This is a genomic window from Sedimenticola hydrogenitrophicus, from assembly GCF_029017505.1.
Taxonomy (GTDB): Bacteria; Pseudomonadota; Gammaproteobacteria; order Chromatiales; family Chromatiaceae; genus Sedimenticola; species Sedimenticola hydrogenitrophicus_A.
This window is the reverse complement of the sequence record NZ_JAQGEI010000006.1, coordinates 57,672-161,477: the sequence shown is the minus strand read 5'-3', so window position 1 is coordinate 161,477 and position 103,806 is coordinate 57,672. Positions and strand designations below refer to the sequence as shown.

General features: G+C 60.3%; 84 protein-coding genes, 4 tRNA genes, 2 pseudogenes and 1 riboswitch (1 of these 91 cut by a window edge). Of the genes and pseudogenes, 43 read left to right on the top strand and 47 right to left on the bottom strand.

What is annotated here, in order from left to right:
* Positions 1-211: 211 nt before the first annotated feature.
* Together O9K64_RS05535 and O9K64_RS05530 are read right to left on the bottom strand one after the other, a co-directional pair.
* The gene (locus O9K64_RS05535) at positions 212-766 is read right to left on the bottom strand and encodes a hypothetical protein (protein WP_275097079.1); all 555 of its coding nucleotides are present in this window, start codon (positions 764-766) and stop codon (positions 212-214) included.
* 4 nt (positions 767-770) lie between these two features.
* Positions 771-1,295 carry an RNA polymerase sigma factor gene (locus tag O9K64_RS05530; RefSeq protein WP_275097078.1) on the bottom strand — a complete coding sequence of 175 codons (525 nt, stop codon included), beginning with the start codon at positions 1,293-1,295 and terminating at the stop codon, positions 771-773.
* Between the two features lie 177 nt (positions 1,296-1,472).
* Here O9K64_RS05530 and O9K64_RS05525 point away from each other — a divergent pair, with 177 nt between their 5' ends.
* Both O9K64_RS05525 and O9K64_RS05520 read left to right on the top strand, forming a co-directional pair.
* Positions 1,473-1,919 (top strand): hypothetical protein, encoded by a 447-nt coding sequence (locus O9K64_RS05525; protein WP_275097077.1) that lies wholly within the window; start codon positions 1,473-1,475, stop codon positions 1,917-1,919.
* 261 nt (positions 1,920-2,180) lie between these two features.
* The gene (locus O9K64_RS05520) at positions 2,181-4,316 is read left to right on the top strand and encodes a YgiQ family radical SAM protein (RefSeq protein WP_275097076.1); all 2,136 of its coding nucleotides are present in this window, start codon (positions 2,181-2,183) and stop codon (positions 4,314-4,316) included.
* 613 nt (positions 4,317-4,929) lie between these two features.
* Here O9K64_RS05520 and O9K64_RS05515 read toward each other — a convergent pair.
* Positions 4,930-5,556 (bottom strand): class I SAM-dependent methyltransferase, encoded by a 627-nt coding sequence (locus tag O9K64_RS05515; RefSeq protein WP_275097075.1) that lies wholly within the window; start codon positions 5,554-5,556, stop codon positions 4,930-4,932.
* A 117-nt stretch (positions 5,557-5,673) separates the two neighbouring features.
* Complete coding sequence (locus tag O9K64_RS05510; RefSeq protein WP_275097074.1) at positions 5,674-7,119, bottom strand: helix-turn-helix domain-containing protein; 1,446 nt, start codon at positions 7,117-7,119, stop codon at positions 5,674-5,676.
* 340 nt (positions 7,120-7,459) lie between these two features.
* Here O9K64_RS05510 and thrC point away from each other — a divergent pair, with 340 nt between their 5' ends.
* The 5 genes from thrC to O9K64_RS05485 all read left to right on the top strand — a co-directional run bounded on the left by thrC (position 7,460) and on the right by O9K64_RS05485 (position 13,741).
* Positions 7,460-8,842: a threonine synthase gene (thrC, locus tag O9K64_RS05505; RefSeq protein WP_275097073.1), complete on the top strand. Its 1,383-nt coding sequence runs from the start codon at positions 7,460-7,462 to the stop codon at positions 8,840-8,842.
* Between the two features lie 534 nt (positions 8,843-9,376).
* Positions 9,377-10,918, top strand: a complete 1,542-nt coding sequence (locus tag O9K64_RS05500) for an alpha-isopropylmalate synthase regulatory domain-containing protein (protein ID WP_275097072.1) — start codon at positions 9,377-9,379, stop codon at positions 10,916-10,918.
* Positions 10,919-11,030: 112 nt separating this feature from the next.
* Positions 11,031-12,086 (top strand): methyltransferase domain-containing protein, encoded by a 1,056-nt coding sequence (locus tag O9K64_RS05495; protein ID WP_275097071.1) that lies wholly within the window; start codon positions 11,031-11,033, stop codon positions 12,084-12,086.
* A gap of 196 nt (positions 12,087-12,282) precedes the next feature.
* Complete coding sequence (locus O9K64_RS05490) at positions 12,283-12,753, top strand: hypothetical protein (RefSeq protein ID WP_275097070.1); 471 nt, start codon at positions 12,283-12,285, stop codon at positions 12,751-12,753.
* 127 nt (positions 12,754-12,880) lie between these two features.
* The gene (locus O9K64_RS05485; RefSeq protein ID WP_275097069.1) at positions 12,881-13,741 is read left to right on the top strand and encodes an HDOD domain-containing protein; all 861 of its coding nucleotides are present in this window, start codon (positions 12,881-12,883) and stop codon (positions 13,739-13,741) included.
* 292 nt (positions 13,742-14,033) lie between these two features.
* Here the strand turns inward: O9K64_RS05485 and O9K64_RS05480 are convergent.
* A tRNA-Gly gene (locus tag O9K64_RS05480) sits at positions 14,034-14,109 on the bottom strand.
* Positions 14,110-14,351: 242 nt separating this feature from the next.
* Positions 14,352-15,185 carry a TSUP family transporter gene (locus O9K64_RS05475; RefSeq protein ID WP_335342240.1) on the bottom strand — a complete coding sequence of 278 codons (834 nt, stop codon included), beginning with the start codon at positions 15,183-15,185 and terminating at the stop codon, positions 14,352-14,354.
* 34 nt (positions 15,186-15,219) lie between these two features.
* Between O9K64_RS05475 and O9K64_RS05470 the strand changes: the two genes are divergently transcribed.
* The gene (locus O9K64_RS05470; RefSeq protein ID WP_275097068.1) at positions 15,220-15,702 is read left to right on the top strand and encodes an asparaginase domain-containing protein; all 483 of its coding nucleotides are present in this window, start codon (positions 15,220-15,222) and stop codon (positions 15,700-15,702) included.
* On the opposite strand, the gene O9K64_RS05465 is transcribed toward O9K64_RS05470, so the two are convergent.
* The 5 genes from O9K64_RS05465 to phaZ form a co-directional block, all read right to left on the bottom strand.
* Positions 15,681-16,868 carry a carboxylate-amine ligase gene (locus tag O9K64_RS05465; RefSeq protein WP_275097067.1) on the bottom strand — a complete coding sequence of 396 codons (1,188 nt, stop codon included), beginning with the start codon at positions 16,866-16,868 and terminating at the stop codon, positions 15,681-15,683. The genes O9K64_RS05470 and O9K64_RS05465 overlap by 22 nt on opposite strands.
* Before the next feature lie 55 nt (positions 16,869-16,923).
* Complete coding sequence (locus tag O9K64_RS05460) at positions 16,924-17,727, bottom strand: N-formylglutamate amidohydrolase (protein WP_275097066.1); 804 nt, start codon at positions 17,725-17,727, stop codon at positions 16,924-16,926.
* Positions 17,728-18,045: 318 nt separating this feature from the next.
* Entirely contained in the window at positions 18,046-19,095 is a 1,050-nt protein-coding gene (locus tag O9K64_RS05455; protein WP_275097065.1) for a Glu/Leu/Phe/Val dehydrogenase dimerization domain-containing protein, read from the bottom strand.
* Positions 19,096-19,126: 31 nt separating this feature from the next.
* Positions 19,127-22,579 (bottom strand): indolepyruvate ferredoxin oxidoreductase family protein, encoded by a 3,453-nt coding sequence (locus O9K64_RS05450; protein ID WP_275097064.1) that lies wholly within the window; start codon positions 22,577-22,579, stop codon positions 19,127-19,129.
* Between the two features lie 462 nt (positions 22,580-23,041).
* Positions 23,042-24,202 (bottom strand): polyhydroxyalkanoate depolymerase, encoded by a 1,161-nt coding sequence (gene phaZ, locus O9K64_RS05445; protein ID WP_275097063.1) that lies wholly within the window; start codon positions 24,200-24,202, stop codon positions 23,042-23,044.
* A 634-nt stretch (positions 24,203-24,836) separates the two neighbouring features.
* Here phaZ and msrB point away from each other — a divergent pair.
* From msrB to O9K64_RS05415, 6 genes and pseudogenes are all read left to right on the top strand, one after another.
* Positions 24,837-25,247: pseudogene (gene msrB, locus O9K64_RS05440) on the top strand (peptide-methionine (R)-S-oxide reductase MsrB); the annotation flags it as partial.
* A 234-nt stretch (positions 25,248-25,481) separates the two neighbouring features.
* On the top strand, positions 25,482-26,666 hold the full coding sequence (locus O9K64_RS05435) for an O-succinylhomoserine sulfhydrylase (RefSeq protein WP_275097061.1): 1,185 nt from the start codon (positions 25,482-25,484) through the stop codon (positions 26,664-26,666).
* 4 nt (positions 26,667-26,670) lie between these two features.
* Positions 26,671-27,249 carry a class I SAM-dependent methyltransferase gene (locus O9K64_RS05430; protein WP_275097060.1) on the top strand — a complete coding sequence of 193 codons (579 nt, stop codon included), beginning with the start codon at positions 26,671-26,673 and terminating at the stop codon, positions 27,247-27,249.
* Positions 27,250-27,342: 93 nt separating this feature from the next.
* Entirely contained in the window at positions 27,343-27,762 is a 420-nt protein-coding gene (locus O9K64_RS05425) for a CBS domain-containing protein (protein ID WP_275097059.1), read from the top strand.
* Between the two features lie 10 nt (positions 27,763-27,772).
* A complete protein-coding gene (locus O9K64_RS05420) occupies positions 27,773-27,991 on the top strand; it encodes a DUF2835 domain-containing protein (RefSeq protein ID WP_275097058.1) in 219 nt (72 codons plus the stop codon).
* Positions 27,992-28,031: 40 nt separating this feature from the next.
* Positions 28,032-29,015, top strand: coding sequence for a WD40 repeat domain-containing protein (locus tag O9K64_RS05415; RefSeq protein WP_275097057.1), 984 nt, complete (start codon positions 28,032-28,034; stop codon positions 29,013-29,015).
* Positions 29,016-30,152: 1,137 nt separating this feature from the next.
* On the opposite strand, the pseudogene O9K64_RS23540 reads toward O9K64_RS05415, so the two are convergent.
* Together O9K64_RS23540 and O9K64_RS05405 are read right to left on the bottom strand one after the other, a co-directional pair.
* Positions 30,153-31,010 (bottom strand): annotated as a pseudogene (locus O9K64_RS23540) (ThiF family adenylyltransferase); the annotation flags it as partial.
* Positions 31,011-31,031: 21 nt separating this feature from the next.
* Positions 31,032-32,252, bottom strand: coding sequence for a cyclic nucleotide-binding domain-containing protein (locus O9K64_RS05405; protein WP_275097055.1), 1,221 nt, complete (start codon positions 32,250-32,252; stop codon positions 31,032-31,034).
* A gap of 692 nt (positions 32,253-32,944) precedes the next feature.
* Between O9K64_RS05405 and O9K64_RS05400 the strand changes: the two genes are divergently transcribed.
* Positions 32,945-34,168 (top strand): PEP-CTERM sorting domain-containing protein, encoded by a 1,224-nt coding sequence (locus O9K64_RS05400; RefSeq protein WP_275097054.1) that lies wholly within the window; start codon positions 32,945-32,947, stop codon positions 34,166-34,168.
* 377 nt (positions 34,169-34,545) lie between these two features.
* Here O9K64_RS05400 and prsT read toward each other — a convergent pair whose 3' ends face one another.
* The 7 genes from prsT to O9K64_RS05365 all read right to left on the bottom strand — a co-directional run bounded on the left by prsT (position 34,546) and on the right by O9K64_RS05365 (position 41,547).
* Positions 34,546-37,329 carry an XrtA/PEP-CTERM system TPR-repeat protein PrsT gene (prsT, locus tag O9K64_RS05395; protein ID WP_275097053.1) on the bottom strand — a complete coding sequence of 928 codons (2,784 nt, stop codon included), beginning with the start codon at positions 37,327-37,329 and terminating at the stop codon, positions 34,546-34,548.
* A gap of 192 nt (positions 37,330-37,521) precedes the next feature.
* Entirely contained in the window at positions 37,522-38,667 is a 1,146-nt protein-coding gene (locus tag O9K64_RS05390; RefSeq protein WP_275097052.1) for a PEP-CTERM sorting domain-containing protein, read from the bottom strand.
* Positions 38,668-38,938: 271 nt separating this feature from the next.
* Entirely contained in the window at positions 38,939-39,826 is an 888-nt protein-coding gene (locus O9K64_RS05385) for a class I SAM-dependent methyltransferase (RefSeq protein ID WP_275097051.1), read from the bottom strand.
* Positions 39,827-39,924: 98 nt separating this feature from the next.
* Positions 39,925-40,203: a HigA family addiction module antitoxin gene (locus O9K64_RS05380; protein WP_275097050.1), complete on the bottom strand. Its 279-nt coding sequence runs from the start codon at positions 40,201-40,203 to the stop codon at positions 39,925-39,927.
* 12 nt (positions 40,204-40,215) lie between these two features.
* The gene (locus O9K64_RS05375) at positions 40,216-40,494 is read right to left on the bottom strand and encodes a type II toxin-antitoxin system RelE/ParE family toxin (RefSeq protein ID WP_275097049.1); all 279 of its coding nucleotides are present in this window, start codon (positions 40,492-40,494) and stop codon (positions 40,216-40,218) included.
* A 298-nt stretch (positions 40,495-40,792) separates the two neighbouring features.
* Positions 40,793-40,868: transfer RNA gene (locus O9K64_RS05370), tRNA-Asn, on the bottom strand.
* A gap of 121 nt (positions 40,869-40,989) precedes the next feature.
* Positions 40,990-41,547, bottom strand: coding sequence for a GspH/FimT family pseudopilin (locus O9K64_RS05365; RefSeq protein ID WP_275097048.1), 558 nt, complete (start codon positions 41,545-41,547; stop codon positions 40,990-40,992).
* Positions 41,548-41,670: 123 nt separating this feature from the next.
* Here O9K64_RS05365 and uvrB point away from each other — a divergent pair, with 123 nt between their 5' ends.
* Positions 41,671-43,677: an excinuclease ABC subunit UvrB gene (gene uvrB / locus O9K64_RS05360; RefSeq protein ID WP_275097047.1), complete on the top strand. Its 2,007-nt coding sequence runs from the start codon at positions 41,671-41,673 to the stop codon at positions 43,675-43,677.
* Positions 43,678-43,911: 234 nt separating this feature from the next.
* Here the strand turns inward: uvrB and O9K64_RS23640 are convergent, their stop codons facing one another.
* The 5 genes from O9K64_RS23640 to O9K64_RS05335 form a co-directional block, all read right to left on the bottom strand.
* Complete coding sequence (locus tag O9K64_RS23640) at positions 43,912-44,682, bottom strand: phosphatase PAP2 family protein (RefSeq protein WP_275097046.1); 771 nt, start codon at positions 44,680-44,682, stop codon at positions 43,912-43,914.
* Positions 44,683-44,751: 69 nt separating this feature from the next.
* The gene (locus tag O9K64_RS05350; RefSeq protein ID WP_275097045.1) at positions 44,752-45,951 is read right to left on the bottom strand and encodes an ABC transporter permease; all 1,200 of its coding nucleotides are present in this window, start codon (positions 45,949-45,951) and stop codon (positions 44,752-44,754) included.
* Between the two features lies 1 nt (position 45,952).
* The gene (locus tag O9K64_RS05345) at positions 45,953-47,158 is read right to left on the bottom strand and encodes an ABC transporter permease (RefSeq protein ID WP_275097044.1); all 1,206 of its coding nucleotides are present in this window, start codon (positions 47,156-47,158) and stop codon (positions 45,953-45,955) included.
* A complete protein-coding gene (locus O9K64_RS05340; RefSeq protein ID WP_275097043.1) occupies positions 47,158-47,844 on the bottom strand; it encodes an ABC transporter ATP-binding protein in 687 nt (228 codons plus the stop codon). Before O9K64_RS05340 ends, O9K64_RS05345 begins: the two co-directional genes overlap by 1 nt.
* Complete coding sequence (locus tag O9K64_RS05335) at positions 47,841-48,998, bottom strand: efflux RND transporter periplasmic adaptor subunit (protein ID WP_275097042.1); 1,158 nt, start codon at positions 48,996-48,998, stop codon at positions 47,841-47,843. The genes O9K64_RS05340 and O9K64_RS05335 overlap by 4 nt, the downstream gene beginning before the upstream one ends.
* 183 nt (positions 48,999-49,181) lie before the next feature.
* Here O9K64_RS05335 and O9K64_RS05330 point away from each other — a divergent pair.
* The 18 genes from O9K64_RS05330 to O9K64_RS05245 all read left to right on the top strand — a co-directional run bounded on the left by O9K64_RS05330 (position 49,182) and on the right by O9K64_RS05245 (position 67,242).
* Positions 49,182-49,258, top strand: a tRNA-Val gene (locus O9K64_RS05330).
* Positions 49,259-49,562: 304 nt separating this feature from the next.
* Positions 49,563-51,473, top strand: a complete 1,911-nt coding sequence (gene thrS, locus O9K64_RS05325) for a threonine--tRNA ligase (RefSeq protein WP_275097041.1) — start codon at positions 49,563-49,565, stop codon at positions 51,471-51,473.
* Positions 51,474-51,751: 278 nt separating this feature from the next.
* On the top strand, positions 51,752-52,243 hold the full coding sequence (gene infC, locus O9K64_RS05320; protein ID WP_275097040.1) for a translation initiation factor IF-3: 492 nt from the start codon (positions 51,752-51,754) through the stop codon (positions 52,241-52,243).
* Between the two features lie 266 nt (positions 52,244-52,509).
* Positions 52,510-52,707, top strand: coding sequence for a 50S ribosomal protein L35 (rpmI, locus tag O9K64_RS05315; protein WP_275097039.1), 198 nt, complete (start codon positions 52,510-52,512; stop codon positions 52,705-52,707).
* Between the two features lie 21 nt (positions 52,708-52,728).
* Positions 52,729-53,088, top strand: coding sequence for a 50S ribosomal protein L20 (gene rplT / locus O9K64_RS05310; protein ID WP_260292522.1), 360 nt, complete (start codon positions 52,729-52,731; stop codon positions 53,086-53,088).
* A gap of 133 nt (positions 53,089-53,221) precedes the next feature.
* Entirely contained in the window at positions 53,222-54,253 is a 1,032-nt protein-coding gene (gene pheS / locus O9K64_RS05305; RefSeq protein ID WP_275097038.1) for a phenylalanine--tRNA ligase subunit alpha, read from the top strand.
* A gap of 59 nt (positions 54,254-54,312) precedes the next feature.
* A complete protein-coding gene (gene pheT / locus O9K64_RS05300; RefSeq protein WP_420493154.1) occupies positions 54,313-56,730 on the top strand; it encodes a phenylalanine--tRNA ligase subunit beta in 2,418 nt (805 codons plus the stop codon).
* A 4-nt stretch (positions 56,731-56,734) separates the two neighbouring features.
* Complete coding sequence (gene ihfA / locus O9K64_RS05295; protein WP_260292519.1) at positions 56,735-57,034, top strand: integration host factor subunit alpha; 300 nt, start codon at positions 56,735-56,737, stop codon at positions 57,032-57,034.
* A complete protein-coding gene (locus tag O9K64_RS05290; protein WP_275097036.1) occupies positions 57,015-57,374 on the top strand; it encodes a MerR family transcriptional regulator in 360 nt (119 codons plus the stop codon). The genes ihfA and O9K64_RS05290 overlap by 20 nt, the downstream gene beginning before the upstream one ends.
* Before the next feature lie 65 nt (positions 57,375-57,439).
* Positions 57,440-57,516: transfer RNA gene (locus O9K64_RS05285), tRNA-Pro, on the top strand.
* Positions 57,517-57,675: 159 nt separating this feature from the next.
* Positions 57,676-59,112, top strand: coding sequence for an aminodeoxychorismate synthase component I (gene pabB / locus O9K64_RS05280; protein ID WP_275097035.1), 1,437 nt, complete (start codon positions 57,676-57,678; stop codon positions 59,110-59,112).
* Positions 59,113-59,125: 13 nt separating this feature from the next.
* The gene (locus O9K64_RS05275) at positions 59,126-59,968 is read left to right on the top strand and encodes an energy transducer TonB (protein ID WP_275097034.1); all 843 of its coding nucleotides are present in this window, start codon (positions 59,126-59,128) and stop codon (positions 59,966-59,968) included.
* Positions 59,969-60,047: 79 nt separating this feature from the next.
* A riboswitch (cobalamin riboswitch) is annotated at positions 60,048-60,243 on the top strand.
* Between the two features lie 194 nt (positions 60,244-60,437).
* Positions 60,438-62,273: a TonB-dependent receptor domain-containing protein gene (locus O9K64_RS05270; RefSeq protein ID WP_275097033.1), complete on the top strand. Its 1,836-nt coding sequence runs from the start codon at positions 60,438-60,440 to the stop codon at positions 62,271-62,273.
* A 552-nt stretch (positions 62,274-62,825) separates the two neighbouring features.
* Positions 62,826-63,611, top strand: a complete 786-nt coding sequence (locus O9K64_RS05265) for an ABC transporter substrate-binding protein (protein WP_275097032.1) — start codon at positions 62,826-62,828, stop codon at positions 63,609-63,611.
* The gene (locus O9K64_RS05260; RefSeq protein ID WP_275097031.1) at positions 63,608-64,615 is read left to right on the top strand and encodes a FecCD family ABC transporter permease; all 1,008 of its coding nucleotides are present in this window, start codon (positions 63,608-63,610) and stop codon (positions 64,613-64,615) included. The genes O9K64_RS05265 and O9K64_RS05260 overlap by 4 nt, the downstream gene beginning before the upstream one ends.
* A complete protein-coding gene (locus tag O9K64_RS05255) occupies positions 64,612-65,391 on the top strand; it encodes an ABC transporter ATP-binding protein (RefSeq protein WP_275097030.1) in 780 nt (259 codons plus the stop codon). The genes O9K64_RS05260 and O9K64_RS05255 overlap by 4 nt, the downstream gene beginning before the upstream one ends.
* A gap of 31 nt (positions 65,392-65,422) precedes the next feature.
* A complete protein-coding gene (locus tag O9K64_RS05250; protein WP_275097029.1) occupies positions 65,423-66,139 on the top strand; it encodes a 16S rRNA (uracil(1498)-N(3))-methyltransferase in 717 nt (238 codons plus the stop codon).
* 464 nt (positions 66,140-66,603) lie between these two features.
* Positions 66,604-67,242: a LysE family translocator gene (locus O9K64_RS05245; RefSeq protein WP_275097028.1), complete on the top strand. Its 639-nt coding sequence runs from the start codon at positions 66,604-66,606 to the stop codon at positions 67,240-67,242.
* 3 nt (positions 67,243-67,245) lie between these two features.
* On the opposite strand, the gene O9K64_RS05240 is transcribed toward O9K64_RS05245, so the two are convergent.
* On the bottom strand, positions 67,246-67,500 hold the full coding sequence (locus O9K64_RS05240; RefSeq protein ID WP_275097027.1) for a hypothetical protein: 255 nt from the start codon (positions 67,498-67,500) through the stop codon (positions 67,246-67,248).
* A 389-nt stretch (positions 67,501-67,889) separates the two neighbouring features.
* Between O9K64_RS05240 and O9K64_RS05235 the strand changes: the two genes are divergently transcribed.
* Entirely contained in the window at positions 67,890-69,842 is a 1,953-nt protein-coding gene (locus O9K64_RS05235) for a methyl-accepting chemotaxis protein (RefSeq protein WP_275097026.1), read from the top strand.
* A 33-nt stretch (positions 69,843-69,875) separates the two neighbouring features.
* On the opposite strand, the gene O9K64_RS05230 is transcribed toward O9K64_RS05235, so the two are convergent.
* Positions 69,876-71,240, bottom strand: coding sequence for an ATP-binding protein (locus tag O9K64_RS05230; protein ID WP_275097025.1), 1,365 nt, complete (start codon positions 71,238-71,240; stop codon positions 69,876-69,878).
* The gene (locus O9K64_RS05225) at positions 71,230-71,904 is read right to left on the bottom strand and encodes a response regulator (RefSeq protein WP_275097024.1); all 675 of its coding nucleotides are present in this window, start codon (positions 71,902-71,904) and stop codon (positions 71,230-71,232) included. The genes O9K64_RS05230 and O9K64_RS05225 overlap by 11 nt, the downstream gene beginning before the upstream one ends.
* Before the next feature lie 129 nt (positions 71,905-72,033).
* Here O9K64_RS05225 and O9K64_RS05220 point away from each other — a divergent pair, with 129 nt between their 5' ends.
* Both O9K64_RS05220 and O9K64_RS05215 read left to right on the top strand, forming a co-directional pair.
* A complete protein-coding gene (locus O9K64_RS05220) occupies positions 72,034-73,965 on the top strand; it encodes an LTA synthase family protein (protein WP_275097023.1) in 1,932 nt (643 codons plus the stop codon).
* Positions 73,965-74,747 (top strand): phosphatase PAP2 family protein, encoded by a 783-nt coding sequence (locus O9K64_RS05215; RefSeq protein WP_275097022.1) that lies wholly within the window; start codon positions 73,965-73,967, stop codon positions 74,745-74,747. The genes O9K64_RS05220 and O9K64_RS05215 overlap by 1 nt, the downstream gene beginning before the upstream one ends.
* On the opposite strand, the gene O9K64_RS05210 is transcribed toward O9K64_RS05215, so the two are convergent.
* Positions 74,731-75,078 carry a hypothetical protein gene (locus tag O9K64_RS05210; RefSeq protein ID WP_275097021.1) on the bottom strand — a complete coding sequence of 116 codons (348 nt, stop codon included), beginning with the start codon at positions 75,076-75,078 and terminating at the stop codon, positions 74,731-74,733. The genes O9K64_RS05215 and O9K64_RS05210 overlap by 17 nt on opposite strands.
* A 185-nt stretch (positions 75,079-75,263) precedes the next feature.
* Between O9K64_RS05210 and O9K64_RS05205 the strand changes: the two genes are divergently transcribed.
* Positions 75,264-75,581, top strand: a complete 318-nt coding sequence (locus O9K64_RS05205) for a DUF1244 domain-containing protein (protein WP_275097020.1) — start codon at positions 75,264-75,266, stop codon at positions 75,579-75,581.
* A gap of 264 nt (positions 75,582-75,845) precedes the next feature.
* Here O9K64_RS05205 and O9K64_RS05200 read toward each other — a convergent pair whose 3' ends face one another.
* The 4 genes from O9K64_RS05200 to O9K64_RS05185 form a co-directional block, all read right to left on the bottom strand.
* Positions 75,846-76,208 (bottom strand): sulfur globule family protein, encoded by a 363-nt coding sequence (locus O9K64_RS05200; RefSeq protein ID WP_260292499.1) that lies wholly within the window; start codon positions 76,206-76,208, stop codon positions 75,846-75,848.
* Between the two features lie 211 nt (positions 76,209-76,419).
* The gene (locus tag O9K64_RS05195) at positions 76,420-77,592 is read right to left on the bottom strand and encodes a sulfur reduction protein DsrS (RefSeq protein ID WP_275097019.1); all 1,173 of its coding nucleotides are present in this window, start codon (positions 77,590-77,592) and stop codon (positions 76,420-76,422) included.
* Between the two features lie 22 nt (positions 77,593-77,614).
* Complete coding sequence (locus O9K64_RS05190) at positions 77,615-78,847, bottom strand: DUF2201 family putative metallopeptidase (RefSeq protein WP_275097018.1); 1,233 nt, start codon at positions 78,845-78,847, stop codon at positions 77,615-77,617.
* 23 nt (positions 78,848-78,870) lie between these two features.
* Positions 78,871-79,917: an AAA family ATPase gene (locus O9K64_RS05185; protein WP_275097017.1), complete on the bottom strand. Its 1,047-nt coding sequence runs from the start codon at positions 79,915-79,917 to the stop codon at positions 78,871-78,873.
* 322 nt (positions 79,918-80,239) lie between these two features.
* Between O9K64_RS05185 and O9K64_RS05180 the strand changes: the two genes are divergently transcribed.
* The gene (locus tag O9K64_RS05180; protein WP_275097016.1) at positions 80,240-82,324 is read left to right on the top strand and encodes a putative bifunctional diguanylate cyclase/phosphodiesterase; all 2,085 of its coding nucleotides are present in this window, start codon (positions 80,240-80,242) and stop codon (positions 82,322-82,324) included.
* Between the two features lie 131 nt (positions 82,325-82,455).
* Here the strand turns inward: O9K64_RS05180 and O9K64_RS05175 are convergent, their stop codons facing one another.
* Together O9K64_RS05175 and O9K64_RS05170 are read right to left on the bottom strand one after the other, a co-directional pair.
* On the bottom strand, positions 82,456-84,666 hold the full coding sequence (locus O9K64_RS05175) for an EAL domain-containing protein (protein ID WP_275097015.1): 2,211 nt from the start codon (positions 84,664-84,666) through the stop codon (positions 82,456-82,458).
* Between the two features lie 15 nt (positions 84,667-84,681).
* A complete protein-coding gene (locus O9K64_RS05170) occupies positions 84,682-86,799 on the bottom strand; it encodes an HDOD domain-containing protein (RefSeq protein WP_275097014.1) in 2,118 nt (705 codons plus the stop codon).
* 158 nt (positions 86,800-86,957) lie between these two features.
* On the opposite strand from O9K64_RS05170, the gene O9K64_RS05165 reads away from it, so the two are divergent.
* Positions 86,958-88,118: a MinD/ParA family protein gene (locus O9K64_RS05165; protein WP_275097013.1), complete on the top strand. Its 1,161-nt coding sequence runs from the start codon at positions 86,958-86,960 to the stop codon at positions 88,116-88,118.
* 5 nt (positions 88,119-88,123) lie between these two features.
* Here O9K64_RS05165 and O9K64_RS05160 read toward each other — a convergent pair whose 3' ends face one another.
* The 3 genes from O9K64_RS05160 to O9K64_RS05150 form a co-directional block, all read right to left on the bottom strand.
* A complete protein-coding gene (locus tag O9K64_RS05160) occupies positions 88,124-88,966 on the bottom strand; it encodes a universal stress protein (RefSeq protein WP_275097012.1) in 843 nt (280 codons plus the stop codon).
* A 16-nt stretch (positions 88,967-88,982) separates the two neighbouring features.
* Positions 88,983-90,461: a SulP family inorganic anion transporter gene (locus tag O9K64_RS05155; protein WP_275097011.1), complete on the bottom strand. Its 1,479-nt coding sequence runs from the start codon at positions 90,459-90,461 to the stop codon at positions 88,983-88,985.
* Between the two features lie 317 nt (positions 90,462-90,778).
* Positions 90,779-91,750 carry a calcium/sodium antiporter gene (locus O9K64_RS05150; protein ID WP_275097010.1) on the bottom strand — a complete coding sequence of 324 codons (972 nt, stop codon included), beginning with the start codon at positions 91,748-91,750 and terminating at the stop codon, positions 90,779-90,781.
* 389 nt (positions 91,751-92,139) lie between these two features.
* Between O9K64_RS05150 and O9K64_RS05145 the strand changes: the two genes are divergently transcribed.
* Positions 92,140-92,415, top strand: a complete 276-nt coding sequence (locus O9K64_RS05145) for a type II toxin-antitoxin system Phd/YefM family antitoxin (RefSeq protein WP_275097009.1) — start codon at positions 92,140-92,142, stop codon at positions 92,413-92,415.
* Entirely contained in the window at positions 92,415-92,741 is a 327-nt protein-coding gene (locus tag O9K64_RS05140; RefSeq protein ID WP_275097008.1) for a type II toxin-antitoxin system RelE/ParE family toxin, read from the top strand. The genes O9K64_RS05145 and O9K64_RS05140 overlap by 1 nt, the downstream gene beginning before the upstream one ends.
* A 226-nt stretch (positions 92,742-92,967) precedes the next feature.
* On the opposite strand, the gene O9K64_RS05135 is transcribed toward O9K64_RS05140, so the two are convergent.
* Positions 92,968-95,415: a TOTE conflict system archaeo-eukaryotic primase domain-containing protein gene (locus O9K64_RS05135; protein WP_420493153.1), complete on the bottom strand. Its 2,448-nt coding sequence runs from the start codon at positions 95,413-95,415 to the stop codon at positions 92,968-92,970.
* Complete coding sequence (locus tag O9K64_RS05130) at positions 95,396-95,788, bottom strand: hypothetical protein (RefSeq protein WP_335342239.1); 393 nt, start codon at positions 95,786-95,788, stop codon at positions 95,396-95,398. The genes O9K64_RS05135 and O9K64_RS05130 overlap by 20 nt, the downstream gene beginning before the upstream one ends.
* Before the next feature lie 24 nt (positions 95,789-95,812).
* Between O9K64_RS05130 and O9K64_RS23635 the strand changes: the two genes are divergently transcribed.
* Positions 95,813-95,944 (top strand): hypothetical protein, encoded by a 132-nt coding sequence (locus O9K64_RS23635; RefSeq protein WP_335342238.1) that lies wholly within the window; start codon positions 95,813-95,815, stop codon positions 95,942-95,944.
* A 255-nt stretch (positions 95,945-96,199) separates the two neighbouring features.
* Here the strand turns inward: O9K64_RS23635 and O9K64_RS05125 are convergent, their stop codons facing one another.
* The 7 genes from O9K64_RS05125 to O9K64_RS05095 all read right to left on the bottom strand — a co-directional run.
* Positions 96,200-96,532, bottom strand: a complete 333-nt coding sequence (locus tag O9K64_RS05125; RefSeq protein ID WP_275097006.1) for a hypothetical protein — start codon at positions 96,530-96,532, stop codon at positions 96,200-96,202.
* 87 nt (positions 96,533-96,619) lie between these two features.
* The gene (locus tag O9K64_RS05120; RefSeq protein WP_275097005.1) at positions 96,620-97,663 is read right to left on the bottom strand and encodes a Fic family protein; all 1,044 of its coding nucleotides are present in this window, start codon (positions 97,661-97,663) and stop codon (positions 96,620-96,622) included.
* Between the two features lie 569 nt (positions 97,664-98,232).
* Positions 98,233-99,372: a Fic family protein gene (locus O9K64_RS05115; protein WP_275097004.1), complete on the bottom strand. Its 1,140-nt coding sequence runs from the start codon at positions 99,370-99,372 to the stop codon at positions 98,233-98,235.
* Between the two features lie 15 nt (positions 99,373-99,387).
* On the bottom strand, positions 99,388-99,894 hold the full coding sequence (locus O9K64_RS05110; protein ID WP_335342237.1) for a BRO family protein: 507 nt from the start codon (positions 99,892-99,894) through the stop codon (positions 99,388-99,390).
* A gap of 45 nt (positions 99,895-99,939) precedes the next feature.
* A complete protein-coding gene (locus O9K64_RS05105; RefSeq protein ID WP_275097003.1) occupies positions 99,940-100,182 on the bottom strand; it encodes a hypothetical protein in 243 nt (80 codons plus the stop codon).
* A 5-nt stretch (positions 100,183-100,187) separates the two neighbouring features.
* Entirely contained in the window at positions 100,188-103,289 is a 3,102-nt protein-coding gene (locus tag O9K64_RS05100; RefSeq protein WP_275097002.1) for a type I restriction endonuclease subunit R, read from the bottom strand.
* A protein-coding gene (locus O9K64_RS05095) for an HNH endonuclease (protein WP_275097001.1) crosses the window boundary here: on the bottom strand, positions 103,286-103,806 show its 3' portion. It continues 214 nt past the right edge of the window; 521 of the gene's 735 nt are visible here — the last part of the coding sequence; its start codon lies off the right edge, out of view; its stop codon occupies positions 103,286-103,288. The genes O9K64_RS05100 and O9K64_RS05095 overlap by 4 nt, the downstream gene beginning before the upstream one ends.

Below are 103,806 nucleotides of genomic sequence, written 5' to 3'. Positions count from 1 at the left end.
TACTTGCTTTTGCAATCAACAGGTTAAGCGATATTTATTGCTGAATTTGAACTCCGAAACTTGAGATATTAAATCGACTGCTTCCTGGTACAGGTTGACAGCTTCGGAGGACCCGGACGACAGTGCCTTACCGGTGCGTGCTTCGAACATGGAAAGTTCCTCTGGAGTAGTTGACCCACAAGAAGCAAAAAGAATCGCGTTCGTGATTGCCTCAGTAGGCAATCGGCTGACGCATGCGGAAGCGCGCAATCACGCCAAACCCGATCAGGTTCCCCAGGTAGGCGCCCACTATCCAGGGCACCGTACTGACCAGCAGAATCTCGGCGCCTGCGATGAAGAAGGCCAGGCAGGCCAGCACGCCAAACACCAGATAGAAGAGATACTTGCTGGTTCGGATCGTCTTCAGTTCGTTATAGTCGAGCAGCAGGGCGCTCAGGGTCGCCCCGAGCATGACGAACAGCAGGCCACAGACCAGGTAATAGGTGAAGAACCCCGCCTGATCATGCAGGCTATGCAGCCACGTATTGTGGCCGCTGAAGGTAAATCCAAACTGAGGACAGACAAACAGGGTCGCTAGACCGGCACCGGCCTCGATTACGGCAAATTTGAGGTACAGACGCCAGGGTGACGGCACCAGATCATGATGCACCCGGCCAATGATCCGTGAATCGATCGCCATGGGGGGGCTGATCGGCTCCACTTCGACAAAGTCACAAAATTCCTTGAGGGATTGTGCTTCTCTATCCGGTAGACGCTCTCCGATCATGTTTTCACTCCTTGCCCGTCATCAAGCTTCGAAGTTTCTGAATCGCCCGGCTGACGATCTTTCTTGCATTCGGTTGGGATATATCCATTGACTCTGCAATCTCCGCGAATGAGCGTCCCTCGTTAAACCGCATACTCAGCATCATCTGCTGTTCACCGCTGAGTTGGGACATCTCGGTGACGGCTTCGCCCACTTCCCGGGCAGGCCTGTACTCATCAATTACGCCGCTCACCATTTCAGGGTTCAGTTCAAGGTACTTCCCCCGGACATTCTGCTTGCGAACATGATCGATCAGGCTGTTCTTCACGATAATGAACAGCCACGCCATAAACGGCGTACCCTCCCGGTAGCTGAACCGGTTTGCGTGTAGTTTTATGAAGGCCTCCTGGAACACCTCTTCCGCCTCGGGACGGCTCTTCAGCCTGCCCGCCAGATATCCAAACACCCGATCCCTGTGCCGCTGGTAGAGTAACCGGAACGCCTCGAGATCGCCCTCGACGTAAGCCTTCATTAACTCCTCATCTGTCATTCACTATTCCCCCTAATGGGTATAACGGTACAGCAGTCGATTTTGTGACATCCCTCCCGCCAGACAGAATTGCAGCACCGGAAGCGCCTGTCAAAAAAAATGAACTGTTTGTCACATCGGGGTCTCGGCATTCGTCTTGTTCAGTGTTAGCAAACCGATCAATACAGGAGCACCTCAATGAAAAAGCGATTACTGGTAGCATTACTTCTTATCTCCGTCGCGCTGGCCAACAGCGCCTTTGCCGCCGATGACCACAGCCACGGTCATGACAGCCAAGGTGTCGAAACCGGCCTGAGCGGCCTAAGCCTTAATAATGACCAGCCGTGGGAGATGGATGAACACACCCGTAACATGTCAAAAAAGATGCACGATACCTTCATCACTGGCGACCACAGCTCACTTGAAGGGTTGACCTCGGTGGGTGTGCAGCTGGAGCGTCAGATGGAGACCCTGATCAAGGGCTGCACCATGACCGGCGAGGCCCACGACCAACTGCACCTTTTTCTCAACAGCCACATCCCGACCATCAATGCACTGGCAAAGGCCGATAACTACAATTCGGCCAGAGAGAATGCAATTCGTCTGAAAGGCCAGTTGGAAGCCTATCAGAAACACTTCAGATAGACCCCGTTACCGGGTCGGTGGATGCAATTCCCGAAAGAAATCCCCTCGTGTCCACTGACCCGTTCTGAACCGGCAGAATGCTTATCCTGTACTGGTCAAGTTATTTTGGCCACGTCTTGGAGTGTGCCGGGCTTCCGGTCGTTTCGGTAGCACATTCCTTCGTGGTTTAACCTTTTATTTCATCAGGTTAAGGGCGAATCCGCCTGCATTTCGCCGTTCAACCCGGTATACTCTCCCGTCAACTTTTCCCGGAACATCCCCATGCAAGCGGCTCCCAATCTCTTCTCCTATCGCCAGTACTGGGCCAAACGGTTCGGTGCCGCGCCGGTGCTGCCCATGTCGCGGCAGGAGATGGACGTGCTGGGTTGGGACAGTTGCGACGTGATTCTGGTGACCGGGGATGCCTATGTGGATCACCCCAGTTTCGGCATGGCGCTGATCGGGCGGTTGCTGGAGGCGCAGGGGTTCCGGGTGGGGATTATCGCCCAGCCGGACTGGCGTTCGGTGGCCGATTTTCAGCGGCTGGGCAAACCGAATCTGTTTTTCGGAATCACCGCCGGCAACATGGACTCCATGGTCAACCGCTATACCGCCGATCGCAAGATCCGCTCCAACGACGCCTACACGCCGGACGGGGAGGGGGGCAAGCGGCCGGACCGCTCGGTGGTGGTCTATGCCCAGCGTGCCAGGGAGGCGTTCAAGGGGGTGCCGATCATCGTTGGCGGGATCGAGGCGAGCCTGCGCCGCATCGCCCACTATGACTACTGGTCGGACAAGGTGCGCCGCTCCATTCTTCCGGATTCCAAGGCGGACCTGCTGATGTTCGGCAATGCCGAGCGGGCGATTGTCGAGGTGGCGCATCGGCTGGCCCAGGGCGAGGCGATCGGCGAGATCACCGATGTGCGCGGCACCGGCTTCATGCGTCAGGGTCTTCCCGAGGGGTGGCTGGAGATCGATTCCAGCACCGTGGACGAACCAGGACGGGTCGATCCCAAGCCGTCACCCTATGCCGATGAGCCGGCCTGCGAGACCACCCCGGCCGGTGAGGGGCAGGTGGTCAGCTTCCATCAGCGGCCGAAAAAGTCGGATCGTGCCCACGCCGTGGTGCGCATCCCCTCCTATGACCAGGTGGTGGCGGACCCGGTACTCTATGCCCACGCCTCGCGGGTGTTTCACCTGGAGACCAATCCCGGCAACGCCCGGGCGCTGGTGCAACAGCATGGCAAGCGCGACGTCTGGCTCAATCCGCCGCCGATCCCGCTGGAAACCGACGAGTTCGACCGGCTCTACGAGTTTCCCTATACCCGCATGCCCCATCCGGCCTACGGCGAGGCGAAGAACCCGGCCTGGGAGATGATCCGCTTCTCCATTCCGATCATGCGCGGCTGTTTTGGCGGCTGCACCTTTTGCTCCATCACCGAGCACGAGGGGCGCATCATCCAGAGCCGCTCCCACGAGTCGGTGATACACGAAATCGAGACGCTCCGCGACACGATGCCGGGCTTCACCGGTACCATCTCCGATCTCGGCGGCCCCACCTCCAACATGTACCGGATGCGTTGCGAGAGCGAAAAGATCGAGTCCGCCTGTCGCCGCCTCTCCTGCGTCTTTCCCGATGTCTGCACCCACATGCAGACCGATCACAGCTCCCTGACTCAGCTTTACCGAAAGGCGCGGGCGGTGAAAGGGGTGAAGCGGGTGCTGATCGCCTCGGGCCTGCGCTATGACCTGGCGGTGCGCGACCCGGAGTACATCAAGGAGCTGGTGACCCACCATGTGGGCGGCTACCTGAAGATCGCCCCGGAGCACACCGAAGAGGGGCCGCTGGACAAGATGATGAAGCCGGGCATCGGTACCTATGACCGGTTCAAGAAGCTGTTCGAGAAGTATTCAAGGGAGGCGGGCAAGGAGCAGTACCTGATTCCCTATTTCATCGCCGCCCATCCCGGCACCTCGGACCGGGATATGCTCAACCTGGCGCTGTGGCTGAAGAAGAACGACTTCCGTCTGGACCAGGTGCAGGCGTTCCTGCCGACACCCCTGGCCATCGCATCGGCCATGTACCACACCGAACGCAATCCGCTGAGGAAGGTGACGCGCGATTCGGAGCAGGTCTCCACTCCCAAGGGCGGGCGGCAGCGGCGCATCCACAAGGCGTTTCTGCGTTATCACGACCCGGAGAACTGGCCGCTGCTGCGCGAGGCGCTGAAGCAGATGGGCCGCGCCGATCTGATCGGCAACGGCAAGCGGCACCTGGTGCCGAGCTGGCAGCCGGAGGGGACGGGGCGGTCAAAGGCGCGTCGCCGCGGTCCGGCCAAACACCTCCCGCATGGCGCCAAGGCGCCGGTGGTCAAGTCCACGGCCGGTAAGAAAACACGTACCGGCAAGCGGCGTTGATCCTTCTGCGGTGATATACCGGATCTGCCAATCTGATCGGTAGGGGCAGGCCCCTGTGCCTGCCCTGTTTCGGTGTAGGTGCGTGAAAGGGCAACCACGGGGGGTTGCCCCTACGGGTTGTTCGGCAATGGGTGGCGGCGTGTAGGATGGGTGGAGGCGCGGCACCCTTGTTGACGGCTGTTCGTGACGGTTGGGCGCGCCGTAACCCATCTTCGGGTGCGGATGCAGGTGCGCGATGGGTTGCGCGCCGGAGAGTGAGCCGGCGGAGAGTTCATGGGAGCGCTCCACCCATCCGTCTGCCCTGTTTCGGTGTAGGTGCGTGAAAGGGCAACCACGGGGGGTTGCCCCTACGGGTTGTTCGGCAATGGGTGGCGGCGTGTAGGATGGGTGGAGGCGCGGCACCCTTGTTGACGGCTGTTCGTGACGGTCGGGCGCGCCGTAATCCATCTTCGGGTGCGGATGCAGGTGCGCGATGGGTTGCGCGCCGGAGAGTGAGCCGGCGGAGAGTTCATGGGAGCGCTCCACCCATCCGTCTGCCCTGTTTCGGTGTAGGTGCGTGAAAGGGCAACCACGCGCGGTTGCCCCTACGGGTGCGGTGAAGTGAGGAAGGAGGTCACAGCGCCGGGGTGTGGCGGAACAGGAAATAGTTGAATGCCTGTTCCACACCCGCCGGTGTGGTGTGGGTCTCCTGCCGGGTCTGCAGCAGCTCGAAGGCGTGCCCCAGTTCCACGGAAATCTTCCGGCCGTCGTACTGAACAATATCCAGATTGCTGCATTGCTTCGGCCCGCCCGGGGCGAAGGCGGCGATGATCAGGTGACCACCCGGCAGCAGGGTCTTCCGCAGGTTGGCGATGTAGGCGTGCCGGTCATCCGCCTGGGTGAGGAAGTGGAACGCCGCCCGGTCATGCCACAGGTGCACCTGGTGCCCAAGCGCAAAGTCGGTGGCGTCCGCCGCCAGCCAGTGGACCCGGTCGGCCGACTCGCCAAGACGTGCCCGCGCCATCTGCAAGGCGGCCGGGGCGATATCCAGCACGGTCACCGATTGATAGCCGGCCTTGAGCAGGTGATCGACCAGGGTCGAGGCGCCGCCGCCCACATCGATAATGGAGTCCTTCGGGGCGAGGTGGCATTGCCGGATCAGGTCCAGTGACAGGGCCGGGGTGGGCTGGAACCAGGCCATCTCATCTGATGGGCGGTTCTGGTAGATATTTTCCCAGTGGGACTTGCGGTCGGTGGTCATGGTTGGCCCTATACTGTTCCGTTCAACCTAAAAAACGCTGTTAAACCACGGAATGCCCGGTGCCTGATCGGACTCTCCGCGTAACCCACCGACTCCGCAACCACCCTACGGGAGCGATCAGCCGTCGTTTGAATCCGACCCCTCGAACGAGTAGGGGAAGGAGCTGCGCGAATTCTCGTCGATGCTGATGCGCCGGGAGAGGGGCGGGAAGGCGCGCTGCGGACAGTCGCGCCGCTCGCACACCCGGCAGCTGACGCCGATCGGCTCCACCGCCGCCTGGTCCTCCAGGTCGAGCCCGGTGGAGTAGATCAGTTTGTGGGCGTGCTTGATCTCGCAGCCGAGGCCGATGGCGAACTTGCGCTGCGGCTGCAGGTAGCTGGTACCGCTCTCGTGCACCGTGCGCGCCAGGCAGAGGTAGGTCTTGCCGTCCGGCATGCGCGCCAGTTGGCGCAGGATGGTGCCGGGGGAGGAGAACGCTTCGTGCACGTTCCACAGCGGGCAGACGCCGCCCAGGCGGGCGAAGTGGAAGCTGGTGGCGCTCTGGCGCTTGGAGATGTTGCCGGCCATGTCGACGCGCACGAAGTAGAAGGGCACCCCCTTGTCGCCGGGGCGCTGCATGGTGCTGAGGCGGTGGCACACCTGCTCGAAACTGTTGCCGTAGAGGCCGCTCAGGCAGCCGATGTCGTAACGCAGCCGCTTGGCGTTGTTGAGGAACTGGCTGTAGGGCATCAGCAGGGCACCGGCGAAGTAGTTGGCCAGTCCCACCCGGCAGATCGCCTGGGCCTGGCTGCTCACCAGTTCGGCATCCTCCAGCTCCCGGTCGATCAGCTCATGGAACGCCAGCAGGGCGATCTGGTGCGCCATGTGGAAGGCGCGGCGGGCCGGCGACGAGGGCTTGGTGAGGTAGAGGATGCGGTCTTGCGCATCGAACTGTTTCTGCAATGAGCGCTTCTCCTCGAAGCTGTTCAGGCGGACGCGGATGCCGTGCTGCTGTTGCAGATAGGCCGCCAGCCCCTGCTCCAGCTCGTCGATGTGGAAGCCTTCCTGTTCAAACAGTTTTTCCGCCGCCTGGTCCAGGGATTCGATATGGTTGTTGCGACGGTAGAAAAAGTCGCGCACCTCTTCGTAGGGGAACTGGGCGCCGTGCAGCGCCTTGATGCGCTCTTCCCCGGCAATCGACTCGGCCAGGGTCTGGTGGTCCACCTGCAGCCGCTGGTAGGCACGGAACAGCTGCAGGAAGCGGTCGGCCAGCCGGGGCGAGGTGGAGACCACCTCGCGCAACTCGTGGGTCGGAATGTCGGTGCCGCGAAACAGCGGGTCGTTGAGGGACTCGCGCAGCTGGTTGGCGCGCCGGTCCTCGTCCTCGGTCCAGTCGGTGAAGTCGATATTCAGGGCCAGTTCAAGCTTGGTCAGGATGCGCCTGTTGAGCGGCCGGGCGTCGTTCTCGATCTGGTTCAGGTAACTGGCGGAGATGGCCATCTTTTCGGCCAGGCCGGCCTGGGTCAGCCCCTTGTGGTCGCGCAGTTTTCTGATCCGGCTACCCAGGTTGGTCAGTTTGGTCATTCGAGGGGACTCTCTGAATATGCTTATTTGCAAATATACTTGCATAAAAATACCTAACAAACAGCATGTTATGTTAATGCTATTGCTTTAGCAACATGCCCTGTGAAGATTCGCATTAAGCCGCTTTTAAAGTTCTGATGGAATCCGAAACTTTGCGCAAGGCTGGTATACTGTGGCGCTGTTACTTTTTTACGAGTAGCTACTTACCCGGTCTGTAAGTGGTTGGCCTGCCTTGTTGGCCGGATTCGAGGAGACAAGCCATCACGTGAGACCGGCAAGGCAGACCAATCACCTCGTGAGTAGTTACTTTTACGATTTTCAAGTTCGAGGACGTTCCACGATGCGTTATGTGAGTACCCGTGGCGGCATTGAGCCGGTCACCTTCTCCCAGGCCGTGATGATGGGCCTGGCCACCGACGGTGGCCTGCTGCTGCCGGACGCCTTCCCCCAGGTCGATGCCGCGACCCTGCAGCGCTGGGCCGGCCTGCCGTTCAAGGCGCTGGCGGTGGAGGTGATGTACCCCTTTGTCGGCGAGGACCTCTCCCGCGACGAGCTGGAGGCGCTGGTGGAGCGCTCCTATGCCGGCTTCACCCATCCCGAGGTGACCCCGCTGGTGGAGCTGGGGGAGTTGCGTATACTCGAACTGTTCCACGGTCCCACTGCCGCCTTCAAGGACGTGGCCCTGCAGTTCCTGGGCAACCTGTTCGAGCTGCTGCTGGAGCGCAGTGGCGGCCGCCTGAACATCCTCGGCGCCACCTCCGGCGATACCGGTTCCGCCGCCATCTACGGGGTGCGGGGCCAGGAGCGGATCGATATCTTCATCCTGCATCCGCAGGGGCGGGTGTCGCCCATCCAGGAGCGCCAGATGACCACGGTGCTGGATGCCAACGTGCACAACATCGCCATTACCGGCACCTTCGATGACGGCCAGCGTATCGTCAAGGAGCTGTTCAACGATCTGCCGTTCAAGCAGGCGTACAGCCTGGGCGCGGTCAACTCGATCAACTGGGCGCGCATCCTGGCCCAGGTGGTCTACTACTTCTACGCCTGGGGCCGGGTCAGCGGCGGCGATGCGGCGCACAAGGTGACCTTCTCGGTACCGACCGGCAACTTCGGCGATATCTTCGCCGGTTACGTGGCGCTGCGCATGGGCCTGCCGGTGGAGCGCCTGATCCTGGCCACCAACCGCAACGATATCCTCAGCCGCTTCGTCCACAGCGGGGTGTATGAGACCGGCGAGGTGTATCCCACCATCAGCCCCTCCATGGATATCCAGATCTCCTCCAACTTCGAGCGCTATCTCTACTACCTGATGGACCAGGACCCGGCCAAGGTGCGCGAGCTGATGGCGCAGATGGGGAGCGAGGGCAAGCTGGAGGTGCCGGCGGAGAAGCTGGCCGAGGTGCACGCGCTGTTCCAGGCCGCCGCCGTGAGCGAGGAGGAGACCCGTCAGCAGATCCGCGAGACCTATACCGAGACCGGCTACATTCTCGATCCCCACACCGCCGTCGGCGTGCACGCCGCCAAGGGCATTCCCGGGGCGATCTGCCTGGCCACCGCCCATCCGGCCAAGTTCGGCGCCGCCGTGCAGGAGGCGATCGGGATGGAGGCGGAGCCGCCGGTCTCGCTGCAGGGGCTGATGGAGAAGGAGGCCCGTTGCGCCGTGCTGGCGGCGGATGCGGCAGTGATCCGGGAGTTCATGAAGATCACCCTGGCCGGGTAGGCCGGTTTTTTACAGGCTTTATTTAGCCGCAAATGAACGCGAATATTCGCTTTAGCCCGTAATTTAAATTGTCGTCACCCCGGCGGAGGCCGGGGTCCAGGGGATTCAACAAGTAACTGGATTCCGGCATTCGCCTGAATGACGATTTCTGTAGTTTCTGGCATAGGCAGTAAATAGAGTAGCATCCGTGCATAATGCAACGCATATGCCGCATGCTCCAGATCTGCGGAAGAAGCATTTGCCAATTGATAGGGCGTGATTCGCGTTCATTTGCGTTTATTCGCGACTAATATTTTTCCTGATTCCGCCGGAGTTAGCGGGCTAATCAGGCAAGAATCGAATGGCACTTAATTAGGCAGTCTATTCCCGTGAAAGTAAGTAGATCGTCATTCCGGCGCAGGCCGGAATCCAGAGAAGCGACCACCATTGGTGGATATGGATCCCGGCCTGCGCCGGGATGACGGGAGTTTCAAGCTTAACTAAGTAGCATTCAGGCAAGAATCCAAAAATATATCAGACAGACAAACGAGAACCATGGCAACAGAGTCCAGACAGATCAAGATCGTCGATACCACCCTGCGCGACGGGGAGCAGACCCAGGGGGTCTCCTTCTCGCCCGAGGAGAAGCTGAACATCGCCAAGGCGCTGCTGGAACTGCTCAAGGTGGATCGTATCGAGGTGGCCTCGGCGCGTATCTCCGAAGGGGAGAAGGCGGCGGTGGCCGAGATCATCCGCTGGGCCGAAACGGCCGGCCTGGCCGACCGGGTCGAGGTGCTGGGTTTTGTAGATTACAAGCGCAGTGTGGACTGGATCCGCGACACCGGCGGGCGGGTGATCAACCTGCTGGCCAAGGGCAGCGAGAACCACTGCGTCAATCAGCTGAAGAAGAGCCTGACCCAGCATGTGGGGGATATCAAGAAGACCATCAACTACGCCCACAAGCAGGGCATGAAGGTCAATATCTATCTGGAGGACTGGTCCAACGGCTACCGCGACAACCCGGACTATGTGTATGAACTGATGAACCGGCTGCAGGATCTGGGGATCGAGCACTTCATGCTGCCGGACACCCTGGGCGTGCTGACGCCGGACGAGGTGTACAACGATCTGACCGACATGATCCGGCGCTTCCCGGCGTGCCGGTTCGATTTCCATCCCCATAACGACTATGGCCTGGGTACCGCCAACGCGGTGATGGCGGTCAAGGCGGGGGTCGCCTCGGTCCACTGCACCCTGAACTGCCTGGGTGAGCGGGCCGGCAACGCCTCGCTGGCGGAGGTGGCGGTCAACCTGAAGGACCAGATGGGCATGAAGCTGGGGATCAACGAGTCCCACCTGGTGTTGCTGAGCCAGATGGTGGAGAGCTTCTCCGGCAAGCGGGTGGCGGACAATGCGCCGATCATCGGCGCCGATGTGTTCACCCAGACCAGCGGTATCCATGCCGACGGCGACAAGAAGGGCGGGCTGTACCAGACCAAGCTGACGCCGGAGCGTTTTTCCCGCCGCCGCAGCTACGCCCTGGGCAAGATGAGCGGCAAGGCGTCGCTGCAGAAGAACCTGGAGAAGATGGACATCTCCCTCTCCCCGGAAAACCTGGAGAAGGTGTTGAAGCGGGTGGTGGAGCTGGGCGACGAGAAGAAGTCCATCACCTCGGACGATCTCCCCTTCATCATTGCCGAAGTGCTGGAGAGCAAGGACTACCACCACATCGAACTGGTCAACTGCTCCATCACCTCCGGGCTCGACCTGGAATCGACCGCCAGTATCCGGCTGCTGATCCAGGGTGAGGAGATCCGTACCTCCGGTATCGGCAATGGTGGATTCGACGCCTTCATGAACGCCATCGCCAAGGTGCTGAAGAAATATGATGTCTCCCTGCCCAAGCTGGTGGATTTCGAGGTGCGCATTCCCCGCGGCGGCCGCACCAATGCGCTGACCGAGGCGACCATCGCCTGGGAAATGGCGGGCAGAATCTATACCACCCGGGGTATCCACTTCAACCAGGTGTTCGCCGCCATCAACGCCACCATGCGCATGCTCAATATCCTGCTGCATCGGCTGGAGAAGATGAAGTAGTTGGAGATCAATATCGAAGGGGTCTGAGTCGGGCCAGGTAGCATCCGATGGTCGAATCGGATGGAGTGGATGGGCTGACTCCGACCCCTTGCGAATAGTTAAAGAGGAAAACATGAAAGAATCGGTACAAGAGTATTACGGCAAGATCCTGCAGCACAGCAATGACCTGCAGACCAACGCCTGCTGCACCAGCGGACCGGCCACCCCGGATTTTATGAAAACCGCCATGGCCAATATCCATGACGAGGTGGCGTCGCGCTATTACGGCTGCGGCCTGGTGCGCCCGGAACTATTGGAAGGAACACGCATTCTCGATCTCGGCAGCGGCTCGGGCCGCGACTGCTACCTGCTGGCGCAGCTGGTGGGCGAGCAGGGCTATGTGCTCGGGGTGGATATGACCGACGAGCAGTTGGCGGTGGCCCATCGGCATATCGAGTGGCACCGCCAGCGCTTCGGCTATGCCCGTTCCAATGTGGAGTTCCGCAAGGGCTATATCGAACAGCTGGATGCGCTGGGTCTGGAAGATGAGAGCTTCGATATCATCGTCTCCAACTGCGTGATCAACCTGTCGCCGGACAAGGAGGCGGTGTTGCGGGAGGCGTATCGTCTGTTGAAGCCGGGGGGCGAACTCTATTTCTCCGACGTCTACGCGGATCGCCGGGTGCCGGCGGAACTGCTGCAGGATCCGGTGCTGTATGGTGAGTGCCTGAGTGGCGCGCTCTACTGGAACGACTTTCTGGGCCTGGCGAAAAAGGCGGGCTTTCTCGATCCGCGCCTGGTGGAGGACCACCCCATCGCCATCGGCAACGACGAGATCCACCGCAAGATCGGGCATATCCGCTTCTTCTCCGCCACCTACCGGCTGTTTAAGCTGACGGGGCTGGAGAGTCAGTGCGAGGATTATGGCCAGGCGGTGGTCTATAAGGGCGGCATCGCCAACCACGAAACCCGCTTCGAGCTGGACAAGCACCACCTGATGGAGAAAGGGAAGATGTTTCCGGTCTGTGGCAACACCTACCGCATGCTGCGGGAGAGCCGCTTCGCGGACCACTTCGAGTTTTTCGGCAACCGGGATACCCACTACGGGATTTTCGAGGGTTGCGGCACCAGCCTGCCGTTTGCCATCGGCACCAACCCGGAGCAGGGGCAGGGAAGCGGATGCTGCTGACGGGAACGAGCGGTCCGGCCCCTGTGTCGGGGCGTCCGCACGGACTCTTCCCTCTCCATTCCCCGGCGGTGGGTTGCCTTGGCGGCGGCGCAGGGGGCTATACTGAGAACCGAAGGGGGGTGGTTGGCTGACTTAAAGATATCGGGTTTGAGGCCGCTACCCCAGGATAGGCCCGGGACCCAGGGGGAGATCGCTTGTGGATAAAATCCGTAAACTGCTTGAATCCGTTGACGCCTGCGCCGAAAGGCTGGAACAACTGAATAATCGATTCGCCCACTTGGCAACCGAGTCAACCCATGAAAGTGTCGAGACCTGGAAGAAGGTCAAGGATCGCATCCAGTTTGATTATGGCGACGAGAAGAAGGTGTACACCAGCGGGCCCGATGTCCAGGCGATTGCGATCGAACTGCTGGAAAAACAGGGTCACAGCCTGGAAGACGTCATCGATATTCTGGTGACCGAGCACGATATAGAGATCAACATCGAAGGTCTGGCCCAGACCATCGGCCGAACCGCCTATATTGCCGCCTTGCGAAGGGATGCCGCCGAGCTGCTGAAGAATGCGATCTCGTTTTCCCAGATCGCCAATCTATGGAACGACCTCGACCGCCCGGCCTTCGGCGGCGAAAACTGGACCGCCCGCAGTGTCGCCATCCTGGTCGAGTAGCTAAACAGGTCACACCCCGGTCTCAATTTTCAGGGAACTCTCCTGAAAGCGGGGCCGTTTTGTCGAACTGGTTGCGATCTATCGTTATAATCCACCGGTTGCTATTTTCACTCTTTCTGGTTGCCGCATGAGTTCCAGTGACAGTTCCAAATTCGATATGAAGGCCTTCGCCAATACCCTGGTGGGGGATATCGAAAGCAACCGCATCCGCCTCCCGACCCTGCCGGCGATCTCCCTGGAAGCCCTGCTGGTGGTGAACGACGCCGGCAGTTCCATGGCCGACGTGGCCCGGATCATCGGCAAGGATACCTCCATGGCGGCGCGTCTGGTCCGCTATGCCAACAGTCCCCTCTACCGCGGGGTGAACAGCGTCAGTTCCGTCAAGGCCGCCATCACCCGGATCGGCTTCGATGCGGTCAAAAACGCCATTCTCAGTCTGGCCATGCGGGATGTCTTCTCCACCGCCTTCAAACCGATCCAGTCACGCATGGAACAGCTCTGGAAACACAGCGTGGATGTGGCTGCCAAGGCGACCCTGCTGGCGGCCCATTTTTCGCACCTGAACCGGGATGAGGCGATGCTGGCCGGTCTGATCCACGATGTCGGGGCGATCCCGGTACTGATCAAGGCGGCCGAGTATCCGGTGCTCCTGGAGAAGGAGGAGAATCTCGACAAGGTGATCGACAAGCTGCACATGCCGGTGGGGAAATTCATGCTCTCCAAATGGAACTTCGATCCCTTATTGGTGGATGTCGCCGCCAGCCACGACAAGCTGGACCGGGTGCCCAAGGGCGACAAGGTGGATTACGTGGATATCATCCAGGTGGCCAATATCCTCAGCCACAGGGCAAACGGGAGTCGCTGGACGGATATGGACATCGGCGGCAATCTGGCCTGCAAACGGATCGGGCTGGAGCTGATCGCGCGCCTTGAAAACCGCACCGCAGAAGATGATTCCGAGTCCGAACTGAGCAGCATGTTGAATTGAGCCGTTCCGTCCGACGCGAATCACCTATCGTCGCAGGAGCGGCGCCTCGCCGCGAAAATCAACCCGATGCGGATACCCCAGCCAATCGGCCCGGGGCGGGCCTCCTACAGGTCGGGTGGGTGGCTCCCCGGCAGGAGCTGTTTTAGGAGTTGAAAAAGGTCGGAGTCAAGCCGCGGATTTTTACCGGTTGTCCCCGGAGACATGGACGGCCCGACTCCGACCCCTCTTCCCACCTTTCGGCGATAACGCAAAAAAAGGCCCGAAGCTTAACGGCTTCGGGCCTTTTCGTGTTTGGAGCGGGAAACGAGATTCGAACTCGCGACCCCAACCTTGGCAAGGTTGTGCTCTACCAGCTGAGCTATTCCCGCATCGATCGAAGGCCGGTATTCTATTGATTGTGGCTGTTATGTCAAGTGTTTCCTCTCGATGGGATTTAACCCCGAAGTCTGCCCCAGGGTCGGTTGTGCCGAACCGTCTTCCGGATTCCGCCACCGTGGACGCACGTGGTTTATCCTGTTGGCACTGATCCGTAGGTTGGGGTGAGGAACGAACCCCAACATCATCGCGTACACCCAGGAAACCCCGTTGGGGTTCGCAGGCTCACCCCAACCTACGGGCTATTGCTGAATGGTTTCATCCAGTCAAGCAGTGCCGGATGGCTCCCCAGCAGCAGCTTGAGGCTGATCAGCACGCAGATCAGCACGATCATGGGGCGGATCAACCGCACCCCGCGCCGGTGCACCAGGCGGGCGCCTACGCGGCCACCGAGCAGTTGCCCCACGCCCATGATCAGGCCGATGGTCCAGACCACCTGGCCGCTGATAGCGAAAAAGCCGAGCGAGGCGATATTGCTGGTCAGATTCAGTATCTTGGTGTGCGCGGTGGCCTTGGTCAGGCCGAAACCGAGCAGCCAGACAAAACCGATGGCGAAGAACGAGCCGGTCCCCGGCCCGAAGAAACCGTCATAAAAGCCGATGCCGAAACCGATGCTCAGGGAGAACAGCGAGGGGGAGATCAGGGGACGGCGGTGGTCGTCGCTGATGGTGGGCGAGAGCAGGAAATAGAGTGCGATACCGATCATCAGCAACGGAATGATACCGGCCAGCACCTGGGTGTCCACACCCTGTACGGTCAGGGTGCCCGCGGCCGCTCCGACGAAGGTGCAGCCGATCATGAACTTGAGTTCACCGAGCCGGATCAGGTCGTTATGGATGAAATAGAGGCTCGAAGAGAAGGTGCCGAAGGTGCCCTGCAGTTTGTTGGTGGCCAGCGCCTGGGTGGGCGGCAGCCCGATCGACAGCAGTACCGGCAGGGCGATCAGTCCACCGCCACCGGCCATCGCATCCACCATACCGGCCAGCAGCCCGGTAAAAAACAGGAGTGCTAGAATATCCGGTGACAGCTCAATACCGGGCATGGTTGGCCACGGGTAACGATGCTTCACTCATTTTTATCTCCCATAAAGGTTGCGCTTTTTTATGAAAATCAAGATCTATACCACCGGCGGCACCATCGACAAGATCTATTTCGATCAGAAGAGCGAGTTTCAAGTGGGGGAGCCGCAGATTTCGGAGCTGCTGCGCGAGGCCAATATCACTTTCGATTTCGAGGTCGAGTCGCTGATGCGCAAGGACAGCCTGGATATGGGGGATGCGGACCGGGCGTTGATCGCCGAGCGTATCCGCAGCGACCCGAACCAGCACATCCTGCTGACCCACGGCACCGACACCATGGTGGAGACGGCACAGGCGCTGGTGGGTATCAAGGACAAGACCATCGTCCTGGTCGGCGCCATGCAGCCGGCGCGGCTGCGCTACAGCGATGCCATTTTCAATATCGGCTATGCCGTCGCCACGGCGCAGATGATGCCGCCCGGAATCTATGTGGCGATGAACGGCCAGGTGTTCGACCCGTTGCATGCGCGCAAGAATGTGGCCTGTCACCGTTTCGAGATGGTCTGAGCCTTGCGGCGGCGGCCGGTCGGCACCTTGCGCGGCTCGGTGCCGATCAGCGTCTCCTCGATCAGCAGATCCACCACGGCGCGTAGCGCCTCCTCGTGGGCCATGCCCTCGGCCAGTGCCTGTTCATAGACCCTGACCTGGCGATGCGCGCTGGTGCCTTCCCGGATGATGGTGCGCATGTGCCCCAGCTCCTGTTCACAGCCGAAGAATTCGGCGTCCTCCCGCAGCAGTTCCAGGATCTCTTCGACCAGCTCCTCAAAGCGGGTGATCTCCCCCAGGCCGAAATCCAGCAGTCCCTCGTCAATGCCGTAACGGTGGGCGCGCCAGCGGTTTTCGTTGATCAGGAACAGGGTGTAGCGGCGCCAGCGCTGGTTGGTGCGGCGCAATCGGTAGAGCATACGCAGCCAGCAGCGGTAGAAGGCGGCCACGCAGAGGGCGTCGTCCAGCCGGGTACAGACATCGGAGATACGCATCTCCAGGGTCGGGTAGCGGGTGCTGGGGCGTATGTCCCACCAGATCTTGGTGGCGTCCTCGATCACGCCCGCCTTGACCAGTACGTCGATATGGCGCTGATACTCCCCGTAGCTGTCGAAGTACTCCGGCAGGCCGGTACGCGGCATGCCGTCCCACAGGGAGATGCGGTAGGACTTGAGCCCGGTATTGCGGCCGCGCCAGAACGGGGAAGAGGTGGTGAGCGCCAGGATATGCGGCAGGATGTAGGTGGTCTGGGCCATCAGGTCGGTGCGCAGGTCGTCATCCTCGATGCCGACATGGATGTGCATGCCGCTGATCACCAGCTGCCGCACCACCTCCTGCAGATCGTCGGCCAACTGGTCATAGCGCGCCTTGTGGGTGTGCTCCAGCTGGCTCGGCTTGCCGAACGGGTGGGTGGAGACCGCCACCACCGCCAGGTTGTGCCGCGCGGCCACGCTGGCCACGGTGCGGCGCAGGTAGGCGAGATCGTCCCGCGCCTCGCCCAGGGTGTCGCAGATCCGCGTGCCGACCTCGATCTGGCACTGCAGGAATTCCGGTGACACCTGCCCCTGGAGCAGGGCCTCGCACTCCGCCAGCATGGTTTCGGGGGCATGGCTGATCAGGTTCCGCGAATCCTTGTCGACCAGCATGTACTCCTCTTCGATACCGATGGTAAATGTCGGTTCCTTCATCATCGTTTCGGGTTGCCCATCTGTGGTTATCCTGTTCTGTTCAGGCCTATTCTGTTCAGGGAAGCGTCACCCGGGCCAGTACCTGCCGCAGGTGGGTATGAATAATCCCGGCCCACTCGGCGACGCCGTCATCGTGGCCGATGAGATCCTGGCGGATCTCCAGCAGCAGGTGGGGGTAGCCGTTTTTCTCACCATGCACATCCATGGTGTAGCCCACCGGATTGCGTGCGTGGTACGGCTCGTTGTCGCCGACGCAATATTGCCCGGTGGCATTCAGGCTCTCCAATAGCGGGGTGGAGAGCCGATGATCCCGGTCCCACAGCACGCCAATATGCCAGGGGCGCTGAAAGCCCCTGAATACCGGAGTGAAACTGTGAATGGAGCAGAGGATCGGGGTCTGGCCGCGGCCGCATATCCTGCCCATGATCTGCTCGATCCGGTTATGGTAGGGCCAGAAAAGGGCCGATTCACGCTGTCGGATCTGTTCGGGTGTCAGGGCGCGGTTTCCCGGAATCTCAATGGAGTCGCTCACCTCCGGGATCGATGAGCCGTCGCCCGGATGGCGGTTGAGATCGATCACCAGGCGGGAATAGTGGGCCAGCAGCGCCGTGGCGTTGAACTTCTCGGACAGCAGGCGGGTCAGTTTTTCACAGCCAATGTCATAGGCCACATGCAAGCCGAACACATTCAGGTCGAGACCGAGATGGCCCAGCTTGAGCGGCACCCGGTTGCTGGCATGGTCACACACCAGCAGCAGGGGCGAGGGGCTGTCGCTGTTCAGCTCCTCCCAGGCCGGCGGCTCTCCGGGTGAAAAGAGGCTCGGGGCGATCGGGTCGGGTGCTGTATACGGTCGATCCAAGAGCGTTGTCCCAAGGCGATGGCGATTAACCGGAGTATATCCGATGGTGGATACCCGGGCCATCGGGCCCGCCCGAATTCAGGACTCGTAGACAGGTGCTTCGCCCCCGCTTATGACTGGTGCGGTTCGCAAGCTCACCGGCACCCTACGTCCGAGGAGATCATGATACGCGGAGTCAGATCCCGGGCCGGAACGCGTAGGATGCGGTGAGTGGAACGAACCGCATCAAGGCGGCGCCCGGCGCTTCCTTTGGGGGCGGGTTCGGAACGGTCCGCGTATGCCGACTTGGAGTCAGATGGCGTCGTCTGTCACACCGACTCAGGAAAAACGCTCTTCGGCCAGTCGGTCCGCCACCGCATCGGTGGGTTGGCGCTGGCGCTCGGCACGGTCGAAGATCTCCTCCAGGGTGTCGCCGATGGCGTCCACCCGCTGCACGATCCGCCCCCGATCCTCGGCGCTGCGCTCGTAACAGACATCGATCACGCCGCCGGCGTTGATCACATAGTCGGGGGCGTAGAGGATGCCCCGTTTCATCAACGCCAGGCCGTGCTGTTTTTCCGCCAGTTGGTTGTTGGCGGAGCCGGCCACGATGCACGCCCGCAGGCGCGGGATGGTCTGGTCATTGAGAATGGCACCCAGGGCGCAGGGCGCGAACACATCCACCTCCTGATCGTAGATCGCCTCGTTGGCCACGGCGCTGGCCCCCAACTCGTCGACCATGCGTTGCACCGCCGCGCAGTTGATGTCGCAGACCCAGAGCCGGGCGCCGGCGTCGTGCAGTTGTTTGGCCAGGTGGCGACCCACGTTGCCCACGCCCTGGATGGCCACCCGTACGCCCTCCAGGCTCTCTCGGCCCAAGCGGTGGCGCACCGCCGCGCGAATCCCGACATAGGTGCCGCGCGCGGTCATCGGGGAGGGATCGCCGCTGCGCGGGTTGCCCTCGGCATCGAATTTTTCCGCGATACCCGAGACGTGCGGGGTGACCTCGCCGATCAGCTGCATGTCGGCGACGCCGGTGCCGGAATCCTCGGCCACGATATAGCGTCCGCCGAGGCGCTCCACCGCCTGGCCCATGGCGCGGATCAGCGCCGCGGTCTTGTCATGGCGCGGGTCGCCGATGATCACCGACTTGCCGCCGCCCAGGGGTAGGTTGGCGATGGCGGATTTGTAGGTCATGCCCCGGGAGAGTCGCAGCACATCGGTCAGCGCCTCCGCTTCACTGGCATAGGGATACATGCGGCAGCCGCCCAGTGCCGGCCCGCGGTGGGTGTTGTGAATGGCGATGATGGCCTTCAGCCCGGACGCCTTGTCATGGCAGAAGACCACCTGTTCATGATGGTCGAATTCATGATGGGTAAACAGTTTCATGGTTTTTATCCTGCTTTGGTAACTGTTGCGTTCATGCCGCGCGGGGTTCGTCGACGGACGGTTGCAGGAGCTGCGCCAGCAGCGCTTGCCGTCTGCCGGCGGCCTGTTCGGCCGCCGCCTGTTTGATATGGCCGAAGCCGCGAATCTCCCCGGGTAGCCGCGCCAGGGCGATGGCGGTCTCGATGTTGTCGCTGCTCAGGTGGGTCAGGATGGTCTCCAGGGTCGCTTCGTAATCGCTGATCAGGGTCCGCTCCAGGCGACGGTCGGCGCTGTTTCTGAACGGGTCCAGGCGGCTACCGCGCAGCCCCTTGCAGCGGCTGAGCAGCCCCAGCATGCGCAGCATCCAGGGACCGAAGCGGCGCTTGCGGCGGCGGCCGGTTTCCGCATCGGCCTTTGACAGGAACGGCGGATCGAAGTGGAACTCCAGGTGGAAGTCGCCCTCGAACTGGCTGGCGATCTGTTCTCGAAACCGCGGACTGCTGTACAGCCGGGCCACCTCGTACTCATCCTTGTAGGCCAGCAGGCGGGCGTAGTTGTCCGCCACCGCCTCGCTCAAACCCTGCAGATGCAGTGCCTGTTCCCGTTCCCTGACGCGCGTTACCAGTCGCAGATAACGGCTCGCGTAGGCGGCATCCTGATAGTCGGTGAGGTGTTGGCGGCGATGCGCTATCAGCTCGTCCAGGGTACTTGGTGCCTCCACTGGCGGCTGATCCGGCGCGATCAGCTGCTGTACCGCCGCCAGATCCACGGCGGCGCGGCGCCCCCAGAGCAGGGCGCGCCGGTTCTCCTCGACCGAGACGCCGTTCAGCTCGATGGCCTTCTGCAGCGCCTCCAGGGAGAGCGGCAGATAGCCTTTCTGCCAGGCGAAGCCCACCATGAACAGGTTGGCGCCGATGGCGTCCCCCAGCAGGGATTCCGCCAGCCGGCTGGCGTCGAGGAACTGCGCCCTGCGGGTGGTGTTCCGCAGTTGCGACTCCAGGGCCTGGGCCGGGAAGGTGAGATCCTTCTGCTTGATGAAGCCCGAGGTCATGGTCTGGTGGCTGTTGACCACCGCGTCGGTGCGTTCCGGGTTCAGCTTGGCCAGCGCCTCGAAGCCGGTAGCCACCGCCAGATCGCAGGCCAGCAGGGTGTCGGCTTGGCCGGCGGCGATGCGCATGGCGTGGATATCCTCCGGTTGCCGGGCGATACGGATGTGACTCACCACCGCGCCGTATTTCTGCGCCAGGCCGGTCATGTCCAGCACCGTGACGCCGCGCCCGTCGATATGCGCCGCCATGCCCAGCAGGGCGCCGATGGTCACCACCCCGGTGCCGCCGATACCGGTCAGCAGGATGCTGTGGGGTCGCTCCAGCCCGGGCAGCACGGGCAGGGGCAGTTCCGGCCACTCCACTCCGTCCGGCCGGTTGGCCGCCCGCTTCAGCCGGCCGCCATGCACGGTGACGAAGCTGGGGCAGTAGCCCTCCACGCAGCGCATATCCATGTTGCAGGCGGACTGGTCGATGGCCCGCTTGCGACCGAACGCGGTCTCCACCGGAATCACCGAGAGACAGTTGGACTGGGTGCTGCAGTCGCCGCAGTTTTCGCACACCGCACGGTTGATGAACGGCCGCACCTTGGGATCTTCCAGGATGCCGCGTTTGCGCCGGCGGCGCTTCTCGGCGGCGCAGGTCTGCTCGTAGATCAGCACCGACACCCCCGGGGTTTCGCGCAGCTGGCGCTGGATGCGCTCCAGGTCGTCCCGGTGGTCGAAGCTGGTGTCCGGGGCGAACTCGGAACGGTCCTGGAACTTGTCCGGATCGTCACTCACCAGGGCGATGCGTTTGACCCCTTCGGCCGCCAGTTGCCGGCTCAGCTGCTGGACGCTGAAGGGTCCGTCCACTGGCTGGCCGCCGGTCATGGCCACGGCGTCGTTGTAGAGGATCTTGTAGGTGATGTTGACCCCGGCGGCCAGGGCGGCGCGGATCGCCAGTACACCGGAGTGAAAATAGGTGCCTTCACCGAGGTTGGCGAAGATGTGCGGGGTCTCGGTAAAGGGCGCCTGGCCGATCCAGGGGACCCCCTCGCCGCCCATCTGGGTGAAGGTGTCGGTGCCGCGATCCATCCAGGTGGCCATGTAGTGACAGCCGATGCCGCCGGTGGCGCGACTCCCTTCGGGCAGCCGGGTGGAGCTGTTGTGGGGACAGCCGGAACAGAAGTGGGGCACCCGCTCCAGGGTCACCCGGGGCAGCGCCAGCGCGGCCTCCTTCTGCTGCAGGAAGCGCAGCCGTTTCTCGATCACCTCGCTTTGGTGGAAGCGCTCGATGCGCGCGGCGATGACCCGGGCGATGCGCGCCGGGGTCAGCTCGCCCGACGAGGGCAGCAGCCACTGGTTGGCCTCGTCGAACTTGCCCAGCACCTTGGGGCGTACCGCCTCCTTCCAGTTGTAGAGCTGCTCCTTGAGCTGGTTCTCGATCAGGCCGCGCTTCTCTTCCACCACCAGGATCTCGTCCAGCCCCGCGGCAAACTGGCGCACCCCTTCGCGTTCCAGGGGCCAGCTCATGCCGATCTTGTAGAGGCGGATACCGATGCGCGAGGCCATATCGCGGCTGATGCCGAGATCCTCCAGCGCCTGCATCACGTCCAGATAGGATTTACCGGTGGTGGCGATGCCCAGGCGCGGTTGCGGAGTGTCGATGACGACGCGGTTCAGCTGGTTGACCCGGGCGAAGGCGAGGGCGGCATAGAGCCGATGGTGGTGCTGCAGCGCCTCCTGGTCCAGCGGTCTGTGGGGCCAGCGGATGTTGAGTCCCCCCTCCGGCAGCACATAGTCATCCGGGATGGTGATGCGCACCCGCTCCGGGTCGATCGACACCGAGGCGGAGGTGTCGACGGTCTCGGCGATGGTCTTCAGCGCCACCCAGCAGCCGGAGTAGCGTGACAGTGCCCAGCCGATCTGACCGTAGTCGAGGATCTCCTGCACCCCGGCCGGATTGAGCACCGGGATCATGGCGTCCATGAAGGCGTACTCGGTCTGATGCGGCAGGGTGGAGGATTTGCTGTTGTGGTCGTCGCCGGCGATCACCAGCACGCCGCCGTGGGGCGAGGTGCCGGCAGCGTTGGCGTGCTTGAACACATCCCCGGATCTATCAATGCCCGGCCCCTTGCCGTACCACAGGCTGAACACCCCGTCATAGCGGGCACCCTGGAACAGGTTGACCTGCTGGGTGCCCCAGACGGCGGTGGCGGCCAGGTCTTCATTGAGTCCGGGCTGAAAGGTGATGCGGTGCCGCTCCAGGTGCTTTTTTGCCTTCCAGAGCTCCTTGTCGAGACCGCCCAGGGGGGATCCGCGATAGCCGGAAACGAAACCGGCGGTGTTGAGTCCGGCGCGCTGGTCGCGCTGCTGCTGCAGCATCGGCAGGCGGGTCAGCGCCTGCACGCCGGTCAGGTAGACGCGCCCGGCGTCGCGGGTGTACTTGTCATCGAGCTTGATATCAGCCAGCACCATGTGAGGATCTCCAGGGCCTGATTTGGGCCCATGGCCCGGAATAGAGTCATTCGCCGGAGCGCTGCCAATGCAACGGGCCAACCGCTGCGGAGCAGTCCGCGCGACGCGTGAAATCGGTCAGTGTTTGGCGGCTAGCTGATGGGTGCCGATCGGCCAAGGGCTGGCGCTGATTCGGGAGTGATACGGGGGTACGCGGGCGGATTGATCCACCGGGAGATTGAATGGTTCATTTTCCTGTCCTCCAATGCGGGGTCGCCGCATCTGGTTGGTGCCTGGACCGATGGGTCCAGGCTGATCGAAAACCCTTTTGGGGCCTCATATCAGTGCTTTCCCGGTGCCTTTGTGAGGCACATTGGGCGCAGACGATAGGATAACTCGGTATTTGCGTCAAGTCTGTTTGTGTCTGGCCCGGATTTGTTCTCCATTGCTGATAATTATAGGCGATCCTGATCAACCACCCGCTTACCGGTTGCTTGCCTGGTTTATGAAGGCGCGGATACGCGGGGCGATCTCCTCGCGGAAGCGGCGCCCGTTGAAGATACCGTAATGGCCGACCTTGGGCTGGGTCAGGTGCTCGTGCAACGGCGCCCCGGTACAGAGCTTGTGGGCCGCCCGGGTCTGGCCAGGGCCGGTGATGTCGTCCAGCTCCCCTTCAATGGTCATCAGGGCGGTGTCCGTAATCAGTTCCGGTTTCACCCGCCGGCCCTCGCACTCCAGTATCCCCTTGGGCAGGTGGTGCTCCAGGAAGACCTTCTGGATGGTCTCCAGGTAGAACGGGGCATCCAGGTCCATGACGGCGAGATACTCATCATAAAACGCCTCATGCTGGATGGCACTATCGCCGTCGCCCGAAACCAGGTGATCGAAGTACTCATGGTGGGCGGAGACGTGGCGGTCGATATTCATGGCGAGAAACCCGGCCAGCTGCAGAAAACCGGGATAGACGTGTCTTCCCGCGCCCCGGCGGTTGAGCGGCACCCGATGGATGGTATGGCGCCTGAACCAAGCGAGGTTGCGCTTCTCGGCAAAATCGTTGACCTCGGTGGGGGTGTGGCGGGTATCCACCGGACCGCCCATGAGGACCATGCTGCGCGGCACCGCTTCCCTGTCTTCCGACATCAGGGCGACCGCGGCCAGTGCCGGAACCGAGGGTTGGCAGACCGCCATCAGGTGCACATCGCCGTCGAAATAGCGAATGAACTCGCGTAGGTAATCGACATAGCTGTCGAGGGTGAAGCGGCCATCGGTGAGCGGCACACTGCCGGCATCATGCCAGTCGGTGATATAGACGTTGTGATCCCGGATGAACTCCCGCACCGTCCCCCGCAGCAGGGTGGCGAAGTGTCCCGACATGGGCGCCACCATCAGCAGGTTGGGTTTTGTCGCGTCGGGGGTGCCGAAGCGCAGCAGGTCGCCGAACGGATTGCAGATCACCACGCTCTCTTCGATCTCCAGGTCGAAGGAGGGCCTGGAGTAGGGGCGGGTAGAGCGTTCCAGCAACCGGTTCGCGGCATGCCACTGTTTGAGCCAGGGGATGTCCTTGCTCAGGGAGGCGTTGAGGAAGGCGTAGAAATTGACCGAGCGAGCCCAGCAAGCGCCCATGGCATGGAGGTTGTAAAGCATAACGATAACTCGACTGATTAGATCAGATGTTCTGTACAGTAGCGTTAATAGTGCGGTGCAGCAACCGAAAATCCATGCGTTGTGGCCTGATAAATCCGCTAAAAATCTGACGGTTTAATGGTAACAAATGTAACTGATTGAATTGCCAGTGGATGTGGTGTCTGACCTGGGCGGCAACTGTTGATAATATTTTTTCGAATTTGTCGGCGCGGGGCCCGGTCGGTCGATGTTATTCCATTGTTTTTTAAATGGAAATTGGCGATTTTAATACCTGGTTTTCGTTGCTGTGCACGGGTATTAACTTTTGGAATGGCGGGTTTTTATCGGCCTGTTTTTAGGCTATAGATTTAGCTGATTACCCATCCAGTCCAGCCATACCCTGGGCCGTGCTGTGGGCCGTACACTGGAAAAATATTAGCCGCAAATGAACGCAAATGAACGCAAATAAGCCCGATGCTCAGGGTAGGATGCTGGTGAGGCACGAACCGCATCAAGCCTTAGGGCGAATGATGCGGTTCGCAAGCTCACCGGCATCCTACGGCGTCGGCAAGCACGGTAGCAACGGGAGAAGACCATGAGTAGTGATAATCCATCGAAGAGCATTGCGGACTTTCAGCGTCCCCCGGATGATGAACTGCGCCACAGACTGACCGAACTGCAGTATCAGGTAACCCAGCAGGAGGGAACCGAACGGCCGTTCCAGAATGAGTTCTGGGACGAGAAACGCGAGGGGCTGTATGTGGATGTGGTCAGCGGCGAGCCACTGTTCTCTTCCAGGGACAAGTTTGATTCCGGCACCGGCTGGCCCAGCTTCAGCCGCCCGGTGGAGCAGGTGCATATTGTCGAACGCAAGGATCGCAAGCTGTTCATGGAGCGCACCGAGGTACGCAGCCGGGATGGTGATTCCCATCTCGGCCATCTGTTTGCCGATGGACCGGCACCTACCGGGCTGCGTTACTGCATCAACTCGGCAGCGCTGCGATTCATCCCGAAGGAGTCGCTGGCGGCGGAGGGATACGGCGACTATCTCGCGCTGTTCGAGTGATTGTCCCGTGAGTAATTACATCGCAGTTGTTATTTGCATATGGAATTGCTGGCCCGCGTCACATTCGCTTGACAATACCACCGCTGCCGACCTAGTCTTAGCCGAAGCGCCGATTTATCTCAGATTGCGGGCGCTATAGAAATGCGGCTAAAGCGAGGAACACCTGCTTTGGCTGTGCGGCCAGGCGGGTTTTTTCATGCCCGCGGTTTTTTGTTCAGGTAAAGGTATTCAGCAATGACAGAAGCGTATGATGACTGGGGTCTGGCAACCCGGGCGATCAGGGCAGGCCACATCCGTACCGCGGAGGGGGAGCACTCGGAGCCGATATTCACCACCTCCAGTTTTGTCTTTAAGAGTGCCGCCGAGGCGGCCGCCCGCTTCAGTGGGGACGAACCGGGCAATATCTACTCCCGCTTCACCAATCCGACCGTGGCCTGTTTTGAGCAGCGGCTGGCGGCCCTGGAAGGGGGCGAGGCCTGTGTGGCCACCGCATCCGGCATGTCGGCCATTCTGGCCACCTGCATGGCGTTGTTGCAGGCGGGTGATCACATCGTCTCTTCCCGCAGTATCTTCGGCACCACCAATGTGCTGTTCAACAAGTTCCTGGCCAAGGTGGGCATTCAGACCAGTTTTGTGGCCCTGAGCGAGCTGGCCGCCTGGGAAGCGGCTATCCGCCCCGAGACCCGGATGCTCTATGTGGAGACCCCGTCCAATCCGTTGACCGAACTGGGTGACATCGCCGCCCTGGCCGATCTGGCCCACTCCCGCGGGCTGTTGCTGGTGGTGGATAACTGTTTCTGTACGCCGGCCCTGCAGCTGCCGCTGGCACTGGGGGCGGACATCGTGATCCACTCCGCCACCAAGTACCTGGATGGGCAGGGGCGTTGTGTCGGCGGGGCGGTGGTCGGGGATGCCAAGCTGGTGGGCGAGGAGGTGTTCGGCTTTCTGCGCACCGCCGGGCCGACCATGAGCCCGTTCAACGCCTGGGTGTTTCTGAAGGGACTGGAGACCCTGCAACTGCGGATGAAGGCCCATTCCGAGAATGCCCTGATCCTGGCACGCTGGCTGGAAGATCAGCCGGGGGTGGCGCGGGTACATTACCCCGGCCTGCAGAGCCATCCACAATACGCACTGGCGCAACGGCAGCAGAAGGCGGCCGGCGGCATCGTCTCGTTCGTGGTCAAGGGGGGGCGGGAGTCGGCCTGGCGGCTGATCGATGCCACGCGGATGCTCTCCATCACCGCCAATCTGGGCGATACCAAGAGCACCATCACCCACCCGGCTTCCACCACCCATGGCCGCCTGACCGATGAAGAGAAACAGCTCTCCGGTATCGAAGAGGGGCTGATCCGGGTTGCCGTCGGACTGGAAGATATCGAGGATATCCAAGGCGATCTGGCGCGCGGACTGGCCGGGTGAACCGATGAAGGATGACGAGCTGCTCACCAAGTGGAATAGCCGGCACGCCGAGGCGGAGAGTCTGGGCCGGGTCGCCACGGTGCTGGAGCAGAACATGCATCTGGCCACCCCCGGGTGCCGGGCGCTGGATCTGGCCTGTGGGCGTGGGGCCAACGCCCTTTTCATGGCCGCCAGCGGACTGCAGGTGACCGCCTGGGACCTGTCGCCGGTCGCCATTGGCAGGCTGGAGCGGGCGGCCGGGGATCAGGGGCTTGTAATCAGCACCGCCGTGCGCGACGTGATTGCACTCCCGCCCGAACCCCGAAGCTTTGACCTGATTCTGGTCAGTTTCTTTCTCGAGCGGTCACTGGCTCCGGCCATTGCCGCCGCGTTGAAGCCGGGTGGCCTGCTCTTCTACCAGACCTACAGCCGCGTGGCGGTCAGTGACGAGGGACCCACATCGGAACAGTTCCGGCTGGATGACAACGAACTGCTTGGGCTGTTCTCCGGGCTCAAGGTCCGGGTCTATCGGGAAGAGCGCCTGCTGGGCGATACCCGTCGCGGTTGGCGTAATATGGCCATGCTGGTGGCGCAGCGGGTCTGAATTGTCCTAGAGTTCAAATCGGTGTTGGATAATAATGTCGGTCGGCCGCACGGCGTCGCTGGCGCGAAATCGCGCTAACCCGAGGAGTGAGACATGAATGAAACAACCCCCCGTATCTGTGTGCGGGATGTCATGAAAACCGAGTTCGGCCTGATCGAAGGCAATGCCACGATTTATGAGGCGTTACTGCAGATGAAGAAGCTCCGCACCTCGCTGCTGGTGGTGGACAAACGTCATGTGGATGACGAGTATGGCCTGCTGCTGGTATCGGATATCGCGCGCCAGGTTCTGGCGCTGGATCGCTCGCCCAAGCGGGTCAATGTCTACGAGGTGATGGCCAAACCGGCGGTCTATGTCGATCCGGAGATGGACATCCGCTACTGCTCCCGCCTGTTCGCCCGCTTTGATCTGGTGCGTGCGCTGGTGGTGGAGGAGAAGAAAATCCTCGGCACCATCAGCCCCAATCTGCTGGTGCTGGACGGGATCTTCCTCGGACTCGAACTACAAAAATGAAGACCCTGCAATGCCGCGTCACCGTTTTCAACTGAATATCAGCGCTGAAGCCTATCTTCACTACTACCGCGGCGCCGCCCGGGCGGTGATTGTCCAGGCAGAGGATGGACGCACCATCCAGCTCCCGGCCAACAGTTTCAGGCCCTTTGTCACCGCCGACGGCATCTCCGGTCGTTTTGAGCTGACCCTGGATGCCAACAACAAGCTGGTTGAGCTGCGCCGCCTGTGATCCGGGGCCGCGCATGGTATCGAATTTGATAGGATGACCAATGCATAATCATGTTTATCTGATACTGCTGCTGGGTTTGTTGCTGGGCGGTTGCGCCGGGCTCCAGCCGGCCCAGCCACCCGATCTGGCTATCCCCGACAGCCATCTGTTTGGCGTCACCCGACTCGCCTTTGATCCGTCAGGGGAGCGCATCGCCTCCGCCGGTTTCAAGGGCGATCTGGCCGTTTGGGAGGTGCCGGGGGGTGGCGGGATCAGCCGGCTGAGAAGGCATCGCTCGCCGGTCCGGGGACTGATCTGGCTGGATCAGGGCCGCTTGCTGAGCGCCGAAGAGGCGGGCACCATTGTCATTTCAGGTCTGTCTGATAACCGGCTCATCGCCAAACGCGAGACCACGGCTGGCCTGACCGCGCTCGCCTATCTCGCGCAGGGCCGGCTGATCCTGGCCGGTTACGCGAATGGCCAGGTCAGGGCCTTTGCCTATCCCGGCCTGGAGCCGGTGAGGCAGCTTGAATTCGGCACGGAAATAGTGGCGCTGGCCACGGACCATGCCGGTGCCCGGCTGGCGCTCTCCACCGATGATCGACAGGTGCGGCTGCTGGATCGGACCCTCGCCGAAATCCGCCGGCTGGAATTGCCGCCGCGCACTGCCCTCGAATTGCGTTTCTCGCCCGATGACCGGGAGCTTGCCGCCGGCGCCTGGTATAACCTCTTCTACTGGGATCTGGCAACCGGCCGTCTGCGGATTCAGCAGACCGAGCATTGGGGGGCAGTCACCTCACTGGACTACCATCCGGACGGCGAGCGGCTGATCAGCCTCGGTCGCCATACCGACGCCAATCTGCGCCTGGTAACCGCGGATGAGGGTACGGTGTTGCGCCGGCTGCAGGGACACCGGCTCTGTGGTGCCGCCGTGCGCTTCAGCCCCGATGGCCGCTACGTGGTCAGCGGCAGCGATGACGAGAGTATCCGGTTCTACGACCTGAGCAAGCCCTACCGTCCGCAGCGGGTAGGGGATAACTGGTGATGGGCCCTAAGGCTCGTGCGGTTTACCGGCCTGGTTCAGGATCATCTTGTAAATAGCGTGCCGGAGTGACCTTGCCTTCGGCACAATGCCGACCCCAACCCGCCCGATAAAGACCGCGTTGGCCAGATTGTCCGCGCCTATCACGGATTCGAGCTGGCGCTTCAACCGGGCTGCATTGTGTTGCGCCTTCTGGTCGGTGGTAAAAGTTCTGGACTCCGCTGTGTATCGGGAGAAAATTAGCGGTGTCATCTCCGGCTGAAATTGCAGGCCCAACCGTGTCGCCGTTAACCAGAAACGCTGGGTAGCGCGCCCGCCGTCAAAATAGCCGTCAATACCGTCTACGGGGTGTCGGGCCACCAGGATAAAATGCGCGGCGCAGCGCCATGCGGGAATCAGATCCAGTTGAATCCTCGGCATGAGGGTGCCGGCAAAATACCTGTTCAACATATCCACCCTGTCCCATCGCTGCATCGCCCATTTCATGAGTTTCAGGGCCACCGCGTCGAGGCCCACCGCCTGGTCCGGTATGCGGTCTTCACTGAACTGGGAATCCCACTGAATGATTCGCTTATGCACCTCGTACGCTTCCCGTATGGTGAGCCGTATGTGGGCATTTTTGAACATGAGTCTGGCCATTTGCCATCGCCTATCCCGGCCTTCGAGCCACACCACCCGGAAGGCGTCACCCACGGATTGCTCCAGAATCTGTTTCTGGGCTGGTGTCAGTGGCCGGGTTGAAAAAGGCCTTCTTTGGGTTACCCGCGCCTTGATAAAGGGGAGTAGCGGGTCCTTCCCGGGGCTCTCCATCTCGTTCAGTGTGACCGCGATCAGCGGATGGGTCTCGGGTGCATCGGCCTGTCGGGTGAAGGTAGCCCGCTGTCCCTCCGCCGTGGCCGCGATGGCGATGGTCTCCAGAAGCGCCCCTACCGCAGTCTGGCTCGCCCTGCCATCCAGGTCATAGAGGCACCAGTCGCGGGTATCGTGGGCATGAATCATAAATCGGCTAGCGGATAGTATCTCAAAACGCCATGGCTGGGTGTTGTCACCGCTAGGCGACCAACGGGCGAGATCCAGTATGCGTTCTATCCGGGTTTCCGGGGGCGTGTCCCTCTGGGCCGGCGTCTCGGGTGTCGGCTTTTTTGACAACTGTTTCCGGGCAATTTTCAGACCCAATTTCTGGATCGGATTGTGATTACCCCAGGGGCGCCAGGTGTGAGTCAGTCTATTCCGATAAGCGTCAAAGTGGACACCTCGTGGTGCAGCGGGTACGGGCCCCCGATTGAGTAACACCTTGAGGCTGTGCGTCGCCGCCATTCCGGCGCATAGCTCACACGCCATCGGGGTGGAGGGTCCTTTGTGGGCGTCCAGATCAACCCGGGTGCTGTCAACCAGATAGGGCATCTGCAGCATCGCCGGAGACAAGCCCAGCAGGAAGCGCAACAACTGCTCGTCGGTGGGTTGTCCAGCGAGCCGAAAATACTCCTCGAAGGTCATCTTTCCGGGAATAAAGGCAAGCAAGGCGACACCCATTCCCAGGGGGGCGGCGGTTATGGCTGGAATGCCCTTTTTTGTGCAAGCGGCAAACACGACTTGTCTGGCCTCAAGCGCAAAGAAATCAAGGCCATCGATGTAGATGTCCACTCCTTCCAGAAACTGATCCAGGTTCGTCGAATCGACTCCCTGTGGAAAGGTGGCCAACTCAAGATCCGGGTTGATATCGCGGGCCATCTCGGTAAGAACATCGACCTTCGGCCGGTTTACATGAGTGAGGCTGGCGCCCGCCTGGCGATTAAAATTGGCCAGTTCAAAGATGTCCGGATCGGCGATGCTGAATTTGCCGATACCCAGTCGGACATGGGTCAAGAGATGGCTGCCGCCCACACCGCCCAATCCGGCAATGGCGATCCGCTTGTTGTTCAGGATCTCCTGTTCGGTTTCGCTGACCCAGCCAATGTTGCGCGAGAATGCTTCATGGTATTCGAATTTTTTTTCCACTAGCCACTCCCTCGGGCGAAATTACTGGAGCACGGATGGGGAAGAGAAGAACCGGACGTTGTTTTTTCCATAATCGAGAGTCCCTTTGACCTTTTCCGCTTCCAGCACCGCCAGGACATCGTTTTCACGTATCTGAGCGGATTTGGCTATCTGCGCAGGGCCTACCTTCGCCATGCGTACATCGGGATTCTTCCTGTCAACAGCGGCTGAACGCCACAATTGATTCAATGCGAACAAGACACGATTGGTCTGTGGGGCGAAGGCCTGCACCATGGCCAGTTCATCCAGGGCGCGGACGCGTTTTGAAAAGTGGGTCAATAATTGGATCAGCTTTTCGGGATTGGCCTGGATCATGTCGATCAGGTAGCGCTTGTTCAGTACAATCAGTCCCACGTTCGAAATGGCGGTTGCCGTGGCGGATCGGGGTTCATTGTCAAACAGTGCGAGCTCCCCGAACAGCTCCCCCCGTGAGAGATTGGCGAGCACCATTTCATTGCTATCATTATCGGTTCGCGATATGGAGACCCAACCCTCATCAATCGCATAGGCATTTTCCGCATTGTCATTCTGTGAAAAGATGATATCGCCCGGCGACAATAACAGGCGTTCAAATTTTCCGCAGAAGTTGTCCAGCCAGAAAGGCGCTATTTTTCTGCTGATATCGCCATAGGCCCAATCGAACACCCGCTCGAAAGGCGCGAGAATGGGCACCAGGGTATCCTTGACACGCTCGTTCCATGTCGGCTCGTCTACGGTGTCGAATCCGATACGCCCATACAGGCTGAGGGTCTCCTCGCTGATTGAACCGATGATATGGGTGGCATCCCAGTCGTGCATGACCCCGGCCGCCGTCTTGAACAGGGCGAATATCACATTCCGTTTGTTTCTCCACTCCTTGTGTATGGCGAGCATGCTGCCGCTGACCAGCAGCGGCTTGCGGAGGTGCTGTTCCAGGGACTGTTGTTCGAGTTCCGCGCGAATCGAGGAGAAATCGAAATACTCTTCGGCCGGCAGGCCGATGGAGGAGTCCTTGTTGATGCGCATCGAGGCGATGGCCGTGTCGCCGTAGTAGGCCACGATATTGGCCACGTTAGGCATGGCGTCATAGCGGTCGACTATTGCTTTTTCGGCGTTAGATGTGGCGGAAAATTTGCCCCGCTCGGCCACATAGACCTGGTATCGAAGAGCGAAAACATCATCGAGCTGTTTTTCTGTTCGTGCAACTTGCAGCCTAACGAACATGAGCGGACTCCGATTCTCCCGGTCGTTTATGGCCCGGTCCCTGTACCGCGCCCTCCGGACTCCCGTGAGGGGAGGGATGGTCTGACCAGGATTTCATGCTATCGACCCCCACTCCCCTCGGAACATGCGGTTTAAGGATAACCAATCAGCTCTATCTAGACCTAATCTGAACAATGGTCATGGGATAACAATGCGTATACGTAAATTATTAGCCGTTAACCCAAAAAAACAAGAGGATTATTATTCAGGAGCGAACGGTCTTTGTTCGGCTTCCCCGAGTTGGCAAGCGAGCTGTTTCGTTTCACTCTCCGTATCCTGTCTACCCCGGGCATGGTGATTGGTAGCCTGGATGGAGCCCGCGCCATGGCAGCATAACAGACGCACAGCCCCGACGGGCGGATTCCAGGGCGGCGTGGTGCCGGGCCGTCCCCCGGATTCCGCCGCCGTGGGCGCAGGCGGTTTATCCGGCTGAGGGAAGAACGGCTTCATCCAGGCTACGCCGCTTCAGGATCCCCTCGCATACCTTTTTGCTGTCAGTAAATTTTACACATTGGAGGGAGGGTCTGGGTCAAGGGGAATCTATGTCATTGATTTTACATTCACTTAGTATTTTGGCGTGATTTATGCATATTAGTTGGCAAGGGACGAGAGTCACGGCGCAACGCACAAAATAACAAACAAGGTGAAACACGATGAGTAACTTGACCAGGAGTTGTACCGTTGTAGCCGGGCTTTTATTGTTTTCGGCCAGCCATGCGGCGACCATCGACCTGACCGGGCTGGGCTATGTCGCCTACGGCGACGGCCAGTCCTACTCGTTGCCAATCGCCAACTACCAGTTTGACTTCAATACCAATAATGGGCCCTATACCATCTCTTCAACCCCCGGCCAGATTAAGGATCTCGTGGTACTGAGCACCGGCACCAGTGGCAGCCCGGTGGTGACCAATTTTGACGGCATGGATAACGCCTACGCGACCCCGTCGGGCGTTTCCGGCGATACCTTCTTCTACAGTTCTACCTCCACCTATCAGGGTACCGAGGGTAGCGTCGCCAATAATCTGGATACCACCTGGGACTCCTCGCTGAGCGCCCTGCAGACCTTCACGGCGGGTGAAGAGCTGGTGTTTTTCTTCAATAATAACCAGACCAGCAGCGGTACCGATGCATCAACTCAGACCCTGGCCGCCTGGGCGCGTCTGTGGATCACCGATGATACGAACACCGTGGTGGCAGGTTCCACCTTTGAATTCACCAACAACGACTCCCCGTATGACCTGGTATCCGAAGGCGGTGGCGGTATCTTCCTGGGTGACCCGACACTCTATACTGCTACGGGAAGCGGTCCCGGCGATCCCGATAATACCGACCCCGGCGATACCGATTGGGTGCTCTCCGGGGGGCAGTTATGCGTGGCTTCCAACGCCATCGTCACCACCCCCATCCCGGTCTCCTGCGGCATCACCCAGGCAGAGCTGGATCTGCTGCCCGGCGGTCTGCTGCTGAGTGATGTCGCCGCGGCCATCAACCACAATCTGGGCGCCGATCATGTTGCCTACGCGGTGGTCTTTCCGGAACTCAATGATCTGCTGGCCCTGTTGTATGGCAGCATCGCTGATCTTTCCGACTACACGTTGCATGTGGATGTCCGCTATGGCTGTGAGGGTGACGCCGGAACCGGCTGGATGGATTGCCTGGATACTGGCGCGGATTTTGGCAATGGCCTGAACAGCGGCTTCGAGCAGCTGTTCATCGGCACGGCGATCACCGGAGCGTGCCCGCCCGAGGATCCGCTGTGTAATCCGACGGTACCGGAGCCCGCCACGCTTGCCTTGATGGGTCTTGGCCTGGCCGGTATCGGCATCGGCTACCGGCGCAGAAGAGTTAAAGCGCGGCCCGAAAATAAGATCGAATAGAACAGAAGTTACCCAACCCCACCCCACCATTATTCGCTCTGGTGGGGTTTATGATTTCCGGCATCCTAGTCACCGGCAAACACCATAACACTGCTATGCGGAAGTAGGTTAAGTGATCCCGGCTTTCCCTTCAGGATCCCCTCGCATACCTTGGATCCCTTTTGTTTTCTGGGGCGGCGTGTCTGCCGGCCCACCCCAATGCGTTGTGATCGAATGCCTTGAACCTGATGGGTGACCCTATTGATCCTAGTAGCTGGCTGTTTCTTCTGAATCGCCTGAATCCCCATCCCGCCAATTATGTTCGGGTTTTGACCGCCATCTACACCACCGCTATGGCTTCCCTCGTAGGGGAACGAGCAAACGAGCAATTACAGGGTTTATCGACCTTCCTCGGCGTCGATCTGGCTTAACAGGTACTTGGCATTTTGCTTTTCTACAAAGTCTTCATTCTTTTCCATTAATGAAACAAGCAGGATTTTAGCCTCCTCACTCTTCCCGGAGCGTTGCATGATCTTGGCTTTGTGATAGAGATAGTTTGGATCGTCGGGTTTCTTAGCCAGTACCCGCTCTATCAGTTTCATCGCCAGGCCAGGGTCCTTGTTCGTGACAACGACGGCCAGGGTATCCATAACCACGTCGGATTCCGGGGCTAAAGACACCGCTTTCTCCGCATACCTCAAAGCCGGCGCGTGCTCCCTGTCTTTCAGGTTCCAGGCCAGATTATTTAGGACCATGACATTTTCCGGATCTATTTCAAGAATTTTCTTATAGGTGGCAACGGCCTTTTCATCCTCGCCCCGTGCTTCCTGTCTCGACGCAAGCCGGAAAAGGCTGAGCTGATCGTCCGGATGCTCTTTCAACCAGTCGGTCAACAGCTCGCTGGCCGCCGCCTTGTCTTCATGGCGCCAGAGCGCATTTTCCAATGGCAACAGGTTAATGTTGGCGGGCCTGTGGTCAAAGGCTGTCCGATATTCCTTAACTGCCTCCTCCATTCTGCCGGAAGCCTCCGCCAACTGACCTTTCAAATTAGCTACCACGTCCCTGTTGTCATCGCTTTCCTTGAGTTTTTTGATATGAAGTGCCGCCTTGTCGTGGTCATTATTGCTCAAATAGTATCTCGCTAGATTTAGGCGGGCGGGAACATGCGACTCATCCAAAGACAGGACCTTTTGAAGTTGCCGTTCAAACTGCCTGCCGTCATTAACGCCGGCGTAGGCTTGCGCAAGCAGGTAATGGGTCCAGACGTTTTTCGGGGCCAGGCGGCTGAGTTCGCTGAGATGGGTAACAGCCTGCCGGTAGTTGCCAAGCGCCAGTTGGCTTTCACCCAGCAGCGCAAGCCGTGTTGGATTTTCTGCTTTTCCGTAAGGGTAGTCTTTGAGAACCTCAACCACTTTTTCGGGTTGATTCATTTTCGAATAGAAACGGCCCAGGGTGAGCCGGGGAGGCAGTGCCCTCGGGTTCGCTTTGATGGCGGCATTCAAGGCTTCAACCGTGGCTTTGGGATTATTCTGTATGGCCTCGATCAGGGCGAGGTTTTCCAGGGAACGCAAATCCCCAGGATGATGCCTGAGAGCCGTGTTGTAGACGGATTTTGCTTCATCAAATGATTTCTCCTGCATGGCAATTCTGGCAAGGCCGTGCAGGCTGTTGAGATGGCCCGGATCCAGGGCGATAGTCTTTTCATAGTAGACTTTCGCCTTTTCGGGATCGCTATTGGCCATATGGGCGGTTGCCAGGAGAAACCCGGCTCCGCTATTGTCAGGGTTTCTCTTGTAGTATTCAGTAGCAACCTCTATGGCCTCGTCAAAAGCCCTGTTTTGCAAATGGAGCAGGATGATTTTCTCAAAATTGATCGGTACCCCGGGATCCATCTTCTTGGCCTGCTCTATCTCATAAATTCCCTTGGCGGTATCGCCCCTGGTCAGCAGGCCGATGCCGAGGCCTATCCGGGCCGAGGCGGAATCCGGAGAAAGATCAGCGACTTTTTTGAGATAGGTAACACTCTCGAGGACTTTCTGGTTTTCCATCAATGCACTGGCCAGAAGGCTGATGGACAGGGTGTCGTCCGGGTGTCTTTCCACAACCGGCCGTATCAATTCTTCAGCTTCCGTGTATTTCTCTTGTTTGATCTTCAGGATAGTCAGCAACCGGACCGCGTTGATATCCCCAGGAATCTTGTTATTGTAGACTTCCAAGTCTTGCAGGGCCTGGGCATCGTTGCCCAGAAAATAATTCGATGCCCCCTGGTAGTAGAAGGCGGGCAGGTAATCATCGGTTGCCGCCATCGTCTTTTCCAGGTATTCCTTGGCTTTCGCATAATTTCCCTGATGGAAATAGATCAGCCCTTCGGAAAAATCCAGGATGGGCCGATTGTCGGATTGCGACCTTAAATACTGGATGTCTGAAAAAGCGTCTTCGTACTTTTGCTGGGTGACGCGAACGAAAACACGTTTGATGATGTCCCGGGAACCGATAATCTGCAGATCCTTCGCCCTGGTGTAGGCCTCTTCAGCCTCGGCCAGATTTCCGTCACCCCGCTCGATATCCCCCAGCAACGACCAAACGTCCGGATTTTCGTTATCGATGGACTGCGCCCGGCTCAACAAAGACCTCGCTTTCTCGTTACTCTTCTTTATGGCCTTGAGCCTCGCCATGCCCACCAATGCCTCTACCGTGTCTGGTTGATACTGCAGGGCGGTATTGAATTTCTCCTCCGCCTGCTCCCACTCCCGGAGTTCGACCTGGGCCTGTCCCGCCAGGCTCAATACCCGGGCGCGTTGGTCATTGGTCAAATCGGTCGCCAATGCCATATCCGCCAGTTCCTGGTACTTGCCCTGGGCCAGCAAGGCCCTGGCCAGGAGGGGCTGGGTATACTGGGGAGACACCTCCAGTTCCTGGGCCTTTCTTATCTCTTTTTCCGCCGCCATGGGGTCTTCGAGGCGAAGCTCCAGTTCGGCGAGCGCCAGCCGCGCCCTTGCGTTCCGGGGGTCCTCTCTGACGGCGTTTTTATAGGCGATCAGTGCCGAAGACCACGCTTGCTGCCCGACATATTTTTTGCCCTGCGCCAGATGTTCGTCGGAACTCAAGGTTGGGGAAAGATCGCAGCCGTAAAAGGTGGTGAAAACCACCACCAGGAGGGGGATAGCAATGATATTACGCATGACCTGAACAACCCCCGGTATGAATTGCTAGTTTATCAAGTAATTTCACCGTTTCGATCGAGTATACAACACTGCATTACGCTTCGTTGGGAATAGACCGTATCTGTGGGGATGCGATAACAAACAGGAGCCGCGATGCTGTGATCGCGGCTCCTCGAGGTTTAGCGGCGTTCGCTATCGGTATTATGCGTATTATGCGTCGGCGACCCTCCTTGATCTCCGTCCGAAGAGTCCGAACCCCAGCAGACCAAGGGCGACCAGGGCCAGGGAGCCCGGCTCCGGTACCTGGGTTACCGTTTCCCTCGTACCTATGAACAGTTGCTCGAAACCATTGTTCAGGCTCTTGCCGAATCCAAGCGTGCTGCCCGTACAGATATCCCCAGTCCCATCATCATTGTACAGAAATGGGTCGCACCCGAGGCGGAAATCCACATGCAGGGTGTAGTCGCTCAAATCCAGCCCGCCAGCGAAGAGACCCGCGAGGGCGTCATTCAATTCCGGGAAGATAATGGCATAGGCAACTTCGTCGGCGCCCAGGTTGTGGTTGAACGGACCAAAGGCTTCGCTACCATCGCAGGGTACCGGCAAAAACGCGTTCGACAGGCAGATTTGGCCGCCGGAGAGCACATAGTCGGTATCGCCGTCCGTGCCGTCGCCATCCGGGTTGTTGGTTAACGGGTCGAGAACACCTGAACTATAAGTGGTTACATCCCCGTTCACTACACCGCCACCGCCCTGGGAAACCAGGTTGTAGGGTTCGTTATTGTTGGTAAACTCGTAGACCTCCCCAACCAGGTTGCCGAGGTCATCGGTAATCCACAGTTGTGCCCAGGCGGCCAGGGTTTGAGCGGCCGCACCCAAGCTGTTCTGCTGATTGTTGTTGAAGAAAAAGATCATCTCCTCGCCATTCAGGAAACTCTGCAGCGACGTCAGGGACGCGTCCCAGCTTTGCGCATAATCGTTGTTGACGTTGTCGTCGTTGGCGTCATCGGGGTCGGTAAAGGTCGGGGTGCTGAAAAAAGCCTCCCCGGAGACCCCGGAAGGCGTCTCATAGGCGCCATCCATGCCGGTAGTGTTGGTGGTTACAGGCACACCACTGCTTCCGGTCCCCAGCACCGTCAGATCCTTGATTTCACCCGGCGTCGATTTCACGTAGTAATCGCAGCCAGGTCCCTCACAGCCATCGATAAATTGAGAGATGGGCAGGGAGTACGACTGACCATCACCGTATTGTACATAGGGGATGCCGTCAGCCTCGAAGTCCAGTGCCAGCGCCCCGCTCGCCACCGACGTAAAGGCCAGGCCCACTAAAACTTTCACAAGCCTTGAAGTATCCATTTTAGTCACCCAAGAAATAATGAATCGTTATTAACCAGTTCCGCCAACTTAAACAAAGCAAGCAATGCGCCAATGTTTTTTTTCTTTTGTGCATCCGTAACTTAGATATCCACCAACGCTTTAAACCATCTTGGTGTCGCTGGATTTGTAAAAAAAACGGACACCTGCCGGCGGCCATTGATGGTCTAAGTTCCCTGCTCGAAGGTTATTCATTCCCACGCGGTAGCGTGAGAACGAAGGGAGGCGGTCATTTGATGGGGTAGGTCCCAGCTCAGAGGTGGCTCAAATATTGACTTTGCAATCCCCCCAACCGAAAGAACAATGTAAGATCCGACAAATCCTTTTTGTGGTAGCCCGGCAACCGGTTGTACAGGTTTTTAAGCTCCCCTTTTAACAAGGTATTATTCAGGTCGGCCCGGGGAGGGCTCTTTACCGCGACCATATAGGGCATTAGAAAAGTCGACTTGACCGCCATTCGCTCACCAAAATATTTTTTGGTGAGCGCGACAAAATCATCCCTGGAAAAAGCGGCGCGCAAGGAATACAAGTAATCCAGGGTAAACAGCTCGGGTTGCTGTCTGGCGTATTGGTGGGCGAAATAGGCGATGGATTTTTCTGACTTCAAGTGGCCGAAATCGACAACATATAAACCGCCGCCGGGCTTTAACACCCGGCTGATTTCCGAAAAGGTTTTCTCCAGCGTCGCGAAATCCGGCAGGTGGTGAAGCGCCACGGTGGAATACAGGGCATCGACGGACGCATCGGGAAACATGGCGAGATTCGAAATATCGCCCGCCTGGAATTCCACGTTGCGCAATGACTGGCCTCCAACATAGTCACGGGCTCTATGGAGCATCTCATCCGAAAGGTCGATCCCTATCACGGTCGCATCGGGGTTGAGCCTGGCCACCATGGCCAGTTGAGTCGCGGGGCCGCACCCCAGGTCCACCACCGTGTCTCCGGGTTTGATCACTTCGCAGATTTGGGCACAGTGGAAGAGGTAGACCGGGGCCATCACACCATCTTCCCGCCCCGCCCGGGTATAGGCCGCCACCTTGTCCGGGTCATCCATCACCAGGTTCGGTTCGGTAACACGCTTACTGCGTTCCCGGGTAATTACTTCGCGAAAAAATGTTTGCAACAGCGATAGGCTGGGCATTTTCTGCTCCTTTGCACGGTTTTACAGGGTCCATTCACACGGCAACTATTCTGACACCGGGGGGATGCAGCCAATCGCATTGCAACCGGGGTCATAATCTAAGCCGCCTGGTGCTTCTGCCTGGCGTGCCACATATCGTGTTTAAGCTGCATGCCGGACCAAGTCTCAGCGCGACCGCCATTATTGACACCCAGCCAATCTTCGATCTTCAGTGCCATTTCTGGAGAGATTGCTGCCTTTTCATTAAGCACGCGAGACAGAGTAACACGGCTTACGCCCAGCCGCTTGGCGGCTTCGGTAACACTGATTGCCATTGCAGGCAGGACGTCTTCTCTTAAGATCGAGCCGGGATGTGGGGGGTTGAACATATTACTCATAATTGCCTCTTCTCAATGGTAGTCCTGATAATCCACCAGAACTGCATCGCCGCTTTCAAACGTAAAGGTTAATCGCCAATTCCCGTTAACCTTCACTGAAAAATGGCCAGCTAAATCTCCTTTCAGCGGGTGAAGCCCCCAACCGATGATATTCATATCTTCCGGGGTAGTTGCCTCATCAAGTTTAGCTAATTGGCGACTCAGCTTGTCGGCATGGCTGGCCTGTATTCCCTGTTTGGACCCGGTTTCGAAGAACCGCTTAATTCCTTTATGCTGCCAACTCTTAATCATGGTTTAGTGTATCGCGACACGATACACTTATCAAGGTGGAGAGGGATCTTTCCTCACCCGATCACCGCCGACAACTCGTGGGCGAAGATACCGCCGTTTTGGTCTTTGGCTGTAAATACCGGGATTTCGGTATTTTGGCTTTCCGGTTCCTCAACCAGCTTTTGAATGGTTCAGGGCTGAAATGGTATCGGGCTGTTTTACGAGTGAGATTCCGGGAGCGGATCAGTTCAGCGGTGGGACATAACTGGGACACAAAGAAAAACGGCTTACGTCGGGTGAACGTAAGCCGTTGATTGTATGGCTCCTCGGGACGGGCTCGAACCGCCGACCTAGTGATTAACAGTCACCCGCTCTACCAACTGAGCTACCGAGGAATGTGTCGAGGCGCGTATACTAATCAGCTATCCCGGTGTGGTCAAGGGTGCGGGGGAAAAAGTTTTCTTCCGCCCCGCGGGTCGTAATTGCCCCCTGTTCTGACCTGATCGGGTTCCGCCCTCACGGGCAGTCGATCGGTGAGCCATCGGGTTTGGTCTTTGACAGGCGTGGACGGCCGGTGTTGGAGACGATCACCGCCTTCGGTTCGGCTATTTGCTGTTGATCGCAGAAACTGAGCGTCAGATTGTAGCCGGGTGACATACCCAGCGAGTTGAAGAGGATGCGCTTGCGATTGACCGTAGAGTGGATCGTAATTCGCTGGTCCAGACCCTGAAATACCCGCAGCAGCTGGTCACCGGGGTCAACCATTTTGTTATTGTTGCTGTCCTCGACCAGGATATAGCCCTGATTCCAGGTGGTGCTGTCATAGCAGGTCTGTCCGTCCAGGCTGGGACAGAGTATGGTGCGCCTGGCACGGGTTATCGCCTCGCTGCGGGCCAGCTGGATATGGCTGACCAAGGTGTTGATTGAGCCGGTGCGGGCGTTGTTGCCGGTGAGGGTGGCCATGGCGGGTACGGCCAGGGAGAGGGTGATGCTGCCGATGGCCAGAGTGGTCAACAGCTCCAGCAGGGTTACCCCCTTACCATGGGTTATGCTCCCAATAACATGAGATTTCACGATGACACTCCTTTGTCTGGTTGTGGCACAATTCCTTTGTACCCCAAGGGTGAAATCTAGCGTGACCGGCAGCGGCTCAGGATAGGATTGTCGCGAACCCCCCGTAGGAATTTTCCGATTGATATGACCAAGAGCTTCCAACTAGTATCCGATTTCTCGCCGGCCGGTGATCAGCCGGAGGCGATCCGCCGGCTGATTGAGGGGCTGCGGGATGGCGAGGCGGGGCTGACCCTGCTGGGGGTGACCGGTTCGGGCAAGACCTTCACCATCGCCAACGTGGTTCAGGAGCTGCAGCGGCCCACCCTGGTGCTGGTGCACAACAAGACCCTGGCGGCGCAGCTGTATGGCGAGATGAAGGAGTTTTTTCCGCACAATTCGGTGGAGTACTTCGTCTCCTATTACGACTATTACCAGCCGGAGGCCTACGTTCCCTCCTCGGACACCTTCATCGAGAAGGACGCCTCGATCAACGAGCATATCGAGCAGATGCGGCTCTCCGCCACCAAGGCGCTGCTGGAGCGGCCGGACACCATCATTGTCACCACCGTCTCCTGTATCTACGGCCTGGGTGATCCGCGTTCCTATCTCAGCATGGTGCTACACCTGGTGCGTGGTGATGTGCTGGATCAGCGCGCCATTCTGCGCCGCCTGGCCGAGCTGCAGTACACCCGCAACGATGTGGAACTGCACCGCGCCACCTACCGGGTTCGCGGTGAGCTGATCGATATCTATCCGGCCGAGTCGGACGGGGAGGCGGTGCGGCTGGAGCTGTTTGACGGTGAGGTAGAGTCGATCGCCCTGTTCGATCCGCTCACCGGCGAGATCCTGCGCAAGGTGCCGCGCTACACCATCTATCCCAAGTCCCACTACGTCACCCCGCGCGAGACCCTGCTGGCCGCGGTGGAGCAGATCAAGGTCGAGCTGAAGGAGCGCCTGGAGCAGCTGCGTGAGGCCAACAAGCTGGTGGAGGCGCAGCGCCTCGAGCAGCGCACCCGCTTCGATATCGAGATGATCCTGGAACTGGGCTACTGTTCCGGCATCGAGAACTACTCCCGCTACCTCTCCGGGCGCCAGGCGGGCGAGGCACCCCCAACCCTGTTTGACTACCTGCCGGAGAGCGCCCTGCTGGTGGTGGATGAGAGCCATGTCTCCATCCCCCAGGTGGGCGGCATGTTCCGTGGTGACCGCTCACGCAAGGAGACCCTGGTGGAGTACGGTTTCCGCCTGCCCTCGGCTCTGGACAACCGGCCGCTGCGTTTCGAGGAGTTCGAGCAGCGCTCGCCCCAGACCATCTATGTCTCCGCCACCCCGCGCGCCTACGAACTGGAGCATTCCGGCGCGGTGATCGAGCAGGTGGTGCGCCCCACCGGGCTGGTGGACCCGGAGCTGGAGGTACGTCCCGCCGGCACCCAGGTGGATGATCTGCTCTCGGAGATCAATCTGCGTGTTGCCGTAAAGGAGCGGGTGCTGGTCACCACTCTGACCAAGCGCATGGCGGAGGATCTGACCGACTATCTGAATGACCACGGCATCCGGGTGCGCTATCTGCACTCGGATATCGAGACGGTGGAGCGGGTGGAGATCATTCGTGATCTGCGCCTGGGCGAGTTCGATGTCCTGGTGGGGATCAACCTGCTGCGCGAGGGACTGGACATGCCGGAAGTCTCCCTGGTGGCGATCCTGGATGCGGACAAGGAGGGCTTCCTGCGTTCTGAAGGGGCGCTGATCCAGACCATCGGCCGGGCCGCGCGCAATATCAACGGCAAGGCGATTCTCTATGCCGACCGGGTGACTGGCTCAATGCAGCGTGCGATCGATGAGACCGACCGGCGACGCGAGAAGCAGGTCGCCCACAATATCGCCCACGGCATCACCCCCCAGAGCATTCGCAAGTCGGTGGCCGACATCATGGAGGGGGCGCGCGTCGGCGGCCCCATGTCCGCCAAACGTTTCGCCAAGGTGGCCGAGGAGACGGCGGAGTACGCTGCCTTGTCGCCGAAGCAGATGGCGAAGCGTATCCAGGAGCTGGAAAAAGAGATGTACCAGCACGCCCGCGATCTGGAGTTCGAGGAGGCCGCCCGGCTGCGCGACCAGATCAAGTCACTGCAGGGGAAGGGGCTGCTGGCCTAAGGGCTCGCGCAAAAATAAGTTCCGGTATTCGGTCGCCCCTGGACCCCTCCGCCGGCGTTACACTTTTGGGCAAGGGAACAGGTTTGTCCATGGATGGACTTATGTCGCGGAGGCATGAGGAGTGGTACAGGGATGTACCGTTTACGGAGCCGAGGATGCAATGGTCGGCAGCGACCTTTGCCTGCAAAGCGTGCCTTGCCGGCGTGGCCCAGGAACGCCCTCGGTACTGCGAAATTATTCTTGCGTGAGCCCTAAGCGGTTGGTGCCCCAACTGCCCGGCAGCATGAAACCGAGGATTCGTTCCCCGAGCCGCTGCAGGTAGTAGCCGAGCGGGGTGCAGAGGATCCACGCCACCATCAGTAGCGCCAACAGGCTGGAGCCGACCAGGTTGTCCGACAGCCAGTGGGCGCCGGCCACCATGCGTGGCAGCAGGATCAGCGTGCCGCTCAGGATCGCCGCCACTCCCCAGCGCCAGCCGGCGAAGAACCAGATAGAACCGACCCAGAGCAGGGTGACGATGCCGTGATCACCCGGAAAGCTGCCCTGGGAGGCGTCCTTGGCCTTGATCTGGGGGATCAGTTCACTCAGCCGGTAGACCGGCTCCAGCACCAGTGACGGGCTCGCCCGCTGCACCGCAATGGTCTGTTTGTAGAGATCCACCAGGCCGCCATCCTGACTTAGCAGGATCATTCCGGCCATCACGCCGAACATACTCAGGCGTTCGATACGCGACGCCTTGGGACCGCTGAAAATGAACAGGAAGAAGAACAGGATCATCCCCAGGCCGGTGAGAATATCGGCGGTCTTGGTATTGGCGGCCGCCCAAAACAGGCGTCCCCAATCCCCCTCGGCCAGCAGGCCGTTGAGCAGAAAGAACACGCGGCTGTCCAGGGCATCCCAGAGCGCGCGGGTCGGCTCGAACAGCCAACTGGAGTAGATCAGCAGGCCGGCAACCTGGCAGAGGAGGAAGGGCAGGGGGTACCAGATGCGCGGATTCTGCGGCACGAAAACACTCCGGGGAAAGAAAGAAAACGGTTTTTAGCCCCTATCCCCCGGGAAGTCAACCGGACCCGACTATTCGGTGCGCAACGCCTCGATGGGATCGAGACGGGCGGCCCGCCAGGCCGGCATCACCCCGGCCGCCAGGCCGATCACCGCCGCAATCCCCTCGGCCGCCAGCACGTAGCCCCAGGAGGTGTGGGTCGGCAGTGCCGGTACAGCCACATGCAGCAGCCAGGCGCCGCCGGCGCCGATCAGCAGCCCGGCCAGGCCGCCCAGACTGGCCAACACCACCGCTTCGCCCAGAAACAGCCAGAGAATCTGTTGCCGGAGTGCCCCCAGCGCCCGCAACAGGCCTACCTCGGCGGTGCGTTCGTTGACCGAAATGGTCATGATGGTGAGGATGCCGACCCCGCCCACCAGCAGCGAGATGCCGCCCAGGGCGCCGACCGCCAGGGTGAGGATATTCAGCACCGAGCCCAGGGTCTCCAGCATCTGGTCCTGGGTGGTGATGGTGAAATCCTCGTTGCCGTGGCGGGAGATCAGGTGCTGCTTGATCTGCTCGGCGACCACCGCGCTGTCGACGCCGCTGCGGTAGAGCAGGTCGATCTCCAGCAGCCCCTCCTGGTCGAACAGGGCCATCGCCTTGTGGGTGGGGATATAGACCGCGTCGTCCAGGTCGAAGCCGAGCAGCTGGCCCTTCGATTCCATCACGCCGATCACCCGGAAGCTCTCGCTACCGATGCGCACCCGCTTGCCCAGCGGATTCTCCTGCTTGAACAGCTCGTCGCGGATCTTGCTGCCGAGTACCACGAAGGCGCGGGCAAAACGTGGGTCATCGGCCGGCAGGAAACGGCCCAGTGCCGGCTTCATCCGCCATACGTCGGGTACGGCATCGCTCACGCCATAGACATAGGTGCGGCGGGATCGCCGGTCGAATTCCACCGCGGCATTGCCCTGCACCATCGGCACCACCGCCTGGATATGGGGCAGGCGGGCGAGGCTCTCGGCATCCTCCAGGCTGAGTGGGCGGACGCTGTTGATCAGCGCTCCGGAGATGCCGAAGGTCGCCGACTTACCCGGATTGATGGCAATCAGATTGGTACCGAACTGGGTAAACTCGGCGAGTACATACTTGTTGATCCCTTCGCCGATCGAGGTGAGCAGGACCACCGCGGCGATACCCACGGCGATACCCAGGGCGGTCAGCAGACTGCGGGTACGATGAAAACGTACCGAGCTCAGGGAGAGGCGGATGAAGTCCCGGGCCAGCATCTCAGCGTCCCGCCAGGGCCACGACCGGGTCGAGCCGGGCGGCATGCCGGGCGGGCAGGATGCCGAACAGCAGGCCGGTGGCCAGGGAGATGCCGAGCGCCGCCCCCAGGGACCAGAGGGGGATGAGCAGCGGGAAATCGGGATAGATCCGCCCCATGATCCAGACCCCGCCATAGGCAACCATCAACCCGATGGTCGAGCCGGCTACCGAGAGCAGGCCGGCCTCGATCAGGAACAGGGACAGGATCTCTCCCCGGCGACCGCCCAGCGCCTTCAGCAGACCGATCTCGGCGGTACGCTGGGAGACCGCCACCAACATCACATTCATGATCAGGATGCCGGCCACCGCCAGGCTGATGGAGGCGATACCGGCCACGGTGTAGGTGAGCGAGCGGAAGATGTCGTCGAAGGTGGAGAGCAGGGCGTCCTGGGTGATGACGGTGATATCCTCCTCGTCGTCGTGGCGTTGCCGGATGATGTCGATGACCGCCTGCCGGGCGCGGGAAACCGCCTCGCGGCCCTCCGCCTGCACCAGGATGCGGAACAGTCCCTCGGTGTTGAACAGGCTCTGGGCCGAGGCTACCGGAATCACCGCAATGTCACCGATATCCATGCCGAGCGACTCCCCCAGCGGTTTCAGGATGCCGATCACGCGGAACCGGCGGTCGTGGATACGCACCCACTCGCCAATGGCGCGACGATTGCCGAACAGCTCCTTTTTCAACTTGTCCCCGATCACCGTGACCGCACTCTCCCGGGTCGGGTCGGTTTCGGGCAGGAACTTGCCGCGGGCCAGTTCCAGGTTGCGTATCGGCATCAGGTCGGCCGTGGAACCCATTACGGTGATGTCACGCTCCAGCTGTCGATAGGAGACGGGGGCGGCGCCCAGCACCAGCGGGGCGATCCGCTGGATGGCGCTGCTGCGCTCCAGGGCCAGCGCATCTTCCAGCGTCAGGTCCCGTGGCGTGCCGCCCACCAGCGGCGGGGTGTCGCCGGTGGTCTCGACCTTGCCGGGGATGACGATCACCAGATGGGAGCCGAGGCTGGAAAATTCGTTGGCCACGAAATGCCGCGCCCCCTCGCCCAGGGCCGTCAACACCACCACCGAGGCGACGCCGATGGCCATCGCCAGCAGCATCAGCCAGGTACGGCTGCGTGCCCCGGTGAGGGCACGCAGGCCGAAACCGAAGGCGTCATCCAGCCGCATCAGCCGCTCCCCGTCATTGGGTGCCCAGGATCAATGGCGCCGTCCACCATGCGGATCCGACGTGACGCCCGGCCGCCGATCTCGGGGTCATGGGTGACCACCACCAGGGTGATGCCGCGGCTGTTCAACTGCTCCAGGGTCTGCACCACCTCATCACCGGAGTGCTTGTCCAGGTTGCCGGTGGGCTCGTCCGCCAGCAGCAGGGCGGGTTGCATGATGGTGGCCCGGGCGATGGCGACGCGCTGGCGCTGGCCGCCGGAGAGCTGGTCCGGGCGGTGTCTGGCACGGTCGCTGAGTCCCAGTTGTTCCAGCACCGCGGCGACCCGCCCCGTTCGCTCGGCCGGTTCGACCCCGGCCAGCATCAGCGGCAGTTCGATATTCTGTGCCGCGGTGAGACGCGGGATCAGGTGGAAGGACTGGAACACGAAGCCGATATGGTCGCGACGGGCAACCGCCTGTTCGGTCTCGTTCAGGGCGGTGGTCTCGGTGCCCTGCAGAAAGTAGCGGCCGCTGTCCGGCTGATCCAGCAGCCCGAGGATATTCAGCAGGGTGGATTTGCCCGAACCGGACGGCCCCATGATGGAGAGGTAATCGCCCGCCGCCATCTCCAGGTCGATATCGCGCAGGGCGTGGACCGTCTCGTCACCCACCATGAAACTGCGGTTGATCCGCTCGAGTCGAATCACTTTTGTGGGTCCCTCTTCTGGATCGCCGGCGCGCCATCCTCAAGGCCCTCGATATCCACCGAGGTGATCACCAGGTCCCCCACCTTCAGGCCGGAGAGTACCTCGGTGTGATCCCAGTTGGAGAGGCCGGTCTCGATCTTTCGCTGCTCGATCAGGCCACTGTCGGGCCGCAACAGATAGATCCGGTTCTCGTCGATCACCGCGTCGGTGGGTATGCGCAGGGCGTCCGGTTTGGTTTCGAGAATAATCTCCACATCCGCCGAATAGCCGGCCAGCAGTTGGCGGATATCCTCGGGATTGCTGAATTCCACCTCCACATCGACGGTGCGCGCCTGTTTTTCCCGATCCAGCACATAGGGCGCGATACGCCGTACCTGGCCCGGGAAGGCACGTTTGTCAAAGGCGTCCAGGGTGACCCGCGCCGGCTGACCGACCGCTATCCGCGCCGCGTCCACCTCGTCGATCGGCGCCTCCACGAAGAAACAGCTGATATCGATCAGGTCCACCGCCGGCGGGGTGGGGATGCCGGGTGGCGATGGGGTGACGTATTCGTTCACCTCGCCGTTGATCTCCGCCACGATGCCGTCGAAGGGGGCGAACAGTTGGGTCCGCTCCAGGTTGCTGCGGTTGACATCCACCCGGTCGGACGCCACCCGGGTGGAGGCGTTGGCTGCTTCGCAATCCGCCAGCCGTGATTGGGCATCGGTCTGGGCCTTGTCGATCGCCTCTTCGGATACCACGCCTTTCTGGTGCAGGCGCTGCATGCGGTCGGCTTCGCGTTTTGACACCTGCGCCTGCAGACAGGCCGCCCGGGCGCTGGCCGCCGCCGCCCGGGCCTCCGATTCACTTAGTCGGATCTGGGCCATCAGATCCTTGTTCCAGAGCTGCAACAGCAGGTGGCCCTGCTTGACCAGATCGCCTTCGCGAATATCCAGTTGGGCGATCTGGCCACCGGTGCCGGGCGACAGCTTGGCCCGCCGGCAGGCCTTGACCGTGCCGGCGCGGGTGTTGGCCACGGTTTTTTCAACCAGGCCGAGCTGCGCCGGGGACGTGGTGACAGAGAGCGCTTCGGGGCGGCTGAAGTACCAGATTAGGGTGGCGCCGACGGCCGCCATGATCAGCAGTGCAATGAGGGGTTTGGATTTGAAGGTCACATCGATATCCTTGTTTTTATCCCGCTACAGGCCCGTCCGCTTGAGTGTAGGAGTCTGTCGTACACTATATAGGCTTGCAACCGCTATAAAATCAATACTTACATTCCCCTCCCAGGATCATAGGATCTGTTTTTCGCACTTGCACTACACGCCGAACAGCGTGTATTATTCGCGCTCTTTTACAGGCGCGTAGCTCAGTTGGTTAGAGCACTACCTTGACATGGTAGGGGTCGTTGGTTCGAATCCGATCGCGCCTACCAACACCCAAAAAAGCCTCCGCTGAAACGGAGGCTTTTTTGTCTAGGGCTAGACTTATCCAGCGAAGCACAGGGAGGTGCGGGAGCGGATGTGTCCAGCCCGTGTAGGATGGGTGGAGGAGGTCGGACGTAACCCATCGCCATGCGGCGAGGGGTTAACCGACCTTGCAATCAGGATGGGTAAGCGAAAGCGCATCCACCGCCGCCCGATACAACGACATGTTGCGCATGTCGATTCGGTGGATCAATAGGATCTGTTTTAATTCATGTGGCCTCTCGTATGGGTCACCACTGAGAGAGAGAAAGAATGCCTGTCATTACCCTCCCAGACGGCTCCCAGCGGAGCTTCGATAATCCGGTTTCCGTACACGACGTCGCCGCCTCCATCGGCCCCGGCCTGGCCAAGGCCGCCCTTGCCGGGCGTGTCGATGACCGGTTGGTGGACACCGCCTTTGTGATCGAGCAGGACGGCCGGCTGGCGATCATTACCGATCGGGATGCCGAGGGGCTGGATGTGATCCGTCACTCCACCGCCCACCTGCTGGCCCAGGCGGTCAAGCAGCTGTTTCCCACGGCCCAGGTCACCATCGGGCCGACCATCGAGGAGGGCTTCTATTACGACTTCTCCTACGAGCGCCCCTTCACCCCGGAGGACCTCAAGGCGATCGAGGAGAAGATGAAAGAGCTGGCCAAGGCCGATCTGCCGGTCACCCGTACCGTGATGTCGCGGGATGAGGCGGTGCGGTTCTTCCGCGAGCTGGGCGAGCTGTACAAGGCGGAGATCATCGAGTCGATCCCGGCCAACGAGGATCTCTCCCTCTATACCCAGGGGGATTTTACCGACCTCTGCCGCGGACCCCATGTGCCCAGTACCGGGCGTCTGAGAGCATTCAAGTTGATGAAGCTGGCCGGCGCCTACTGGCGCGGCAACTCCGACAACGAGATGCTGCAGCGGGTATATGGCACCGCCTGGCGGGACAAGAAGGATCTGAAGGAGTATCTGCACCGGCTGGAAGAGGCGGAGAAGCGCGATCACCGCAAACTGGGCAAGGCCCAGGACCTGTTCCATATCCAGGAAGAGGCCCCCGGCATGGTGTTCTGGCACCCCAACGGCTGGACCATCTACCGTGAGGTGGAGCAGTACATCCGCGAGAAGATCCGGCGTGCCGGCTACCGGGAGATCCGCACCCCGCAGATTGTCGACCGCAGCCTGTGGGAGAAGTCGGGACACTGGGACAAGTACCGGGATGACATGTTCACCACCCACTCGGAAGAGCGTGATTTCGCCATCAAACCGATGAACTGTCCCTGTCATGTTCAGGTGTTCAATCAGGGGCTGAAGAGCTACCGCGACCTGCCGCTGCGGCTGGCCGAATTCGGCTCCTGTCATCGCAACGAGGCGAGCGGCACCCTGCACGGCCTGATGCGGGTGCGCAACTTCGTCCAGGATGACGCCCATATCTTCTGTACCGAGGACCAGATTCAGGGAGAGGTCTCGGCCTTTGTCGATCTGCTGTTTGAAGTCTATGCGGATTTCGGCTTCAGCGACATCCAGATCGCCCTCTCCACCCGGCCGGACAAGCGGGTCGGCAGCGATGAGGTGTGGGACAAGGCGGAAAAGGCCCTCGAGCAGGCGCTGAACGCCAAGAACCTGGATTGGCGGCTGCAACCGGGCGAGGGCGCCTTCTACGGGCCGAAGATCGATTTCTCGCTGCGCGACTGTCTGGGCCGGGTCTGGCAGTGCGGTACCATGCAGGTCGATTTCTCCATGCCGGGCCGGCTGGATGCCAGCTATATCGCCGATGACAACAGCCGCCAGGTGCCGGTGATGCTGCACCGTGCGATCCTCGGTTCGCTGGAGCGTTTCATCGGCATCCTGATCGAGGAGTCGGCGGGGGCGTTGCCGCTCTGGCTGGCCCCGAAACAGGCCGTGATCATGGATATCACCGACCGACAGGCCGAATATGTGAAAAAAGTGGCGGAAAAGCTGGATAATCAGGGGTTCAGGGTACAAATAGACTTGAGAAACGAGAAGATCGGCTTTAAAATTCGCGAACATACTCTGGCAAAAGTTCCCTACCTGTTGGTGGTGGGCGACCGCGAGATGGAAAAGGGGACGGTGGCCGTCCGTACGCGCACAGGTGAAGACCTCGGTAGCATGAGCATCGAGGATTTATCACAGCGCATGCGGGATGAAATCAGCCGCCGTTCAAATTAAAGGCTTACCAGTTGAAAGCACCGGTTATCGGTGCTTTTTGTATTGGTAAGGGCCTGGAAAGAAATAACTGTCACAGATTGCGCCGGCCACAGATTTTATTGAAGCGGCCGTTTGCCTTCAAGGCACGGCAAGGCGCGCATAGTTGTTCTATGTAAGTCTTGCCGTAACGCCGAAGGCGGACGAAAAGACCAGCAAGATGTGATAGTTATTGATTGACAGGCCCTAAGCTTTGGGTTCTGTGGAGGAACTGAGTTATCGCTGCACCAAAAAGAAACCGGATGAACGATGAGATCGATGTCCGTGAAGTCCGCCTGATCGGCGCCGATGGCGAACAAATCGGCATTGTCCCGATCGAACAGGCGATGTCTGTCGCGGCCGAGAGTAATCAGGATCTGGTCGAGATTCAGCCCAATGCGGAGCCACCGGTATGCCGTGTAATGGATTACGGCAAGTTTGTCTTCGAGGCGAAGAAGCAGAAGTCCGCCGCGAAGAAGAAACAGAAGCAGGCGCAGGTAAAGGAGATCAAATTCAGGCCAGGGACTGGTGAGGGGGATTATCAGGTCAAACTACGCAACCTGATACGTTTCCTGAATGACGGGGACAAGACCAAGGTTACCATGCGGTTCCGCGGTCGTGAACATGCCCATCGGGAACTCGGTCTGGGGTTGTTGCAACGTGTTGAGGCGGATCTGTCTGAATACGGTGAAGTCGAGCAGCAGCCACAGATGGAAGGCCGACAGATGGTGATGGTTCTGCGTCCCAAAAAGTGAGGGCCCGGAAAGAAATAACTGCTACGTATTGCGCCGGATTTTCGTTTGCCTTCAAGGCACGGCAAGGCGCGCATAGTCGTTCTATGTAAGTCTTGCCGTAACGCCGAAGGCGGACGAAAAGACCAGCAAGACGTTGTAGTTATTTATTGACAGGCCCTGGATATCTTAAAATCAAGATCCAAGGAGCGAGATTGGTTGTCATGGCGGGCCCGCAAGGCCCGGAATGTCGACCCCGGTTCGCGGATTAAATAGCGGAGTTACAGGTAATGCCAAAGATCAAGACAAATCGAGGCGCCGCCAAACGGTTCAAGGTAACCGGTACCGGCGCCATCAAGCGTGGTCAGTCCCACCGTCGTCACATCCTGACGAAAAAGAGCACCAAGCGTAAGCGTCAGCTGCGTTGTCCCGCACAGCTGCACAAAGCCGACGTGGCCGTAGCCCGTCGTATGATTCCATACGCTTAATCCCGATAGGAGACTGAACAGATGCCTCGCGTAAAACGTGGTGTACAAGCACACGCCCGACACAAAAAAGTGCTTAAAGCGGCCAAAGGTTATTATGGTGCCCGCAGAAAGGTCTACCGCGTAGCCAAACAGGCGGTCATCAAGGCCGGCCAGTATGCCTACCGTGACCGTCGCCAGAAGAAACGGGTGTTTCGTGCGCTCTGGATTGCCCGTATCAACGCCGGAGCCCGCACCAATGGGCTCTCCTACAGCCGCATGATCAATGGGCTGAAGAAGGCGGGCGTGGAGATCGACCGCAAGCTGCTGGCCGATCTGGCCATTTTTGACAAGCCGGCGTTTAGCGCCCTGGCAGAACAGGCCAAGGCCAGTCTCTCCAGCTGATAGCTTGTCATTGTGGCCGGGAATTCCGGCGCATGCGTGTGACAACGACAGGGGAAAGGCCTTTTGGTCTTTCCCCTTTTGTTTTGTGTGCAGTGTTAAGTCCTGGCACTGATCCCAGATGAGGACCCTTTTAATGGATTCTGAATCCGATATTGAACTCTCCAGGCTGGTCGATGAGGCGACCGGCCTGATCGCGGCGGCGGAGAAACTGGCGGTGCTGGATGAGGTGCGGGTGCGCTTTCTCGGCAAGCAGGGACTGTTGACGGCGCAACTCAAGCAGCTGGGGAAACTCCCGGCCGCGGAGCGGCCGCTGGCCGGGCAGGCCATCAACAAGGCCAAGCAGCTGCTACAGGGGCTCATTGAGCAGCGCAAGAGTACGCTTGAGCAGCAGGAGCTGGCCTCCCGGCTCGGTTCGGAACGGATCGACGTGACGCTGCCCGGCCGTGGCCGGGGGCAGGGCGGCCTGCATCCGGTGACCCGGACCCTGCAGCGCATCGATGAACTGTTCTCCCGTGCCGGCTTCGCCATCGAAGAGGGCCCGGAGATCGAGGACGACTACCACAACTTCGAGGCGCTTAATATTCCGGCTCACCACCCGGCGCGCGCCATGCACGACACCTTCTATTTCGATGCCCACCTGTTGTTGCGCACCCATACCTCGCCGGTACAGATCCGCACCATGGAGAGTGCCGGGCCACCGCTGAAGATCATCGCCCCGGGCCGGGTCTACCGCTGTGACTCGGATCTGACCCACACCCCGATGTTCCATCAGGTGGAAGGTCTGCTGGTGGACGAGAATGTCTCCTTCGCCGATCTGAAGGGCGTGCTCTATGACTTCCTGCAGAGCTTCTTCGAGCGTGATCTGAAGATCCGCTTCCGCCCCTCCTACTTTCCCTTTACCGAGCCCTCGGCCGAGGTGGATATCGAGTGCGTGATGTGCGGCGGTGAAGGGTGTCGGGTGTGCAGCCATACCGGCTGGCTGGAGGTGTTGGGTTGCGGCATGGTGCATCCCGAGGTGTTCCGCCATGTGGGTATCGACAGCGAGAAGTATACCGGTTACGCCTTCGGTATGGGGGTGGAGCGGCTTACCATGCTGCGCTATGGAGTCAATGACTTACGGCTCTTTTTTGAGAACGATTTGAGGTTTCTCAGGCAGTTTGCCTGATCATCCGCCGACTGTTTCAGGGCCGGTAGGTATTACACGATTTTCGGTGCGCCCTGATTATCAATCGGCAGCACCCTAATAGGATTGGATACGAGATTATGAAATTCAGTGAAGCCTGGTTGCGTGAGTGGGTGAACCCAGCGGTGACGACCACTGAACTGGCGGATCAGCTCAGCATGGCGGGTCTGGAGGTGGATTCGGTTACACCGGTCGCCGGCGAGTTTGCGGGGGTTCTGGTGGGAGAGGTGCTGACCCGCGAGCCGCATCCCAACGCCGACAAACTCAGCCTCTGTACGGTGAATGTTGGGGCGGCCGAGCCGCTGCAGATCGTCTGTGGTGCCGCCAATGTGGCGGCGGGCCTCAAGGTCCCGGTGGCGGTGATCGGCGCGGTGTTGCCGGGCGATTTCAAGATCAAACGCGCCAAGCTGCGCGGGGTGGAGTCGCAGGGCATGATCTGTTCCGCGGCGGAGCTGGGTCTGGCCACCGCTTCCGACGGCATACTGCCACTGGCGGCGGACGCCCCGGTCGGCGCGGATTTCCGGGCCTACCTGGCCCTGGATGACCAGGCTATCGACGTGGATCTGACCCCGGACCGGGGGGACTGTCTCGGTATCGCCGGTATCGCCCGGGAGGTGGGGGTGATCAACCGCACTCCGGTTACCCCGCCGGCCATGGAGCCGGTGCCGGCGGTCAATGAGGAGCGCTTCCCGGTCTCCCTGGAAGCCCCCGAGGGCTGTCCCCGTTATCTGTGCCGTGTGATCCGAAACATCGATCCTGCGGCGCACACCCCGCTGTGGCTGCGGGAGCGGCTGCGCCGCAGTGACCTGCGCCCGATCAGTCCGGTGGTCGACGTGACCAACTACGTAATGCTGGAGCTGGGTCAGCCGATGCACGGCTTCGATCTGGCCGAGCTTGAAGGCGGGATCCATGTACGCATGGCGGAGGAGGGCGAGCCGCTGGTGCTGCTGGACGGCCAGGAGATCACCCTGCGTAGCGATACCCTGGTGATTGCCGATCGGGTCAAGCCGGTGGCCATCGCCGGGATCATGGGCGGGGAGCACTCGGGCGTGACCGGAGAGAGCCGGGATATCCTGCTGGAGAGCGCCTTCTTCAGCCCCACCATCATCACCGGCAAGGCGCGCAGCTACGGCCTGCATACCGACTCGTCGCACCGCTTCGAGCGCGGGGTCGATCCCCAGCTGCAACGGCGCGCGATCGAGCGCGCCACCCAGCTGCTGCTGGCCATCACCGGCGGCGAACCCGGCCCGGTGGTGGAGGCCGCCGTGGAAGCCCATATCGAGCCGCGCCCGGAGATCCTGTTGCGCCGCGATCGGGTTGCCCGGGTGCTGGGGTTGGAGATCGACGACGCGACCATTGCCGACATCCTGACCCGCCTGGAGATGCGCGTCGCGCCGGTCGCCGGGGGCTGGAAGGTGGTGGCGCCCAGCTGTCGCTTCGATATCAGCATCGAGGAGGACCTGATCGAAGAGGTGGGGCGGATCTACGGTTATACCCGGATTCCCACCCGCCGCAGTGCCGCGGCCACGGTGATGCGGGCCGAACCCGAGGTGACCTTCAATCTGCAACGGGCCAAACAGCTGCTGGTGGACCGGGATTACCAGGAGGCGATCACCTACAGCTTCATCAGCCAGGAGATGCACGATCTGATCGACTTCGGCCACGACCCGGTGGTCCTGGCCAACCCGATCTCATCGGATATGTCGATCATGCGCACCACCCTGTGGGCGGGTCTGCTGCAGACGGCGATGTACAATCAGTCGCGCCAGCAGGCGCGTGTCAGAATATTCGAGTCAGGTCTTAGGTTTATTAAGCAAGATTATGAAATTAAACAGGAATTAATGATAGCAGGCCTGCTCTCCGGCGACGCGGAGCCCGAGGGGTGGGGCGTCCCGGCACGGGCGGTCGACTTCTTCGACGTCAAGGCGGACCTGGAGGCGCTGTTCGCGCTGACCGGCTGTCCCGGGGAGTTCCGGTTCCAGGCGGCCACGCACGGCGCCCTGCATCCGGGGCAGAGTGCGGAGATCCTCCGGGACGGCGCCGTCGTCGGCTGGATCGGCAAGCTGCACCCGGAGCTGGAGCGGAAACTGGATCTGACCTCAGGGGTCTATCTGTTCGAGATCGGTGTAAACGGCCTCCTGGAGGGGCGCTTGCCCGCCTTCAGACCGCTCTCCAAGTACCCCTCCATCCGGCGTGATATAGCGCTCGTGGTGGATCAGGCAGTGGACTTTGATGCAATCCGTCAGACAATCCGGGAATCTGTTCCCGAAATTCTGAGAGAAATCCTGCTTTTTGATGTCTATACTGGTGAGAAGGTAGACTCAGGACGAAAAAGTCTCGCTTTGGGCTTGATTTTACAGGAAAGTTCCCACACTCTTACCGATGAAAAAGTGGAAAGCGTGATGGCGCGGGTGATCGCTGCGCTGGCCGATCGCTACAACGCACAACTGAGAGACTGAACATATGGCTTTGACCAAGGCGGATATTGCCGAAAAACTTTTCGATGAGCTTGGCCTGAACAAACGTGAGGCCAAGGAGATGGTTGAAATGTTTTTTGAGAAGGTGCGCATCTCACTGGAGGAGGGCGGACAGGTCAAGTTATCCGGGTTCGGAAACTTTGATCTGCGGGAAAAGAAGGAACGGCCGGGGAGAAACCCGAAAACCGGCGAAGAGATCCCCATCTCTGCGCGAAGAGTAGTCACTTTCCGCCCGGGTCAAAAATTGAAGGCGAGGGTTGAAGCTTATGCTGGAAGCAAGCAGTAATACTGCAGATCTGCCGGCGATACCGGGTAAGCGTTATTTCACCATTGGTGAAGTGAGCGAGCTGTGCGGCGTCAAACCCCATGTACTCCGATACTGGGAACAGGAGTTTACCCAGCTGAAACCGATAAAGCGGCGTGGCAACCGCCGTTATTATCAGCGCCATGATGTGCTGATGATCCGCCAGATACGCAGCCTGCTCTACGATCAGGGTTTCACCATCGGCGGGGCGCGGCAGCAGCTCTCCGGCGAAGGCGCCAAGGAGGATCAGGATCAGAGCCACCAGATCGCCCGGCAACTGCGGACCGAGCTGGAAGAGGTGTTGCAGATCCTCAAGCGCTGAGTCCCGGGGGCTCAGGGCGGCATTGACAATGGGGTGCATACCGCCTAGTATGCGCGCTCAGTTTTCGGGCGGTGGCGCAGTCTGGTAGCGTGCTTGTCTGGGGGACAAGTGGTCGCAGGTTCAAATCCTGTCCGCCCGACCAATTGAAAAAAGGGGGTGTCCGCGAGGACGCCCCCTTTTTTGTTCAGGAACGGCTAGTGGCTGGTGATCGGCCGGCCGTCGGCAGGGTCCCGGATGAGAGTTGAACCATCACCATATTCCAAGGAATAACTGTTTTCATACCAATCGACCATCCCTGATCATGACCCAGTCGCCACCGCCGATGCGGGAACTTCCTTATATCAACGACACCAGTGGACTGTTTGAGCCGCTTGCCGGGCAGCCCTGGGCGGTGTTCCTGGACAGTGGGGCGGGGCGGATGAAACAGGGTCGCTATGATCTGATCGCCTGCGATCCGATGCTAACTCTGGTCACCCGCAATGGTCGGACCGAGATCAGCGGGGCGGACGGTGCCGTGACCATCTCCCGGGAAGATCCGCTGCGTCTGTTGCAGTCGCTGCTGCGGCAATACCGGATCGACAGCCGGGATGCACTGCCTTTCTCCGGCGGGGCGCTGGGTTATTTTTCGTATGACCTGGGACGCTCCCTGGAGCGGCTGCCGGTGATCGCCGGGGACGAGGATCGGCTGCCGGAGATGGCCATCGGGCTCTACGACTGGGCCCTGGTGGTGGACCACCAGGAGCGGCGCAGTCGCCTGGTCGGCGGCGGCTTTGATCCGCGCACGGCGGCAAGCTGGTCACGCCTGACTGAGTGTTTCAGTAGCCTCCCGGCCGCCACGCCACGGGTCCCCTTCCGGGTGACCGGAACGGTCGAGTCGAATATGACCCGGCAGCAGTATGCCGATGCCTTCCACCGGGTGCAGCGCTACATCCGGGCGGGGGACTGCTATCAGGTGAATCTGGCGCAGCGCTTCTCGGTGACCACCCAGGGCGATCCCTGGCTGGCCTACCGGCAGTTGCGTCGGCTGAACCCCGCCCCCTTCTCCGCCTATCTCAACACCCCGGCGGCCCAGCTGCTCTGTTCATCGCCGGAGCGTTTTCTACAACTCAGGGAGGGTGCCGTGGAGACCCGGCCGATCAAGGGCACGGTGGCGCGCGGTGCGGATCCGGCGGAAGATCGGCGGCTGCGGAAAGGTCTGTTGCGGAGTAGCAAGGATCGTGCGGAAAACCTGATGATTGTCGATCTGCTGCGCAATGACCTGGGCAAGAGCAGCGCCCTGGGGAGCGTTGAAGCGGGTGAACTGTTCGCCCTGGAGAGCTACGCCACGGTGCACCATCTGGTCTCCACTATCCGCAGCCGGCTGGCCCCGGGTCGGGATGCGCTGGATCTGCTGCGCGGCTGTTTCCCGGGCGGTTCCATCACCGGCGCCCCGAAACTCCGGGCGATGGAGATCATCGAGCAGTTGGAGCCGGACCGCCGGGGGGTCTATTGCGGTTCCATCGGCTATATTGGATTCGATGGCAACATGGACAGCAATATCGCCATACGCACCATGCAGCATATTGATGGTAGGATGCGCTTCTGGGCTGGCGGCGGCCTGGTGGCGGATTCCGTGCTCGAGACCGAATACCAGGAGACCTTCCACAAGGCGAAAGCCATGCTGCAGTTGTTACAAACAGAATACTCACCTCCCGGGTCTGCCTCGGGCGGCGCTGTTCCGGATCTGAAAACCGGTTGAATCGAAGAGTCCGATGTCGATACGCATTGTCAGCGTGTTCCTGTCACTGCTGGCCCACGGAACAATTTTTTTCTATCTCGGCAGCTTCACCCCGCACGACCGAGCGGAAGCGGCGGCGGGCAAGAGTCTGCGGGTCGCCCTTGTGCGCGCGGAAAACCGGGAGCCGGCAGCGCCTGAACCCGCGTCGGCGGCACCTGAAACCATCCCGGCAGCACCTGAACCCCTGCCGCAGCCGCAACCCGAGGAAGCGGTCTCACAAGCCACGCCGCCACCGGTCGTCTCCCGGGTCGAACCAGAGCCGGTGAAGACACCCCAGGCGTTGCTGGCCAGCCAGTCGCCCAGCGTGGCCGTGCGGCCTGCCGCGAAGCCGCCTGAGCCCGTATCGAAAGCGCGGAAGGAACCCCCGGTACCGCGTACCCAACCGCCGGCCACGGAGCCGGTGATGCCGCAGCCCCCTCCCGCCGTGGAGCCCCTCGCGCCGCGCCTGGCCAGCACCGCACCGGTTAATGGGCGGGAACCGCATGAGACCCCGGAGTCGCCGTCGCCATCCGAGGAGGCGTTGCGGGAGATCGAACGCACCTACATGGATGCCCTGGTTGCCGCGATCGAGCGCCACAAGCGTTACCCGCTGCGGGCGCGCAAGAGGGGCTATGAGGGCGAGGTCCAGGTGCGGTTCACCGTGCTCAGGGACGGCACCATCTCCCGGGTCGTAATCGGCAGCAGCTCGTTTCGCGCCGTCCTGGATCGGGCCGCCTCCCGGGCGGTGCAGGATCTCGGTCGCTTTGCCCCTATCCCGCCCCAGCTGGGGCGCGATCGCTGGGAGTTTCAGGTGCCGATCCGCTTCGCCATAGACTGAACAAGCCTCTGGCCCCGTCATCCTACACCTGGGCAACCATGGGTGATAAATTCCCTTGTGGATTTTCCAGTGTGGCTTACAATAGCAGCCTCTGAAAGGTGCCCGGCATGGGTCAAAAGGGAACAAGGTGAGCCTGATACAGGCAACTCCTTGGCTGTCCTCGCAACTGTAAGCAAGTAATCCGGTCTCATGAAGCCACTGATCCAACGATTGGGAAGGCGACATCGGGTGTCGATCTGCAAGTCAGGAAACCTGCCTTTCACGCGTCGCATTTCTACCGAACGGGGTATTCAGTAGAGCGGTCTTCCGTTAGCTGACGCATTCAGGCAGGTCGGAAACACCTGTACTTGTATGCAGTCCTGCTACGAATCCGGTTCGAACCGGATCCGTCGGCATCCGCAAGTATCTCTTTCCGTCCCGCATTCGTCATCTATGCACTCCCACTGCGGAGTAACGGAGAGACCCGATAATGATCCGTCACAAGTTCTACCCGACAGCCGTTCTATCCACCGCCTTCACCCTGCTACTGCCCATCGACGCCAGCCAGGCTGCGACCTCCCTGGACAGGGTCAATGTGACCGCCAACCGCATGGCCCGGACCATCGATGAGACCCTGGCGGCGGTCACCGTCATTACCCGGGAAGATATCCAGAATAGCCAGGCCAAGGATATCCGCCAACTGCTGGACGGCACCCAGGGGGTGACCATGAGCAGCAACGGGGGGCTGGGCAAAACGACGGGGATCCGTCTGCGCGGTACCGATTCCAAGCACGTGCTGGTATTGATCGATGGCATGCGCATCGGCTCCGCCACCCTCGGCACCGCCCAGTTTCAGGATATCCCCCTGGCCCAGGTTGAACGGATCGAGATCGTCAGAGGCCCCCGTTCCCAGCTGTACGGGGCCGATGCGGTGGGTGGCGTGATCCAGATCTTCACCCGCAAAGGGAGGGCCGGGGAGGGCATTTCGGCCGAGGCGGAGTATGGCTCGCATAATACCCGCCGGGTCGCGCTGGGGGTCGCCGGTGGCCGGGAGCGCGTGGATTACAGCCTGCGGGTGGCCGACCTGCGCTCGGACGGTTTCAGCGCGTTGAAAAACAACAATCCCGACGAGGATGGGTATAACAACCGCTCCATCTCCGGACATCTGGGTTATCGCCTTTCCGACGCGCTGAAGCTGAGCGTCACCGCCCTGCGGGCGACCGGGGAGAACGAGTACGACAGCGCTTGGGGACCGACCGATCTATACGATACCGACTTTGTGCAGCAGGCGGTGAGCGGCAAGCTGGAGTACGCGCCCAGCGAGATCTGGGATATCACCCTCTCCGCGGGCGAGAGCCGGGATGAGACGACCAATTTTACCAACGGCAGCTTCGATTCGGCCTTCGATACCAAGCGCCGCCAGTTCTCCTGGCAGAACGATATTGCGCTCAGTGACGAGAGCGTGCTGACGCTCGGTTTCGATTTCCTGCGCGACCAAGTGGAAGGCACCAGCAGTTACAGTGAGAATCAGCGGGACAACCGGGCGTTGTTTGCCCAGTACCAGACGATGCTCGGCCTGAACGACATCGTCATCGGGCTGCGCCACGATGACAATGAGTCGTTCGGCGACCACAATACCGGCAATATCGCCTGGGGGCGGGAGCTGACGGAAAACCTCCGGCTGGTCGCCTCCTACGGCACCGGATTTCGTGCCCCGACCTTCAACGATCTTTTTTATCAGGACCCCTGGGGTTCGAGCGGCAACCCGAACCTGACACCCGAGGAGTCGCAGAGCGTGGAGCTCTCGCTCCGCGGCAGGCAGTCCTGGGGTGAGTGGAACATCAACCTGTTCCGCACCGAAATCGAGGGGCTGATCGACTGGGTGGAGATCGCCCCCTTCATCTATCAGCCACAGAATGTCGACCAGGCCCGGATCGACGGTCTGGAGGCGGGTGTGAGCACGGAACTGGCCGATTGGCGTCTCGGTGCCAACCTGACCCTGCTCGATCCACGCAATCGTAACACCGGCAAGCTGTTGACCGACCGCAGCGAACGCACGCTGCGGGTCGACATCGACCGGGCATTCGGCAACACCGAGCTGGGCGCAACGCTGCAGGCCCGCAGCCACAGCTACAGCAACGCCACCAACACCCTCGGCACCGGCGGCTTCGCCACCCTGGATCTGCGGGTGGCGCGCCACCTGAGCCCGGACTGGACCCTGCGCGGCCAGGTCCGTAATCTGTTCGACCGGGACTATGAGACCATTCGCACCTATAACACCGGCGGCCGTGAACTGTTCGTCTCGGTTCACTACCAGCCGAAATAGGGGATAATCACCCGGTCTCCTCATCTAACATGCCGAGGGGACCGGGCCAGGATTAATCGGACAGCTTTGTAGGGTGGATAAGCGACAGCGCATCCACCGCGGCGTTGGTGGATGCGCCTACCGGCTTATCCACCCTACGAAACTGTTCGTTTCGGTTCACTATCAGCCGAAGTAGTCCGGTTATTCTTCGGTCCCCGTGGACAGTTTCGTAGGGTGGGTTGGACGCGTCCCGCACAGGGGGTGGCCGTTTGCATGGTTCCGTGTGCGCGCCGTAACCCACCGTTTGACGGTCGGTGGGTCGGTGGGTTACGCGGCGCCCGGGCGTCGTCATGGTGTGGAAGTGTCGTGCCTGTGCGCCGCTAACCCACCCTACGGTGCTGCCCGTTGATATATCTTGCAACGACGCCAAGAACGCCAAGATTTATTGCGCATTTTCTTTGCGATTTTGGCGTCTTTGCGAGAGTATTCTTTTAACGAGTTCGGCAAATTTGAATGGGTAGTCAGGAAACAATATTGCACCGGGGATTACTCACTTGTCTGTTATTGATCGGTATGATCTCGACGGTCGGTGGCGCCGAACATCCCCGACGCGTCGTCTCCGTCAATCTCTGCACCGACCAGTTGCTGTTGATGTTGGGCGAGCCCGGCCAGATCGCCTCGGTCAGCCACCTGGCGCTGGAACCCAACAGCTCCTACATGGCGCGGCAGGCCACGGACTACCCGATCAACCACGGCAAGGCGGAGGAGATCCTGGCCCTGAAACCGGACCTGATCGTGGCCGGGGCCTACACCGACCGGTCGCTGATCGCGCTGCTGAAGAAACTCGGTTACCGGGTGGAGCAGTTTCCGCTCTCATCCAGTATTGATGATATTCGCGACAATATCCGGCTGATGGCCCGGCTGATCGGCAGGGGGGTACGGGGCGAGGCGCTGATCGCCGAAATGGATCGGCGACTGCAACAGGTCACACGACGGCGTCCCGCGGTCCGTCCGCGCGGCGTCTTCTATCAGCCCAACGGCTATACCGGGGGCATCGACACCCTGCAGCACAGCGCCCTGGAGCTGGCCGGCTGGGAGAATATCGCCGCCTCGGAGGGGGTGGTCGGTTATGGCACGATCGATCTGGAACGGCTGGTACTGGCGCGGCCGGAACAGCTGTTCACCTCCTCCTATGCCCCCGGCACCCGTTCCCGGGGACAAGACCAGCTGGAACATCCCGTGCTGCGGCGGCTGACCCGGGGCCGGGCGCCGGTCGAGGTGGGGTACAAGTACTGGATCTGCGGCGGACCGATGATTGCCGACGCCGTGGAGATACTGCACCGGAGCCTGCCGCGATGACCCCGCTGCTGAAACTGCATCAGGGGACCCTGGCGGCGATCCTCGCTAGTCTGGTCTGTCTGCTGTTTGTCACCTCCCTGTTTATCGGTTCCAACCCCTTGCCGGTGTGGCAGGCGGCGCGCGAGAGCCTGCTGGATACGCCCACCGTGATCGGTCTGATCTTCAGTGAGATCCGCCTGCCGCGGGCACTGATCGCGCTGGTTACCGGGGCCACCCTGGGGCTGGCCGGCGCCGCCATGCAGGGGCTGTTGCGCAATCCGCTGGCCAGTCCGGGGTTGATCGGCAGCGCCAGCGGCGCCGCGCTGGGGGCGGTGGGGATGCTCTATTTTGGCTTCGGTACCCTGTTGCCGCTGGCGGTGCCGATGGGCGGCATGGCCGGTGCGCTGCTGGCTACCTTCCTGGTCTACCTGATGGCCGGCCGCGAGGCCGGTTCCCTGACCCTGATCCTGGCGGGCGTGGCTATCAATGCCCTGGCCCTGGCGATGATTTCGCTATTGCTGAATCTGGCGCCCAGTCCCTATGCGGTGCGCGAGATCGTGCTCTGGATGATGGGTTCCATCGCCAATCACAGCATGCACGATTTCTGGACCATGCTGCCCGGGGTCCTGCTGGGTTGGCTGATGCTGCTGGGTACCGGGCGCTCCCTGGATGCGCTGACCCTGGGGGAGGAGACGGCGAGCACCATGGGCATCTCGCTGGTCGTGCTGCGCTGGCGCATCTTTCTGGCAGTGGCACTGTCGGTGGGCTCGGCGGTTTCCATTACCGGCTCCATCGGCTTTGTCGGTCTGGTGGTGCCCCACCTGCTGCGGCCTCTGGTCGGTTACCAGCCCTCGCGGCTGTTGCTTGGCAGCGCCCTGGGCGGCGCCGCGTTGCTGCTGGCGGCGGATATCGCCACCCGGCTGTTTCCGGCCGGCACCGATATCAAAGTGGGCGTGCTGACCTCGCTGGTGGGGGCACCGTTCTTTCTCTATCTTATCCTCAAGAGCCGGCGTTACCAGCTATGAACAGGCTGCACGGTACCAATCTGACCGTTACCCTGGGCGGCGCCTCGATCCTCAAGGGGGTCGACTTCAATCTGCAGGCGGGGGAGATGCTGGGACTGATCGGCCCCAACGGCGCCGGCAAGACCACGCTGCTACGGGTCTTGGCCGGCCTGCTGAAACCCCGCTCGGGAACCTTGCGCTGGGAGGAGGCGGATTATCTGCAGTTGCCGGCCCGGGAGCGGGCCAAGCGGCTCTCTTACCTGGCCCAGAACGGCACCGCCCACTGGCCCATGAGCGTGGAGCGACTGGTCGCCCTGGGACGCCTGCCCCATCTCTCCGACTGGCAGCGGCCCGGGGAGGGGGACGCGATACTGATTGAGCAGGTGATGGCCGAGACCGACCTGGGCGATTTTCGCACGCGGCAGTTCAACACCCTCTCCGGGGGCGAGCGCTCCCGGGTGCTGCTGGCGCGCGCCCTGGTGGCGGAGCCGGAAGTGCTGCTGGCGGACGAGCCGGTCGCCGCCCTGGACCTGGCCCACCAGATCGAGGTGATGTCGCTGCTGCAGTGTTATTGCCGCAAGGGCGGGGCGGTGGTGGTGGTATTGCACGACCTGCGCCTGGCGGCCCACTATTGCGACCGCCTGATGCTGCTGGTGGGGGGCGAAACCCTGGCTGAGGGGAGTCCCGGGTCGGTGCTGACCGGGGAGAACATGGCGCGCGCCTTCGGGGTGCGTCTCAACCGTCAGGCCGCCTCGATCGCCGACACCCTGAAGCTGCCCTGGGAGTTAAGCCGGTGAACGGCTTGCTTCCGACCCCGATGACTCCCTGATGAACCTGCTGCTGCTCAAACCGGAGGACCTGACAGAAACCGATATCGCGGTGATCCGCGATCACCGGCTGCAGCATGTCATCGAGGTGCATCGTGCCCACCCGGGCGACACCCTCAAGGTGGGGCTGCTCGACGGCAACATGGGGCAGGCCGAGATCCTGGCCCTGGACCGACAGCAGGCGACCCTGCGGCTGACGCTGACCGAGCCGCCGCCCGAGGCGCTGCCGCTGACCCTGGTCCTGGCCCTGCCGCGACCCAAGATGCTGCGCCGCTGCCTGCGCATGGTCGCGGAACTCGGCATCAAACGGCTCTACCTGATCCACAGCTTCCGGGTGGAGAAGAGCTACTGGCAGAGCCCCCTGCTGACCGACGGGGAGATACACCGGAGCCTGCTGGAGGGGCTGGAGCAGGCGAAGGATACCCGGCTGCCAACGGTCGGGATCAGAAAACGCTTCAAGCCCTTTGTCGAGGATGAACTGCCCGGACTGCTGATAGGCCACCAGGGCCTGGTGGCCCATCCCTATACCGCCACCGCCGGCGAGCTGCTGCCGCCGCCGCAGCGGCCGCTGGTGATCTGCATAGGACCCGAAGGCGGATTCATCCCCTACGAGGTGGAGAAACTGCTCGCGGCCGGCTGCCTGCCGCTGGACCTGGGCGAGCGGATCTATCGGGTGGAGACGGTGCTGCCGCTGCTGGTGGGGCGCCTGTTCCGGTGATTCTGATCGAAATAGGTTCCTAATTAGAAAGAAAGGTCGGCCAAGTTCCGTCATTCCCGCAGAAGCGGGAACCGCAACCCGAGGTGCCCGCTTCCCGGATTCCGCCGTCGCAGGCGAATACCACCCTTGCTGTTTGGGTGGCCACGGCTCCATCCGGGCTACGGCACTTGGTCATAGGGCGCCCAGTGGACGCCGACGGCCCGCCCTATGGATAGTTTGTAGCCTGGATGGAGCACATACCATGGAACCGGACAGAGGCACGGCCCCGAATGGGCGGAATCCGGGGCAGTGGATCGAGCCCACTTCCCGTCTTCGCGGGAATGGCGGGCGCGGATGCTCCGCTCCGATTCGCGTAGCTGACGTTCATTGCTAATCAGGAATAGGTTTGTATCAGATGCAACTGTTCATGCTAGAATATCAGTCGGTTTTATTTCACATAACTGTTTGAATTAATAATATATTGTATGTTTTTCGACAGCTATCTCTGGGCCTACCTGCTGGCCATCACCCTGCTTACGGTATCGCCCGGCGTGGATACCCTGCTGGTGATCAGGAATACCGTGCGTGGCGGCTTCCGGGATGGGGTGTTGACCAGCGTCGCCATCTGTCTTGGCCTGTTCGTGCATGCCGTGGTCTCCGCCGGGGGGATCTCGCTCATTCTCATGCAGTCGGCCTGGGCGTTTTCGCTGCTGAAACTGGCGGGTGCCTGCTACCTGGTCTGGCTCGGCGGAAAGAGCCTCTACGCCGCCTACCGCGGGGTGAGCGGTCTGAAACTGGAGGAGGGGCGGATCCGGCACCGCCGGGTGTCCGCCTGGACCTCGCTGCGCGAGGGTTTTCTCTCCAATGTGCTGAACCCCAAGACGGTGGTCTTCTACATGGCGTTTCTGCCCCAGTTCATCCAGCCGACCGATCCGGCCCTGGTCAAATCCCTGTTTCTGGCCGGGCTGCATTTTGTCATTGCCAATATCTGGCAGCTGATCCTGGTGCTGATGGTGCGGCGGGCCTTCAACTGGCTCTCGCGTCCGCGGGTCGGGCGCGCCTTCGACAGCCTGACCGGGTCGGTCATGGTCTTCTTCGGTGTTCGACTCGGATTTGATTCCTAGCCATCACTCCGCTTCGAGCCACTCGATGAGGTAGTAGAGACGGAAACCCTCGGACGATCGGGAGGGACCGTAGACCAGCGCCGGATAGCGCTGCTGCGCCACATCCGCCCGGGCGATGGCACTGGCGTGGGAATCCATGATCTCGACACAGTTCTCCGGGAAGCGGGCGCGCTTTTTCCCCGGCACATAGATCACTGCATAGTGTTTTTCTACCACCGAGCTTTCCGGGTCGGCGCCGTGGGTTTTTGGGAAATCCATAAGTTGACTGCCAGTTTCGATCGACCGGCTCAGCTTAACCCGATCCGAAACCGATGAACAATCAGCGCTGCTAATCGCCGGATAGTGCCGGTGGATCATTCGCGGCGGATACCCTTTCGTGGCACGGGTCACAACGGCGGGGTTGGAGTCAAGCCGCCCTGTCACCGGGGAGAAGTTCGCCGGGTTGGACGGCTGACTCCGACCCCGGTGTGATTTTACCTTTGTTACTAAAGGATCAAGCCTCCGGGTCGATATATCAGGGAGTGCTAATTTGTCCTCCGGGTGAGCGTGGGGTGGTTGTTCGGGGTTCCCCCACACCGCCAGTTCGGGAACCGACATCGCCGCCCGGTTGGCATTAATGGAAATATTCAATTGTCGGGAATTCTCTCATGCGTGCGTCCATAACCCATCTCATTCGCTGGCTGTTATCCGCTATCGGTATCCGCTCCATCAACAGCCAGTTTCTGTTCTCTTATATCCTGATCTTCCTCTGCGCACTCGTCTCGGTGGTCACTATCTATCTGAGCCTGGGGGTCAATTCCAGCTCCATCGATGTGGCGGGAAGGCAGCGAATGCTGAGTCAGCGACTGGCCAAAGAGGCGATCCTGGTGGCGCAGCAGGTCGAGAGTCGTGAGGTGATGGAGAAGACCATTACGCTGTTCGAGTCCTCTCACCGGGCGCTGCTTGACGGCGATGCCGCGCTAAATATTCTACCGGTCAAGGATGCCGAAATTCTCCAGCAACTCCAGCTTGTGGAGCGGCTCTGGTCGGGCTACAAGCAGGTGGTCACCCGTTATGCCGCCAGCCCCGACAAGGCCGGTCTGGAGGCGATCCAGAAACAGTCCGTGCAGGTGTTGAAGGAGATGAACAAGGCGGTTGGGATGATGGCGACCGAGGCCAATGACGCGGTCGCGCTGCAACAGACCATCGCCTTTATCATGACTTCAGTCATTCTGCTGCTGGTGGTGCTGGGCCGGGTGTTCGGTATGACGGTACTGATGAATGAGATCGATCATCTGCGCAGCCATCTGGGCGAAGTGAGCAAGGGCGATTTCTCGAAACCGCTCGCCTGTCTGGATGACAAAAATGAGATCGGCCAGGCCTACGGTGCCTACAACAACATGCTGCAGCAGATGGGGCAGATGATCAAGGGGGTGTGCCAGGTCGCCGATCAGGTGGGGGCGGCGACTGCCAGGGCCACCGAGACCCTGGATCGTACCGATCAGGGGGTGATACGGCAGCAGCAGGAGATCACCCAGGTCGCCACCGCGATCAACGAGATCAGCGCAACCGTACAGGAGGTGGCGCGCAACACCGGCCAGGCGGCCGAGGCCGCCTCACAGGCGGACCAGGAGGCGCGGACCGGGCAGACCATTGTCAATCACACCCGCAGCGGCATCCAGAACATGGCGAAACAGGTGGAGGAGGCCGCCTCCACTATCAATGTGCTGGAGAGCGATACCCAACAGGTGGGGCAGGTGCTCGAGGTGATTACCAGTATCGCCGAACAGACCAACCTGCTGGCCCTGAATGCCGCCATCGAGGCGGCCCGCGCCGGCGACCAGGGGCGCGGATTCGCCGTGGTGGCCGATGAGGTCCGTACCCTGGCTCAACGCACCCAGGAGTCCACCGGCAAGATACGCGATATTATCGAGCGGCTGCAGAATCAGGCCGCGGTGTCGGTCAAGGCGATCGGCCAGAGCCGCGAGATCGCCCAGCAGAGCGTGGAGCAGACAGAGGAGGCCGGTGTCGCCCTGGAACGGATCGTCGGCATGGTGGCGACCATCCGCGACATGAGCACCCAGATCGCTACCGCCATTGAACAGCAGAGTCAGGTGACCGCGGAATTGGACCGCTCCATTGTCAGTATCGCCGAGGTGGCGGAGAACACCCGCCAGGCGGCGCGCCAGACGGTCAACTCCAATGCCCAGATCAGCGATGAGATCCAGCAGCTGAACCGGGTCATGTCCCAGTTCAACACCCGGGCCGGGGTGGATCTATCGGTTGCCAAGGCGGCACACCTGGCCTGGAAGGGACGTCTGCGCGCCTATCTGGAGGGCGAGGGTATGCTGACCGAAAAGGAGGCGGTCTCACATCATGACTGTGTTTTCGGCAAGTGGTATTACAGCGACGGCCTGAAAAATTATGGCCAGTTGCCGGTGTTGAAGCAGATCGAGGCCCCGCATGCCGAACTGCACCAGACGATCAGAAACATCGTCGCGGCCAAAGAGGCGGGACGGGAGGGGGATGCCCAGATGCTGTTTACCCGGGTTGAGCCTCTGTCCCAACAGATCGTCGGCCTGATTGACCGGCTCGAACAGGAGATCAACGGCCGTCGATAGCGCAAGTATCGCTCAGAACCCTGGGCAAGTGGCTCAGCCGGCGGCGGGTTTAAACACTACCCCGATGCGGAAGCCCCCGCCAGGCGCGCTGTAATCCACGTCGATCTCGGCATCGTGTATCTCCACGATACGCTTGACAATGGAGAGCCCCAATCCACTGCCGCTGGTGCTGCCCTGAGCCCCGCGGCGGAAGCGTTGGAACATCAGATCCAGCGCCTGCCGGGAGATGCCCGTGCCCGAATCCCACACCTCCAGCCGCACCCGGCCGTCATCCGTGGTGATGCGGATACCGGCCTCACCAGGGGCGGGGGTGTATTTGATGGCGTTTTCCAGCAGGTTTCGCAGCATGATCTGCAGCATGGTCGGCTCGCCGTTGATCCGCTGCCCCGGCTGATCGGCATCCAGGGTCAGGCCGATCCGCTGCTGTTCGGCCGGCTCCCGCAGGCTGGCGATCACTTCCCCGGCAAGCCTGACCAGGTCGACCGGCTGAAACGTCAGCGTGCTGGCGTTCTCCCGATCGGCCCGCGCCAGGGTCAGCAACTGATTGACCAGGTGGGTGGTTCGGTCGACCCCCTCCAGCGCCTTGTTCATCGCCTTGGTTTTCTGCTGCTCATCCGTGGCGCGTAGCGCAACCTGCAACTGCACCTTGAGACCGGCCAGCGGGGTCCGCAGCTCATGGGCCGCATCCGCGGTAAAGCGTCGCTCATTTTCAATCGCCCGGTCGAGTCGTTCCAGCAGCCGGTTGAGTGCGGTGATCAGCGGTGCGACCTCGGCCGGTGCGTCATCGATATTGAAGGGGCGGAGCGAGCGTGGGTTCATTGCCCCGGCCTCGCTCACCAGTTGATTCAGCGGTCTGAGGCTGCGACTGATGCCCAGCCAGATAAACAGGCCCAGCAACGGCAGGATCAGCATGATCACCGAAAGCGTATCCTTGATCAGATAGGCGACCAGTTCCTCACGAGCCTGCAGCTTCTGCGCGGTATGGACCACCAGCTCGCTCTCCTCGTCGCTGAGGGTGAATACCCGCCATTTGTTGCCATCAAATGTATAGTCGCTGAAGCCTTCCGGGAGTTCGGTGAGGAAATCTGGGGCGTCCTTCGACTGAATGATGAGGCGTCCCAGTTTGGCTGAAAAGGCGATATTCAGCTCGTAGGTGTGCTGGAAATTGTCGCTCAGTGTGATATTGCGAATCAGGTCGATTTCGCCCTCCTTGATCTCCTGTTGCAGGAGCCCGAACAGGATGCGCGCGTTCTGCGCGAGACTGGCGTCGTAGATCTCCTCCAGCTCATGGGTCGTGTCCTCGTTGACCAGGATGAAAATACCCAGCCAGGCGATGCCGATCAGCCCGGCCAGGGTCAACAGCAGGCGTTTGCGGATGGAGACCGCCTTAACCATCATCGCCAATCTGTTTCGCTATCATGTAGCCCGCCCCGCGGACGGTCTGAATGGTGGACTTGCCCAGTTTTTTTCGCAGGTGGTGGATATACACCTCGACGGCATTGCTCTCCACCCCGTCATCCCATCCGTACAGCGCCTCTTCCAGACGGTGCCGGGACAGCACCTGGCCGCTGTTCATCAACAGCGCTTCCAGGATGGCGTATTCCCGCGCGGTACAGATCACCGGCTGGTCGTGCAACAGCACGGCGCGACTGGCCGGATCCAGGGTGACGGGGCCATGCCTGAGCAGGGGGGTGGAGCGCCCGGCGCGGCGGCGCGCGATGGCGCGCAGGCGTGCCGCCAGTTCCTCCAGATCGAAGGGCTTGGGCAGGTAGTCGTCGGCACCGGAATCCAGCCCCAGGACGCGGTCGTTCAGGCTGTCCCGCGCCGTCAGCAGCAGGACCGGTATCGGATTGTTCCGCTGGCGGATTTTGCGCAGCAGGGTCAGGCCGTCCTGGCCCGGGAGCGAGATATCCAGGATCACCAGATCCAGGGATGGGTCCCGCAGGGCGATCTCCGCCTGGTTACCGTCGGTTATCCAGTCCACGGTGTAGCCCATCTGCTCCAGGGCGATGTTCAGTCCGTCGCCCAGCAGTTGATCGTCCTCTACCAATAATACCCGCATGCTTCCACTCTGCTCATGTCGTGACCCGGTGGGGTGCCATTAAGCGACAGTCGGCTTAAGTTTTCCTTAATCTTTCGCAATTAGTCTCGCCGCACTGGGTCCACCATTTTTTCTCTGGGGTAAGTTCTGATGCAGCTAAGACTCTCCAACAGCCGTTATGGGTTGATTGGCTATGTGCTGTCAATCGCACTGATCTATTTTTTTCTCACCCGTACCCTGTTGCTGGTGGCGGCGTTCCCCGAAGCCGACTTGTCGATCATAGCATTCCTGAAGGTCTACCTGCTGGGAGCGGTTTACGACCTGGCTTTCTACGGCTATGCGCTGATACCGGTCACCCTGTATCTGCTGCTGGTGCCGGAGAGGCTCTGGAGAACACGCCTGAACCGCGGCTTTGTGCTATTGGCCATCTTCGCGACCATCTACGGCCTCGGCTTTATCCTGGCGGCGGAGCTGCTGTTCTGGGATGAGTTCAGTGTTCGTTTCAATTTCATCTCCGTGGATTACCTGGTATATCGGCGCGAAGTCACGGATAACATCCGCGAATCCTATCCGTTGCCGCTTTACCTCAGCGCCATCCTGGTTGTGACCCTGTTTGTCTACTGGCTGGTGGTCGACAAGATCAAGGTCGCCCTGGATGTGCGGGAGCCACTCCGGCAGCGGCTGATCCATGCCGGCGGGCTGATGCTGCTGCCGGTGGTGAGTTTTCTGCTGGTTAACCAGGATCTGCGCGAGCTGTCCAATAACAGTTATCAGAATGAATTGGCCAGCAACGGCCCCTATCAGTTCATCGCGGCGTTCAAGAACAATGAGCTGGATTATTACAAGTTCTACCAGACCCTGCCCGACGCCACGGCCGCTGCACTCCTGCAGAAAGAGATTTCCGCCGGGGAGGTGACCACCTCCGGTTTTGATATCCGCCGGTCGATTGACAATCCGGGACGTGAGCGTCGTCTGAACATCTTTCTGGTGATGGTCGAGAGTCTGAGTGCCGATTATCTCGGTGTATTCGGCAACAGCGAGCGCCTGACCCCTAGCCTGGACCGACTGGCCGCGGACTCCATGTTGTTCACCAACCTGTATGCCACGGGTACCCGGACCACACGCGGGCTGGAGGCGGTGACTCTGTCTATCCCGCCAACGCCGGGACGCTCCATCGTCAAACGTGTCGGCCATGAGACCAACCTCTGGTCGATCGGCAATGTATTGAAATCGAAGGGTTACGATGTCCGGTTCATCTACGGCGGGCGCGGCTATTTCGAGAACATGAACGCCTTCTTTGCGGGCAATGGCTACGGCATTATCGATCAGTCAAGTACCCCGGACGGCGAAATGGGCTTCACCAACGCCTGGGGCATGGCGGATGATGACCTGTATACCCAGGCCATCAAGGCGGCGGATTCCGCCTACCAGGCGGACAAACCGTTCTTCTTCCATCTCATGACCACGACCAATCACCGGCCTTACACCTACCCGGACGGCCGCATCGATATCCCTTCCGGCAGCGGCCGTTCCGGCGCGGTGAAATATACAGACTGGGCGATCGGCGAGATGATGGAAAAGGCCAGACGCAAACCCTGGTTCAAGGATACCCTGTTTGTCATCATCGCGGATCACACCTCCGGTAGCGCGGGCAAGGTCGCTCTGCCGGTCGGGCAGTATCATATCCCCATGCTGATCTACAGCCCCGAGCATATCCGGGCTCAACAAGTGCATGCCCTGGCGAGCCAGATCGATGTGGCGCCCACCTTGCTGGCGCTGCTGAATATGGATTATGAGTCGGCCTTCTTCGGTAAAAACATTCTGACCATGAAGCCCGAGGAGGAGCGCGCACTGATTGGCAACTATCAGAAGCTGGGCCTGTATGCCGGCAACCGGTTGTCGATCCTCAGTCCGAAACGGCGCATGACCAAACAGGTGAATCCCGAAGCGCCGGAGCCTGTGGAGGCCGTGGTTAACGCACCGGATGCCGATATCCAGCGCGACATCGCCTATTACCAGGGCGCCAGCTACATCTACTCCCAGCACCTGAACGCCTGGGAGCGGCCGGCGGTTACCCGGTAATGCGACAGGAGACAAATTTCTGGCGTAACCATCTGCTGCTGCCGTTGCTGCTATTCACCCTGCTGGCCGGGTTGCTGGAGAGCGGCTCCATCGATCTCTACGTGGCGGATCTGATCTATCAGGCGGGTGGGGCCGGTTGGACACTGCAGAACAGCCCGCTGTTATCAGACATCCTGCATGACAACGCCAAGGCATTGGTGAAGCTGCTTGCGGTCATCCTGTTTGCGGTTGCCATCGCCAGTCATTTATTGGTCCGGCTGCGGCCCTACCGCCGGGCGGTCTGGTATCTCGCGCTGGTCATGCCCCTGTCCGGACTGCTGGTCGGTATCGGCAAGGAGGTCAGCCATGTCGATTGCCCCTGGGATCTGCTGCGTTATGGTGGTGAACACCCCTACATCCGCCTGTTCGAGGCGCATCCCGGGGATTTCCGCTACGGTAAGTGTTTTCCGGCCGCACACGCCGGTGCCGGCTACACATTCCTGGCACTCTATTTTTTCCTCGCCGCACTGCGTCCCCAATGGAAACGCTATGGCCTGATGGTCGGTATTGCCATGGGGGTGGTGTTCGGCGTCACCCAGCAGCTCAGGGGTGCGCATTTCCTCTCCCATGATCTCTGGACGGCGGCCATCTGCTGGTTCAACAGCCTGGGCTGGTACTGGTTTGCCTTTTGCAGAAAAAGAAACCCGCGTGTGGTGCCGTGTGTGGTGGAAGCGCCACGGCACGTGGCCAACGACCCGGAGAGTTCCGGATCATTGGCTGCGGTGGTTACCAGCGAAAAATAATGGTGCCGGAAGAGCGGCCGTAATCATGCCCGTAACGGTAGTCAGACCGATATTGGGGCCTCCAGTAGTTCCTGTTGTAACGGTAGAGATCATGTGACCGGTGGCCGCGGTAGCGTCTGTCGAAGTGTTTGCGGGAGTCCCGGCGACCTTTCCAGTGGCCGCGCGAATAGTAGCCCTTCTCGTGGACTTTCAATGCCGACGGTTGGTGCAAATACGACGGCTCCGCCAGTGTTTTGAAGCGGTTTCCCTCGTGACGCTCTCCTGCCTGGAGCTGGGTCAGCGCGGCCAGCGACAGGGAGGTGATGATCAAGGCTCTGGTTAAAAGTTTCATTTGGAATCTCCTCTGAGGTTGATTCTCCGGTACGCTTAAAGACTACAACCCGATGGCTGAACGCCGCCTGAATGGAATCGGGGATATACTCGGCATGAAATAACCCTGCGGTTTCTCCTTTGTCAGGTCCCGGGCAACGGGTTAGATTAGATTTATTTATGGGCCAACGGTGATCAGAGGTGGATATGAATGAGCTGGATAGGATCAAACTGGAGGCGGCGGCATTTCGTGGCCTGGTCGGGCATCTTCGCGAACGCAGCGACGTGCAGAATATCGACATCATGAACCTGGCCGGCTTCTGCCGGAATTGCCTCTCCAAATGGTACAAGGCGGCGGCGGACGCCCAGGGTATTGCGCTGAGCAAGGAGGAGGCTTTGGAGGCGATCTACGGCATGTCCTACGATGAGTGGAAAGCGAAGTATCAGCAGGAGGCGACCGCGGAACAGATGGAACGGTTCAATGAGACCAAACCGCTGCATGCCAAGATCAGCGGGCATGTGTGAACCTGTAGAGGCAGTGTCTGCGTTATCGGGTTGAACGGTTTTTCAACTACGGCGATGCCGAGGCCAATAAATAGCGCCTGCAGAGCCTGCGTCGGCAGTGGAACGGTGATGATCGGGAGAAGGGGTGATTCATTTTCCCGGAGCCCCGCGCTGGGACTCCGGAAAACTGAATCTTTGCACAGCTTTTAACGGAACGCTAACCGTCGGCACATCCTGTGCGAAGAACTTCTCTGATTACGGATCACCTGGTGATCCGACAGCTCATTATTGGGCTGCGGGTGCCTGCGGTGCTACCGGAGCAACAGGCGCCGGGTAACCGTAGGGTGCGCCATAGGGTGCGCCGTAGCCCTGGGGGGCGCCGTAGCCATAAGGTGCCTGGCCATAGCCGTAAGGGGCGCCGTAACCGTAAGGTGCACCATAACCACCATAGTAGGGGTTGCCATAGCCATAGCCGTTACCACGGGTGTAGGCATTGCTGCGACCGCTGAAGTTCATGTTGAAATCACCGGTACCGTCACCCATTCCGTCACCCATTCCATTCCAGGGACCGCCGCCCCACCAGGCAGAAGCAGTGGCGGATGCGGACAGCATGGCGACAACGGCAGCAATCTTTGCAAATTTGTTCATTGGTATCTCTCCTGAAAAACCTTTATTAAATGTGTGTGTCCTGCTCAGTAAAGCGCTACAGCTCGCCTTAACTGTGCGTAAGAATATAAGAAAATACTAAAATAGTAAACTACAATTTAGCAGGAATATGAATATTTTTTTAACTCAAGTCTCGGAGTTCAGTTCCAGACGCTGGGCGGGCACCTTCGGGCTTATTCGCGTTCATTTGGGTTCATTTGCGACGCATATTTTTCCTGAGTGCGGCTGAGTCAGTGGGGTAATCAGCTTTAGTTCCAACGCCCAGCAGGCAGGTGAGATTCTGCACCATGGGTTCCGATACGGGCCGGATCTTCTTACGCATCACCGATCCCACGGCGTCCGTCAGACTGAGAATCGGGGTGAGCAGGGTGTCGTCGAGATGGGCCAGGAACAGCATGGCGCGAATCTCCCCCCGCAGTTGTGGCAGGGTATCCCACAGGTCGCGCAGGGGTCCGCTGTCGGTAGCCAGCAGTGATTCGACCACTGCATCGATTTCGGCAATCTCCCGCAGCTCATCCCGGCCCGCCCGGATAGTGGAGAAATATTCGCCGACCGCCTTGAACAGGGCGCTGACCACATCCTGGTCGGCCGGGCGTGTCATCACGTCGATTACCGTGTGGGCGAAGGTCTGACCGCGGCTCTCCAGCAGCTTCTCCAGGAATGCTGCGTAGCGGTTTTCCTGTTTCGCCAGTTGCCTTAATACGGGCTGGTGTGTGGGCAGGTCGCTACGGGGCGGCAACGGCTCCGGCAGGGCATCCGGGATGGTCTCCAGGAAGCCCACCCGGTAGCTCTTTGACGAGCGGCCCCGGTTCCAGAGCCGTTGTTTGAGCGGCGCCTCGATCAGCCCCGGCTGCAGCACCAGACGCACGCTCTCCAGGATCTGCTGCGGTGCGGTCTCGAAGGGCAGGTGCTCCACCAGAAAGGCGGCCAGCGCCGCTCCCAGCGGACCCGCCGCCACCGCCGGCTGTTCCAGCAGTCGCCTGGCGTACTCGGCCTGCGGTTCGCACCACCAGGCGAGGCGCGCCAGTTCGTTGGTCAGGTCCGGCGAACAGACCACCGCCATGACCGCCTCCGGCTCGGCCAGTTTCAGCAGGCTCGACAGCCGGGCGCTTTCGACCTGGCCCATGCGGGTCCAGCGCTGTATATAGACGGGATAGCCACCGGGGGAGTTGAGCACGATCCCGGCCAACAGCTCGCGTACCCGCCTGAGATAGTGTTCCGGGTTGCCGTCGGGGTGCAGGGCCACCTTCATCTCCTGATCACCCTTGATGCCATGCACCTCCAGGCGGTTCTCGTCGATGCGAATGGCCTCGGCATGGATTGCCAGCACGTTCAGGCGCAGGAGATCCTCGTTGCTCAGTTCCATTGCCCGAAATCCCCCGCAGGTCTCAATTGAGCTGGATACGTTGACCCCAGGGGATCTCCGCCTTGCCCTTGACCAGCCAGATCACCGGCATCGCCGGTTCGTGGTTCGGAAACGCCCCCTGGGCGTCGGTAAAATAGATCAGCAGATCGCACCGGGCATCGTGTTGCTCTACCCACTCGAACACCGGTCTGAAATCGGTGTCGCCGCCGCCCGTGAACGCCCGGGGCAGCCGCAGCTGTTCCCAGGGCTCGACAATCCAGGGGCCGTCGGCGGCCAGCACGGCATCGCAGGCGAGCAGGGTGATGTGGGCATGGGCCTGCCCCTTGATGGCGTCGATTTCGGAGATGAACTGGCGCATCTCCTCATCGCTGATCGAGCCGCTGGTATCCAGCCCGACCACCACCCGGAGTTCGCTGCTGCGCAAGCTGGGGAGGATGGCGTCACCCTCGCGCCGCGAGGGTCTGGCCCAGTTGTAATCCTCCCGGGCGGTGGCGGTCATGTACTTGGCCAGCAGCATGCGCCAGGGGATGCGCGGCTGCAGCAGATGGCCGATCACGCGCCCCAGCTCGCCGCCCATCCTGCCGGCCTGCAGCGCCTGCTGATAGGCGCCGGCCAGGCGTTGGGTCCACTGCACCGCCAGCCGTTCCTGCTCGGTCGGCGACAGCGGTGCCGGTTGGGTGGCGGCTGGCGATTCCCCTGAATCGGACTCGCTGCGCGGCGCCTGGCGCTGTGGCTCCGCTCTCTCGGCGGCTGGTCCATCATTCGGGCAGTCACCGCCACCCCCTGGACTGCCTCCGGCGTTGGCCTCGGCCCGATCGTAGAGATGCTGGTCGTGGGTCTCCATCTGCTCGCTCTCGGCGATGCAGGGATAGATCTCCTCGGCGGTCATCCCCTCGAATTCGACCAGGTGCAGTGCCCCCGGGCAGGGCTCCAGCTGCTCGGCGATCAGCAGCGGGTTGATCGCCAGATCACAGGCGATATCCCAACGATACTTGTCCCGGTGCAGGCGTCTGGCGAAGTGGGAGAGGGCGCAGTGCAGCGCCTCGTGCGCCAGCACGAACTGGGTCTGTTCCAGGCTCAGGGCGTCAATGAAATCGGCATTGTAGTAGAAGGCGCGGGCATCGGTCGCGGTAGTCCGGCACCAGCCGGGGTCGGCTTGCAGCATCGGCAGGCGCAACACCAGGGCGCCGAGGAACGGTTTGTCCAGGATCAGTCGGGTGCGGGCGGCGCTGAGTTTGGTCTCGATCTCGCTCATCGTCTGCCGGCTCCATCCCGTGTTCAGAGATCGTACAGCATCACATCGGCCACCGCCTCGGCCCAGGGGGCGAATTCCGGCAGGTTGAACAGCTCCTGGCCGATGGCGCGGTGCATGTCCGAGACCAGCATGATGCCCATCTCCCGTTGCGGAAAGCGGCCGGCATAGTCGAGGATACGGCCATACACCCCGCGCTCGCCGGCGGCGCCCCTGGCCTTCAGCGCACGGCCAACCAGGGCGGAGGCGACGGCGTACTGCAGGTCGATTTCCGTCGGCACCAGCACGCAGTCGCCTTGCAGGATGGCGTCGATATCGGGCAACTTGTCCAGGTTGTTGACGAACGCCGCCAGTTCGATCCCGGCGGCCGGGCCGACGCAGGCCTGCAGGGCGTCGCAGAGCAGCTCGGGCAGGGTGCCGAACTTCTGCAGCCCGCGATGGGCGAACTCCCAGGAGCGGGGCGAGGGGAAGGCCACCGGATTATGGGCGGGGTCGAAATCGAACAGCCGTTCCGGGCGGAAGCGCAGGAAGGCGATCACCCGTTCGTCGATGCCGTTGTCATAGGCCCAGGCGACCCAGTCGTCGAGCTGGGTCTCCACCTCGAAATGGGTGAACCGGTTGGCCAGCGGGGAGGGCATGGTGTAGGTAACCCCGCGGTCGCCCTGGCGGTTGCCGGCGGCAAAGATGGCCCAGCCGTCCGGGATCATGTACTCCCCCAGGCGCCGGTCGAGGATCAGTTGATAGGCGGCGGCGGATACACTGGGTGGGGCGGAGGTGATCTCGTCAAGAAACAGGATGCCCCGTTCACCATGTGCGTCCACATGGGGCAGCAGCGCGGGCTCGGCCCACTCCACGCGATCGCCGCTGCGGAACGGGATGCCACGCAGGTCGCTCGGCTCCATTTGCGAGAGGCGGATATCGATCACCGGTACCCGGTGGCGCCGGCCCACTTGGCTGACCAGTTGCGACTTGCCTACCCCGGGGGGGCCCCAGAGCATGACCGGTGTGTGATGACCCTCTTCGGTACTCAGGTATTCACGGTCCAGAATGGCCGATATCGCGGCTGGTCGCATGCTACTTCCTATGATTGATCGGTGCTGCGGGTACACTGTTCTTGGCAATAACCTACCATATAACTGAGAAACGCCAGTAATAAGATATAGTGATGGTAACGATTGCGCAATTTATGAACGTGTGCCGGGTGGGGCCGGGCGATAAAGTACCCGCCGGGGTTGCCGATAGATTTCAGAAATGTTCCCGCATTGGGGCGACCTTGGCGGGGGTTGTTCTCCATCCCACGGCCCCTTCCCGCCGGCCGCCGGCGTGGCCGGCGCCGGGAGAAGTCGCGCCGGGGGCAATCCAGCATTCAGGACGAACAGGCTGACGCAAACAGACATGACGGAACCAGTACAGGATCAATATCGGGTGCTGTTCGAGCATTCCGCCGATGCGATGCTCATCATCGATGGTGGCCGCTTCATCGATTGCAATGAAGCAGCATTGCGGATGCTGGGTTATGCGGTTCGCGCTGATCTGTTCGCCACCCATCCCTCACAGTTGTCACCGCCCTTCCAGCTGGATGGCGCCTCGTCCTACGACAAGGCGAATGAGATGATCGCCATCGCCATGGAGCGTGGGTCGCATCGGTTCGAGTGGATCCACCGCAAGCGCGACGGGACCGATTTTCCGGTCGAGGTGCTGCTCACCCCGATTCCCGCCGGCGGGCGGTTGCTGCTGCACGTGGTGTGGCGCGACATCACCCAGCGGAAGCAGTCGGAGGAGCAGCTCCGGCTGGCCAAGTACGTGACCGACTCGACCAGCGAGGGGATCATTGTCACGGATATGGATCTGCGGATTATCGAGGTGAACCCCGCCTATTGTGATTTGCTCGGATACGACCGCGACGAGGTGCTGGGGAGAAATGCCGGATTTGCCAAGTCCGGCAGGCATGACGAGGTGTTCTATCAGCGGATTTGGGAGTCGCTCAACCAGGCCGGCAATTGGCAGGGCGAGATCTGGGATCGCAAGAAGAACGGCGAGGTGTTTCCCATCTATCTCCGTCTCAATACCATCTTTGACGCCACTGGCAGACCCTGCTACTACACCGGGCTGTTTTCCGATATCACCCATCAGAAAAGAACCGAAGAGCAGCTGGAGGAGCTGGCCTTCAACGACGCCCTCACCGGACTGCCTAACCGGGCACTGTTCCATCAGCGCCTGAAGCAGGAGCTGACGCGCTGTCAGCGACATGAAAGCAAGCTGGCACTGCTGTTCATCGACCTGGACCGGTTCAAGCATGTCAACGATTCCCTCGGTCACAGCAATGGCGATACCTTGCTGATTGAGGTGGGCGAGCGCATCAGGCGGGCGGTCAGGTCGGTGGATACCGTCGCCCGCATGGGCGGTGACGAGTTCACCGTCATCCTGCTGGATCTGAACGACGAGTACACGGTTACCGATGTGGCGACCAAGATTCTGGCCAAGGTGATCCATCCGGTGTGGATTGACCGGCATGAGATCATTCCCCATCTGAGCATCGGCATCAGCCTCTATCCACGCGATGGTGAGAGCGTGGATGACCTGACCCGGCATGCCGATATGGCCATGTATCATGCAAAGAGCGAGGGCGGCGATCGATTTCACTTCTTCCAGGAGGAGATGAACCGGGAGAGTGGGCGCCGCCTGGCGCTGGAAAATGAAATGAGCGTCGGCCTGAACAGCGGTCAGTTCGTCCCCTATTTCCAACCGGTTTACGAGCTCGACTCCGGCCTGCTGGTGGGTATGGAGGCGCTGGTGCGCTGGCAACACCCGGAGCGGGGCCTGATCATGCCCGACGAGTTCATTCCGTTGGCCGAGGAGACCGGCTTAATCATCCGCCTGGGATACAGCGTATTGCAGCAGGCCTGTCGGCAGGTAAAACAGTGGGTGGATGAGTACTCCCGGGAGCTGTATCTGGCGGTCAACCTGTCCGCCAGACAGTTTCACTCCAGCGACCTGATCGAGCAGGTGCGGCGGATCCTCAACGAAAGCGGGTTTCCGCCGGGTTGCCTCACCCTGGAGATCACCGAGAGCATGATGATGGGACGGATCGAGAGGACCCTTAATCAGCTGACCCAACTGCGCGCTGCCGGCCTGAATCTGGCGATTGACGATTTCGGCACCGGCTACTCCTCGCTGAGCTACCTGCAGCGCTTTCCGGTCAACACCCTGAAGATCGATCGAAGCTTTATTCGCGACATACTGACCGATCGCAACAGCCGCGCCATCATCAGGGCGATCATCTCCATGGCCCGGGCAATGGAGCTGGACGTGATCGCCGAAGGGGTGGAAAATACTGACCAGCTGGCATATTTGAAGGAGTTGAAGTGTCAGAAGGCGCAGGGTTATCTGTTCAGCCGGCCGTTGCCGGCGGATCAATTCGCGCAACTCCTGGCCGATGGTGGAGAATGGCATAGACCAGTTGGTCTTCCTTGCCGGTAATGTTTTTCAGGTAGTCCGCCTCATGATGCTGCGGGATCAGCTCGCTACTGTCATTGGCATCGGTCGGGGTCAGCCGATAATCCGCCTGACGGATTGAAAACAACCATTGCAAAGCGCAACGGTTTCTGTCGCTACAGCGATCCCTTTTTCAGAAACAGTCCGACCTGTTCCTTGGGCATTGGCCGGCTAAACAGGAAGCCCTGGGCATTGGGGCAGCCGAGCCGCTTAAGCTGTTGATACTGGACCTCCGTCTCGACACCTTCCGCAATGATATCCAGCCCCAGCTCCTTGGCCATGGCGATAATCGCGGTGACGATGGAGTTGCGGCTGCTGGTGGCGCGTATGCCGCTGACAAACGAGCGATCAATCTTGAGCGTGCTCAGGGGCAGCGACTGCAGGTAGCCGAGGGAGGAGTAGCCGATGCCGAAGTCATCGACAGCGATACAGATACCCGCGGCATGCAGTTGGCGAAGCTTATGGACCACCTGATCCATATCCTGGATCAGTACGTTCTCGGTGATCTCCAGCTCGAGCGCGGAGCCGGGGACGCCATGCCTGGTCAGTACCTTGAATACCTGCTGTTCGAAATCGGCTTGCGCCAGCTGTTTCGAGGAGACATTGACCGCCAGTTTGATCTGGTCGTGACCGGCCTTGCGCCACTTGCTCAGTTCCGCGCAGCCGGCATCCAGCACCCACGATCCGATCTCATTGATCAGGCCGCTCTCTTCGGCCACGGGGATAAACTCGGTGGGGCTGATGTTGCCCACTTCCGGATGCTTCCAGCGCAGCAGTGCCTCCATTCCGGAGACCTTGCCGGACTGCAGGTTGATCTGCGGCTGAAAATAGACCTGCAACTGCCCTTCATCGATGGCGCGCCGGAGGCCCGTGTCCAGCGAAAGGTGCTGGTCAGCCGAACCTTTCATCTCGTTGGAGAAGAACTCGTAACCATCCTTGCCGCGCCGTTTGACATGGTACATGGCGATATCGGCATGCTTGATCAGCGCATCCATGGTCTCCCCGTTATCCGGGAACAGTGCAATGCCGATACTGAAACTGACGAAGACCTCGACCCCATCGATAAAGATAGGCGCCTTCAGGTTGGCCAGCACCTTCTCCACCAGGCGAATGGCGTCGACCCTGCCGGTGACTTCCGGAACCAGCAGATTGAACTCGTCGCCGCCCACCCGGGCCAGGGTGTCGCTGTCGCGCAGGCAGTTGCGTAACCGGTTGGCCACCGTCTGCAGCAGTTGATCCCCGGCGACATGGCCCAGGGAGTCGTTGATCACCTTGAACCGGTCCATGTCCAGGTACATCAGCGCCAGTTGATTGCCGTTTCGCTTGGCCTGGGAGATGGCCAGACCGAGGCGGTCGCGCAACAGGGCGCGGTTGGGCAGTTGGGTCAGCAGGTCATGGTAGAGCTGGAAGTTGATGATCTCTTCGGCCCGCTTGCGCTCGCTGATATCCCGCGCCACGCCGTAGGTGCCGACATAACATCTCTGCTCGCCGCCGCCGGTGTCGCGGTAGATGCCCATCGAGTTCAGTTCGACCGAGACGGCGCGGCTCTCGAAATAGCGGCTGGGCTGGCTGTTGTCCTTGCAGCGCAGCCTGAACTCTACGTTACGACTGGCGCGATCCCCGGTGCGGCGTTCGGCAAAGGCGTATTTCGCCTTCTCCACGTCATCCTCATGCACCACCTCGGAGTAGTGATGCCCGATCAGATCGTCCTGCTTGTAATCGAGGAGTTGACTGATGCGATCATTGACGAAGCAGAAATAACCCGCCTCGTCGAGCATGTAGATGATGTCCGGGGAGTTGTCGACGATGAAACGATAACGGTATTCGGAGGCTTCGAGCTTCTGGTGTACCTGTTTGAACTCCCGTTCCAGGCTGCGTTTTTTCAGTACGTTCTCAATAATGCCGAGGAGTTCCACCGGGTTGTAGGGTTTGCGTAAAAAATCGCTGACGCCGTTTCTCAGCGCCTCGGTGGCATTGGCAAAGGTGGCTTCGCCACTGACGATGACCACATCGATCTCGGGGAAGTCCGTTTTCAGCAGCTCAAGAAACTCCAGGCCGGAGATCTCCGGCATGTTCAGGTCGAGAAGAATCAGCTCAATCGGATTGCCATCCAGGATCTCCAGCGCGACCTGTCCGTTTGCCGCGATAATACTCGCATGTCCGTATGCCTTAAGGAGATCGCGCACACTCTCACGCATGCGTACTTCATCATCCACTACCAGGATTCTGGCCGGCGCGGTTTTGGCGGCTCTGGTGGCCCTATCCTTGTTTGTGGGAAGTTGGGGTAAAAACTCGCTTCCCAGCCAGGACTCCGTGGACTTCATCATTGTGCCTTCCCCTTATTATTCGTCACCTAAGCGACGAGGCAGGTGGATGAGAAATTCACTTCCACCTCCCGAGCGACCCCTGCAGCTAATACTCCCTTTCAGCTCATTAATGAGGTTGTTTACAATGGTTAATCCTAAACCTGAGTGGTGGTTGCCTTTCGTGCTGTCGACCGGGCTGAACAGCCTCCCCATGATCTCCGGGGGGATCCCGGGACCGTTGTCGGCGATACTCAATTCGACGTATTCACGCCCCCCGATGTTGATGCGGTCGCGTGTCTGAATCCACAGATCCCCGCCATCGGGCATCGCCTCGACGGCATTCTTGACCAGGTTGGTGATCACCTGCTTGAGACTTGCCCGGCTGATCTGGATGGCCGGTAGCATTTTCTCCAGGTCCAGATGCTCGGTGATGCCGTGGGTCTTGAAATAAGAGGCCTGGAAGATCTCCATCAGATCGCGGATTATCTCGTTGATATCCACCGAGAACGAGGCGATGTGTTGTGGATCACCGATGTCGCGCAGACGCAAGGTGATGTCGCCGACCCGTTGGATCTCCTCTTTGATGATCTTCAGGTGGTCGGAAATCGAGGCGTCTTCACTGAACTTGACCGAGAGCACGTGCAGATAGTTGTTGATGATGCCCAGCGGATTGTTGATTTCATGGACAATGCTTCTTGCCTCACGCTGATGCCACTGGCGGGTATTCTCAAGCAACTCCTCGGTTCTTCTCGCCAGGCCGCGGTGTGTCTGGATACCCTGGGCGGCGGTGGCCGCGAACATTGGCAGGAAGTTCAGGTTGTGCGCCTGCCGGTCCTGTTCCGCGGCGCGCAGGCCGACCGCGATCACCCCGATGCGGCTGGAGCCGGTGATCAGCGGAACGCAGAGCATGCAGTCGCTCTCCAGTGTCCGGGCGAGTTGTTGGTCGACCAGGGAGGCCGGGGCCGACTCCAACGGCCCCTGGACCGTTCCCTCGATCAGTGCCTGGGCGACAAGACTGCGGCCCGCCACAACCGGTATATTGAATTCGGCTATCCGTGTGTTACTCACGGCACGGCCGACGATACCCCGCAGGTGGCCGTTATCGGCTTCGGCAAGAAACAGGATGCTGTGATCCATGCCGAACAGGATATCCAGTTCCGCGAGTACCGAGTCCAGGAACTCCCGCAGCTCCGTTTCACTGCCCGGATCCAGATTGACGCCGCCCAGCAAGGCAAACTCGCGTACCCGGCGGGCCAGCTCAAGGCGGACCTCCTCGGTCTCGACCTGGACGGCAATAGCGCCGGCGGCATCCTTTTCAAGCCGGATGCCGAGGCCATCGGCAGCCTTCTGCACCTGCTGTTCGATATCCTTTTTCAGATTAGTGACAACCGAGGGGGTCAGGCCAAACAGCAGATCGGCCTCCGAATAGATGCTATCGAGATCAATGCCCGGATCACTCAGCTTGTGAATGAAGTTGGTCAGGCGCACCAGTCGTGGCGCCTCAAGCAGCCGCTCGGCCGGTTCATTCTGATAGAGCAGGGCGTCACTGAGGAATGACTCCAGCTCCCATTCACCCACCACCAGCGCACTCACCTCGTGGTAGGCGGCGCCGAACAGCTCACGTTCAAGGTCGGTTAGGGCGAGGTCGTCCGGGGTCTTGAGCAGCAGATCGCCATAGCGGTCCGGCTGGTTGTTGAGGAATACCAGCTGGCCGAGTTTGTGCAGCAGGCCGGCCAGGTAGGCCTCGTCCGGAAACTCGTAGCTGGTCAGCGTGGCCAGGGCCCTGGCCGCATGGGCGCACCAGAGCGACTTGTACCAGATGATGCCGAGCCCTTGTCCGGTCTGGACGTTGAACTGGGAGAAGAACTGATGTACCGCGGCATTGATGGCGATGGTTTTGATGTTGTTAAGCCCCAGCACCACCAACAGATGGTTGAAGTCCCGGTCTTCATTCCACTGGGCATAGGCGGGGGAGTTGCAGACGGCGGTGATCTTGGCGGTCAGCCCGATATCCTGTTGGATTATCTCCGCCAGATCATGGAAACTGACGTCGACTTGATGGCAGGCTTCGATTAATCTGAGCAACACCTGCGGGACAGAGGGGAGTCTGCCCAGGCTGAGATTTTCGATAATGACCGGTGAGGCGTCCTTCATGACGTAACATCCTGCACCAAATATCAACTATAAGTCAATGAGATAAAAAGGAATTCTGTACAATATTTGGACAAATGGAAACGACCAACGCAACCATTCACAACACCCTTGGCGACTCGGCAGGGGAAAAAAGTCAAAACTGTGAACCAGTTAACAGCATGATTGTGATTGCCAGCGGTAAAGGCGGCGTCGGTAAAAGCACCCTCTCCGCCAATCTCGGCATCGCGCTGGGACAGATGAAACGGCGGGTCTGTCTGTTCGATGCGGACACCAATCTGGCCAATATCAATATTCTCTTTGGAATAAATCCACTACAGACACTACGTGAATACATCCGTGGGCAAAAACGCCTCGATGAAATCCTCCTGCCGGTTTCCGAGTACCTGCAGATTGTCCCCGCGGCCAGCGGCATCGCCGAATTCCTGGAGCTTGATGCGCAACAGCAGGAGCGCCTGCTGAGCGGCCTGCGGGATATCGAACGGCATAATGATCTCCTGCTGGTGGATTCGGCGGCCGGTGTCGGCAGCAGCCAGCTCGGCTTCTTCCTGGCGGCCGCCTGTCCGGTCCTGGTCATCACCCCGGAGCCCACCTCGCTGACGGATGCGTTTTCGTTCCTGAAGATGGCCAAGCGGTTTGGCTTCGGCGGGATTGTCTATGTCGTGGTCAATATGGCCTCCGACCTGCACGCGGCCAGGAGCGCCTTCAAGCGCTTCAAACAGGCCACCGAGAAGTATCTGCAGCTACCGGTGGGTTACCTGGGTTATGTGCTGCAGGATCAGCAGGTGCCGGCATCGGTAAGAAACCAGCAGCCGGTCATGCTCAGCAAACCGGAGTGCCTGGCCAGCCGCTGTATCCGGGTGATTGCGGAGCGCCTGCTCCGGTTGCTGCAGAATCAGCGGCGGGGTTCGGAGTCGTTCAGTGACTATCTGCGGGAGATGAACCAGCCCTTCGGCATCGAACTGCGGCAGACCGCTCAGGGCGCCGGGGATGCCGACACGGCGGCGCAGGATGCCGATTGGGAACAGCAGACGCTGGCCCGCCTGCAGACCCTGGACAAGGGGGCGGCCGGTGCATTCATTCGGCGCGCGGCCAGCGAGTGGGCGGTCAGGCACCAGGCCGGCGAGGCGGAGCTGTTTGCCGATACCGAACCAGCCGAATGGCCGCTGGCGGCGCCCGCTCCGGTGGCCGTGATGCCGGTGCCCGAAGAAGCGGATGGCGCCAGGCCGCCACGGCGTACTTTTCAGGGTGCGCTGGCGCAGAGCCCCTATTGTGCCGCGGCGCAGTTCGCCGAACTGCTGGCCCGGACCGAGAAACGGTGAGCGTGCTAGCGCAGCAGTAGCACCGGCACGGAGGCGTTGCGGATCACGTTGGTAGTGGTGCTGCCCACCAAGAAGCGGCGGATCACCGAGTGGCCGTAGGCCCCCATGATCAGCAGGTCGATCCCGTGCTCCGCCCGGTAGTCGCACAGCACCCGTTCCACCTCGCCGTCAACCAGGCTGGCGGTGGTCTCGAACCCGGCACGCTCCAGGGTCGCTTGCGCCCAATCGAGTTGCGCGCGGTTTTCATCACTGGCCGTGCCGACCATCACCAGGTGACAGGGGAGGTTCCGCAGTAGCAGGCTGGTGGCGATCATCTCCACTCCCTTGCGCGTGGTGGCGCTGCCGTCGAAGGCGAGCATCACCCGTTGCGGCTCCTTGAAGGCGGCGGTGGTGATGAGGATCGGGCGGTGCAGGGTGCGCACCACATTCTCCAGGCGGCTGCCGATGTGCCGGCTCAGGTGATCCTCATGCTTGCCCAGCACCAGCAGGCGAATGTCCGTCTCCAGCTCGGTGAGGGTCTCAACCAGGTCGCCGTGGCGCTGCCAGCGGGTGGGGTTGTCGATGCCCTGTTCGATGGCGCGCTGTCTGGCCGCCTCCAGCATCAGTTTTCCCTGTTCCAGGGCGAGCTTGCCGCGCCGCTCGTCCAGGGCGGCCAGCTCATCCAGCAGGGCCTCCCGGCTACCCAGGCCGATGTTGCCGCTGAGGTTGCTCTCGGTCGGGTACTCCGATTTATCCAGTACGTGTAGAAATTCCAGCGGGGCGTCCAGCCGCAGGCTGGCCCAGACGGCGTAGTCACAGACGGCGGGGGATACCTCGGTACCGTCGATACAGGCGATCACTTGAGTCATTTTTTATTCTCCTCCGTCAGTGGCCCATCAATTTCGCCACGGCATCCGGATCATCATGCACAGCAAAACGATCGACAATCGTGGCGCTGGCTTCGTTGAGGCCAATCAGTTCGACCTCTGTGCCCTCGCGGCGGAACTTGAGGACCACCTTGTCCAGCGCCGCCACCGCCGTGATATCCCAAAAGTGCGCCTGATACAGGTCGATCACCACCTTGTCCACCACCTCCTTGAAGTCGAAGAACTCGACGAACTTCTCGGCGGTGGCGAAGAACACCTGGCCCACCACCCGGTAGGTGCGTAGCGTACCATCTTCGTTGATCTCTGAATGCACGTGCTTGAAGCGGGCCACCTTGTTGGCGAAGAACATCGCCGCCAGCAAGACGCCGACGAACACGCCATAGGCCAGATTGTGGGTGGCTACCACCACCACCACGGTGCTGGTCATGACGATATTGGTGCTCGGGGGGTGTTTTTTCAGGTTGCGCAGCGATTCCCAGCTGAAGGTGCCGAATGCGACCATGATCATCACCGCCACCAGCGCGGCCATGGGAATGCGCGCCACCCAGTCGCCCAGGAACACCACCATCAACAGCAGCACCACGCCCGCCGCCAAGGTGGAGAGGCGGGTGCGGCCGCCGGACTTTATGTTGATCACCGACTGGCCGATCATGGCGCATCCCGCCATGCCGCCGAGCAGGCCGGAGGCGATATTGGCCACGCCCTGACCCTTGCACTCGCGGTTCTTGTCGCTGCCGGTATCGGTCAGGTCGTCGATGATGGTGGCCGTCATCAGCGACTCCAGCAGACCCACCACCGCCAGGGAAACCGAATAGGGGAGGATGATCATGAGGGTGTCGAGGGTGAGCGGTACCTCCGGCCAGAGAAACACCGGCAGGGTGTCGGGCAGTTCACCCATGTCGCCCACGCTGCGGATATCCAGGTCCAGACCGATGGCGATGGCGGTCAATACCACGATGGTGACCAGCGGCGAGGGGATGGCCCGGGTCAGATAGGGAAACAGGTAGATGATACCCAGACCGCCGGCGGTCATGGCATAGACATGCCAGGTGACACCGGTCAGTTCCGGCAGCTGGGCCATGAAGATCAGGATCGCCAGGGCGTTGACGAAACCGGTTACCACCGAGCGCGAGACAAAGCGCATCAGCGAACCCAGCCGCAGATAGCCGGCGACGATCTGCAGCAGGCCGGTCAGCAGGGTGGCCGCCAGCAGGTACTCCAGGCCGTGCTCCCTGACCAGGGTTACCATGAGCAGCGCCATGGCGCCGGTGGCGGCGGAGATCATGCCGGGCCGTCCGCCGACGAAGGCGATCACCACGGCGATGCAGAAGGAGGCGTACAGCCCCACCTTGGGATCGACCCCGGCAATGATGGAGAAGGCGATCGCCTCCGGGATCAGCGCCAGGGCCACCACGATACCGGCCAGCAGATCACCACGGATATTGCCAAGCCAGCTGTTTTTGAACGATACCACCATAAAACACTTCCACTACAACGAATGACGGAATCCCGAGCAGCGCCCTGGCCATGCCGTCGGCAGCGCCGCTCAGGCCGCGCAGTAGGGCACAGGCAACGGCCGCGACGACCCGGGTCGTCGGATGGGGCTGGCTTATCGGCGGGTGTTAAATCAACGGGGTAGGGAGTTGGGCGACGATTCCATGCGGCAATGGCTGGTGTCGGCGGCGTGATCCCGTGTTCGCGAACTGATTTTCGATCCTGCAGACTGCTCTGGGTAACTGAAGGGGCGGGATCCTACCACAGATCGGCGCGGATTTCAGTCTCCACTGGCAGGCTTCATTGACCGAACACGCTGTCCACCAGATAGCCGGTGTAGGCGACATAGCAGGCCAGCAGCGCCGCCCCCTCGAAGCGGTTGATACGTCCTGGTCCGCGGAAACCATAACCGACGACGAACAGGGAGAGGGTCAGTGCGGCCATGACCAGCATGTCACGGGAGAATGCCTCGGGTCCCACCGCCATCGGATGGATGGTCCCGGCGATACCCACCACCGCCAGGGTGTTGAACAGGTTGGAGCCGAGTACGTTGCCGAAGGCGATGTCGTGTTCGCCCTTGCGTATGGCGATGATCGACGAGGCCAGCTCCGGCAGCGAGGTGCCGACGGCAACGACGGTCAGGCCGATGATCAGATCGCTGACGCCGAAGCCCTGGGCAATCTCCACCGCCCCCCAGACCAGGATGCGCGAGCTGATGATCAGTAATACCAGGCCGACGGCAAGCCAGAAGATCGCCCGGCGCAGCGGCATGGCGTGGATCACCAGCTCCTGCTCCGTCTCGCTGCCCAGGCTGTCACCCTTTTTCCGCATGCCCTGCCAGATGCTCCAGCTCATCAGTACGCCAAACACCAGCAGCAACATCACCGCATCGAGATAGCTGATCACCCCGTCGCGGATCTGCCAGGCCGCCAGGACTGTGACCGCGGTGAGGATCGGCAACTCCTGGCGCAGAATCCGCGAGTGCACGGCGATGGGACTGAGCAATGCCGTCAGCCCGAGGATCAGGGCGATATTGGTGATGTTGGAGCCGTAAGCGTTGCCGAGGGCGATGCCCGGATTGCCCTGGGAGGCGGAGATGGCGGAGACCACCATCTCCGGTGCCGAGGTGCCGAAGCCGACAATCACCATGCCGATCAGCAGCGGCGGCATGCCGAAATGGCGCGCGGCGGCGGCCGAGCCGTCGACAAACCGGTCGGCGCTCCAGACCAGCAGCGCCAGTCCGAAGGCGACGGCGAGAAATGCGGTAATCATAAAACTCCGGTGAACAATCGATGGTATAACGGTGCCGAAGCGAGCTGTGCTTCCAGGGTATGTTATGAGGTTGTCCGACAACCTTTGGCGTATCGCAGCGAACACCGGCCGCTGGGCGGCCGCGCCGGAAGAGCCACGCGAGTTGGCGGATTATAGATGAGAAGCGTGCGATGGGACGCATGCCGGGGGGCGAAATGTCGGCCTGGGATGGGCATGTCCCGCAGTATGGCGGGGTTTGTCGAACACGGAGCAGGGGTTGATGTTGAGCTCCCTGACTGGTCGTTCTGTTTCACCAGCACGGTCTCATTACCCGGCAACAGCTCGTAATGTTTCAAATTGACGATTGACCTGTTTGCGGACTATATTTGGTCATGTTAAGGAGAGTGGTTATGAAACTATCGAGTCAAATCAAACCGATCAGTTACCTGAAGGCTCATGCCGCAGAAATCGTGCGTAACCTGTCGGGGCAAGGTGAGCCCTTGGTTATCACCCAGAATGGCGAAGCCAAGGTCGTGATACAGGGCATCGAAAGCTATGAGCAAACTCAGGAGACCATGGCGCTTCTGAAGATTCTTGCACTCGGCACGCGTCAGATTGAGGAAGGCAAGGTCCAGCCTGCTGGGGATGTTGTTGCGCGACTTCGAGACCGGAGCAAGAGTCGCTGATGACGTTCCAGGTGTTTCTGACCGACGATGCGGCACGGGATCTGGAAGAGTTGTACGACTACATCGAATCCCACGACGCGCCGGAAAAAGCGGATTACGTTCTTGGCCAGATAGAAACGGCCTTTTCGAGCCTCTCTGAAAACCCCCAACGCGGAGTCTATCCGAAGGAACTACTGGCCGTCGGGCTTCGCGAGCACCGTGAGATTTTTTTCAAACCCTACCGCATCATCTACCGCGTCATGTCCGAAAATGTTTACATTATGGTGATTGCTGATGGCCGTCGCGATATGCAGACATTGTTGCAGAGGCGTCTATTACAGCCCTGAATCCGCACCCACATCAAGCAGAGTACCCTTTAGTAACTCAAGTTTCGGAGTTCATTTCACAAAGCCCGAATCGGTAAATTTGTAGGGTGGATAAGCATCAGCGCATCCACCATGATCAGATGACGGTGGATGCGCAAGCTTATCCACCCTACAAGTACCTCGAATTCCGAAGCTTGAGTTTGAGCACAGTCATTTTACCATGTGTGAGAAATACTTATTTTTGCAATCAATAGGTTAAGAGACATTTATTGCTGAACTTGAACTCCGAAACCTGAGTTAGTAAATTAACAGCATCAGTCTGTTTGATTTCATATCCCATGGCCCGGTAGCCGCGTTGCCGTTTGTCCCACATACGGGCGAGTTGGGGTTGATCCGTCTCGGCATAATCGTAGATGCGCACATCCTGCTTGTCGGCATGCTCCCGGTGCAGGCGTCCGGCATATTGCTGCAACGTCCCTCTCCAGGATATCGGCATGGCCAGCACCAGCGTATCGAGCGGCGGGTGGTCGAAGCCTTCGCCAATCAGGCGGCCGGTAGCTAGGAGAACTCGCGGGGCGGATTCATCCAGCGCATCCAGTTCGGCAAAGACGGCCGTCCGCTGTTTCTTCGGCAAGCGGCCATGCAGGACAAAGCAGTGCTCGACCGCATCGCCCAGTGCTTCCCGCAACAGCGGCAGATGGTCGGTCCGCTCGGTGAGTACCAGCACCTTGCGGCCCTCCTGATAAGCGGCCAGCACATCCCCGGCAATGCACCGGTTGCGAGTGGCGTTGTTGGCGAGAATACGGAAGACGTCCTGAATCGGTGAATCCGGCGGAATTGCCGGAGCAGGCAGATATTTTGGCCACACCTCCAGCTGAGACGGAGCGGTCTCGGGTCTGGCGGCGCTGTGGCGGATCGGCCCGCACTGCATGAAAATGATCGGCTGATGGCCGTCGCGGCGTACCGGCGTGGCAGTCAGGCCGACCACATATCTGGCCTTTGCCTGCTTGAGGATCGCCTCGAAGGAAAAGGCCGAGAGATGGTGGCACTCATCGACGATGATCTGCCCGTATCCGTCGAGCAGCTCGCCCAGATCCTCCCGGCGTGACAGCGACTGCATGACGGCGATATCGATCTTGCCGGACGGTTTCTTCCTGCCGCCGCCGATGACACCCAGCCCACCTTTCGGCATCTCCAGGAAACTGGTCAACCGCTCCTGCCACTGGCGCTGCAGCTCGGTGCGGTGCACCAGCACCAGCGTGCTCACCTTGCGCCGGGCGATCAGGGCGGCGGCGGTGACGGTCTTGCCGAAAGCGGTTGGAGCGCAAAGAACGCCGACTTCATGCTTGAACATCTCCCGTACCGCTGCCTTCTGGTCCTTGCGTAAGGTACCGGTGAACTTGGCAGTCACTTTCCGCCCCCGCAGGTGCTCATCCTGTAGTTCTGGGCGGATGCCATTGCCCTGCAACAGCTCCAGCACGGCATCAAGACAGCCTCGGGGAACGCCGATATGCTGGGGGAAGTTCTCGGCACAGCCGATGATGCGCGGCTTGTTCCACACCGGCAGGCGCATGGCCTGGGCCTTGTAGAATTCCGGGTTCTGGAAGGCCGCCAGCCGGATCAGGCGATTGGCCAAAGACTGGGGTAGGTCAGCTTTGGCGATGAAAATCTGATTGGCCAGCACCAGAGTCAGGGATTCTGGCAAGGGGCCGGCTATCCGGGTAGGAGCAGGCGTCGGGCGCTGCCAAGGCTTGTTGTCCTCTTCTTCCACAATGAATACCACATCCAGGGGATGTCGACCGCCGCTGGCCCGCAGGATGGCGTCTTCCAGCTCTCTTTTTGAGAACGGCTGGATCGACGCGAGAAAAGCCCATTGATCGGGATAAGGATCCAGGTGTTCATCGACGAACACGCTGCGCCCCAGGTCACGGGGCTGCTTCTGCAAGGGCAGCGCGATTAGGTTGCCGAACCCTCCCTTGGGCAGGGTGTCCTGGTTGGGGAACAGACGGTCATAGCTGCCCAGGGACAATTGCCGGGTGCGGTCGCAGGTGTGGCTGATCAGCGCGGCCCCGAGCTGCCGGGCCTCACGGGCCGATACCGGCTCGGCAAAGAAGATCCAGACGTGCGCGCCATTGCCGGAACGGGAAATTTCCAGTGCCGCCGGTATCGCCAGTTCCTGGCAGGACTCCATGAAGGCCTTGGCATCCTCGCGCCAGTCGGCTTTATCGAAATCCGCCGCCAGGAAATAGCAGCTGTCATCGGTCAGCAGCGGATAGACGCCGATGGTCTGTTTCCCGGCCAGATGGCCGTAAATCACCTGATCGGTCACCGGCAGCAGCAGGCGCTGGTTGCAATCGCCGCATTTGGTCGTCGGCTTGTGGCAGATGCCGGGCTTCCACTCGTTGCCGCATGCCGGTGAATAGCCTGAGGTTCCCTTGTTCGATTCCCAGCGCTGGGGGTAAACATCGTTACGGCCCCGGAACAGACGGCGGAACAGGGCAATCTTGTCGTCTGTAGTGAAGTGGGTTGGGACTGAAGCGGGTTCCAGTGGCGCGGGAACGGGTTCAGGGGTGATTGGTTCTTCCCAAGGGATGCCGTGCCGGATCAGCAGCGCCTTGAGGCGGGCGTTCTCCTCGCGTAGCCGCCGCAATTCATCTTGTGCATTCAGCCCTTTGTCACTCGTCGGCAAATCCATACTCCGCCATCAGATCGTCCATATCGTCGCCAACGCCCCAGCCCCAATTGTGCCCTGCGTTCCGGACGCGCTCAAGTCGTTCAACAAAGGCGTCTTGCTGGCCAGGCTCAATCGCCACAATCGCCTTCAGCGCCTGCTCGAACATGCGAACCAGGGCGTTGAAATAGCCCTCGTCATCCATGCCGCAGTAACTAAGCAGATTCATGCAGGATTCGCAATAGAACACCGTCAGCTCCGCCAGTCCCTCCGGACGCCCGATGGCCTTCTTGTAATCGGAAATCGCCTTCTTGGCCTTGGCGATGGAGATATCCTGGTTGCGCATCACATCCGGGCAAACCCAGCGGTCGATGGCCGCCTTGTACGGTTCGAGCACGTCCTCGCCCAAGGCGAAGCGGGCATGGAGGAAGGCCTGATTATTCTTGCCAGCGGCGTAGAGATCCTGAATCAGGCCGAGCAGCGCCGGACGGTCGAGGTCGGCAAGCTGGCGCTTGAGGTCGCTCCAGGTCGGTTTTTTCTTGTTCGATTGTAACTACTCACCCCCGTCATGCCCGTGCAGGCGGGCATCCAGTGCGGTTTTGCGGAGCTCCGCCCGCAAAACTACAACCCGTAGGATGCGGTGAGTAAAACGAACCGCATCGGTCCGGCGACGAGCAAATGATGCGGTTCGCAAGCTCACCAGCATCCTACCCCGAAAACAGGTCATGGGGCTCCCCGTGGGCGCCGTCGGCAGGCATGCGGGATGACGGGGGGTGAGTAGTTACGTTCGATTTTTTCATAGAGCCCGCTATTTGCTCTTGAGGGCCCGAAAGGCCGAGTCGTCGGCCAGATGCAGATAGATGCGGCCTTTCAGCTCGCCATTTTCGATCACGGCCCAACCCCGGCCACAGGCAGGATCGTTTTCCTCCTCGCCCGACCAGGAGAATTCAAAACGTGGTGTATCGCCGCATTGTTCCACCCGCCCATCGATATCCCCGGATACCAACCCGAACTGGAACTGTCCGGTTCCATCCGAGCCGATGCGGATGTATCCCGGTACATCCATGTTCACATAATCCTGGTCCCACGCCTCCATCTCGGCGATGCGCCACTTTCCGGCAAACGCTTTCATCTGCTTCATATGCTGTCTTTCAAAACCTCGCTTTGTGTCGCATTCCCGACCTACCCCTCAAGTCAGCCCCCAAGATATCACGGCTTTTGTCACAGCTCATTGTCGCAAGCCGTGTCGTGAAATTGTCGCAAGTTGTCCATCGACATGCTGCGCCTGCCACTGGCGGCCCTTGTCGGTTAGGCGGTATTTCTGCAAACGGCTGTTAGGCTTGTCGGGAATGGTCATTTCAATCAGGTCATCCACCAGGGCTGGCTTGAGGTAGCGCTCGCGGAACGACTTGCGGTCCTTCAGGCCGAGGGCGGTTTGCAGCGCCTCGCGGCTCATTTCTCCCTGGATTACCAACAGCAAATCACCGACTTGGGGGGTGACTAGGGGTGCAACTTGGGGGGCGGCGGTGGTCACGGCGTCCAGAATCATCCGCAGCATGAAGGCGATAAAGGGGGCGGAGTCGGTCTGGCGGGTACTCTCCTGCAGGGACTGGTAGTACTCGGCCTGATGCTCGAAGATCAGGCTTTCCACCGGGATGTCGGCGAATAGGGGATTCCAGCGGGCGAGAATCAGGCTCTGCCACAGCCTCCCAATGCGGCCGTTGCCATCGGCGAAGGGGTGGATAAATTCAAACTCGTAGTGAAAGACCGAACTGGCGATGAGCGGGTGGGCTTCGGTGGTGGCCAGCCAGCCGAACAGGTCCCCCATCAGCTGCGGCACCCGGTCCGCGGGCGGTGCCATGTGGATCACCTGCGGACCCGCCATCACACCCACGCCGCCGCGCCGGTAGACACCCGCCTCGTCGATCAGGCTGGACATCAGAATCCGGTGCGCCTCCAGCAGGTCCTTTTCCGCCTCGGGCTTCCAGCTGTCGAACCGGTCGTAGGCGGCCAGAGCGTTTATCACCTCCTGCACCTCGCGGGGCGGGGCGATCACCTGCTTGCCGTCGAGAATAGCAGTGATTTGTACCTCACTCAGGGTATTACCCTCAATGGCCAGCGAGCCGTGGATGGTGCGAATACGATTTATGCGCCGCAGCCGCAGCGCCTTGGCCTGGTCGGTGAGCACGGTTAGACGCCCGGTAGTCTCGCTGATCGTGGCGACTCGGTTCAGGATCTCAGGGGTAATGGTGTAGGGCGGCTGGTATCTCATATTGCCTCCCTGACTGGTTGAAATGGCACGATCCGTGTCGTGAAATTGTCGCAATTATGACCGCTACTCGAGTAATGCAAGCTAGTCCGAGCCCGTTCGATGCGGTTGATCGCCTGGGTCATGCGATTGGTCCTAGTGAATTTTAGGGTAAAGGTCATGGCGCGGTTCCAAGAAGCAGGATGGCGTATCCCATCAAACACCAGTCAAACAACGAAAGTTCAACAAGCGCTTGATAGTTGAGTTGTTTTCTGTGTTTGCGGCAATATTGACCCCACTCAGTCAAGCATATTCACAGTCGCCATCATACCCACCACGGCAGATATTTTCTGGCCTTGCTGCCAACGGTTTCACCATGACAGCGGATCAGACCAGCCTCGGCTGTGTCTCTGATGATTCCAGAGGCCTTGGAACTGTTTTTTCTTCTATTTCACGCCATTTCCTATGGAAGCATGGCAGGCCTCGAATAAAGAAATTCTGCTTTGCGATATCGTGTTCGACTTGAAAAATGTACATATGATGGTTCATATTATATATATAGGCATAAAAAATATAATACAGACCCACGTATTTCAATTTCCGTCCCTGAAGATATCTATATAGCGCCGAAGGATAAAAATCCGATTCCGTTGGAACCCGGTCACCTCCTGCAACACACCCATATCCACCAGGGTCGCGATCAGGCTGTTGGCCGGCACATATTTGATCCCCAGCACTTCCATAGCTTTGTTGACGGTGATGGTCGGTGTCCCATAGAGATGGAGGATGAGCTGCTGGGCATTTACCGCACGGCGGCCCATCTTGACGACTTCGGCGTCGAGTTCCTGCCGGAGCGCCAGGATACGCTGGAAGGTTGTCTTGCCGCTCTCGGCGGTCTCAACCACCGCCTGCAGAAAGAAACGCACCCAGTGGCCGATGTCGTTGGATTCGCGCACACGGGTCAGTGCGTCATAGTAGGCACCGCGATGCTTTTCCAGATGCGCGGAAAGATAGAGGGATGACTTGTTGAGCAGGCCGTGGCTGACCAGATAGAGCGTGATCAGCAGGCGGCCGATACGGCCGTTGCCATCCGGAAACGGGTGGATGGTCTCAAACTGATAGTGGCTCAGGGCACAACGCACCAGCTGCGGGACGGCAACATTGTCATTATGCCAGAAGGCCTCCAGGTCGGTCAGCAGCTCGGCCATGTCCGCATGGTGCGGGGGGATGAATGCGGCATCGGCAAGGCTCGCGCCACCGATCCAGTTCTGGCTGCGGCGGAACTCCCCCGGGGTCTTACGCTCACCCCGCACACCGCCCATCAGGATTTCATGGGTGTGGCGCAACAGACGCAGGGAGAGCGGCAGGGTTTTCAACTCGCCGATCGCCGTGTTCATGGCGCGGACATAATTCTGCACTTCGCGCCAGTCGTCGCGACGCTCCGGCAGGATCGCCTCCTCTTCCAGCACCGCCTCGTCCATCTCCGTTCGGGTGCCCTCGATCCGGCTGGAGGTGTTCGCCTCCTTGATGATGTGCATGTGGATGAAGAGATCGACATCCGGCACGATCAGTGTGAAGGCATTGAGTTCACCCAGCGATTTCGTCGCCTGCTCCAGCAGCACATTGATGCGCGGATCGTCCCATGACCAGACCTGGTTGATGGAAGCGGGCAGAAAACTCTGGTACTGGTACTGTTGCTTGTAGCTGCCGGAGACAAATTCCTCGAATTTCATCGTGATCCCCTTACATCACCGAGACTTGGCCTTTTCGCGGGCCTTCTGAGCGGCATGCTGTATGGCGATTTCCGCCCTGATGAAATCGGGGTCGCACTTATTGTCCTTCTCGCCGGAACCACCGGTTTTGTTGCTCATGGATGTTCTCCGTCTTCTCTGTTTGCGGGTTTGGATGGCAAAGTAGCTCTGGGCAAAGGCGATAGGCTCCTTGCGCGGGTCCCCGTTTTGGGCACTGAGATAGCAGACGTGGCGGGTGAGCATGAAGTCATCGACAGCCCGCTGTCCTCCCTTGCCGATCTCGATCATTTTCGTGACGCCACGAAAATGATCGTTCGACGCATAACCTGTCGTTTCGCAAGACTCTATAACCCATTTGATGGCTGTCTGGAAGTTCTCCCAGCGGACATAGCCCAGCGGTTCCATCAAATCCCGCGCGAACCAGAATTCAATGCCTTCATCCGGTACGGTGTCGCTCAAGCCATCAAACCGGTCTCCCAAAGTGATCAGTGATGATTTATCCATGAGTGTGTCTACAGTCCATTGTTTATCTTTCGCGGTTCGGATCCATCAGGCCGCCAAGCGCTCGGTGAGCTGTAATATTTCGTTGACCTCCGCCAGGATGAAAACACCGCGAATCCCCTGAGAGTGAAGCACCGTGAACGGCGCGTTGATCAGGTCTTCCTTCTCCTCCTTCTCGCGCTCGGTATTCTGAATCCGTGTTAGGTCGATGGCATTTTCGATCTTGTCGAGGCGCAGCCCAACGGACCGTATCCGTTCGATCCGGGTGATGAAATTGACCTTAAAGCTCATTATCTTCACTCTATCGGTGGCCACATTTTCTTATTTCCGAGGCTCCCTTTCGAACCGCCCAGCCGGTCATACACCTGGCTGCCCAGCCATTTTGAAACCACTTCCTGCATTTCTGGCTTGCTAATGTAACCGGTAAACAGCTCCTCGTTGAGTTCCATGCGCTCAATGAACAGGGATTCCAGCACCTGCCGAAATACCAACTGGAACTTATCGAGGGAATTTACCTCGGCAGCTTTGCGCAGGGTCTCGTTCTGGCTGGCGGCCTCGGCGATCTGGTCGAAGAAGAACTGATCCGCCTCGGTCAGTTCACTGCCGAAGCGCTCGTTGATTAGATCGATCAACCGTGACAGGGTAATAGGGTCTTCCCGTACCATGCCAGTGCCCACTTCGCGTGGCCCGTCGAGCGGCTTGGCATACCCCTCGGCCAGGTTGATCGAGCCTTCGCTGATCTTCTGCAGCCGGTAATAGTCAAGCTCCACCTCTTCGTCGAACTGGTATCCCGGCCCGGTCTTGCGCTTGGGCAGTTTCAAGGCCAGGTGGCGCAGATAGGTAAAGAGCTTCTCCAGATCGCTATCCTGATAGGGAATGACCTGACTCAAAAAGCTGTAGAGATTGCGAAACGCCTGGGTTTTGCCGCGCCACAGCTCGGCCTCTTCCTCTTCGTCATTTTGCCGCTGGGCAAAACGGGCCACCGCCTGATCCAACAGGGCGTTCATGTTCTTGTGGTCGGCCGGGCTTTGTCTGCGCTTGGGCGCAAAGAAGATGCGCGAGAATTCGTCCACCTCGTCTTGCAGGTAGATGCCCGACCCGTCCAGCTCGGCCTTTACCTCGTAAAGCCGATCCGGATCGACTTCCTCGCCCATGATCGAGCCGTCGTAATATTGGCGAAACGCCTCCTGAATCTCGTCCGGGTCGTTGACGAAATCGAGCACAAAGGTGTCGTCCTTCAGCGGATGGGTACGGTTCAGGCGCGAAAGGGTCTGTACCGCCTGAATTCCGGCCAACCGCTTGTCCACATACATGGTGTGCAACAGCGGCTGGTCGAACCCGGTCTGGTACTTCTCCGCCACCAGCAGCACCCGATAATCGGGCTTGGCGAAGGTCTCCGGCAGTTCCTTTTCCTTCAAGCCGTTATTCATCTCGACCTCGGTGTAGGTCTTCTCGGGCACCTTGTCGTCTTCCACCGTGCCGGAAAAGGCCACCAGGCTCTTGATGGGGTAGCCCTTTTCGCTGATGTAGCGGTCGAACTCCTGCTTGTAGCGCACCGCCTCCAGCCGCGAACCGGTGACTACCATCGCCTTGGCGTGGCCGCCGATCTTGTGGCGGGTATGCTGCTGGAAGTGCTCGACCATCACCTCGGTTTTCTGGCCGATGTTGTGGGGATGCAGGCGCATGAAGCGCGCCAGCGCCCGGGCCGCCTTCTTGCGCTCGACGTTGGGATCGTCCTCGGCTTTCTTGATCAGCTTGTAGTAGGTCTTGTAGCTGACGTAGCTCTTCAGAACATCCTCAATGAAGCCTTCCTCGATGGCCTGCCGCATGGTGTAGCGGTGGAAGGGCTCGCCACCCCGGCCGAATATCGCCAGGGTCTTATGCTTGGGCGTAGCAGTGAAGGCGAAAAAGCTCATATTAGGCTGACGACCGCGCTTGGCCATGGCGCGAAACAACCGCTCCAGCTCCGCTTCGCCTTCCTCCTGCGCCGCTTCCCGGGCCTTGCGGATCAGCTCGGCACCACCCAGCACGCCTTTTAGTTCGGTGGCCGTCTCCCCCGACTGGGAGCTGTGCGCCTCGTCGATGATCACCGCGTATTTGCGCGTCGGCAGATGACTGCTGCCTTTTTGCCCAGGGACGGGCTTATGCCCCGGAGGACAGGACGTCCGGGAGGGGCCACCGCGCTCCTCGGCCAGTTTCATCAGCTGCCCGGAGACGAAGGGGAATTTCTGCAAGGTGGTGATAATAATCGGTACGCCCGATTCCAGCGCCTCGGCCAGTTGCCGCGAGTCCTCGTCGATCTTTTGCACCACCCCCTGACGGTGGTCGAACTGGTAGATGGTGTTCTGCAACTGGCGGTCGAGCACCACCCGATCGGTGATCACCACCACGCTGTCGAAAATGCGCTCGTCCCGCTCGTTGTGCAGAGAGGAGAGCCGATGCGCCAGCCAGCCGATAGTGTTGCTCTTGCCGCTGCCTGCGGAGTGTTCCACCAGGTAGTTATGGCCGACGCCCTCGCTGCCCGCCGCTGCAACCATCTGCCGCACCGCCTGCAACTGGTGGTAGCGGGGAAAGATCATCGTCTCCTTACGCACCTTCTTGCCTTCGTCGGTGACCTTCTCGTCGATGTCCAGATGGAGAAACCGCGCCAGCAGGTCCAGCAGGCTGTCGCGCTGCAACACCTCTTCCCAGAGATAGGCGGTCTTGTAGTTTCGGCCGTCTTTATCCGGCAGATTGCCCGCGCCGCCGTCCCAGCCCTTGTTGAAGGGCAGAAAATGGGTGCTGGTCCCGGCCAGGCGCGTGGTCATGTGCGCCTCTTCGGTATCCACGGCGAAATGCACCAGGGTACGCTTGGTAAAGAGGAAGATCGGCTCGCGCGGGTCGCGGTCGTGGCGGTATTGGTGAATGGCGTTGGCCGCCGTCTGGCCGGAGAGGGGGTTTTTCAGCTCCAGGGTTACCACCGGAATGCCGTTGACGCTCAATGCCACATCCAGCGATTTCTTGTTCTTGCCGCTGAAATAGAGCTGCCGGGTGATGCCCAGCCGGTTGGCGCGGTAGCGCGCCTCCAGTTCCGGGTTGAGGCCGTGGGCCGGGCGGAAAAAAGCGAGGCGCAGGGTTTTGCCGAAGCATTTGAAGCCGTGACGCAGGGTGGTCAGCGCGCCGTGGGTGTCCAGCCATTTGGTGAGCGCCTGCAACACCCGCTCGCCGGTCTCTGCCCCGTGCAGAGCCTCCAGCTTTTCCCAGGTCTTGGCTTGGGTCTCGCGGATGAAGGTCAGCGCCTCTTCGGGGAAGATCGCACGCTCGGTATCGAAGGTGCCAGAGGCCAGTTTGCTGTAACCATCATTAAGCAACACCGACTCGATGGCGGTTTCAAAGGCGGATTCGGAGGTTTGTTTCATATTTTACCTCCTCCTGGTAGAGCATCGGGATTCGGAGCTGGCGAAACGACATCGCCATTCGCGGCGAAGCAGCCACTTCCACTGGTGCCCGTAAAAGCATCAATTAAACGCGAAAGCATTGTCGGATTGTCAGCAAATACGGTCATCCAGACGCTGAAAAAACCCGTTTTAGCGGCCAGCTTGATGATATAGTCGCAAAGCACGTGGTTGGCGGGGTGGTTTTGAAGATCACGTTTCGCTTCTTCTGCCGCAAGCCAAGCCTCCATCCGCTGCGACTTACGATCAAGGGCCACTTGCTTGCCGTTTTCGTCGGGGGTATTGAGGGCGGCCTTGTGCAATCCCGTCAACCTGAGAGTGCCATCAGCTATTGCATTAAGCCCATTGTCTGTGGCGTTCGCGGATGGCTCAACAGTCCCGTCAGGCAGGTACTGAAAGGCGGCAAAGGTATTGTCGCGATCCGGCAACAGTGCATTTGCCGGGTCAACATCCTTGTCCTTTTTGGTCGAGTTGCAATTAA

Bases quoted from the DNA above. Each gene is read 5' to 3' on its own strand.
- O9K64_RS05535 (WP_275097079.1), bottom strand. From the start codon at position 766: ATGATCGGAGAGCGTCTACCGGATAGAGAAGCACAATCCCTCAAGGAA.
- O9K64_RS05530 (WP_275097078.1), bottom strand. From the start codon at position 1,295: ATGACAGATGAGGAGTTAATGAAGGCTTACGTCGAGGGCGATCTCGAG.
- O9K64_RS05525 (WP_275097077.1), top strand. From the start codon at position 1,473: ATGAAAAAGCGATTACTGGTAGCATTACTTCTTATCTCCGTCGCGCTG.
- O9K64_RS05520 (WP_275097076.1), top strand. From the start codon at position 2,181: ATGCAAGCGGCTCCCAATCTCTTCTCCTATCGCCAGTACTGGGCCAAA.
- O9K64_RS05515 (WP_275097075.1), bottom strand. From the start codon at position 5,556: ATGACCACCGACCGCAAGTCCCACTGGGAAAATATCTACCAGAACCGC.
- O9K64_RS05510 (WP_275097074.1), bottom strand. From the start codon at position 7,119: ATGACCAAACTGACCAACCTGGGTAGCCGGATCAGAAAACTGCGCGAC.
- thrC (WP_275097073.1), top strand. From the start codon at position 7,460: ATGCGTTATGTGAGTACCCGTGGCGGCATTGAGCCGGTCACCTTCTCC.
- O9K64_RS05500 (WP_275097072.1), top strand. From the start codon at position 9,377: ATGGCAACAGAGTCCAGACAGATCAAGATCGTCGATACCACCCTGCGC.
- O9K64_RS05495 (WP_275097071.1), top strand. From the start codon at position 11,031: ATGAAAGAATCGGTACAAGAGTATTACGGCAAGATCCTGCAGCACAGC.
- O9K64_RS05485 (WP_275097069.1), top strand. From the start codon at position 12,881: ATGAGTTCCAGTGACAGTTCCAAATTCGATATGAAGGCCTTCGCCAAT.
- O9K64_RS05470 (WP_275097068.1), top strand. From the start codon at position 15,220: ATGAAAATCAAGATCTATACCACCGGCGGCACCATCGACAAGATCTAT.
- O9K64_RS05465 (WP_275097067.1), bottom strand. From the start codon at position 16,868: ATGAAGGAACCGACATTTACCATCGGTATCGAAGAGGAGTACATGCTG.
- O9K64_RS05455 (WP_275097065.1), bottom strand. From the start codon at position 19,095: ATGAAACTGTTTACCCATCATGAATTCGACCATCATGAACAGGTGGTC.
- O9K64_RS05450 (WP_275097064.1), bottom strand. From the start codon at position 22,579: ATGGTGCTGGCTGATATCAAGCTCGATGACAAGTACACCCGCGACGCC.
- phaZ (WP_275097063.1), bottom strand. From the start codon at position 24,202: ATGCTTTACAACCTCCATGCCATGGGCGCTTGCTGGGCTCGCTCGGTC.
- O9K64_RS05435 (WP_275097061.1), top strand. From the start codon at position 25,482: ATGACAGAAGCGTATGATGACTGGGGTCTGGCAACCCGGGCGATCAGG.
- O9K64_RS05430 (WP_275097060.1), top strand. From the start codon at position 26,671: ATGAAGGATGACGAGCTGCTCACCAAGTGGAATAGCCGGCACGCCGAG.
- O9K64_RS05425 (WP_275097059.1), top strand. From the start codon at position 27,343: ATGAATGAAACAACCCCCCGTATCTGTGTGCGGGATGTCATGAAAACC.
- O9K64_RS05420 (WP_275097058.1), top strand. From the start codon at position 27,773: ATGCCGCGTCACCGTTTTCAACTGAATATCAGCGCTGAAGCCTATCTT.
- O9K64_RS05415 (WP_275097057.1), top strand. From the start codon at position 28,032: ATGCATAATCATGTTTATCTGATACTGCTGCTGGGTTTGTTGCTGGGC.
- O9K64_RS05405 (WP_275097055.1), bottom strand. From the start codon at position 32,252: ATGTTCGTTAGGCTGCAAGTTGCACGAACAGAAAAACAGCTCGATGAT.
- O9K64_RS05400 (WP_275097054.1), top strand. From the start codon at position 32,945: ATGAGTAACTTGACCAGGAGTTGTACCGTTGTAGCCGGGCTTTTATTG.
- prsT (WP_275097053.1), bottom strand. From the start codon at position 37,329: ATGCGTAATATCATTGCTATCCCCCTCCTGGTGGTGGTTTTCACCACC.
- O9K64_RS05390 (WP_275097052.1), bottom strand. From the start codon at position 38,667: ATGGATACTTCAAGGCTTGTGAAAGTTTTAGTGGGCCTGGCCTTTACG.
- O9K64_RS05385 (WP_275097051.1), bottom strand. From the start codon at position 39,826: ATGCCCAGCCTATCGCTGTTGCAAACATTTTTTCGCGAAGTAATTACC.
- O9K64_RS05380 (WP_275097050.1), bottom strand. From the start codon at position 40,203: ATGAGTAATATGTTCAACCCCCCACATCCCGGCTCGATCTTAAGAGAA.
- O9K64_RS05375 (WP_275097049.1), bottom strand. From the start codon at position 40,494: ATGATTAAGAGTTGGCAGCATAAAGGAATTAAGCGGTTCTTCGAAACC.
- uvrB (WP_275097047.1), top strand. From the start codon at position 41,671: ATGACCAAGAGCTTCCAACTAGTATCCGATTTCTCGCCGGCCGGTGAT.
- O9K64_RS05350 (WP_275097045.1), bottom strand. From the start codon at position 45,951: ATGCTGGCCCGGGACTTCATCCGCCTCTCCCTGAGCTCGGTACGTTTT.
- O9K64_RS05345 (WP_275097044.1), bottom strand. From the start codon at position 47,158: ATGCGGCTGGATGACGCCTTCGGTTTCGGCCTGCGTGCCCTCACCGGG.
- thrS (WP_275097041.1), top strand. From the start codon at position 49,563: ATGCCTGTCATTACCCTCCCAGACGGCTCCCAGCGGAGCTTCGATAAT.
- infC (WP_275097040.1), top strand. From the start codon at position 51,752: ATGAACGATGAGATCGATGTCCGTGAAGTCCGCCTGATCGGCGCCGAT.
- rpmI (WP_275097039.1), top strand. From the start codon at position 52,510: ATGCCAAAGATCAAGACAAATCGAGGCGCCGCCAAACGGTTCAAGGTA.
- rplT (WP_260292522.1), top strand. From the start codon at position 52,729: ATGCCTCGCGTAAAACGTGGTGTACAAGCACACGCCCGACACAAAAAA.
- pheS (WP_275097038.1), top strand. From the start codon at position 53,222: ATGGATTCTGAATCCGATATTGAACTCTCCAGGCTGGTCGATGAGGCG.
- ihfA (WP_260292519.1), top strand. From the start codon at position 56,735: ATGGCTTTGACCAAGGCGGATATTGCCGAAAAACTTTTCGATGAGCTT.
- O9K64_RS05290 (WP_275097036.1), top strand. From the start codon at position 57,015: ATGCTGGAAGCAAGCAGTAATACTGCAGATCTGCCGGCGATACCGGGT.
- pabB (WP_275097035.1), top strand. From the start codon at position 57,676: ATGACCCAGTCGCCACCGCCGATGCGGGAACTTCCTTATATCAACGAC.
- O9K64_RS05275 (WP_275097034.1), top strand. From the start codon at position 59,126: ATGTCGATACGCATTGTCAGCGTGTTCCTGTCACTGCTGGCCCACGGA.
- O9K64_RS05270 (WP_275097033.1), top strand. From the start codon at position 60,438: ATGATCCGTCACAAGTTCTACCCGACAGCCGTTCTATCCACCGCCTTC.
- O9K64_RS05265 (WP_275097032.1), top strand. From the start codon at position 62,826: ATGATCTCGACGGTCGGTGGCGCCGAACATCCCCGACGCGTCGTCTCC.
- O9K64_RS05260 (WP_275097031.1), top strand. From the start codon at position 63,608: ATGACCCCGCTGCTGAAACTGCATCAGGGGACCCTGGCGGCGATCCTC.
- O9K64_RS05255 (WP_275097030.1), top strand. From the start codon at position 64,612: ATGAACAGGCTGCACGGTACCAATCTGACCGTTACCCTGGGCGGCGCC.
- O9K64_RS05250 (WP_275097029.1), top strand. From the start codon at position 65,423: ATGAACCTGCTGCTGCTCAAACCGGAGGACCTGACAGAAACCGATATC.
- O9K64_RS05245 (WP_275097028.1), top strand. From the start codon at position 66,604: ATGTTTTTCGACAGCTATCTCTGGGCCTACCTGCTGGCCATCACCCTG.
- O9K64_RS05240 (WP_275097027.1), bottom strand. From the start codon at position 67,500: ATGGATTTCCCAAAAACCCACGGCGCCGACCCGGAAAGCTCGGTGGTA.
- O9K64_RS05235 (WP_275097026.1), top strand. From the start codon at position 67,890: ATGCGTGCGTCCATAACCCATCTCATTCGCTGGCTGTTATCCGCTATC.
- O9K64_RS05230 (WP_275097025.1), bottom strand. From the start codon at position 71,240: ATGATGGTTAAGGCGGTCTCCATCCGCAAACGCCTGCTGTTGACCCTG.
- O9K64_RS05225 (WP_275097024.1), bottom strand. From the start codon at position 71,904: ATGCGGGTATTATTGGTAGAGGACGATCAACTGCTGGGCGACGGACTG.
- O9K64_RS05220 (WP_275097023.1), top strand. From the start codon at position 72,034: ATGCAGCTAAGACTCTCCAACAGCCGTTATGGGTTGATTGGCTATGTG.
- O9K64_RS05215 (WP_275097022.1), top strand. From the start codon at position 73,965: ATGCGACAGGAGACAAATTTCTGGCGTAACCATCTGCTGCTGCCGTTG.
- O9K64_RS05210 (WP_275097021.1), bottom strand. From the start codon at position 75,078: ATGAAACTTTTAACCAGAGCCTTGATCATCACCTCCCTGTCGCTGGCC.
- O9K64_RS05205 (WP_275097020.1), top strand. From the start codon at position 75,264: ATGAATGAGCTGGATAGGATCAAACTGGAGGCGGCGGCATTTCGTGGC.
- O9K64_RS05200 (WP_260292499.1), bottom strand. From the start codon at position 76,208: ATGAACAAATTTGCAAAGATTGCTGCCGTTGTCGCCATGCTGTCCGCA.
- O9K64_RS05195 (WP_275097019.1), bottom strand. From the start codon at position 77,592: ATGGAACTGAGCAACGAGGATCTCCTGCGCCTGAACGTGCTGGCAATC.
- O9K64_RS05190 (WP_275097018.1), bottom strand. From the start codon at position 78,847: ATGAGCGAGATCGAGACCAAACTCAGCGCCGCCCGCACCCGACTGATC.
- O9K64_RS05185 (WP_275097017.1), bottom strand. From the start codon at position 79,917: ATGCGACCAGCCGCGATATCGGCCATTCTGGACCGTGAATACCTGAGT.
- O9K64_RS05180 (WP_275097016.1), top strand. From the start codon at position 80,240: ATGACGGAACCAGTACAGGATCAATATCGGGTGCTGTTCGAGCATTCC.
- O9K64_RS05175 (WP_275097015.1), bottom strand. From the start codon at position 84,666: ATGATGAAGTCCACGGAGTCCTGGCTGGGAAGCGAGTTTTTACCCCAA.
- O9K64_RS05170 (WP_275097014.1), bottom strand. From the start codon at position 86,799: ATGAAGGACGCCTCACCGGTCATTATCGAAAATCTCAGCCTGGGCAGA.
- O9K64_RS05165 (WP_275097013.1), top strand. From the start codon at position 86,958: ATGATTGTGATTGCCAGCGGTAAAGGCGGCGTCGGTAAAAGCACCCTC.
- O9K64_RS05160 (WP_275097012.1), bottom strand. From the start codon at position 88,966: ATGACTCAAGTGATCGCCTGTATCGACGGTACCGAGGTATCCCCCGCC.
- O9K64_RS05155 (WP_275097011.1), bottom strand. From the start codon at position 90,461: ATGGTGGTATCGTTCAAAAACAGCTGGCTTGGCAATATCCGTGGTGAT.
- O9K64_RS05150 (WP_275097010.1), bottom strand. From the start codon at position 91,750: ATGATTACCGCATTTCTCGCCGTCGCCTTCGGACTGGCGCTGCTGGTC.
- O9K64_RS05145 (WP_275097009.1), top strand. From the start codon at position 92,140: ATGAAACTATCGAGTCAAATCAAACCGATCAGTTACCTGAAGGCTCAT.
- O9K64_RS05140 (WP_275097008.1), top strand. From the start codon at position 92,415: ATGACGTTCCAGGTGTTTCTGACCGACGATGCGGCACGGGATCTGGAA.
- O9K64_RS05135 (WP_420493153.1), bottom strand. From the start codon at position 95,415: ATGGATTTGCCGACGAGTGACAAAGGGCTGAATGCACAAGATGAATTG.
- O9K64_RS23635 (WP_335342238.1), top strand. From the start codon at position 95,813: ATGGAGGAAGGCCTGATTATTCTTGCCAGCGGCGTAGAGATCCTGAAT.
- O9K64_RS05125 (WP_275097006.1), bottom strand. From the start codon at position 96,532: ATGAAGCAGATGAAAGCGTTTGCCGGAAAGTGGCGCATCGCCGAGATG.
- O9K64_RS05120 (WP_275097005.1), bottom strand. From the start codon at position 97,663: ATGAGATACCAGCCGCCCTACACCATTACCCCTGAGATCCTGAACCGA.
- O9K64_RS05115 (WP_275097004.1), bottom strand. From the start codon at position 99,372: ATGAAATTCGAGGAATTTGTCTCCGGCAGCTACAAGCAACAGTACCAG.
- O9K64_RS05110 (WP_335342237.1), bottom strand. From the start codon at position 99,894: ATGGATAAATCATCACTGATCACTTTGGGAGACCGGTTTGATGGCTTG.
- O9K64_RS05105 (WP_275097003.1), bottom strand. From the start codon at position 100,182: ATGAGCTTTAAGGTCAATTTCATCACCCGGATCGAACGGATACGGTCC.
- O9K64_RS05100 (WP_275097002.1), bottom strand. From the start codon at position 103,289: ATGAAACAAACCTCCGAATCCGCCTTTGAAACCGCCATCGAGTCGGTG.